General features: G+C 61.4%; 100 protein-coding genes, 1 tRNA gene and 2 pseudogenes (1 of these 103 cut by a window edge). 60 read left to right on the top strand and 43 right to left on the bottom strand.

All coding sequences use genetic code 11. The features are described 5' to 3' along the window. Positions 1-476, bottom strand: the 5' portion of a protein-coding gene (locus H7A76_RS10835) for an Rnf-Nqr domain containing protein (RefSeq protein WP_185698475.1). 103 nt of this gene lie to the left of the window's left edge; only the first 476 of its 579 coding nucleotides appear in the window; its start codon is at positions 474-476; the stop codon falls past the left edge of the window. Positions 477-604: 128 nt separating this feature from the next. Then, positions 605-2,650, bottom strand: coding sequence for a methionine--tRNA ligase (metG, locus tag H7A76_RS10830; protein WP_185698474.1), 2,046 nt, complete (start codon positions 2,648-2,650; stop codon positions 605-607). Positions 2,651-2,834: 184 nt separating this feature from the next. On the opposite strand from metG, the gene apbC reads away from it, so the two are divergent. After that, positions 2,835-3,929, top strand: coding sequence for an iron-sulfur cluster carrier protein ApbC (apbC, locus tag H7A76_RS10825; protein ID WP_185698473.1), 1,095 nt, complete (start codon positions 2,835-2,837; stop codon positions 3,927-3,929). Between the two features lie 89 nt (positions 3,930-4,018). Here apbC and H7A76_RS10820 read toward each other — a convergent pair whose 3' ends face one another. Further along, a complete protein-coding gene (locus tag H7A76_RS10820; protein WP_185698472.1) occupies positions 4,019-4,777 on the bottom strand; it encodes an SDR family oxidoreductase in 759 nt (252 codons plus the stop codon). A 163-nt stretch (positions 4,778-4,940) separates the two neighbouring features. Between H7A76_RS10820 and H7A76_RS10815 the strand changes: the two genes are divergently transcribed. The 9 genes from H7A76_RS10815 to H7A76_RS10775 all read left to right on the top strand — a co-directional run bounded on the left by H7A76_RS10815 (position 4,941) and on the right by H7A76_RS10775 (position 12,507). Further along, complete coding sequence (locus H7A76_RS10815) at positions 4,941-5,672, top strand: HugZ family protein (RefSeq protein ID WP_185698471.1); 732 nt, start codon at positions 4,941-4,943, stop codon at positions 5,670-5,672. Between the two features lie 66 nt (positions 5,673-5,738). Continuing rightward, positions 5,739-6,212, top strand: coding sequence for an FxsA family protein (locus H7A76_RS10810; RefSeq protein WP_022640597.1), 474 nt, complete (start codon positions 5,739-5,741; stop codon positions 6,210-6,212). A gap of 255 nt (positions 6,213-6,467) precedes the next feature. Continuing rightward, positions 6,468-6,761, top strand: coding sequence for a co-chaperone GroES (locus H7A76_RS10805; protein WP_011063093.1), 294 nt, complete (start codon positions 6,468-6,470; stop codon positions 6,759-6,761). Positions 6,762-6,810: 49 nt separating this feature from the next. Next, complete coding sequence (gene groL / locus H7A76_RS10800) at positions 6,811-8,457, top strand: chaperonin GroEL (protein ID WP_185698470.1); 1,647 nt, start codon at positions 6,811-6,813, stop codon at positions 8,455-8,457. 271 nt (positions 8,458-8,728) lie between these two features. Then, entirely contained in the window at positions 8,729-9,412 is a 684-nt protein-coding gene (colR, locus tag H7A76_RS10795; RefSeq protein ID WP_053131653.1) for a two-component system response regulator ColR, read from the top strand. Further along, a complete protein-coding gene (locus H7A76_RS10790; RefSeq protein ID WP_185698469.1) occupies positions 9,402-10,682 on the top strand; it encodes a sensor histidine kinase in 1,281 nt (426 codons plus the stop codon). Before colR ends, H7A76_RS10790 begins: the two co-directional genes overlap by 11 nt. Positions 10,683-10,879: 197 nt before the next feature. Next, the gene (locus H7A76_RS10785; protein ID WP_185698468.1) at positions 10,880-11,560 is read left to right on the top strand and encodes a class I SAM-dependent methyltransferase; all 681 of its coding nucleotides are present in this window, start codon (positions 10,880-10,882) and stop codon (positions 11,558-11,560) included. Between the two features lie 3 nt (positions 11,561-11,563). Next, positions 11,564-12,277, top strand: coding sequence for a lipopolysaccharide kinase InaA family protein (locus tag H7A76_RS10780; RefSeq protein ID WP_185698467.1), 714 nt, complete (start codon positions 11,564-11,566; stop codon positions 12,275-12,277). A gap of 2 nt (positions 12,278-12,279) precedes the next feature. Continuing rightward, positions 12,280-12,507 carry a hypothetical protein gene (locus H7A76_RS10775; protein WP_185698466.1) on the top strand — a complete coding sequence of 76 codons (228 nt, stop codon included), beginning with the start codon at positions 12,280-12,282 and terminating at the stop codon, positions 12,505-12,507. 65 nt (positions 12,508-12,572) lie between these two features. On the opposite strand, the gene H7A76_RS10770 is transcribed toward H7A76_RS10775, so the two are convergent. The 8 genes from H7A76_RS10770 to H7A76_RS10735 all read right to left on the bottom strand — a co-directional run bounded on the left by H7A76_RS10770 (position 12,573) and on the right by H7A76_RS10735 (position 22,026). After that, complete coding sequence (locus H7A76_RS10770) at positions 12,573-13,670, bottom strand: DUF1513 domain-containing protein (RefSeq protein WP_152898880.1); 1,098 nt, start codon at positions 13,668-13,670, stop codon at positions 12,573-12,575. Between the two features lie 2 nt (positions 13,671-13,672). Further along, positions 13,673-14,737, bottom strand: a complete 1,065-nt coding sequence (locus H7A76_RS10765; protein WP_185698465.1) for an imelysin family protein — start codon at positions 14,735-14,737, stop codon at positions 13,673-13,675. A gap of 43 nt (positions 14,738-14,780) precedes the next feature. Next, positions 14,781-16,202 carry a di-heme oxidoredictase family protein gene (locus H7A76_RS10760; RefSeq protein WP_185698464.1) on the bottom strand — a complete coding sequence of 474 codons (1,422 nt, stop codon included), beginning with the start codon at positions 16,200-16,202 and terminating at the stop codon, positions 14,781-14,783. Positions 16,203-16,389: 187 nt separating this feature from the next. Further along, complete coding sequence (locus tag H7A76_RS10755) at positions 16,390-17,727, bottom strand: imelysin family protein (RefSeq protein ID WP_185698463.1); 1,338 nt, start codon at positions 17,725-17,727, stop codon at positions 16,390-16,392. A 160-nt stretch (positions 17,728-17,887) separates the two neighbouring features. Next, positions 17,888-19,939 carry a bifunctional diguanylate cyclase/phosphodiesterase gene (locus H7A76_RS10750; RefSeq protein ID WP_185698462.1) on the bottom strand — a complete coding sequence of 684 codons (2,052 nt, stop codon included), beginning with the start codon at positions 19,937-19,939 and terminating at the stop codon, positions 17,888-17,890. Between the two features lie 304 nt (positions 19,940-20,243). Beyond that, positions 20,244-20,840, bottom strand: a complete 597-nt coding sequence (locus tag H7A76_RS10745; RefSeq protein WP_016966196.1) for a superoxide dismutase — start codon at positions 20,838-20,840, stop codon at positions 20,244-20,246. A gap of 176 nt (positions 20,841-21,016) precedes the next feature. Then, positions 21,017-21,619 (bottom strand): LysE/ArgO family amino acid transporter, encoded by a 603-nt coding sequence (locus tag H7A76_RS10740; protein ID WP_185698461.1) that lies wholly within the window; start codon positions 21,617-21,619, stop codon positions 21,017-21,019. 2 nt (positions 21,620-21,621) lie between these two features. Next, a complete protein-coding gene (locus tag H7A76_RS10735; protein ID WP_185698460.1) occupies positions 21,622-22,026 on the bottom strand; it encodes an ACT domain-containing protein in 405 nt (134 codons plus the stop codon). 110 nt (positions 22,027-22,136) lie between these two features. On the opposite strand from H7A76_RS10735, the gene H7A76_RS10730 reads away from it, so the two are divergent. From H7A76_RS10730 to H7A76_RS10715, 4 genes are all read left to right on the top strand, one after another. Further along, positions 22,137-23,036, top strand: a complete 900-nt coding sequence (locus H7A76_RS10730; RefSeq protein ID WP_185698459.1) for a LysR family transcriptional regulator ArgP — start codon at positions 22,137-22,139, stop codon at positions 23,034-23,036. A 91-nt stretch (positions 23,037-23,127) separates the two neighbouring features. Further along, entirely contained in the window at positions 23,128-24,120 is a 993-nt protein-coding gene (locus H7A76_RS10725; protein ID WP_185698458.1) for an NAD-dependent epimerase/dehydratase family protein, read from the top strand. Between the two features lie 106 nt (positions 24,121-24,226). Beyond that, positions 24,227-25,066, top strand: coding sequence for an ATPase (locus tag H7A76_RS10720; protein WP_185698457.1), 840 nt, complete (start codon positions 24,227-24,229; stop codon positions 25,064-25,066). A 117-nt stretch (positions 25,067-25,183) separates the two neighbouring features. Beyond that, the gene (locus H7A76_RS10715; RefSeq protein WP_185698456.1) at positions 25,184-26,026 is read left to right on the top strand and encodes a cache domain-containing protein; all 843 of its coding nucleotides are present in this window, start codon (positions 25,184-25,186) and stop codon (positions 26,024-26,026) included. 21 nt (positions 26,027-26,047) lie between these two features. Here H7A76_RS10715 and H7A76_RS10710 read toward each other — a convergent pair whose 3' ends face one another. Next, on the bottom strand, positions 26,048-27,562 hold the full coding sequence (locus tag H7A76_RS10710; protein ID WP_185698455.1) for an MDR family MFS transporter: 1,515 nt from the start codon (positions 27,560-27,562) through the stop codon (positions 26,048-26,050). A gap of 344 nt (positions 27,563-27,906) precedes the next feature. Here H7A76_RS10710 and H7A76_RS10705 point away from each other — a divergent pair, with 344 nt between their 5' ends. Next, positions 27,907-28,821, top strand: a complete 915-nt coding sequence (locus H7A76_RS10705; RefSeq protein ID WP_185698454.1) for a helix-turn-helix domain-containing protein — start codon at positions 27,907-27,909, stop codon at positions 28,819-28,821. Here H7A76_RS10705 and H7A76_RS10700 read toward each other — a convergent pair. After that, positions 28,814-28,990 (bottom strand): hypothetical protein, encoded by a 177-nt coding sequence (locus tag H7A76_RS10700; protein WP_164485040.1) that lies wholly within the window; start codon positions 28,988-28,990, stop codon positions 28,814-28,816. The two genes, H7A76_RS10705 and H7A76_RS10700, sit on opposite strands and share 8 nt — an antisense overlap. 145 nt (positions 28,991-29,135) lie before the next feature. Continuing rightward, positions 29,136-30,041 carry a LysR family transcriptional regulator gene (locus H7A76_RS10695; protein WP_185698453.1) on the bottom strand — a complete coding sequence of 302 codons (906 nt, stop codon included), beginning with the start codon at positions 30,039-30,041 and terminating at the stop codon, positions 29,136-29,138. 114 nt (positions 30,042-30,155) lie between these two features. Between H7A76_RS10695 and H7A76_RS10690 the strand changes: the two genes are divergently transcribed. Continuing rightward, the gene (locus H7A76_RS10690; RefSeq protein ID WP_185698452.1) at positions 30,156-31,040 is read left to right on the top strand and encodes an MBL fold metallo-hydrolase; all 885 of its coding nucleotides are present in this window, start codon (positions 30,156-30,158) and stop codon (positions 31,038-31,040) included. A gap of 71 nt (positions 31,041-31,111) precedes the next feature. Beyond that, positions 31,112-31,726 (top strand): NAD(P)-dependent oxidoreductase, encoded by a 615-nt coding sequence (locus H7A76_RS10685; protein WP_185698451.1) that lies wholly within the window; start codon positions 31,112-31,114, stop codon positions 31,724-31,726. A 211-nt stretch (positions 31,727-31,937) separates the two neighbouring features. Here H7A76_RS10685 and H7A76_RS10680 read toward each other — a convergent pair whose 3' ends face one another. Next, positions 31,938-32,819, bottom strand: a complete 882-nt coding sequence (locus H7A76_RS10680) for a LysR substrate-binding domain-containing protein (RefSeq protein ID WP_185698450.1) — start codon at positions 32,817-32,819, stop codon at positions 31,938-31,940. A 147-nt stretch (positions 32,820-32,966) separates the two neighbouring features. Here H7A76_RS10680 and H7A76_RS10675 point away from each other — a divergent pair, with 147 nt between their 5' ends. Both H7A76_RS10675 and H7A76_RS10670 read left to right on the top strand, forming a co-directional pair. Further along, entirely contained in the window at positions 32,967-34,604 is a 1,638-nt protein-coding gene (locus tag H7A76_RS10675; protein ID WP_185698449.1) for a 5-guanidino-2-oxopentanoate decarboxylase, read from the top strand. Beyond that, positions 34,601-36,049, top strand: a complete 1,449-nt coding sequence (locus H7A76_RS10670) for an aldehyde dehydrogenase family protein (protein WP_185698448.1) — start codon at positions 34,601-34,603, stop codon at positions 36,047-36,049. Before H7A76_RS10675 ends, H7A76_RS10670 begins: the two co-directional genes overlap by 4 nt. On the opposite strand, the gene H7A76_RS10665 is transcribed toward H7A76_RS10670, so the two are convergent. After that, on the bottom strand, positions 36,046-36,987 hold the full coding sequence (locus H7A76_RS10665; RefSeq protein ID WP_185698447.1) for an AraC family transcriptional regulator: 942 nt from the start codon (positions 36,985-36,987) through the stop codon (positions 36,046-36,048). The two genes, H7A76_RS10670 and H7A76_RS10665, sit on opposite strands and share 4 nt — an antisense overlap. 331 nt (positions 36,988-37,318) lie before the next feature. Here H7A76_RS10665 and H7A76_RS10660 point away from each other — a divergent pair, with 331 nt between their 5' ends. Next, positions 37,319-37,684 (top strand): putative quinol monooxygenase, encoded by a 366-nt coding sequence (locus H7A76_RS10660; protein ID WP_185698446.1) that lies wholly within the window; start codon positions 37,319-37,321, stop codon positions 37,682-37,684. Positions 37,685-37,693: 9 nt separating this feature from the next. Further along, positions 37,694-37,966 (top strand): hypothetical protein, encoded by a 273-nt coding sequence (locus H7A76_RS10655; protein ID WP_022640558.1) that lies wholly within the window; start codon positions 37,694-37,696, stop codon positions 37,964-37,966. Here the strand turns inward: H7A76_RS10655 and H7A76_RS10650 are convergent. Together H7A76_RS10650 and H7A76_RS10645 are read right to left on the bottom strand one after the other, a co-directional pair. Then, positions 37,959-38,588: a flavin reductase family protein gene (locus tag H7A76_RS10650; protein ID WP_185698445.1), complete on the bottom strand. Its 630-nt coding sequence runs from the start codon at positions 38,586-38,588 to the stop codon at positions 37,959-37,961. The genes H7A76_RS10655 and H7A76_RS10650 overlap by 8 nt on opposite strands. Positions 38,589-38,730: 142 nt before the next feature. Further along, on the bottom strand, positions 38,731-38,988 hold the full coding sequence (locus tag H7A76_RS10645; protein ID WP_185698444.1) for a hypothetical protein: 258 nt from the start codon (positions 38,986-38,988) through the stop codon (positions 38,731-38,733). 365 nt (positions 38,989-39,353) lie between these two features. On the opposite strand from H7A76_RS10645, the gene H7A76_RS10640 reads away from it, so the two are divergent. Then, on the top strand, positions 39,354-40,109 hold the full coding sequence (locus H7A76_RS10640) for a hypothetical protein (RefSeq protein WP_185698443.1): 756 nt from the start codon (positions 39,354-39,356) through the stop codon (positions 40,107-40,109). Positions 40,110-40,164: 55 nt separating this feature from the next. Here the strand turns inward: H7A76_RS10640 and H7A76_RS10635 are convergent, their stop codons facing one another. The 4 genes from H7A76_RS10635 to H7A76_RS10620 form a co-directional block, all read right to left on the bottom strand. Next, positions 40,165-41,487, bottom strand: coding sequence for an MFS transporter (locus H7A76_RS10635; protein WP_185698442.1), 1,323 nt, complete (start codon positions 41,485-41,487; stop codon positions 40,165-40,167). Positions 41,488-41,705: 218 nt separating this feature from the next. Then, complete coding sequence (locus H7A76_RS10630) at positions 41,706-43,040, bottom strand: sigma-54 dependent transcriptional regulator (RefSeq protein WP_185698441.1); 1,335 nt, start codon at positions 43,038-43,040, stop codon at positions 41,706-41,708. Next, entirely contained in the window at positions 43,034-44,800 is a 1,767-nt protein-coding gene (locus H7A76_RS10625; protein ID WP_185698440.1) for an ATP-binding protein, read from the bottom strand. Before H7A76_RS10625 ends, H7A76_RS10630 begins: the two co-directional genes overlap by 7 nt. Positions 44,801-44,950: 150 nt before the next feature. Further along, a complete protein-coding gene (locus H7A76_RS10620) occupies positions 44,951-46,474 on the bottom strand; it encodes a fumarate hydratase (RefSeq protein ID WP_185698439.1) in 1,524 nt (507 codons plus the stop codon). Positions 46,475-46,890: 416 nt separating this feature from the next. On the opposite strand from H7A76_RS10620, the gene H7A76_RS10615 reads away from it, so the two are divergent. The 3 genes from H7A76_RS10615 to H7A76_RS10605 are packed head-to-tail and all read left to right on the top strand — an operon-like array spanning position 46,891 to position 49,706. Further along, positions 46,891-47,997, top strand: coding sequence for a diguanylate cyclase (locus tag H7A76_RS10615; protein WP_185698438.1), 1,107 nt, complete (start codon positions 46,891-46,893; stop codon positions 47,995-47,997). Continuing rightward, positions 47,990-48,928 (top strand): iron-sulfur-binding ferredoxin reductase, encoded by a 939-nt coding sequence (locus H7A76_RS10610; RefSeq protein WP_185698437.1) that lies wholly within the window; start codon positions 47,990-47,992, stop codon positions 48,926-48,928. The genes H7A76_RS10615 and H7A76_RS10610 overlap by 8 nt, the downstream gene beginning before the upstream one ends. 28 nt (positions 48,929-48,956) lie before the next feature. Next, complete coding sequence (locus H7A76_RS10605; RefSeq protein WP_185698436.1) at positions 48,957-49,706, top strand: enoyl-CoA hydratase-related protein; 750 nt, start codon at positions 48,957-48,959, stop codon at positions 49,704-49,706. A gap of 96 nt (positions 49,707-49,802) precedes the next feature. Here H7A76_RS10605 and pyk read toward each other — a convergent pair whose 3' ends face one another. Then, positions 49,803-51,254, bottom strand: coding sequence for a pyruvate kinase (pyk, locus tag H7A76_RS10600; RefSeq protein WP_185698435.1), 1,452 nt, complete (start codon positions 51,252-51,254; stop codon positions 49,803-49,805). 158 nt (positions 51,255-51,412) lie between these two features. Between pyk and H7A76_RS10595 the strand changes: the two genes are divergently transcribed. Further along, positions 51,413-51,787, top strand: a complete 375-nt coding sequence (locus H7A76_RS10595; protein WP_185698434.1) for a tetratricopeptide repeat protein — start codon at positions 51,413-51,415, stop codon at positions 51,785-51,787. A 242-nt stretch (positions 51,788-52,029) separates the two neighbouring features. Continuing rightward, positions 52,030-52,389 (top strand): PilZ domain-containing protein, encoded by a 360-nt coding sequence (locus H7A76_RS10590; RefSeq protein ID WP_185698433.1) that lies wholly within the window; start codon positions 52,030-52,032, stop codon positions 52,387-52,389. 15 nt (positions 52,390-52,404) lie between these two features. Here the strand turns inward: H7A76_RS10590 and H7A76_RS10585 are convergent, their stop codons facing one another. The 7 genes from H7A76_RS10585 to H7A76_RS10555 form a co-directional block, all read right to left on the bottom strand. After that, positions 52,405-53,736, bottom strand: coding sequence for a DUF58 domain-containing protein (locus H7A76_RS10585; RefSeq protein WP_185698432.1), 1,332 nt, complete (start codon positions 53,734-53,736; stop codon positions 52,405-52,407). Between the two features lie 13 nt (positions 53,737-53,749). Beyond that, the gene (locus tag H7A76_RS10580) at positions 53,750-54,769 is read right to left on the bottom strand and encodes a MoxR family ATPase (RefSeq protein WP_185698431.1); all 1,020 of its coding nucleotides are present in this window, start codon (positions 54,767-54,769) and stop codon (positions 53,750-53,752) included. Positions 54,770-55,109: 340 nt separating this feature from the next. Then, positions 55,110-56,213: a terpene synthase family protein gene (locus H7A76_RS10575; protein ID WP_185698430.1), complete on the bottom strand. Its 1,104-nt coding sequence runs from the start codon at positions 56,211-56,213 to the stop codon at positions 55,110-55,112. Positions 56,214-56,944: 731 nt separating this feature from the next. Continuing rightward, on the bottom strand, positions 56,945-58,108 hold the full coding sequence (locus tag H7A76_RS10570) for a DUF4350 domain-containing protein (protein WP_185698429.1): 1,164 nt from the start codon (positions 58,106-58,108) through the stop codon (positions 56,945-56,947). After that, positions 58,105-59,664, bottom strand: a complete 1,560-nt coding sequence (locus H7A76_RS10565) for a DUF4129 domain-containing protein (RefSeq protein ID WP_185698428.1) — start codon at positions 59,662-59,664, stop codon at positions 58,105-58,107. Before H7A76_RS10565 ends, H7A76_RS10570 begins: the two co-directional genes overlap by 4 nt. Further along, positions 59,651-60,631 carry a stage II sporulation protein M gene (locus H7A76_RS10560; RefSeq protein WP_185698427.1) on the bottom strand — a complete coding sequence of 327 codons (981 nt, stop codon included), beginning with the start codon at positions 60,629-60,631 and terminating at the stop codon, positions 59,651-59,653. The genes H7A76_RS10565 and H7A76_RS10560 overlap by 14 nt, the downstream gene beginning before the upstream one ends. Next, the gene (locus H7A76_RS10555) at positions 60,628-61,353 is read right to left on the bottom strand and encodes an RDD family protein (RefSeq protein ID WP_185698426.1); all 726 of its coding nucleotides are present in this window, start codon (positions 61,351-61,353) and stop codon (positions 60,628-60,630) included. Before H7A76_RS10555 ends, H7A76_RS10560 begins: the two co-directional genes overlap by 4 nt. A 184-nt stretch (positions 61,354-61,537) precedes the next feature. Here H7A76_RS10555 and sbcB point away from each other — a divergent pair, with 184 nt between their 5' ends. After that, positions 61,538-62,965, top strand: coding sequence for an exodeoxyribonuclease I (sbcB, locus tag H7A76_RS10550; protein ID WP_185698425.1), 1,428 nt, complete (start codon positions 61,538-61,540; stop codon positions 62,963-62,965). Between the two features lie 102 nt (positions 62,966-63,067). Here the strand turns inward: sbcB and mvaT are convergent, their stop codons facing one another. Further along, entirely contained in the window at positions 63,068-63,442 is a 375-nt protein-coding gene (gene mvaT / locus H7A76_RS10545; RefSeq protein WP_185698424.1) for a histone-like nucleoid-structuring protein MvaT, read from the bottom strand. Between the two features lie 347 nt (positions 63,443-63,789). On the opposite strand from mvaT, the gene purU reads away from it, so the two are divergent. After that, complete coding sequence (gene purU, locus H7A76_RS10540) at positions 63,790-64,638, top strand: formyltetrahydrofolate deformylase (protein ID WP_022640532.1); 849 nt, start codon at positions 63,790-63,792, stop codon at positions 64,636-64,638. Positions 64,639-64,705: 67 nt separating this feature from the next. Then, complete coding sequence (locus tag H7A76_RS10535; RefSeq protein ID WP_164485039.1) at positions 64,706-64,876, top strand: hypothetical protein; 171 nt, start codon at positions 64,706-64,708, stop codon at positions 64,874-64,876. Between the two features lie 59 nt (positions 64,877-64,935). Here the strand turns inward: H7A76_RS10535 and H7A76_RS32765 are convergent, their stop codons facing one another. After that, positions 64,936-65,700, bottom strand: coding sequence for a methyl-accepting chemotaxis protein (locus H7A76_RS32765; protein ID WP_371263433.1), 765 nt, complete (start codon positions 65,698-65,700; stop codon positions 64,936-64,938). 93 nt (positions 65,701-65,793) lie between these two features. Continuing rightward, positions 65,794-66,825, bottom strand: a pseudogene (locus H7A76_RS32760) (cache domain-containing protein); the annotation flags it as partial. Positions 66,826-67,019: 194 nt separating this feature from the next. On the opposite strand from H7A76_RS32760, the gene H7A76_RS10525 reads away from it, so the two are divergent. Continuing rightward, positions 67,020-68,504, top strand: coding sequence for a helicase HerA-like domain-containing protein (locus H7A76_RS10525; RefSeq protein WP_185698422.1), 1,485 nt, complete (start codon positions 67,020-67,022; stop codon positions 68,502-68,504). A gap of 1 nt (position 68,505) precedes the next feature. On the opposite strand, the gene H7A76_RS10520 is transcribed toward H7A76_RS10525, so the two are convergent. Next, complete coding sequence (locus H7A76_RS10520) at positions 68,506-68,961, bottom strand: DUF721 domain-containing protein (protein ID WP_185698421.1); 456 nt, start codon at positions 68,959-68,961, stop codon at positions 68,506-68,508. Positions 68,962-69,284: 323 nt separating this feature from the next. Between H7A76_RS10520 and secA the strand changes: the two genes are divergently transcribed. From secA to H7A76_RS10505, 3 genes are all read left to right on the top strand, one after another. After that, positions 69,285-72,026 carry a preprotein translocase subunit SecA gene (gene secA / locus H7A76_RS10515; protein ID WP_185698420.1) on the top strand — a complete coding sequence of 914 codons (2,742 nt, stop codon included), beginning with the start codon at positions 69,285-69,287 and terminating at the stop codon, positions 72,024-72,026. A gap of 120 nt (positions 72,027-72,146) precedes the next feature. Beyond that, positions 72,147-73,364 (top strand): bifunctional glutamate N-acetyltransferase/amino-acid acetyltransferase ArgJ, encoded by a 1,218-nt coding sequence (argJ, locus tag H7A76_RS10510; protein WP_185698419.1) that lies wholly within the window; start codon positions 72,147-72,149, stop codon positions 73,362-73,364. Positions 73,365-73,478: 114 nt separating this feature from the next. Beyond that, positions 73,479-74,423: a Nudix family hydrolase gene (locus tag H7A76_RS10505; RefSeq protein ID WP_185698418.1), complete on the top strand. Its 945-nt coding sequence runs from the start codon at positions 73,479-73,481 to the stop codon at positions 74,421-74,423. Positions 74,424-74,468: 45 nt separating this feature from the next. Here H7A76_RS10505 and H7A76_RS10500 read toward each other — a convergent pair whose 3' ends face one another. Genes H7A76_RS10500 through H7A76_RS10490 form a run of 3 tightly spaced genes read right to left on the bottom strand, consistent with a single transcriptional unit; the run spans position 74,469 to position 78,046 of the window. Further along, positions 74,469-75,044 (bottom strand): cob(I)yrinic acid a,c-diamide adenosyltransferase, encoded by a 576-nt coding sequence (locus H7A76_RS10500; protein ID WP_185698417.1) that lies wholly within the window; start codon positions 75,042-75,044, stop codon positions 74,469-74,471. Positions 75,045-75,046: 2 nt separating this feature from the next. Next, positions 75,047-77,083 (bottom strand): HAMP domain-containing sensor histidine kinase, encoded by a 2,037-nt coding sequence (locus H7A76_RS10495; RefSeq protein WP_185698416.1) that lies wholly within the window; start codon positions 77,081-77,083, stop codon positions 75,047-75,049. Between the two features lie 45 nt (positions 77,084-77,128). Further along, positions 77,129-78,046, bottom strand: coding sequence for a putative 2-dehydropantoate 2-reductase (locus H7A76_RS10490; protein WP_185698415.1), 918 nt, complete (start codon positions 78,044-78,046; stop codon positions 77,129-77,131). A 143-nt stretch (positions 78,047-78,189) separates the two neighbouring features. Here H7A76_RS10490 and H7A76_RS10485 point away from each other — a divergent pair, with 143 nt between their 5' ends. Continuing rightward, positions 78,190-78,675, top strand: coding sequence for a YajQ family cyclic di-GMP-binding protein (locus tag H7A76_RS10485; protein ID WP_185698414.1), 486 nt, complete (start codon positions 78,190-78,192; stop codon positions 78,673-78,675). A gap of 138 nt (positions 78,676-78,813) precedes the next feature. Then, positions 78,814-79,653, top strand: a complete 840-nt coding sequence (locus H7A76_RS10480) for a mechanosensitive ion channel family protein (protein WP_185698413.1) — start codon at positions 78,814-78,816, stop codon at positions 79,651-79,653. Between the two features lie 271 nt (positions 79,654-79,924). Here H7A76_RS10480 and H7A76_RS10475 read toward each other — a convergent pair whose 3' ends face one another. Next, positions 79,925-81,262, bottom strand: coding sequence for an OprD family porin (locus H7A76_RS10475; protein WP_185698412.1), 1,338 nt, complete (start codon positions 81,260-81,262; stop codon positions 79,925-79,927). Between the two features lie 927 nt (positions 81,263-82,189). Between H7A76_RS10475 and H7A76_RS10470 the strand changes: the two genes are divergently transcribed. Both H7A76_RS10470 and H7A76_RS10465 read left to right on the top strand, forming a co-directional pair. Then, a complete protein-coding gene (locus H7A76_RS10470; protein WP_185698411.1) occupies positions 82,190-82,615 on the top strand; it encodes an HIT domain-containing protein in 426 nt (141 codons plus the stop codon). Positions 82,616-82,618: 3 nt separating this feature from the next. Continuing rightward, the gene (locus H7A76_RS10465; RefSeq protein ID WP_185698410.1) at positions 82,619-82,825 is read left to right on the top strand and encodes a SlyX family protein; all 207 of its coding nucleotides are present in this window, start codon (positions 82,619-82,621) and stop codon (positions 82,823-82,825) included. A 57-nt stretch (positions 82,826-82,882) separates the two neighbouring features. Here H7A76_RS10465 and H7A76_RS32605 read toward each other — a convergent pair whose 3' ends face one another. Further along, on the bottom strand, positions 82,883-83,488 hold the full coding sequence (locus tag H7A76_RS32605; protein WP_185698409.1) for a cold-shock protein: 606 nt from the start codon (positions 83,486-83,488) through the stop codon (positions 82,883-82,885). Between the two features lie 461 nt (positions 83,489-83,949). On the opposite strand from H7A76_RS32605, the gene H7A76_RS10455 reads away from it, so the two are divergent. From H7A76_RS10455 to H7A76_RS10375, 17 genes are all read left to right on the top strand, one after another. Beyond that, on the top strand, positions 83,950-84,423 hold the full coding sequence (locus tag H7A76_RS10455) for a Dps family protein (protein ID WP_185698408.1): 474 nt from the start codon (positions 83,950-83,952) through the stop codon (positions 84,421-84,423). Between the two features lie 181 nt (positions 84,424-84,604). Continuing rightward, a complete protein-coding gene (locus H7A76_RS10450) occupies positions 84,605-84,826 on the top strand; it encodes an FmdB family zinc ribbon protein (protein WP_010457489.1) in 222 nt (73 codons plus the stop codon). 96 nt (positions 84,827-84,922) lie between these two features. Further along, positions 84,923-86,698, top strand: coding sequence for an aspartate--tRNA ligase (gene aspS / locus H7A76_RS10445; protein WP_185698407.1), 1,776 nt, complete (start codon positions 84,923-84,925; stop codon positions 86,696-86,698). Positions 86,699-86,811: 113 nt separating this feature from the next. Continuing rightward, positions 86,812-87,558 (top strand): YebC/PmpR family DNA-binding transcriptional regulator, encoded by a 747-nt coding sequence (locus tag H7A76_RS10440; protein ID WP_185698406.1) that lies wholly within the window; start codon positions 86,812-86,814, stop codon positions 87,556-87,558. A 129-nt stretch (positions 87,559-87,687) separates the two neighbouring features. Then, positions 87,688-88,212, top strand: coding sequence for a crossover junction endodeoxyribonuclease RuvC (gene ruvC, locus H7A76_RS10435; RefSeq protein WP_022640512.1), 525 nt, complete (start codon positions 87,688-87,690; stop codon positions 88,210-88,212). Positions 88,213-88,326: 114 nt separating this feature from the next. Next, positions 88,327-88,935: a Holliday junction branch migration protein RuvA gene (ruvA, locus tag H7A76_RS10430; RefSeq protein ID WP_185698405.1), complete on the top strand. Its 609-nt coding sequence runs from the start codon at positions 88,327-88,329 to the stop codon at positions 88,933-88,935. Then, positions 88,936-89,994: a Holliday junction branch migration DNA helicase RuvB gene (ruvB, locus tag H7A76_RS10425; RefSeq protein WP_185698404.1), complete on the top strand. Its 1,059-nt coding sequence runs from the start codon at positions 88,936-88,938 to the stop codon at positions 89,992-89,994. It abuts the gene before it with no gap. Between the two features lie 140 nt (positions 89,995-90,134). Next, the gene (gene ybgC, locus H7A76_RS10420; protein ID WP_185698403.1) at positions 90,135-90,602 is read left to right on the top strand and encodes a tol-pal system-associated acyl-CoA thioesterase; all 468 of its coding nucleotides are present in this window, start codon (positions 90,135-90,137) and stop codon (positions 90,600-90,602) included. Then, on the top strand, positions 90,592-91,287 hold the full coding sequence (gene tolQ, locus H7A76_RS10415) for a protein TolQ (protein WP_022640508.1): 696 nt from the start codon (positions 90,592-90,594) through the stop codon (positions 91,285-91,287). Before ybgC ends, tolQ begins: the two co-directional genes overlap by 11 nt. Before the next feature lie 13 nt (positions 91,288-91,300). After that, entirely contained in the window at positions 91,301-91,753 is a 453-nt protein-coding gene (gene tolR / locus H7A76_RS10410; RefSeq protein ID WP_022640507.1) for a protein TolR, read from the top strand. Next, positions 91,753-92,814, top strand: a complete 1,062-nt coding sequence (tolA, locus tag H7A76_RS10405; RefSeq protein ID WP_185698402.1) for a cell envelope integrity protein TolA — start codon at positions 91,753-91,755, stop codon at positions 92,812-92,814. Before tolR ends, tolA begins: the two co-directional genes overlap by 1 nt. 17 nt (positions 92,815-92,831) lie before the next feature. After that, the gene (tolB, locus tag H7A76_RS10400; protein WP_185698634.1) at positions 92,832-94,112 is read left to right on the top strand and encodes a Tol-Pal system beta propeller repeat protein TolB; all 1,281 of its coding nucleotides are present in this window, start codon (positions 92,832-92,834) and stop codon (positions 94,110-94,112) included. Positions 94,113-94,165: 53 nt separating this feature from the next. Next, positions 94,166-94,663 carry a peptidoglycan-associated lipoprotein Pal gene (gene pal / locus H7A76_RS10395; protein ID WP_185698401.1) on the top strand — a complete coding sequence of 166 codons (498 nt, stop codon included), beginning with the start codon at positions 94,166-94,168 and terminating at the stop codon, positions 94,661-94,663. Positions 94,664-94,669: 6 nt separating this feature from the next. Beyond that, a complete protein-coding gene (gene ybgF / locus H7A76_RS10390; RefSeq protein WP_185698400.1) occupies positions 94,670-95,494 on the top strand; it encodes a tol-pal system protein YbgF in 825 nt (274 codons plus the stop codon). 165 nt (positions 95,495-95,659) lie between these two features. Further along, positions 95,660-96,307 (top strand): 7-carboxy-7-deazaguanine synthase QueE, encoded by a 648-nt coding sequence (gene queE, locus H7A76_RS10385; RefSeq protein WP_185698399.1) that lies wholly within the window; start codon positions 95,660-95,662, stop codon positions 96,305-96,307. Between the two features lies 1 nt (position 96,308). Next, positions 96,309-97,010 carry a 7-cyano-7-deazaguanine synthase QueC gene (queC, locus tag H7A76_RS10380; RefSeq protein ID WP_185698398.1) on the top strand — a complete coding sequence of 234 codons (702 nt, stop codon included), beginning with the start codon at positions 96,309-96,311 and terminating at the stop codon, positions 97,008-97,010. Positions 97,011-97,073: 63 nt separating this feature from the next. After that, positions 97,074-97,149, top strand: a tRNA-Lys gene (locus tag H7A76_RS10375). Between the two features lie 339 nt (positions 97,150-97,488). Here H7A76_RS10375 and xerC read toward each other — a convergent pair. From xerC to H7A76_RS10355, 4 genes and pseudogenes are all read right to left on the bottom strand, one after another. Next, positions 97,489-98,826, bottom strand: coding sequence for a tyrosine recombinase XerC (gene xerC / locus H7A76_RS10370; protein ID WP_185698397.1), 1,338 nt, complete (start codon positions 98,824-98,826; stop codon positions 97,489-97,491). Then, complete coding sequence (gene mobH / locus H7A76_RS10365; protein ID WP_260497944.1) at positions 98,823-100,709, bottom strand: MobH family relaxase; 1,887 nt, start codon at positions 100,707-100,709, stop codon at positions 98,823-98,825. Before mobH ends, xerC begins: the two co-directional genes overlap by 4 nt. A gap of 255 nt (positions 100,710-100,964) precedes the next feature. Beyond that, positions 100,965-101,270 (bottom strand): AAA family ATPase, encoded by a 306-nt coding sequence (locus H7A76_RS32295; protein ID WP_260497943.1) that lies wholly within the window; start codon positions 101,268-101,270, stop codon positions 100,965-100,967. Positions 101,271-101,534: 264 nt separating this feature from the next. Beyond that, positions 101,535-102,320 (bottom strand): annotated as a pseudogene (locus tag H7A76_RS10355) (IS3 family transposase); the annotation flags it as partial. Positions 102,321-103,099: 779 nt separating this feature from the next. Between H7A76_RS10355 and H7A76_RS10350 the strand changes: the two are divergent. From H7A76_RS10350 to H7A76_RS10330, 5 genes are all read left to right on the top strand, one after another. After that, the gene (locus H7A76_RS10350; protein WP_185698395.1) at positions 103,100-103,846 is read left to right on the top strand and encodes a class I SAM-dependent methyltransferase; all 747 of its coding nucleotides are present in this window, start codon (positions 103,100-103,102) and stop codon (positions 103,844-103,846) included. A gap of 30 nt (positions 103,847-103,876) precedes the next feature. Then, positions 103,877-104,902, top strand: a complete 1,026-nt coding sequence (gene tdh / locus H7A76_RS10345; RefSeq protein ID WP_185698394.1) for an L-threonine 3-dehydrogenase — start codon at positions 103,877-103,879, stop codon at positions 104,900-104,902. Between the two features lie 49 nt (positions 104,903-104,951). Further along, on the top strand, positions 104,952-107,312 hold the full coding sequence (locus H7A76_RS10340; protein ID WP_185698393.1) for a GNAT family N-acetyltransferase: 2,361 nt from the start codon (positions 104,952-104,954) through the stop codon (positions 107,310-107,312). 1,156 nt (positions 107,313-108,468) lie between these two features. Beyond that, the gene (locus tag H7A76_RS10335) at positions 108,469-108,789 is read left to right on the top strand and encodes a hypothetical protein (protein WP_185698392.1); all 321 of its coding nucleotides are present in this window, start codon (positions 108,469-108,471) and stop codon (positions 108,787-108,789) included. A gap of 161 nt (positions 108,790-108,950) precedes the next feature. Beyond that, positions 108,951-114,790: GNAT family N-acetyltransferase (locus tag H7A76_RS10330; protein ID WP_185698391.1), on the top strand; the 5,840-nt coding region annotated here is incomplete at its 3' end.

Here is a 114,790-nt window from a genome sequence, read left to right as displayed (position 1 = left end):
TTGCAGACGCGCTGGCGCAGGTCGCTGAACCAGCCAAGCACCAGCCAGAAACCCAGGCCGGCCCCCAGGGCCATGGCGCCGAGGGTCGCCAGCCCGAGATCATCGCTGCTGCCCGCCAGCAACAGGCCCAGCACGCCGGCATTGCCCAGGAGCAATGGCCAGAGACCGTCGAACGGCCAACCGGGCAGGACCCGCGCCAGCAGGCCCAGCAGCGGTTGGATCAGCAGCACGTTCAGGGACAGCCAGGAGAACAGTTGCAGCGATGCCAGCCCCCAGGGCTCGAGCAGGCCACGATAAAGGAGCAGGCCCAGCACGCTGCTGACCAGCATCAAGACCGTGGTGGCCAGGCCCAGGGCGTGGACCTGCCGCCTGTCGCCAGCCCGGGACTGCAGCAGCGGGTCGACGCCCAGCGGCCATTGCAACACGAAGTTGCTGACCAGGGCGGTGCTGATGAGAGCGAGCAGGAGGTGGGTCATGGTCGATGCCGGTACAAGCAGGCTGTCCCTCAAGAGTAGGCAAACTCCACGCGCGCGGGGCCGCCCAGATAGGCAAATCCCCCCGTTGCGCAAGAGCGCAACGGGGGGATGGGGTCCAGCCGACGGCCTTACTTGATCCGCTGGCCGGGCTTGGCGCCGCTGTCGGGGCTCAGCAGGTAGATTTCTTCACCGCCTGGGCCGGCCGCCATCACCATGCCCTCGGAGATGCCGAACTTCATTTTCCGCGGCTTGAGGTTGGCGATCATCATGGTCAGGCGACCGTCGAGCTTGGACGGGTCCGGGTAGGCGCTCTTGATCCCGGAGAAGACATTGCGCTGTTCATCGCCGATATCCAGGGTCAGGCGCAGCAGTTTGTCGGCGCCCTCGACGGCTTCGGCCTTGACGATCAACGCCACGCGCAAATCGATGGCGGCGAAGGTGTCGAAGTCGACTTCCGGCGACAGCGGGTCCTTGGCCAGTTCGCCATTGCCCTTGGGCGCGCCGGTGTCGGTCTGGCTGGCGACGAGGTCTTCCTTCGAGGCGTCGGTCATGGCTTGTACTTTCACTGGATCGATCCGCGTCATCAGCGGCTTGAATTCGTTGAGCTGATGGTTGGCCAGCAGTTGCTGGTGGTCGTTCCAGGTCAGCGCCGGGACGTTGAGGAAAGCCTCGGCGTCGGCGGCCAGGCCTGGCAGCACCGGCTTGAGGAAGATCACCAACTGGCGGAACAGGTTGATGCCGGTGGCGCAGATGGCCTGGACTTCATCCTGCTTGCCTTCCTGCTTGTTCAGCGACCAGGGCGCCTTGTCGGCGATCCAGGCGTTGGCACGGTCGGCCAGGGCCATGATCTCGCGCATGGCGCGGGCGAAGTCGCGGGCCTCATAGGCCTCGGCGATGCTCGGCGTGGCGGTCAGGAAGGCCTCGGTCAGCTCGGGGGCGGCGTTGGTGTCGACCATCACCCCGGCATTGCCCTTGTGGATGAAGCCGGCGCAACGGCTGGCGATGTTCACCACCTTGCCCACCAGGTCGGAGTTGACCTTCTGCACGAAGTCCTCGAGGTTCAGGTCCAGGTCGTCGACGCCACGGCCCAGCTTGGAGGCGTAGTAGTAGCGCAGATACTCGGGCGACAGATGATCCAGGTAGGTACGTGCCTTGATGAAGGTGCCACGGGACTTGGACATCTTCTGACCGTTGACGGTCAGGTAGCCATGGACGTTGATCGCCGTGGGCTTGCGAAAGCCCGCGCCCTCGAGCATGGCAGGCCAGAACAGGGCGTGGAAGTTGACGATGTCCTTGCCGATGAAGTGGTACAGCTCGGCGCTGGAGTCCTTGGCCCAGAACGCATCGAAATCCAGTTCCGGGCGACGGGCGCAGAGGTTCTTGAAGCTGGCCATGTAGCCGATCGGTGCGTCCAGCCAGACATAGAAGTACTTGCCCGGTTCATCGGGAATCTCGAAGCCGAAGTACGGCGCATCGCGGGAGATATCCCACTGCTGCAGGCCGGCGTCCAGCCACTCGGCGATCTTGTTGGCCACGGCGTCCTGCAGGGTGCCGCTACGGGTCCAGGTTTGCAGCATCTGCTGGAAGTCCGGCAGCTTGAAGAAGAAGTGCTGGGACTCCTTGAGCACCGGAGTGGCGCCGGAGATCGCCGACTTCGGATCCTTCAGGTCGGTGGGCGCGTAGGTGGCGCCGCATTTTTCGCAGTTATCGCCGTACTGGTCCTCGGTGCCGCATTTCGGGCAGGTGCCCTTGATGAAGCGGTCGGCCAGGAACATTTTCTTGTCCGGGTCGAAGTACTGGGTGATGGCACGCGTGGCAATGTGCCCGGCGTCCCGCAGCTTGAGGTAGATCTGGCTCGACAGCTCGCGGTTCTCTTCGGCGTGGGTCGAGTGGAAATTGTCGAAGTCCACCAGGAAGTCGGCAAAGTCGGCGCTGTGTTCGGCCTGGACGTTGGCGATCAGTTGTTCCGGGGTGATGCCTTCTTTTTCCGCGCGCAACATGATGGCCGAGCCGTGGGCGTCGTCGGCGCAGACATAGACGCATTGGTTGCCGCGGTGCTTCTGGAAGCGCACCCACATGTCGGTCTGGATGTACTCGAGCATGTGGCCAAGGTGGATGGAACCATTGGCATAGGGCAGGGCGCTGGTGACGAGGATCTTGCGTGGCTCGGACATGGGGCTCGGCTACTTGATGAAACGAAGGTCGGCCACTATAAAACGCCGGGACGGAATTTTCATCCTTCCAGGCGCCCTTGTGCGGCGCAGGCAAGCTCCAGGGCCGGAGCCGTTCCCTCGCCACGAAGGGAGAGGCGGCGTAGGATAGCCGGCTGATTTTCCTGTCTTGTTATCGGAGTTGCCCATGAGCGCCCTCAATCGCGCAGCGGTGGAAGCCGTGCTTCGCCAGTACACCGACCCCTACTTGAACCAGGACCCGGTGAGCGCCGGCTGTGTGCGGGACATCGACATCCAGGGCGACCGGGTCACGGTCCGCCTGGAGCTGGGCTATGCCGCCGGCCTGTTCCGCAATGGCTGGGCGCAGATGCTGCAACTGGCCATCGAGGGCCTGGAAGGCGTGGGCTCGGCCAAGGTCGAGGCCAGCAGCGTGATCGTCGCGCACAAGGCCCAGGCCCAGGTACCGGGCCTGGCCAACGTCAAGAACGTGGTGGCGGTGGCATCGGGCAAGGGCGGCGTGGGCAAGTCCACCACCGCCGCCAACCTGGCCCTGGCCCTGGCCCGGGAAGGCGCCCGGGTGGGCATCCTCGACGCCGATATCTATGGCCCGAGCCAGGGCATCATGTTCGGCATCGCCGAAGGCACCCGGCCGAAGATCAAGGACCAGAAGTGGTTCGTGCCGATCCAGGCCCACGGTGTCGAAGTCATGTCCATGGCCTTCCTCACCGACGACAACACGCCCATGGTCTGGCGTGGCCCGATGGCCTCCGGAGCCTTGCAGCAACTGGTGACCCAGACCGACTGGGGCAATCTCGACTACCTGGTGATCGACATGCCGCCGGGCACCGGTGACATCCAGCTGACCCTGGCGCAGAAGGTCCCGGTGGCGGGTGCGGTGATCGTCACCACGCCCCAGGACCTGGCCTTGCTGGATGCGCGCAAGGGCATCGAGATGTTCCACAAGGTGAACATCCCGGTACTGGGCGTGGTGGAAAACATGGCAGTGCACATTTGTTCCAACTGCGGTCATGCCGAACACCTGTTCGGCGAGGGCGGCGGCGAGAGACTGGCCGGCCAGTACGGCGTCGAACTGCTGGCTTCGCTGCCGCTGTCGATGCTGATCCGCGAGCAGGCCGATGGTGGCAAGCCGACGGTGATCGCCGAGCCGGACAGCCAGATCGCCATGGTCTACCAGGAACTGGCGCGGCACGTGGGGGCACGCATCGTGTTGCAGGAAGCGGCCACCCCGGCCATGCCCAACATCACCGTCAGCGACGATTGAGCCCAAGACAGGCGCTGGCCGCGACCTGGGTTGCGGCCAGTGTTCTTATTGGTTCCCGCGCCGCAACGGCCGGGAGCAGCCTCTTCGGATCAGAGGCGCAAGCCGCCGTCCATTTCCAGGATGCGTCCGGTGTAGTAGTCGTTCTCGAAGATATAGGCCGCCGAATGGGCGATTTCTTCCGGCTTGCCCATGCGCTTGAGTGGAATGCCGGCGGTCATTTTCTCCAGGGCCTCGGGCTTCATGCCCAGGGTCATCTCGGTCTCGATGAAGCCCGGGGCGATACCGGCCACGCGGATGCCGTAGCGCGCCAGTTCCTTGGCCCAGGTCACAGTCGCTGCGGCAACCCCGGCCTTGGCCGCGGAGTAGTTGGTCTGGCCGATGTTGCCGGCGCGGGAAATCGACGAAATGTTGATGATCGTGCCGCTGGTCTTGAGTTGCACCATCTTCGCTGCCACTTCCCGGGTGCACAGGAACACGCCGGTCAGGTTGACGTCGATCACCGACTGCCACTGGGCCAGGCTCATCTTGCTCATTTCACCGTCCTTGACCTTGAGCAGCAGGCCATCGCGCAGGATCCCGGCGTTATTGATCAGGCCATGGATGGCACCGAAGTCCTCGGCGACCCGGGCCACCATATGCTCGACCTGTTCTTCGTTGGCCACATTGCACAGGTAGGAGCGAGCCTCGACGCCATGGGCTTTGCAGGCCGCGACGGCCTGGTCGAGTTTTTCCTGGTTCAGGTCCACCAGGGCCAGCCTGGCCCCACGGCTGGCGAAATACTCGGCCATGGAGCGGCCCAGGCCTTGGCAACCGCCGGTGATAATGATTACTTTGTCAGTGAGTTGCATTCGCATGTCCTGCCAGCTGTCGTGAGGGATTGTCCTTGTTCCAGGGCGCTGCGTGACAGCCGGACCCAGCCTGGCTGCAGACGAGTATTGCCCCGTAGGCGTAGTTGGACCATGGTCCGGTCGCCCGTCCGTTTTCGACGGATTCTATTGAAGGAGTCATAAAATGAGCGTTGAAGCTGCCAAGAATGCACGAGAACTGCTGCTCAAGGAATACCGCGGCGTGCTATCCACGCATTCCAAGTCCATGCCGGGTTTTCCCTTCGGTTCCGTAGTGCCTTATTGCCTCGATGCCGAAGGCCGTCCGCTGATCCTAATCAGCCGCATCGCCCAGCACACCCACAACCTGCAGAAAGATCCCAAGTGTTCGCTGCTGGTTGGCGAACGCGATGCCGACGACGTGCAGGCGGTGGGGCGCCTGACCTACCTGGCCGAAGCCGAGAAGCTGGCCGACGAGGCGGCGATCGAGGCGGCCGCCGAGCGCTACTACCGCTACTTTCCCGAATCGCAGAACTATCACCAGGCCCACGACTTCGATTTCTGGGTGCTCAAGCCGGTACGCCATCGCTACATCGGCGGCTTCGGCGCCATCCACTGGGTCGACCAACTGACCCTGGCCAATCCGTTCGCCGGCAAGGCCGAGTTGAGCATGCTCGAGCACATGAACAGCGATCATGCCCAGGCCATCGCCCATTACGTGGAGTTGACCGGGCTGCCCGACAACGTGCCGGCGCAGATGGCCGGGATCGATACCGAGGGCATGCACCTGCGGATCGGCCAGGCGCTGTACTGGCTGCCATTCCAAGCCCCTTGCAACACGCCGACACAAGTGCGCGAAGCCCTGGTTTTCCTGGCGCGCGCCGATCAATGGCCGAAAAATCAGGCCGTGGATGCTTGAATTCACGAATTGGCGACGTCATCTACGGTCTACTGGAAGGCATTCTTCCGCAGAGGAAACCATTTGATGCGCCCTTTTCTGTTGCTCTTTCTGCTGTTCCCAGTGTTGGAGCTGTTCGTCTTCGTCAAGGTCAGCGCGGCGATCGGGTTCTTCCCGGCCCTGCTGCTGGTCATTCTTGGTTCGCTGCTTGGCGTGATGGTGTTGCGTGTGGCCGGGCTGGCCACGGCCCTGCGCGCCCGTGAAAGTCTCAATCGCGGCGAGTTGCCGGCCCAGCAAATGCTCGAAGGCCTGATGCTGGCCCTGGGTGGTGGCTTGTTGATCCTGCCGGGCTTCATCAGCGATGTGTTCGGCTTGCTGATGCTGCTGCCGTTCACCCGTCGCCTGCTGGCCAACAAGATGCGCGAGCGTGCCGAGGAACAGGCCATGCGCCAACGTGCCTTCGCCGACGACATGCGTTCGGCCCGTGGTGGTCCTGCGCCGCAGCAGCCATTGGGACGCGAGCCGAATGTCATCGAGGGTGAGTTCGAACACCGCGACTGATCCCTTCCAGCCTTGCAAACACGGCACCTTCGGGTGCCGTGTTGGTTATTGCGCAAGCGATTTTAAAAAAATTCATCGGCCAGCTCTTGTAATAGCCTTGTGCGCCCCTATGTAACGGTCACCGCAAGGTTTCTGGTGCTGATACCAGACAGACTTCCGCGTCTCGCTCGTCGAGCCGCAACCGGCCACGCCGGATTTGTTAACCCGCCGGTATCGACACCGGCCACTGAAAACCACAATTAGGAGAGATCGACAATGAAGCTTCGTCCTCTGCATGACCGCGTCGTCATCCGTCGCAGCGAAGAAGAATCGAAAACTGCCGGCGGTATCGTTCTGCCTGGTTCGGCCGCTGAAAAACCTAACCGTGGCGAAATCGTCGCCGTAGGTACCGGCCGCGTGCTGGACAACGGTGAAGTACGTGCGCTGGCCGTGAAAGTGGGTGACAAAGTGGTGTTTGGCCCGTACTCCGGCAGCAACACCGTGAAAGTCGATGGCGAAGATCTGCTGGTAATGGCCGAGAACGAGATTCTCGCTGTTATCGAAGGCTGATTACCCGCGTATTTTCCCGCTACTACACAGTATTTAAGGAATATCGATCATGGCTGCTAAAGAAGTTAAATTCGGCGACTCCGCCCGCAAGAAAATGCTCACTGGCGTCAACGTCTTGGCTGACGCGGTAAAGGCTACCCTGGGCCCGAAAGGCCGTAACGTGATCCTGGAAAAGAGCTTCGGCGCTCCGACCATCACCAAGGATGGCGTTTCCGTAGCCAAGGAAATCGAACTGGAAGACCGTTTCGAGAACATGGGCGCGCAGCTGGTCAAAGACGTTGCCTCCCGTGCCAACGATGACGCTGGCGACGGCACCACCACCGCCACCGTTCTGGCTCAGTCGATCGTCAACGAAGGCCTGAAGGCCGTTGCTGCCGGCATGAACCCGATGGACCTCAAGCGCGGCATCGACAAGGCGACCATCGCCATCGTCAAGGAACTCAAGGCCCTGTCCAAGCCATGCGCCGACACCAAGGCCATCGCCCAGGTAGGCACCATCTCCGCCAACTCCGATAACTCCATCGGCGACATCATTGCCGAAGCCATGGAAAAAGTCGGTAAAGAAGGTGTGATCACCGTCGAAGAAGGCACCGGCCTGGAAAACGAACTGTCGGTCGTTGAAGGCATGCAGTTCGACCGTGGCTACCTGTCCCCATACTTCGTCAACAAGCCAGACACCATGGTTGCCGAGCTGGACAGCCCGCTGATCCTGCTGGTGGACAAGAAGATCTCCAACATCCGCGAAATGCTGCCAGTGCTGGAAGCCGTTGCCAAAGCCGGCCGCCCACTGCTGATCGTGGCCGAGGACGTCGAAGGCGAAGCCCTGGCGACCCTGGTTGTGAACAACATGCGCGGTATCGTCAAAGTCGCGGCCGTCAAGGCTCCAGGCTTCGGCGATCGTCGCAAGGCCATGCTGCAGGACATCGCCGTCCTGACCGGCGGTACCGTGATCTCCGAAGAAATCGGTCTGAACCTGGAAAGCACCACCCTGGAGCACCTGGGTAGCGCCAAGCGCGTGACCCTGTCCAAGGAAAACACCACCGTGGTCGACGGTGCTGGCAACCAGTCCGACATCGAGGCCCGTATCGCCCAGATCCGTGCCCAAGTGGCCGAGACTTCCTCGGACTACGACCGTGAAAAACTGCAAGAGCGCCTGGCCAAGCTGTCCGGCGGCGTTGCAGTGATCAAGGTTGGCGCTGGCTCCGAAGTTGAAATGAAAGAGAAGAAAGCCCGCGTTGAAGACGCCCTGCACGCTACCCGTGCAGCCGTTGAAGAAGGCGTGGTGCCTGGCGGTGGCGTAGCCCTGATCCGTGCCCTGCAAGCGATCGTCGACCTCAAGGGCGACAACGCTGACCAGGACGTAGGTATCGCGGTTCTGCGTCGCGCCGTTGAAGCTCCGCTGCGCCAGATCTCCGCTAACAGCGGCGACGAGCCAAGCGTTGTAGTCAACGAAGTGAAGAACGGCAAAGGTAACTTCGGTTACAACGCCGCTTCCGGCGAATACGGCGACATGATCGAAATGGGCATCCTGGACCCAACCAAGGTGACCCGTTCGGCTCTGCAAGCTGCAGCTTCCATCGGCGGTCTGATCCTGACCACCGAGGCCGCCGTTGCCGACGCACCGAAGAAAGACGCTCCAGCTGGCGGCGGCATGCCAGACATGGGCGGCATGGGTGGCATGGGCGGCATGATGTAAGCCAGCCTTACCCCTTGCACTTAAAAGCCCCGCCGGCGCAAGCCGGCGGGGCTTTTTCGTTTCCGTTGTCCTGCGGCGAATCCAGGACAAATGACTGCCATTGTGTCGCCATGGGCGTGGTCGGGGCGTGAGCCCCGGGTGAAAAAAACGTCGAGCCACGGTGACACTGCAAACAGCCACCCGAGCCTTTCGACAAGGGTGGCGGTGAACCGGACTTGGCCTTAAGCTGCGCGAGCCAAGACGGCCGTAACTGTATACGGAGAGAGTGCCGATGCGAATCCTACTGGTTGAAGACAACCGCGATATTCTCGCCAACCTGGCCGACTACCTGGGGCTCAAGGGCTATACCGTGGACTGCGCCCAGGATGGCCTGTCGGGCTTGCACCTGGCCGCCACCGAGCACTACGACCTGATCGTGCTCGACATCATGCTGCCGGGGATCGATGGCTACACCCTGTGCAAGCGCCTGCGCGAAGACGCGCGGCGAGACACCCCGGTGATCATGCTCACCGCCCGCGACCAGCTCGACGACCGCCTCCAGGGCTTCAAGTCCGGAGCCGACGACTACTTGGTCAAGCCCTTTGCCCTTTCGGAGCTCTCCGCCCGGATCGAGGCAGTGATGCGCCGCAGCCAGGGTGGCGGCAGGCGGGCATTGCAGGTAGGCGACCTGAGCTACGACCTCGATACCCTGGAAGTCACCCGTGAAGGACGCCTGCTCAAGCTCAATCCGGTCGGCCTGAAGCTGCTGGCGGTACTGATGCAGAAGAGCCCCCATGTCTTGCGTCGGGAGATTCTCGAAGAGGCCCTGTGGGGCGATGACTGTCCGGACAGCGACAGCCTACGCAGCCACGTCCACCAGTTGCGCCAGGTGATCGACAAACCGTTCGCCAAGCCGCTGCTGCACACCGTACACGGTGTCGGCTACCGCCTGGCCGAGGGCCGCGATGGAGTTTAAGCAGAGCCTTGCCCAGCGGATCATCATCGCCTTTGCGCTGATGAGCGCCCTGGTGGCCGGGGCCTTTGCCATGGGCATCGTGGCCACCGTGCACCTGGTGGAGGAGAAACTCATCTCTGCAGGTCTCGGCGGCGACTTGCAACGCCTGCTGTTGATGGACAACGTCGCCGACTGGAGCCATCGTCCCGAGCCCGACCAACTCTTCTACTACAGCGGCGGGCGTGGCGATTTCGAGTTGCCCAAGGACCTGCGTCACCTGGACCCCGGGTTCCATGAGGTGTTTCGCGAACAGTTGTCCTACCACGCCATGGTCGAAGTGGTGGATGGCCGGCGCTATGTGCTGCTGCAAGACCAGAGCGATTTCGAAGAGCGCGAGCGAGTGCTGTTCGCGGTGGTGCTGGTGGGCTTCGTGCTCAGCCTGGCGTTGGCGGTCTTCCTCGGTTGGGTGCTGGCGCGGCGCGTGATGGCGCCGGTGGTGCGCCTGGCACGCCAGGTGCGGCATCGCGACCAGTTGCTGGGCTTGGCGCCGCCCTTGGCGCCGGACTACGCGGCGGACGAGGTGGGGGAATTGGCCATCGCTTTCGATGCGACCCTGGGCCGCCTGCGCCAGGCGCTCAATCGCGAGCGGCTGTTCACCAGCGATGTCAGCCATGAATTGCGTACGCCGTTGATGGTCCTGGCCACCTCTTGCGAGTTGTTGTTGGAAAACCCGGCCCTGGATCATCGCGGACGGGCCCAGGTGGAGCGAATCACCCGGGCCTGCTCGGAAATGCGCGAACTGGTGCAGACCTTTCTGATGCTGGCGCGAGCCCAGCGCGAGGATGCCAGCATGTCGCCGCAGTTGACCCTGGGCCAGGCCGCCAACGACCTGATCGGGTTGTGGAGCGAGTCCATCGAGGCCAAGGGGATCGAGCTGATCTTCGATCCTGGCCAGCCCGACGATACCCGCTACCACGCCACCTTCCTGCATGCGGTGATGGGCAATCTCTTGCGCAACGCCCTGCACTATACCGAGCACGGGTTCATTCGCCTGAGCCTGGCGCCCGGCGGCTTCACGGTGGAGGACAGCGGCGTGGGCATTCCAGAGGAGAAGCGCGAGGCGATGTTCGAGCCTTTCGTGCGTGGCGATGAGAAACGTGGCGAGGGCTTGGGCCTTGGTTTGTCCCTGGTCCAGCGCATCTGTGAGAATCAGGGCTGGAGCGTCAGCCTTAGCACCATGACCCCCAATGGCTGTCGTTTTCACGTTCAATTGCAATCGGCCAAGGCCTGATTGTTCTGCTTGGCCCTGTTTTGCAGGGCCTGTCACTTGTCGATTTCCCCTTTGATATGGCCCCAGGCCACTGTTCGTACACTGTAAAACCCTGCAATATTTCTTGGCTGGACGATACGAAGTTTTCACTCAGGAACAACCTGTCGCTGACATGGTGCTGCTTAAGGTAGCGCCATCAGTTGCAGGAGGTCCTGACGATGGTTGCACCGATCAAGCTGAAGTTTTCCGAGAAGTACGATACCCAGCATGCCCTGGAGTACCTGCTCAAGCATCAGGATGGACTGGCGCGCCAGCTGTCCCACAAACGTGATGAGCGCTTGGCGCGTACCGCCCTGTCCCTGGCGGGCGATCCGGGATTGGTACTGGACCTGCCGTGTGGCGCTGGGCGTTTCTGGCCGTTACTGGCCGAAAAGAGCAATCGAATCATCATTGGCGCCGATTGTTCAGCGGCTATGCTCAACACCGCCACGGTGGCGCAACCTGCCGAAGTGGTAAAACGGGTACGGCCCTTGCAGACATCGGCGTTTGCCATCGACCTGCCGGACAACGCCGTGGACTGCATTTTCTCCATGCGCTTGTTGCACCATATCGGCGAGGCGCAACATCGGATGGCGCTGTTGCGCGAGTTCCAGCGGGTGACCCGCGATAGTGTGATCGTCTCGTTGTGGGTCGACGGCAACTTCAAGGCTTGGAAACGCAAAAGGATGGAGCGCAAGCGCTCTTTCGGCGCCGAACAACAGGGTTACCAGAATCGTTTCGTGTTACCGGCGGCCACGGTCGAAGAAGAATTCCGGCAAGCCGGCTTTAGCGTCCAGCGACACCTGGACTTCCTTCCGCTCTACGCCATGTGGCGAGTTTACGTACTACGCAAGAGGTAAAGGATGGCTGTTGAATGTGCTTCGGGAATGGATGCCGCGCCTACAGATCGTTTTGAATACTTCTGGAACGAACAAGGCGAATGGGTCGAGGAGCCCAATCGACGTCGAGGTGGCGAGAGTGGCGTGCAACGGCTGATGAGTGGCAATGGACGCCAGCTTTATGCCAAGCGCCAAGTGGGACACATCTACCGCAGTTGGCTGCACCCTTTCGGTCGACCCACGGTGTTGCGTGAGCACGATGCGTTACGGGGCCTGCGCTTGCTGGAAGTGACAGTCCCGGAACTGGTTTATTGCGGAGCTCGACGCGGCCCGGAGCAGCAATGGCAGGCATTGCTGGTGACCGCGGCGCTCGATGGTTTCGTCGAGATCGACAACTGGTACGCCGCCGGCGAGCGTGAGCGCCACGGCGAGGCTTTCCACGACCAGGTGCTGCAATCCCTGGCGACGACGCTGGCGCGGATGCACAAGGGGCGCTGGCAGCATGGCTGCCTGTATTCCAAGCATGTGTTCGTGCGGGTGGACGGTGACGGTGATCAGGCCCGACCGAGGATCGCCTTGCTGGATTTCGAGAAATGCCGCCAGCGCCTGAGCAGCAAGCGGGCTGCGGCCCACGATCTCAAGCAATTGCGCCGCCATTCGTCGTGGAGCGATACCGACTGGGAAAAGCTCTACTATTTTTACAGAACGGCGTTTGGCAGTTCTATCAAAGGTTTATAGCTATGAAGCTAGAAATTGCACGAGGTGTATTCTTGGCAGGAGCCTTGGCAGTTGCTTCCCTGGCGGTGGTTGCCTGGGAGCAGCCGCGAACCCAGGTGCTGAGTTCGGCCAAGGGCAGCGCCCATTGTCCGTTGCCGCGGGTGGCGAAGGTGTCCACGGCGGCCAAGCCCGACCATGACCTGTTGCTGTTCATGTTCGGCATGAGCCAGGGCCTCAAGCCACAGAGTTGAAGGGTTTTCCTGCCAATCAAAAGGCCTCGCGATGCGAGGCCTTTTGATTTTCCCGACCCCCGTATTCACGCCAGGTGCAGGTGGTTGTCCCACAGCCCGGCAGGCAGTTCCAGGGGCTTGGCCACGATCTGCGCCTGACGGCAATCGTAGAAGCGGCAACGGCCTTGTCCCGAGGTCACCACGAAGCCATCGGCCACGGCGCCGACCCCCGCGCAGTCCGGCAGCGGGGCATCCACTCGTAGCGCACCGCTGTCCAGGTCCCAGATGAAGAAACGGTTGCCCCGGGGGGCGGTCAGGGCGACCAGCCGCAGCTCGCTGTGCACGGCGACGCTGGCGGTGTAGTGCCCCATGGCTTGCAATTGCTGTTCGGCCACCGGGAATGCACTGAAGGGTTGGCCGGGCCGCTTGATCGCCAGCAGTTCGGACGATTCATGAGCGGCGCCCATGAATTGCTGGCCGGTGACGATGGTGCCGTCGCTGGCGATGCCCATGTGGCGCACGCTGTTCATCTGCTGGGCCAGGGTTTCCTTGCTCAGCAGGGTGCCGTCGCGCTGCATCAGCACCAGGCTTGGTTCCATGGCATCGAGGTTCATTTCCACCCGGCTTTCGGCTTCGGTGCGAATGCCGCCGTTGGCCACCACCAGGGTTTCCCCATCGGGCATCCATGACACCTGGTGCGGGCCGATGCCGTGGGTCGACAGTTCGCCGCTGTGCACCAGGCGTTCGCCCTCGAAGCGGTAGACCCCCAACAGGCCGCGCCCAGGGTCCCGGGTATCGTTCTCGGTGGCGTACAGCCACTCGCCATCCTTGTGGATCACCGCGTGCCCATAGAAATGCCGGTCGGGTTGCGAGGTCAGGGTCTGCAGCAGCTTGCCGTCGCGCAGGTCGACCAGGTAGCTCTCGGTGCCCGGGCGCCGGGCCACGAACAGGGCGATGGGCAAGCGCGGGTGGTTGATGATGTCGTGGCAACGCTGGCCGACCTGGGTGGCAAACACCTGTTTACCGTCCAGTTGATAACCGACGGCGTAATGCTTGCCGTCGCCGTCATCCCTGGCCGAAAGCAGCAAGGGCTGCTTGCCCTTTTGCTTGAACAGCGTCCAGCCGCCCAAGGTCACCGCACTGAGCAGCAAGCTGCCCAGTGCCAAAGCCTGACGTCGCAGCATCATCAGTCACCGTCGTTGGCGTTGAAGCCCAGTTGGATGCCCAGCGCCTTGGCCAGTTCGCCTTCGTGCAGGCGATGGACCACGTTGAGGCTGTCATACAGGTCGTTGAGCTGCTGGCGCCCGGCGTCGTCGCCGAGCATTTCGGTCAGCGAGCGCTGGGTGCTGGCGAAGAGTTTCAAGGACGCGGCATAGGCTGCGTCGATCTTGTCGGCCAGTGGTTTCTGCTCGGCCGGCAGCAGGCCGCGCAGGCCTTTGTTGTCGACCCCGGCCCAGACGGTCTGGGCCGCGCTGAGGCTGGCCTCCAGGCCTTGCAGCGACGACTGGCTGCGCCAGGCATCGGCCTGGAACGGCTGTGGGATGCCCTTGGTCTGGCGGCCCATCGGGGTGCCGAGCTTCTTCTTCAGGGTGTCCAGGGCCGTGACTTGCACACGCAGCAGGTCGGCAATGGCTTCGTGGGAATCGGCATAGCGCTGGTTGGGGAACTTGCTCATCTGCGCCAGCATGCCGTCGTTGTTGTTCCAGCTCGACAGGATCTCCTCGGCCAGTTGCTTCTGGCGTTCGCCGATGGCGGTCAGCAGCGGGCAATAGCGGGCTTTCTGGGTGCTATCGGCCATGTCGATCTTGCTGTCGAAGAGGATGTACTCATAGGCCGACAGGCCTTGCACCACGACGCTGGACTTGCTCAGGGCGGCGGCATCGATCTGCGGGTTGGCGTTGACCAGTTGCTCGACCTGGCGACCCACCAGGTTCTTCTTGTCCGGCCAGAACTGGACCTGCCAGGAGCGGTTGCCCTCGGCCAGCGGGCCGATCAGCAGCGGTTGCAGTTCGGCCCAGGCTTTCTGGGCATGGAGGAAGTCGGCGCGGGCGGTTTCCAGGCTTTCCTTGCCTTCGCAGAAGGCCAGGGCGCTGATGGCCAGTTGGCGGTCGGCGTCGACCCAACGGCTGTAGGTCGGCAGGATCACCTGCTTGGCGATGGCCGCGGACGTCACGGCTTGTGGGTCCTGGGGCGAGCAGGCGCCCAGGGCGAGCGCGGCAAGGCTGGTGAAGAGCAATTTGGGGCGGAACATGTTCGGGCTCCCTTTATTGTGGAGAAAGCATATGAGTCGAGCGTTACAAGGAATTCAGGAATGCCAGCAACGCCGCGCGCTGCTGGGCATTGAAAGCGAGGACTTGCTGTTTCGCACCTTCGGCTTCGCCACCGTGCCATAGCACCGCTTCCATCAGGTTGCGGGCACGGCCGTCGTGCAGGAACTGGGTATGGCCGCTGACGGTTTCGGTCAGGCCGATGCCCCAGAGCGGAGCGGTTCGCCAGTCGCGCCCGCTGGCCTTGAACTCGCTGCGCTGGTCGGCCAGGCCCTCGCCCATGTCGTGCAGCAGCAGGTCGCTGTAGGGGCGAATCAACTGGTTGGCCAATTCGGGTTCCGCGGCATTGGCTGCCGTCGTGAAGCTTGGGGTATGGCAAGACTGGCAGCCGGCCTGGAAGAACAGGTTCTTGCCGGCCAGGACCTGGGGCGAGTCCACATCGCGGCGGGCGGGCACCGCCAGGTTGCGGGTGTAGAACAGCACCAGGCGCAGGATGTTGTCGCTGACCTCCGGTTCGCCGTCCGGGCCGTTGCCGTTGGGGGCTCGCTTGCAGGCGGTTTGCGCGTCGGTGCAGTCATCGAAGGGTCTCAGGCTGGTGGTCAGGCCCATATCACCAGAGAACGCGTGAACGTTTTGTTGATTGAGGCTCGGTTGCCCGGCTTTCCAGCCGAAACGCCCCAGTACGGTCTTTTGCCGGGCATCGTCCCAGACCCAATTGGGCCGACCGGCGATGGGGTTCTCCCTGCTTGGCAGGGCATTGGCCAGGATGGCTTCCTCGGGAATGGCTTCGAGCAGCCCCAGGCCGATCATCGGTGGCGCCACGCGGGCCGAGAAACGGGTGTCCGGGTGCATCGGGCCGTAGCCCAGGTCGGTCACCCGCAGCCTGGGCTTGCGCAGCTCCACCTGGGTGCCGTCCTTGAAGTGCACCTGGAGCGGTTCGTAGTCCACCCGCACCCGGCCCTCTGGGGCCACGCCGGGGATCGCCATGTCCTGCAACTGGCTGCCATAGACCGGCTCCGGTACCACGCCCGTGCGCTCGATGAGCCCGGCCAGGGTCGGATCATCGGGGATCGACAGGCGCACCAGCATGGATACCGCGTTCAGTGCGCACGGGGCCGGTGGATGGCCGCGGCCATCCTTGATGTGGCAGTTCTGGCACGCGTTGGTGTTGAACAATGGGCCCAGGCCGTCGCGGGCGGTGGTGGTGGAGGGCGCTATGACCCAGGGGCTGCGGAAGAAACTGTTGCCGACGCTGAAATCCAGGCGGCGGGTAGGCGGCAGGTTGGCCGACGGCAGGGAAAAGGCATTGCGATCGCTCTTGTTGACTGTCGCCGCTCCCCCGGCACGGGCTTCGCCGGGCTCGGCCTGGGTGAAGCGCGGGGCATCATCGCAGGCGCCCAGGCTCAAGGCCATGAGCAGCGCGGACCAGCGAAGCAGCGACGAAGGCATCGGATATCCTGCAGAACGAGCAAAACAAGGGCGCAAAGTCTAACAGGGCAGCCAGGTTTGAATAAGAGGAATTATCGTTTGGTTTGATCCAGGACAAGGGCGCCGGAACGGATTCGCGCCAGACGCCGGGCCTGTTCGCAGGCATGAAAAAGGCGGCCCGGGGGCCGCCTTCTGGACGCTGTGCAGATCAGAATTCGTGATCGGCGTTGTCCGGGTTCAGGTCCTTGATGCCCAGCTTGCCGGCGGCCTGCTCGATCGAACCGGTCTGCTTGACCAGCGCGGCGATGGCGTCGCGCACGATCTGGTTACCCGACTCGTTGCCGGCGGCGATCAGCTGGTCATAGTGCTCGCCCTTGCTGGCGTGGTCCACCATGACCTGGATCTTGGCTTCGGTGGCCGCCAGGTCGGCCTTGAGCGCAGCGTCGGCGGCCGGGTCGGCCTTGGCCACCAGGGACGACAGGCTGGCGCCGGTCATCTTGGTGCCATCGACACGGGTGTACTCGCCCAGGTAGACGTTACGGATGCCCTTGGCGTCGTAGAAGTGCGAGTTGTGGGTGTTGTCGCTGAAGCAGTCCTGTTCGTCCTCGGGGGAGTTGGCCTCCAGGGAGACTTTCATTCGCTCGCCCGCCAGTTCGCCCAGGGACAGGCTGCCCATGCCGAAGAGTATCTTGCGCAGGCCGGTTTCGGCAGGTTCCGCTTCCAGGGTGGCGCGGTAGTTATCGGCCACGTCGGGTTTCCAGTTGCCGACCATTTCCTCCAGATCGTTGACCAGTAGTTGGGTCACGGCCTTGAGGTAGGCGCGGCGGCGATCGTTGTGGCCGCCGGTGGCGCCGGCACCTTCGAGGTAGTCCGAGGCCGGGCGAGTGCCGGCGCCAGGCCCGGTACCGTTGAGGTCCTGGCCCCAGAGCAGGAATTCGATGGCGTGGTAGCCGGTGGCGACGTTGGCCTCGGCACCCCCCAGCTCATTGAGGCTGGCGAGTTTTTCCGGAGTGATGTCCTTCACGTCGATCTTGTCTTCGCCGATGCGGATCTCGGTGTTGGCGATGATGTTGGCGTTGGCCCCGGGGTTACCCAGTGCGTGCTCGTAGCTCTTGTCGACGTAGTCGATCAGGCCCTCGTCCAGTGGCCAGGCGTTAACCTGGCCTTCCCAGTCGTCGATGATGGTATTGCCGAAGCGGAACACTTCGCTTTGCAGGTACGGGACGCGCGCGGCCACCCAGGCGGCCTTGGCGGCGGCCAGGGTCTGGTCGTCAGGCTTGGCCAGGAAAGCATCGATAGCGCTCTGCAGGGTTTTCGCAGTGGATTCGGAGTCGCTGTAGACGGCGAAGACCATGTCGGCGTAGTGCGCGACGACGGCCTTGGCGGCGGCTTCGTCGATCTTGGCGGCGTCGCCGACCGCAGTAGCGGTGCTGGTAGCCGGGGTCGGTGCTTGAGCGGCAGCCTTGTCGTCTTTGCCTTCGCCGCAGCCGGCGAGGGAAATAGCGATGGCCAACAGACTGGCGGTAGCCAGAGGCATACGAATCATGGCGAACATCCTGCTTCGAGAGGAGAGTGGACGGCGCGGGGCGCGCGAAAACTGCGACATAATGCGAAAGATTTGCATTATGTGTAAAGGGTTGCCGCTGTAATTATTTCTTCCCCGAAGAGCCTTCGCGCAGGGCGCAAAGCCCCGCGCCGCGCCGGCTTCAGAAGATCGCAGCGTTACTGCGCTGGGCCTGTTTCAGGTAGGCGCCAAGTTCCCGCGCGGACAGCGGCTTGCTGTAGTGGTAGCCCTGACCTTCGTGACAGCCCTCGGCAATGATGTAGGCCTCTTGCTCGGCGGTTTCCACGCCTTCGGCGATCACCTGCATGCCCAGGCTCTTACCCAGCTGGATGATGGCGCGCACGATGGTGGCGTCGTCATCGTCTTCGAGCAGGTCCTGGACGAAGCTCTTGTCGATCTTGATCTTGTCCAGGGGCAGGCTCTTGAGATAGCTGAGTGAAGAGTAGCCGGTGCCGAAGTCATCGATGGCGATCAAGGCCCCGGAGCGCCGCAGGCTCAACAGGTGCTGGGCGGCGGTGCTGATGTCTTCCATCAGGCCGGTCTCGGTGACTTCCAGCTCCAGGCTGCGCGGTGGCAGGCGATAGATCTGCAGCAGGTTGTTGACCACCCGTGGCAGTTCGGCGTGGTGCAGTTGCACGGTGGACAGGTTGACCGCCATGCGCAACTCGCTAAAGCCCATGTCATGCCATTCCCGCAACTGGCGGCAGGCCTGGTCCAGCACCCACTCGCCAATGGCGATGATGGTGCCGTTCTGCTCCGCGAGCGGGATGAACAGGTCCGGCGGCACCAGGCCGTGGTCCGGGTGCTGCCAGCGCAACAACGCCTCGACGCCCACCACCCGGTGGTCGCGGTAGCTGATCTGGGGCTGGTAGACCAGGAAGAACTGCTCGCGGGCCAGGGCCTCGCGCAGGTCCTTTTCCAGTTCCCGACGACGCCGCATCTCGCTGTCGACGCTGGCGATGTAGAACTGGTAACGGTTGCGCGAGCGGCTCTTGGCCAGGGTCATGGTCTGCTCGGCTTTTTGCAGGAGCTTCTCGGTGCTGTCGCCATCTTCCGGGAACAGGGTGATGCCGATGGTGGCGCGCAGGCGGATTTCCTGCTGGTCGAGGGCGAAGGTGGCTTCCAGGTCATCGAGGATGCTCTGGGCCAGTTCCGCGGCTTCGTAGGGTTGTTCGATATCGGCCTGGACCAGGGCGAACTGGTCGCCACCCAGGCGCGCCAGGGCACCCAGGCGGCCGCTGTGGCCGCGCAGGCGATCGGCCAGGGCCAGCAGCAGTTGGTCGCCGGTCTGGTAGCTGAACTGCTCGTTGACCCCCTTGAAGTCGTCCAGGCCCACGCACAGCACGGCGACCCGGCGTTGCAGGCGCCCGGCGTCCACCAGGATCTTGTCCAGTTGCTGTTGCAGTTGCTGGCGGTTGGGCAGGCCGGTGAGGAAGTCGTACTGGGCCATGCGCAGGAGGCTGTTCTCCGCTTCATGGCGCAGGTGGGTATTGCGCTCGATGGACGCCAGCAGTTGGTTGGCGGTGTTGATCCAGATCCCCAGCTCGTTGCGTTCGTGGCCCTTGAGCAGGGGCAGTTGGTGTTCGCTGGGACGGTCGGGATTGATATTGGTCAGGTGCTCGATGATCCGTGACAGCGGCTTGGTCAGCAGGCAGTGGTAGACCAGGTACAGCACCAGGCCCATGGCCAGGGCGCGCAGCACTCCGGAGATGAAGATGATCACCGAGCTGACGATGAAACCCTGGCCGTAGGTGGCGGTGTCCAGGGTGATGCTCAGGTCGCCGTAATACTCGCTGTAGGGGCCTCGGCCCACCAATTGGGTGGTGAAGGTGCGTTCCTGGCCGAGGATCAGGTCGGTCAGCCAACGGCTGGAGGATTTCTGCAGGTCGCGGGATTTTTCCGCGAGCATGGTTTCGTTGGGATGGCCGATGGAGGCCATGCGCACCGCATCGTCCTGGAACAGGCCCTCGATGACTTGCATGCCCATCTCCCGGTCCAGGCTGTAGACCGCCTGGGTCGATGGGTCGCGAAACATGTCGAGGATGCGCTGGGCGTCATTGGCCACCGCCTGCCGAGTCTTGTAGGCATCGAAGACGATCTGGGCGCAGCTCAGCACCACACCCACTATGAGTGCCGACAGCAGCACAACTCGGAGCAATTTCACCGACAAGCTGTTTTTGAGTTCCAGCTTCAAAGGGGCTATTCCTTGTTCCGTGCGCGTAGCGTCAAGTTGCCATGAGTATTGGCAATCCCATGATGGCCGTCAAAGTGACATCAAGGCCGAGGACAGGACGTCTGCGGGCGAGGCCCGGGTGATCAGAATCAGGATTGCTCTAGCTGTGGACAGTGTGTCGGTAGCGACGTCATGCAACTTGAGGGGAAAGCGTTGTTTTTTACCTGCATGGAATCTTAGCGCCTGGAACTGGCGGGACAAGATCCCGCTTTTGCAATGGGCAAAAAAAACCCGGCCAGGCCGGGTTTTTTCACTGCGGGCAGGTTCAGGCTACGAAGTTCTTGCCTTCGAACTGCTCGGCCACGAACTTCCAGTTCACCAGGTTCCAGAACGCCTCGACATACTTCGGACGCACGTTGCGGTAATCGATGTAGTAGGCGTGTTCCCAGACGTCGCAAGTCAGCAGCGGGGTGTCGCCGCTGGTCAGCGGGTTGCCGGCGCCGATGGTGCTGGCCAGGGCCAGGGAACCGTCGGCCTTCTTCACCAGCCAGCCCCAGCCGGAACCGAAGGTGCCAACCGAAGTCTTGGTGAATTCTTCTTTGAACTTGTCGAACGAACCGAACGCTGCGTTGATGGCATCAGCCAGGGCGCCGGTTGGCTGGCCGCCGGCGTTTGGCGCCAGGCAGTTCCAGTAGAAAGTGTGGTTCCAGACCTGGGCTGCGTTGTTGAAGATACCGCCCGAGGAGGTCTTGACGATCTCTTCCAGGGTCTTGCCTTCGAACTCGGTGCCTGGCACCAGGTTGTTCAGGTTCACGACATAGGTGTTGTGGTGCTTGTCGTGGTGGTACTCGAGGGTTTCCTTGGAAATGTGCGGCTGCAGGGCGTCGTGTGCGTAGGGCAGCGGCGGCAATTCGAAAGCCATGGTGATTCTCCTAATCAGGTCAGTTGCGGTGAGCGCAAGGCCGATCACGGGCGGCCGGACAAGCGCCGGGGAGTTTGTACTCTTTGCGGCGCAAGGTTCGGATCATAGCATCGGGGGGGAGGCTTAACCACGCAACAACTGTGTGGGATAGAGGTTCCAGAGCCTTTTGGAATAAGTCAGGCGGCGCTGATCAACTGGAACGCGACACTGAACATCATCGCCGCCACCAGCAGGTCGAGGATCCTCCAGGTACCCGGCCGGGCCAGCCAGGGCGCGAGCCACGCCGCCCCCAGGGCCAGGGTGAAGAACCACAGCAGCGAGGCGCTGGCCGCGCCCACCACGTACGCGCCGGGCTCGGTCTGCTGGGCGCCCAGCGAGCCGATCAGCAGCACCGTGTCCAGGTAAACGTGGGGGTTGAGCAGGGTCACCGCCAGTGCGCTGAGCATCACCGCCCGCAGCGAGCGCACGGTCTGGCCATCGCCTTGCTCCAGGCTCTGCTTCGAACACGCTCGGCGCAGGGCCTGGGCGCCGTACCAGATCAGGAAGGCCGCGCCGCCCCAGCGTGCCACCGCCAGCAGTGTCGGGTTCTGGGCGAGCACGGTGGCCAGGCCGAACACGCCTGCGGCCACCAGCAAGGCATCGCAGGTCACGCACAGCGCGGCCACCGGCAAATGGTGTTCGCGGCGCAGGCTCTGGGCCAGGACGAAAGCATTCTGGGTGCCGATCGCCATGATCAGTCCGGCGGCCACCAGCAGGCCGTTTACGTAGCTTTGCCACATGATTACAGCTCCTCGCCGGCGGCCAGGCGTTGCAGCACCTGGACGGCTTTTTCGGCATCGGCCAGGCCGACGAACAGGTGGTCGTGGTAGTAACCGGCGATCACGTTGCAGCTGATCCCGGCGCGGCCCAGGGCGCCGGCGAAGGCGGCCGTCAGGCCCACGGCCTGGAGCGCCGAATGCACCTGGAGGGTGATCCAGGCGGCGACGTAGTCGAACCCCAGGCCGAGGCGCTCGGCCTGGTCGCGGCGCAGGATCACCGTCAGGCCTTCCTGTTCGCGAAAGCTGCCCAGCACTTCGCAGTCCCGCAGCAGGCCGGGGTCCGTGATGGAGCAGAACACATACTCGCCGTCGTTGAGCCGTGGGCTCATGCTGCGCAGCAGGGTCGCGAGGGAGGTTTCACCGGCCATGAAGAAGATCCTTGGACTAAGAGGCGATACAGAGGCTTTGTGCTGGCTATTTTCCGGTTCCAGGCTGTATAAGAAAAACCAATAGTGCTGATCTCTCATTAGGAAAACTGATGTTCGACTACAAATTGCTTTCGGCCCTCGCCGCAGTGGTCGAACAGGCCGGCTTCGAACGTGCGGCCCAGGTGCTGGGGTTGTCGCAGTCGGCCATTTCCCAGCGGATCAAGCTGCTGGAGGCGCGGGTCGGCCAGCCGGTGCTGGTCCGGGTCACGCCGCCGGCCCCCACCGATATCGGCCGGCGCCTGCTCAACCATGTGCAGCAGGTGCGGTTGCTGGAGCGCGACCTGCAGAGCCTGGTGCCGGCCCTGGACGAGGAGGGGGGGCCGGAGCGCCTGCGCATCGCCCTCAATGCCGATAGCCTGGCGACCTGGTGGGCCGAAGCCGTGGGGGATTTCTGCGCCGAGCACCACTTGCTCCTGGACCTGGTGGTGGAAGACCAGACCGTGGGCCTCAAGCGCATGCGCGCCGGCGAGGTGGCCGCGTGCGTCTGCGCCAGCGAGCGACCGGTGGCCGGCGCCCGCAGCCTGTTGCTGGGGGCCATGCGCTACCGGGCCCTGGCCAGCCCGGCCTTCATCGCGCGGCACTTTCCCCAGGGGGTGTGCGCCGGACAAGTGGCCCGGACTCCGGCGCTGGTGTTCGGGCCCGATGATTTCCTGCAGCATCGCTACCTGGCGTCCCTGGGCGTGGACGGCGGCTTCGAGCATCATCTATGCCCGTCTTCCGAAGGCTTCATCCGCCTGGCTGAAGCCGGGCTGGGCTGGGGGCTGGTGCCTGAGTTGCAGGTCCGCGAGCAGTTGCAACGTGGGGTGCTGCTGGAGCTGCTGCCGGATAAACCCATCGATGTGCCGCTGTACTGGCATCATTGGCGCAATGGTGGGCAACGGCTGGGCTTGCTCACCGAGCACCTGGCTCGCTCATCCGCACAGTGGCTGGTGCCCTGGGAGCAGCCATAAGCGTCAAGCGACAAGCTGCAAGCAGGCAGCTTGTGCACTGATTTTTCAACTGGCAGCTCGTCGTTCGTCACTGCTTTCTTAGGAATATTTCATGAAGATTCTGGTCACCGGCGCAAGCGGCTTCATCGGCGGGCGCTTCGCCCGTTTCGCCCTTGAGCAGGGCCTGCAGGTGCGCGTCAACGGGCGCCGCGCCGAAGCCGCGGAGCACCTGGTGCGCCGTGGCGCCGAATTCATCCCGGGCGACCTAGGGGACGCCGACCTGGTGCGCGAGCTGTGCCGCGACGTCGATATCGTGGTGCATTGCGCTGGCGCCGTGGGCTTGTGGGGGCGCTACCAGGATTTCCACCAGGGCAACGTGCAGGTCACCGAGAACGTGGTCGAAGCCTGCCTCAAGCAGCGGGTCCGGCGCCTGGTGCACCTGTCCTCGCCGTCGATCTACTTCGATGGCCGCGACCACCTGGGGTTGACCGAAGAACAGGTGCCCAGGCGCTTCAAGCATCCCTATGCGGCCACCAAGTACCTGGCCGAGCAGAAGGTCTTCGGCGCCCAGGAGTTCGGCCTCGAAGTGCTGGCCCTGCGCCCGCGTTTCGTCACCGGTGCCGGCGACATGAGCATCTTCCCGCGGCTGCTGAGGATGCAGCGCAAGGGGCGCCTGGCCATCGTCGGCAATGGCCTGAACAAGGTCGACTTCACCAGCGTGCACAACCTCAACGAAGCCCTGTTCAGTTGCTTGCACGCCAGTGGTTCGGCCCTGGGCAAGGCCTACAACATCAGCAACGGTGCCCCGGTACCGCTGTGGGACGTGGTCAACTACGTGATGCGCCAGATGCAGGTGCCGCAGGTGACCCGCTACCGTTCCTATGGCCTGGCCTACAGCGTGGCGGCCCTCAATGAGGGCTTCTGCCGGATCTGGCCGGGGCGTCCGGAACCGACCCTGTCGCGCCTGGGCATGCAAGTCATGAACAAGGATTTCACCCTGGACATCAGCCGCGCCCGGCATTACCTGGGCTACGAGCCCAAGGTCAGCCTGTGGGCCGCCCTGGACGAGTTCTGCACTTGGTGGCAGGCCCAGGACATGGGCTGAAACCGGCGACTGAACCGGCTGCGTCCGCTCCTGTCCATTGGCCTGGCCCATCGGCGGTTTATACTCGCCGCATCCAGCCCCCTCCGCGGTTCAGAAAGGTTGCCCAATGCGTAACGATGCACACGATGACTTCGACGACGTTCCAAGCCTGCGCGCCGATCCTCTCGACGACGAGGTCTTCCCGGCCACCAGCGGTGCCCGCGAGCGCACAGCGGTCCACTCGCGCAGCGCGCCGGTGGTCAAGGCCAAGGGGGCCGGCACCGGCCCACTGTGGGCGCTGGTGGGGGCGTTGTTCTTTGCCTTCGCCGGTCTTGCCTGGTGGAGCTTCCAGCAGATCTCGCTGATGGAGCAGCAACTGGTGGCCACCCAGGAAAGCTTCGCCAGGATCAGCGAGGAGGCCGCTGGCCGGCTACAGGACATCTCCGGCAAGGTGGTGGCCAGCCAGACCAGCGTCACCACTGACAGCGAAGCCCTGAAGCTGCAGATCAAGCAATTGGAAAGCCGCTTGCAGGACCAGGGCCGGCAGCAACAGGGCGTGGTCGGCCAGGCTACCGACCTGGACAAGCGCCTGGAGCAGATGGGCGCCCGGAGCGCCGAGTTGCAGGCGGCCAATACCCAGTTGCAGGCCCAGCTCAAGGCCCTGGGTGGCGACCTGGCGAGCCTCAAGGGGGCCCAGGTCGATGGCGGCAAGGTCGATGCCCAGCTCAAGAGCCTGGCCGCCGAGTTGGCCGCGTTGAAGAAACAGGGCAATCCGAGCGCCGCCATCGAGCGCCTGGAGCAGGACCTGATCGTGCTCAAGAGCCAGCAGGACAATCGTCCCGCCACTGTGCAAAACGGTGCCAGCACCGCCGAGTTCGACTCTTTCCGGGGCCAGGTCACCCGCAACATCAACACCCTGCAAAGCCAGATCCAGAACCTGCAGCAGCAGCTCAACACCCGTCCCTGACCGATAGGGCCCCGTCGCGCTTCGTGCGGCCGGGCCCGCCCCTCGTTCGCTGAATGTCTACCCATCTGCCGCCGCCGGCTACGCTCTTCGAACGTCGATGTGAACGAGGAGTGGGCGATGAAGCTGTTGCGCAAGCATGCTTGGCTGGGCTGGTGGTGGTTGCTATGTGTCGCTGCGCTGCACGCGGCTCCCGCCGATGATGGCGCCCCCGCGCGGGCGCTGCTGGAAAAGGCCCTGGCCTATTACCAGAAGCAGGGTGACAAGGCGTTCGCCGCCTTCAGCCGCCAGGGCGAATTCGTCGACCAGGATCGCTATGTGTTCGTGGTGGATACCCAGGGTGTGATGCTGGCCAGCGGTGGTCCGTCGTCGGCGCTGATCGGCCGCGATGTCTCACCGGTGCTGGGAGCGGATTTGCGCAAGGCGTTCCAGGATGCCTTGCACACTCCCCAGGGCAGCGGCATCCAGCAGGCCGAGTACCGCTGGCAAAACTGGGCCGACGGCAAGATCGAACGCAAGCATGTGTACTTCCAGCGCGTCGGCGAGCGGATCCTGGCGGTGGGCTACTACCTGCCCAGGGCGTCGGCCGACCAGGCCCGGGCGTTGCTGGAGCGCAGCGCCGAGGCCCTGGCCCGCGACCGGGCGGCGACGCTTGCGGCCATCAACGACCTGCAGGGCGGGTTCATCGAGGATGACCTGTATGTGTTCGTGGTCGATCTGGATACCCGGCGCTACCTGGCCCATGGCACCAACCTGCGGTTGCTCGGCACGGACTTCGCCAAGGTCAAGGACCCCGAGGGCAAGCCGGTGGGCGAGCCGATGTTGGCGCTCATGGCCCGCCAGGACCAGGGCGAGTACCAGTACCGCTGGAAGAACCCGGTGACCGGCCGGGTCGAAGACAAGCACGCCTACCTGCGCAAGGTGGGCCGGCTGCTGGTTGCGGTGGGCTACTACAGTCCGTGAGGCCGGTGCATCCCGGCCCGCTTAGCGGGCCTTGTCCTCGCGTCCGCGCAACAGGCGGTTGGGCATGGCGATCGCCGCCGCCAGGCCCAGCAGCGAGACCCCGGCGCTAACCAGCATCAGGTGGCGGAAGGTCAACAGCAACTCGCTGCGCAGGGCGTCTCGATCCGGGCCGGGCGCGGCATTCAAGCCTTCGAGCAGGGCATTGCCGGTGTGGCCTTCGTTCAGCAGCCCGCCGCCCAGGTGCGCCAGGCCAGAGTCTTGCAGCAAGGCCAGTAGCAATGCCGACATCAACGCCACCCCGACCGCTCCGCCCAAGGAGCGGAACAGGTTGGTGGTGCTGGTGGCGACCCCGATATCACGCTGTTCCACCGCGTTCTGGGTGCCCACCAGCGAAGTGGGGAACTGCATGCCGCTGGCTACCCCGCACAGCAACATGAACAGGCCGCTGCCCAGTTCCGCCTGGGGCGGGACCAGGGCCATGCCGAGGATCGCGACCGGCATCAACGATGCCCCGGTGAGGATCATCGGCTTGTAGCGACCGGTCACCGAGGTCAGCCGTCCGGCGCAGTAGGCGCCCATGGGCAAGCCCATGGCCAGGGGCAACAGGTGCAGCGCGGCGCTATCGGCCCCGGCCCCGGTGATGCTCTGGAAACGCAGGGGCATCAACACGATCAGCGAGATGGCCTGGAAGCTGGTGAAGAAGATCGCGCACCAGCACAACAGGGCGCTGCGGTTGGCGAACAAGTGCATGGGCAACAGCGGCTCGCGGGCCCGTCGTTCATGCCAGGCGAACAGCGCCAGGACGATGATGGCGATGGCCAGCAGGTCGAGCACTTCGGCACTGCGCCAGGAGTGCCCCTGGCCGATCTGGGTGATGCCCAGCAGCAGGGCGCTGAGGCCGATGATCAGGAGCAGGGTGCCGAGGTAGTCGATGATCGGCTTGCGCTGGGGCACTGGTAGCCCCACCAGGGTGCGATAGGCCACCCACCAGGCGCCCAGGCCGAGGGGCAGGTTGATCAGGAACACCCAGCGCCAGGACAAGAACTCGGTCATGTAGCCGCCCAGCACGGGGCCGGCGACGCTGGCCACCGCGTACATGCTGCTGAAGTAACCCTGGTAGCGGCCGCGTTCCCGGGGCGGGACTATGTCGCCGATGATGGCCTGGCTCACCGAGATCATGCCGCCGGCGCCAATGCCCTGGAAGATCCGCGCCAGCACCAGTTGCTCCATGTTCTGGGCCAGGCCGCAGAACAGCGAGGCCAGGGTGAACAAGCCCATGCCGAACAGCATCAGCCGGCGCCGACCGTAGAGGTCGCCGAGCTTGCCGTAGATCGGCACGGCCACGGTCATGGCCACCATGTAGCCGGAAATCACCCAGGCCAGGAGGCCGACATCCTTGAACTGGGCGGAGATGGCCGGCATCGAGACGGCGACGATGGTCTGGTCCAGCGCGCCGAGGAAGATCGCCAGCATCAGGGCGACCAGCACACTGCGGATGGCCACCGGGGAGGGGCCAGGTTGGTGGAGGTGAGACACGAAAGAACCTGTGGGCAATGGGCTTGGCGGGCGACGCCGGCAAATGATGTGTGCGCCAGTGTACTTGATAGCTACCTACCGGATAGCTCTGCAAGCATGTTCCTGACAGTAATTTCATCAAACGTGCCCGGAGCTGCTTGCGGCGAAATGGGAAGCATTCTGTATAGTGGCACCTCTGCGCGTCCTGCCTGGCAGGCCACAGAATGAGTGTTTATGAATGTTGCCTATGCTTGCATTTTGATTGGGCGAATCCGTCAATTGAGCAAGACAACCCAACGGAATCCGCATGTACCCATCCCCTGGGCACCATGCCTGCCCGTTCCTCCGAGGCCCGGATCGCAGCGATGAACAAGCCAGCCCTTGCATCCATTCCCGTATTCAAGCTCTATGGCGAGAGCCTGGAGTGGCCCACCCCCGACCTGTTGCACTGCGAGCCCATCAGCCAGCGCAGTCGCGAATTGCATTGGGAAATAAAGCCCCATCGGCATGCCGACCTGTGCCAGTTGCTGTTCGTGCGGCGCGGACAGGTCCAGTTGCAGGTCGAGGGCCAGCGAACCTTGCTGGATGAGGCGGCGATCCAGGTCGTGCCGGCGCTGTCGGTCCATGGCTTCCACTTCTCCGAGGACATCGAAGGTCATGTGGTGACCCTGGCGGCGCCGCTGGTAGGGCACCTGCAAGCCCAGTTGGGGCAGGCAGGGGACATCCTCGGTACTTGCGCCGGCTATCCGGCGGGAGACGATGCGCAGTACCTGGACGGGCTGTTCAGCGCATTGCAGGACGAGTACCAGGGCCAGCAGCCAGCGCGGGAAATGCTCATGCATTCCCTGGTGGGCATGATCGTGGTCTGGGTCGGGCGCCAGGCGTTGCGACGCAGCAAGGCCAGCCAGCGTCCACAGCGGGCCCGGGACTATTTCAACGGTTTCATGCAGCTGGTGGAGGCACATTATCGCGAGCATGTGAAGGTCGAGGACCTGGCCCACAAGCTGGGGATCTCGGTGTCGCACCTCAACGGCACTTGCCGCGAACTGGCCGGGCAGCCGGCATTGCAGATCATGCACGAGCGCCAGTTGCTGGAGGCCAAGCGCCTCTTGACCTACACCGGGATGACCATCTACGAGATTTCCGCCGAGCTGGGGTTTTCCGACCCGACCAACTTCACCCGGCTGTTCCGGCGCCGGGTAGGCATCTCGCCCAAGGTCTTCCGCGATCAGCTCAAGGCCGAGCAGGCCGGCGACCGCGGATCCCTGTCGCTTACCTGAGAGCGTTCAGGGTGGCGTTGTGGGGGATGCAGCGTTCCAGGTTGCAACTGGCATAGGCGCGAGTCTGCATGCGGGCCTGTTCGACGCGATAGGCAGCGGTGCCGTACAGCGCCAGGGTCACGGTGCAGGTCATGAAAATGGCCAGGTATCTTCTTGTCTTGACGTTCATGGCGATGACCTCTGAACCGGTGCCTCGGTATTTTCCAAAGCACTGTTATCAGAATAGGCCAGCTGTCCGGACTTGCCAGGAACCCCACCTCGGCTGTTTGACAGGGTATTCAGCAAATGGATCGCCCCAGCGCCTCATCCCGCCGTTAGAGCCCCTGGTCCCAGGCGGGCTTCTGGGGAAATCTCAGCACCAGGAAATCCAGCATGCTGCGCAAGGTCGCCGGCATGTGCTTGCGTGAGGCGTAGACCGCGTAGATGTTCATCCGGCGAGGTTCGGCATGGGCCAGCAGGCGTACCAGTTCCCCGCGCTTGATGTATTCCCCGGCCTGGTAGCTGGGCAGCATGGCGATGCCGGCACCGGCCACCGTGGTGCGCAGCAGGGTGCTGGCCTCGTTGGCGCTGATATTGCCCTGGACCGGCACCGACACCGGTTCGCCATCTTGTTCGAAGTGCCACAGGCTCTTGCCGAAATAGGAGTGGGTCAGGCAGTTGTGCTGGCTCAGTTCTTCCACCCGCTGGGGCGCCGGGTGTTCGCGCAGGTAGGCCGGGGCCGCGCAGATCACCGAGCGGCAGACCGTCAGGTGCCGGGCGATCAGGTTCGGGTCCAGGTCGTTGCTGGTGCGTATCGCCAGGTCGATGCGTTCGTCTACCAGGTTCACCGTGCGATCGAGCATCTGCAGGTCGATGCTCACCCCGGGGTGGCGCTTGACGTAGTCGGCCATGGCCGCGGCCAGTTGCGACTGGCCGAACGAGGTGCTGACGCTGATGCGCAACAGCCCGCGCGGGACATCGTCGGGCTCGCTCACCACTGCCTGCATGTCGCTGGACAGCTCCAGCATCTGCCGGCAACGGGGCAGGATCTCGCTGCCGGCGGCAGTCAGGCTGAGCTTGCGCGTGGTGCGGTGCATCAGCCGCGCGCCGACCCAGTCTTCCAGCTCCGCCAGGTAGCGCGAGACCACCGGTCGCGACAGGTCCAGGTGATCGGCCGCCGCCGATTGGCTGCCCAGATCGACCACGGTGACGAAGACTCGCATTGCTTGGAGACGATCCATGATTTGCCCGCTTTCAGAAACAAACTATGTCCAAGCATCGCATTTTTTGTAACGACTCTGGCAACTAAGCTTGCTCCATTCCCAATACGCCAACCGCTGCTGGAGCTGCCCCCCATGATCGGATTCCCTTCACTCAAACGCCTGCTGCTGGCCACCGCCGTCCTCGGTTTCGCCGCCCATGCCGCAGCTGCCGAGCCCACCCTGCAACTGGACGTCTATAACCCCGGCAGCAACGCCATCTTCCCGGTCAGCTCGGTGCTGGTCAGCGGCAAGAAGGACGCGATCCTGGTGGACGCCCAGTTCGGCAAGTCCCAGGCCCAGCAACTGGTGGACAAGATCCGCGCCAGCGGCAAGCACCTGACCACGATCTACATCAGCCATGGCGATCCGGATTACTACTTCGGCCTCGACACCCTGACCAGTGCCTTCCCGGACGCCAAGGTCGTGGCCTCGCAGCCGACGGTCGAACACATCAAGGCCACCGTCGAAGGCAAGCTGGCCTTCTGGGGCCCGCAAATGGGCGCTGACGTTCCGGCCAGGACCATCGTGCCGAGCGTGCTCGAGGGCCACAGCCTGACTTTGGAAGGGCAAAAGCTCGACGTCATCGGCCTGGATGGCAAGCAACCGGATCGCAGCTTTGTCTGGATTCCCTCGATCAAGGCGGTAGTCGGCGGCGTGGTGGTCTCGGAGAACATCCATGTGTGGATGGCCGATACCCAGACTGCCGAGTCCCACCAGCAGTGGTTGAAGACCCTCAAGACCATCGAAGGCCTCAAGCCCAAGACCGTGATCCCCGGTCACTACCTGGGCGACAGCGCGCGCTCCCTGAAGCCGGTGCATTTCACGGCGGACTACATCAAGGCCTTCGATGAGGAAACCGCCAAGGCCAAGGACTCCGCGGCGCTGATCGCGGCCATGAAGAAGCGTTACCCGGACCTGGGCGAGGACAGCTCGCTGGAGCTGAGCGCCAAGGTCGCCAAGGGCGAAATGAAGTGGTGAAACCTTCCTGACCCCCGCTCCCGGACCGGGAGCGGGGGCGCTGTACTCTCTTTGCCAACTGGAGAATCGTCATGAGCAAGATCGCAATCATCGGTGCCACCGGCCGGGCCGGTAGCCAACTCCTGGAAGAAGCCCTGCGTCGTGGCCACAGCGTCACCGCCATCGCCCGCGACACCACGAAGATCGGCCAGCGGGCCGGGATCGTCAGCCGTGCCGTGGACGTGGCCGACAGCGCCGCGCTGCAAGCGGCCGTGGCGGGCCATGACGTGGTGCTCAGCGCCGCGCATTTCGCCCCCATCGCCGCCAGCGCCATCATCGATCCGGTGAAGAAGGCCGGGGTCAAGCGCCTGCTGGTGGTGGGCGGTGCCGGTTCGCTGTTGCTGCCGGGGGGCGGCAAGGTCATCGACAGCCCCGGTTTCCCCGAGGAATACAAGGCCGAAGCCAGTGCCGGTGGGGTGTACCTGGAAACCCTGCGCAAGGAGCAGGACCTGGACTGGAGCTTCCTCTCGCCGTCGGCGGAGTTCGTCGAAGGCGAACGCACCGGGAAGTTCCGCCTGGGCCAGGACGACCTGCTGGTCAGCGCCGAAGGGCGTAGCTGGATCAGCTTCGCCGACTACGCCATCGCCATGCTCGACGAAGTGGAAAAACCGGCCCATGTGCGCCAGCGCTTCACCGTCGGTTACTGATCCGGCTAACGGGTTATGGCGGCTGCACCTGCCGGTGTAGCCGCCAGAGCTTGCGAGGCTGCAGGGGCTGAATCAGTAACTTGCAGCTGCTGCGCACCCGTACGCAGCCTGCGGCAGTGGCTACACGAGGCGGTTCGTACCGTGGCTGTAGTCGCTGTCGAGCCTGCGAGGCTGCGACGGGCCCGCAGGGCCCCAGTCCAGGCGCAGCGCCCTAGCGCCGGTGCGCCTGTTCCACCAGCCAGTCCAGCAACTCCAGCAATTGCGCCGAAGGCCCCGGACGTTCCGGGTAGACCAGGTAATAGGCCTGGCCCGTCGGTATCTTCAATTCGAACGGCATGACCAGCCGCCCGGCGCTCAGGTCATCGCCAATCAACGCCCAATCGCCCATCGCCACTCCGGTCCCCTGGGACGCCACCGACATCGCCAGGTCCAGGGTCTCGAAATGCTGCCCCTTGCCCAGGGTGTTGAACGGTGTGCCCGCCGCCTTCAGCCAGCGTTGCCAATCCCGTTGGTCATGGGACGGATGCAGCAACAGGTGGTGCTGCAGGTCCGCCGGGGTCCTGAGTGGCGTCGGGCCTTCCATCAGCGGTCGCGAGCACACCGGGGTCAGCTGTTCATTGAACAAGTGCCGCGAACCGAGGTTCGGGGAGGGTGGGGCGCCATACATCACCGCGGCATCGAACGGCTCACGGGTGAAGTCCACGCCGTGCTGGATGGTGGTGGTCAGTTGCACCGGCACTTCCGGCCGTTCCTTCTGCCATTGCAACAGCCGTGGCAGCAGCCAGCGCATGGCGCAGGTCGGGGCCTTGAGGCGCAGGTTTTGGCTGCGGCTGCCGATCTCGTCCACCGCGCCATTGATCAACTCGAATACCTGCTGCACCCGTGGCAGCCACTCCAGGCCTTCGGCCGTCAGGCTCAAGCCACGGGCCTGGCGCTGGAACAATGGATAGCCCAGGTGGCTTTCCAGTCCGGCGATCTGCCGGCTCACCGCGCCCTGGGTGATATGCAGTTGCTCGGCGGCGCGGGTGAAGTTGCAGCACTGGGCGGTGACCAGGAAGGTGTGCAGCGCGGGCAGGGGAGGCAGGCGTTTCATGGAGGGCCAGGCATGACGTGAGGACATGGCTAGTATGACTTTTTATCCATTGTTCCGGCTACCGCTGCGCCGTTCCAATAGCCCCCTGCCGGCGTCCACGGGTGTTTCCCGACCGCTCGGTATCAACCAACAAGAAAGGGCGATGAGATGGCGACATGTGGCGAAGTACTGGTCAAGTTACTCGAGGGGTATGGGGTCGAGCAGGTGTTCGGCATCCCTGGAGTGCATACCGTCGAGTTGTATCGGGGCCTGGCCCGTTCCTCCATCCGCCACGTCACCCCGCGCCATGAGCAAGGTGCCGGCTTCATGGCCGACGGCTACGCCCGCACCAGCGGCAAGCCCGGGGTGTGCTTCATCATCACCGGCCCTGGCATGACCAACATCACCACCGCCATGGGCCAGGCCTATGCCGATTCGATCCCGATGCTGGTGATCTCCAGCGTGCAGACCCGCAGCCAGCTGGGCGGCGGACGCGGCAAGCTCCACGAGTTGCCGAACCAGAGCGCCCTGGTCGGTGGCGTGGCAGCGTTCTCCCATACGCTGATGTGTGCTGATGAGTTGCCGGTGGTACTGGCCCGGGCCTTCGCCCTGTTCCAGGCCGGTCGTCCGCGCCCGGTGCATATCGAGATTCCCCTGGATGTACTGGTCCAGGATGCCGACCACCTGCTGGCCAGCGAGCCGGTACAGATCGCCCGGGCCGGCGCCGCCCCGGCGGCCGTGGCGCAGATGGGCCAGTTGCTGGCGACGGCCAAGCGTCCGCTGATCCTGGCTGGCGGCGGCGCCATCGATGCCGCCGCGCCCCTGACCCAGCTCGCGGAGTTGCTGCAGGCCCCGGTGGCCTTGACCATCAACGCCAAGGGCATGCTGCCTGCGGCGCACCCGCTGCTGATCGGTTCGACCCAGTCGCTGGTGGCCACCCGGGCCCTCGTGGCCCAGGCCGATGTGGTGCTGGCCATCGGCACCGAACTGGCGGAAACCGATTACGACGTGACTTTCGCCGGCGGCTTCGAGATTCCCGGCACGCTGTTGCGGATCGATATCGATGCCGACCAGACCGTGCGCAACTACCCGCCGAAAGTGGCGCTGGTAGCCGATGCCGATATCGCCGCCCAGGCCTTGCTGGCGGAGCTGTCGCGGCAAACCCTGGCCGAGCGCAGCCGTGACTGGGGGGCTGTGCGTGTCGATGCCTTGCGCCAGGAGCTGGAGCTCATCTGGGATGCCCCGACCCGGGCCCAGACCCGGCTTTTGCAAACCCTGGTCGAGGAGTTGCCGGAGATCGTCCTGGTCGGCGACTCCACCCAGCCGGTATACAGCGGCAACCTGACCTTCAATCCTGACCAGCCACGACGCTGGTTCAATGCTTCCACCGGCTACGGCACCCTGGGTTATGCCTTGCCGGCGGCCATCGGCGCCTGGCTTGGCGGTGGCTCGAGCCCGGCCCAGCGGCGGCCGGTGGCCTGTCTGATCGGTGACGGCGGCTTGCAGTTCACCCTGGCGGAACTGGCCTGCGCCGTGGAGGCACAAGCCCCGGTCATCGTCGTGTTGTGGAATAACCAGGGGTACGAAGAGATCAAGAAGTACATGGTCAATCGCGCCATCGAACCGGTGGGCGTCGACATCTACACCCCGGACTTCATCACCGTGGCCAAGGGCCTGGGCTGCGCTGCCGAGCGCGTCGACAGTGTTGCGCAACTGCGGGCGGCCTTGCGCCTGGCGGTCGATCGCCAGGGCCCGAGCCTGATTGAAATCGACCAGAATCGCTGGACCCAGGGAGTACAGGCATGACTGCGCAACCCATGCTGGACGGCCTGTATATCGACGGCCAATGGTCGGCTGGCAATGAGCCGCTGCAAGTGATCAACCCAGCCACCGAGGCCCCCCTGGCCCGGGTGGCCGGCGGTGGGCCAGAGGCCGTGGACCGCGCGCTGCGTGCTGCCACTGGCGGGCTGGCTCGCTGGGCCCGAAGCACTGGTGCCGAGCGGGCGGTGGTGCTGCGCAGGATCGCCACTGGCGTGGCTGCGCGTCGCGAGCGCCTGGTGCAACTGCAATCGAGCAACAACGGCAAGCCACAGGCCGAGGCGGCCATGGACGTCGACGACGTGATCGCCACGTTCGACTACTACGCCGAACTGGCCGAGGGCCTGGACGCTCGCCAGGATGCCGAGGTGGCGCTGCCCAGCGCGGATTTCAGCGCCCGCCTGCGCCGCGAGCCATGCGGCATCGTCGGGCTCATCGTGCCGTGGAACTTCCCCATGGTCACCACCGCCTGGAAGCTTGCGCCGGCCCTGGCGGCAGGTTGCAGCGTGGTGCTCAAGCCCTCGGAGGTCACGCCGTTGCCGGAGCTGGAGCTGGCGGCGATCGTCGCCCAGAGCGGCTTGCCCCAGGGGGTATTCAACCTGGTCTGCGGCACCGGCCTGGCAGTGGGGGCGCCTTTGGCGGCGGACCCGCGAGTGGCGAAGATCTCCTTCACCGGCAGCAATGCGGTGGGTGTACAGGTCATGCAGCGGGCGGCGGAAACCGTCAAGGGCGTGAGCCTGGAACTGGGCGGCAAGTCATCGTTGCTGGTCCTGGCCGATGCCGACCTGGACCTGGCGGTGGAGCTGGCCTGCGGCGGTGGTTTCTTCAACGCCGGGCAAATGTGCTCGGCCACCAGCCGGGTGCTGGTGGCGGCTGAACTGGCCGATGAATTCCTCTACCGGCTCAAGGCCCGGGCCGAAGGCATCCGGGTGGCCGAGCCGTTCGAGTCCGGGGCGCAGATGGGCGCGCTGGTCAACCAGGCGCAATACCAGCGGGTGCTGGGGCATATCGACCGTGGCTTGCAGTCCGGGGCCAGGCTGGTGTGTGGCGGTAGTCGCCCGGCGCACCTGGCACAGGGCTACTTCATCCAGCCCACGGTGTTCACCGAGGTGCCGCTTGACAGCGGGTTGTGGCGGGAGGAGATCTTCGGTCCGGTGCTGTGCGTGCGCAGCTTCGACAGCCAGCAAGAAGCCATCGAGCTGGCCAACGACAGCGAGTTCGGCCTGGTCGCCAGTGTAGTGGGTGGCGATACCGCCAATGCCGAGGCGGTGGCCAATGCCCTGCAGGCCGGACTGGTGTGGATCAACGCACCGCAGGTGATCTTTCCCCAGACGGCCTGGGGCGGCTACAAGCAGAGCAGCATCGGCCGCGAGCTGGGGCCCTGGGGGCTACAGGCGTTCCAGGAGATCAAGCACGTGGTGCGGGCCCACTAACCCGGCCCCAAGCCGCCTGCCCGCAGGCGCGCCATGTCCCGCAAGGGGGGCGCGCCGAACAGGCGACTGTACTCGCGGCTGAACTGCGAAGGGCTTTCATACCCCACCCGATAACCCGCCACCGAGGCTTCCAGGCCTTCGGCCAGCATCAGCCGGCGGGCTTCCTGCAGGCGCAGTTGCTTCTGGTATTGCAGCGGGCTCATGGCGGTCATCGCCTTGAAGCGATGATGCAGGGTCGACACGCTCAGGTTGACTTCCCGCGCCAGCTCGTCGATACGCAGCGACTGTTCGAAATGACCGTTGAGCCATTCGATCGCCTGGTTGACCCGGTGGCTCTGGCTGTTAGCGGTGGCGATCTCGTACAGGCGATGGCCCTGGGGGCTGCGCAACAGGCGGTAGAGGATTTCCCGGCGAACCAGGGGCGCCAGCATGGCGATGTCCTTGGGCGTGTCCAGCAGGCGGGTCAGGCGCAACACCGCATCGAGCATCGGCGAATCCAGGCGCTCCACGTACAGGCCGCGTCCGGTGGGCCGGGCGGGCACGCCCAGGGGACCGGCGTCGGCGATCAGAGCGTTGATCTCGCCGGGGTCGATGTCCAGGCGCAGGGCCAGGATCGGCTGCTCGGGGGAAACCAGCGCCACCTTGCCGCTCAAAGGCACGGCAACCGAGACCACCAGGTAGTTCAGCGGGTCGTAGTTGTAGGTCTCGTCGGCCAGCTGCACCTCCTTGCGGCCCTGGGCCATGATGCACAGGGCCGGCTGCGCCAGCACCGGTGCGAACTGGTGGGTATGGCTGTGGCGCGAGACGAACAGCGAATCGATGGCCGTGGCGTGGCTGCCGTCGACGACGGTATGGCGATCGATGATCGCCGCCAGCTCCGCACGCTGGCGTTCCATTTCCGGGGCGAGGGGAGCCGGCAGGTTTTCCAGGGATGACATGGGGCGGCCTCCGGGGTTTTGCGATCGGCACAGCTTAAGTTTGTGCAAGCGGGGAGGCTAGGCCGATCCTGCGTAAAACTTGCCTGATCCTGCTACTTGCGCGCGCGATGTACGAGGTTGTCCCATCGACTGGAGTTTCACTTGCTTGAAACACCGCTGTAGTCATTTTGTCCCATGGCGCGGGACGAGCAAGCTGGTGGTGGGCGATATCGCAGGATTGGGCAAATCAGCGGCAGGAATCGACTAACCCGGGTTCACCCGCGGCCCGTATCGTTGGATCCTGTCGCAGCCTGTCCCCCGGCTGCCTCGACGACACCTGGGAGGGTCGCACATGTCCACGCATATTCCCGTCAGCCATATGGCTTTGGTCCGCGCCCGTGCGGGGCGCTCCACAGAGCTGGGCGCTCGCCTGAGCAGCCTGATCGAACCGTCCCGCCAGGCGCCCGGCTGCCTGCAATTCGCCTTGCAACGCTCGCAGTGCGATGCCCAGTTGTGGCTGGTGTCCGGGTTCTGGAGCAGCCAGCAGGCGATGACCGCCTATTTCAGCTCGCCGGCCATGGAGGTCTTCAGCGAGCTGGTCCAGGACCTGGTGGTCGACAGCCTGGACTTGCACACCTTCGATACCGTTTCGGCACAGGAACTGCCGGGCGAGTACCCCCAGTTGCACGGCGTGCCGGTGCACAAGCTGGCCAGTTGAAGGTTTAGAATGGCCGACTTTCCATTGGCCAGGACCCGCAACATGGCACGCAAAGAGTTCGCACATTACGAAGCAGTTTCCGCTGTGGTTCCAGGGGAGGGGGGATACAGCGCCGCCATCGCCATCAAGGCCCTGGATGTTTCAGGAGCCCCGCGCTTTCATAAAGTCCTGGACGAGCAGAAGTTCAAGACCGCCCATGACGCCGACCAGGCTGCCGCGCAACAACTCGAACAGCTGATCGACGTCGACGCCGACGGTCAATTGTGCTGGAAGACTATTTGACCGCTCCCGGGCGGTACATCTTGAACAGGGCCTCGGGGCCCAGCTGGAAGTAATCCGCCGGACCGCCGCCGCGCAGAATGGGTTCTGCCGCGGCGGTGTCATAGATGCCGTCCTTGAGCAGCCACTTGGCGATATGCACGGCGACCACTTCGCCGAGGATCAGCCAGCTCGGCACCAGCTCCTTGTCCGCCCGCTGCAACTGGATGATCTGCGTGACCTTGCACTCGAAGGACACCGGGCTTTCGGCTACCCGTGGCACGGCGATGACTTTCGAAGCCACCGGCGTCAGGCCCGACAGGGTGAATTCGTCGACCTCGGGGGCCACGGCGGCGCAGCTCTGGTTCATCTGCTCGGCCAATGGCCGGGTGGCCAGGTTCCAGGCGAACTCGCCGGTCTTCTCGATGTTGTTCAGGCTGTCTTTGCGCCCGACGCTGGAGAACCCGATGATCGGCGGAATGTAGTTGAAGGCATTGAAGAAGCTGTAGGGCGCAAGATTCAGGCGACCCTGCTCGTCCTGGGAGGAAATCCAGCCAATGGGGCGCGGGCCGACGATGGCGTTGAACGGGTCGTGGGGCAGGCCGTGGCCCTGGGCGGGTTCGTAGTAATGGATATCGTCGGGCATGGCTTGCGGTTCCTGCTGGGAGCTTTAGGGGGCGCCATAGTGCAGTGCGCATCCGGCGAATTCCAGCTTCGCCGTGCAGGATTCGCGCCCTGAAAAGATCGAGCCCGGCGCAAGTGCCGGGCTGTACTGTCCAGAAGAACGATCAGCCGATGTTGGCGGAACCGGTGCGGTCATAGCCATCGGCGGCGAAGGTGGCGGAACCGGTGCGGTCATAGCCATCGGCGGCGAAGGTGGCGGAACCGGTGCGGTCGTAGCCGTCGGCGGCGAAGGTGGCGGAACCGGTGTGGTCGTAGCCATCGGCGGCGAAGGTGGCGGAACCGGTGCGGTCGTAGCCATCGGCAGCGAAGGAATGGGCAGCCAGTACCGACAGGGTCAGGGCCAGGATCAGTTGTTTTTTCATGATGGCGACTCCGGATGGGGTGGGGCGTTGGTGGTGGGCTTGGGATGAATCCTACTCCGATGAAGTCGATTGAAAATCGCAAATATATGCTTTAAATAATCAGTTAAATCGATATTTGAGCGGTCTGTGCCCACCTGCCTATAAGGGGCATCAGGCTTCTGGATGGATTCGGGTTTACTCCGCTGACAGGCTGGACACCTCGGGTTAACTGATCGTTGATTGAGCCGTCATGAACCAAAAAATGCCGGTCAACGGTTTTTTCATCCGCGCCCTACCGATTTTTCACTCGCCGCCGTTCAGCCTCCACGCAAGCCTGCATACCAAGACAGGCCATCTCGAATGCGACCCTTGGAGCTCCCTACCGAATGAACAAACTTCCCCAGATCACCCTGGCCTTCTGGGTCATGAAAATCTGTGCGACGACCCTGGGCGAAACCGCCGGTGATTTGCTGTCGATGACCCTCGATGTCGGCTACGCCATCAGCTCGATGATCCTCATCAGCCTGTTCCTGCTGACGCTGGTCACCCAGCTGTTTTCCAAGGCCTACAACCCGGTGCTGTATTGGCTGGTGATTCTCTCCACCAGTACCGCGGGCACTACCATGTCCGATTTCATGGACCGCACCCTGGGCCTGGGCTACGCCAGCGGGTCGCTGATCTTGATCGCTATCTTGCTGGTGATCTTCGCCGCCTGGCGCATGAGCGGCGAGTCGTTGAACGTGAACCGGGTCCAGGGTTTTCGTGGCGAGCTGTTCTATTGGCTGGCGATCCTGTTTTCCAACACCCTGGGCACCGCGCTCGGTGATTTCCTGGCGGACGACTCGGGCCTGGGCTTTGCCGGTGGAGCGTTGCTGATCGGCTCGGCCATTGCCCTCGTAGTGGTGCTCAAGTATTGCACCAGGCTGTCGCCGGTCCTGCTGTTCTGGGTGGCGTTCGTGCTGACCCGGCCGTTCGGTGCGACCTTGGGCGATTTCCTGACCAAGTCCCATGAAAAGGGCGGGCTGGACTTCGGCACCGTCGGCTCGTCGGCGGTCTTGGCGGGAATCCTGCTGGTGCTGGTCGTCGGGGCCTGCTGGGCGCAGAAGCGCGACTCGCGCCAGGGCGCCGCGCAACTGTCTTGAGGCCTGGATGGGTCGAACCAAGCGCCCGGGCCTTGCACCCGGGCGCTTGGTCTTGTCAGTCGGTTTCGATCCGCGAGTGCTTGCCGGTGTCCTTCATGGTCGCGTAGACCAGCAACGAGCAGGCGATGCAGGCGGTGACGTACCAGTAGTAGCCGGTTTCCATGCCGATGCTCTTGAACCACAGGGCGATGTATTCCGCGGTACCGCCGAATAGCGAGACGGTCAGGGCATAGGGCAGGCCCACGCCCAGGGCGCGGATCTCGGTCGGGAACAGCTCGGCCTTCACCACCGCGTTGATCGAGGTGTAGCCACTGACGATGATCAGGGCCGCCATGATCAGGAAGAACGCGCCCCACCAGGTCTGGATGCTATGCAAGGTGCTGAGGATCGGCACCGTGAACAGGGTGCCGAGCACACCGAAGGCGATCAGGATCGGGCGTCGGCCGATCTTGTCCGACAGGCCGCCGATCACCGGTTGCAGGCACATGAACAGGAACAGGGTCGCCGCGGAAATGGTGGTGGAGTCGGAAATGCTCATGCCGACGGTGTTCACCAGGTACTTCTGCATGTAGGTGGTGTAGGTGTAGAAGGCCAGGGTGCCGCCCATGGTCAGGCCAACCACGGTCAGCAGTTCCTTGGGATGACGCAGCAGGGTGCGCATCAGGCTTTCCTTGGGTTTTTCCTTCTTCTTGGCGAAGGACTCGGTTTCCTCCATGCCACGGCGCAGGTACAGCGCCACCACGGCGCAGAGGGCGCCGATGGCGAACGGAATCCGCCAGCCCCAGGACTGCAGTTCTTCGGTGGTCAGCAGGTTCTGCAGGACGATCAGCACCGCCAGGGCGATGAGCTGGCCGGAGATCAGGGTGACGTACTGGAAGCTGGAGAAGAAACCACGGCTTTGCTTGGTCGCCATCTCGCTGAGGTAGGTGGCCGAGGTGCCGTATTCACCGCCCACCGACAAGCCCTGCATCAGTCGCGCCAGCACCAGCAGGATCGGCGCGCCAACGCCGATGGTCTCGTAGCCCGGAGTCAGGGCGATGATCAGGGAGCCTGCGCACATCAGCAGCACCGAGGCCATCAAGGCGGCCTTGCGCCCCTTGCGGTCGGCGTAGAGCCCCATCAACCAGCCGCCGATCGGGCGCATCAGGAAGCCCACGGCGAAGATCGCGGCGGTATTGAGCAGTTGGGCAGTGGTGTCGCCCTTGGGGAAGAAGACCTTGGCGAAGTACAGCGAGAATGCGGCGTAGACGTACCAGTCGTACCACTCGACCATGTTGCCGATCGAGCCGCTGAAAATCGATTTCAAGCGGCTGGCGGTGGTCTTGTCCTGGGCGGGCATGGCGGCCGACCCGGCAGGCAGGGTATTGGAAATATCCATCACGAACCTTCTATTCATTGTTGTTGTGGAGTGCGCGCAAACGCAGCCTGCCAGGGCTATAGCAGGAGCTGTGCCAAGAGGCAGAAGCCCGGTCTAGAAGGGTCTTGATGAATCGATAAGCGGAAATCCGCTTATCGCGGGGAGGGCTATGAGCGGGAAATTGCCTAGGAAGGGGCGCCGCCAAGGGCCAGATGCATGCCTTGCGGCCCTCAGGATTTTCAACTGCCCTTGACGAACATTTCCCGGCTCAGGCCATGGCGCTGCATCTTTTCGTTCAGCGTGCGGCGCGGCAGTTGCAGTTCGTGGAGCACCGCTTTGATCTCGCCCTTGTGCCGGGCCAGGGCGGCACGCAGGCACTGGGCTTCGAAGGCCTCTTGCTGGGCGGCGAGGGATTGGCCGACGGCGAGCGGTTCGGCCTGCTGCTCTTGCAGCCCCAGCACTTGGCGCTCGGCGGCATTGGCCAGCTCGCGCACGTTGCCGGGCCAGTCATGGCTGAACAGGCGGGCCAGCTGTGGACCGTCCAGCGCCATCACCTGGCGGCCCAGGCGCTGTCCGGCCTGGCGGGCGAAATGCTCGTAGAGCAGGGGGATGTCCTCGCGGCGTTCGCGCAATGGCGGCAGGCGCAGTTCGGCAACGGTCAGGCGGTAGGCCAGGTCTTCGCGAAAACGCCCGGCCCGGGCCTCTTCCAGCAAGTCGGGCTTGGTGGCGGCGATGATCCGCAGGTCGACGCTGATGCTCTGGTTGGAGCCCAGGCGTTCGAGCTTCTGTTCCTGCAGCACCCGCAGTAGCTTGACCTGCTGGGCCAGGGGCATGCTTTCGATCTCGTCGAGGAACAGGGTGCCGCCGTTGGCATATTCCAGCTTGCCGATGCGCTTGCCCTGGGCACCGGTGAAGGCGCCGCTTTCGTGGCCGAACAGCTCGGCCTCGAACAGTTGTTCGGGAATCGCCGCGCAATTGAGGGCGACGAAGGGCTTGTCGGCCCGCGGTCCGAAGTCATGCAGGCAGCGGGCGATCAGCTCCTTGCCGCTACCGGTTTCGCCCCGCACCAGTACGTTCACCGGCAGCGGGGCCAGCTCCAGCACCTGGCGGCGCAGGGTCTGCAAGGCTTGGGAGACGCCGAGCAAGGTGGCGTCGAGCCTGGCGCGGCTATCGGCCTGCTGGTGCAGGCGGCGGTTCTCCAGCACCAGCCGGCGCTTGTCCAGGGCCCGGCGTAGGCTGCTGAGCAGGATCTCGGGGCTGAAGGGTTTTTCCAGGAAGTCATAGGCGCCATCGCGCATGGCCTCCACCGCCATCGGCACGTCGCCATGGCCGGTCAGGAGGATCACCGGCAGGTCCGGGTCCAGGCGCTGGACCTGGGCCAGCAGTTCCAGGCCGCTGATGCCGGGCATGCGCACATCGCTGAGGATCACCCCGGGAAAGTCCCGTGGCAGTCGCGCCAGGCATTCCTCGGCCCGGCTGAACAGTTGCACCTCGAAGCCCGACAGGCTCAGCCACTGCTCCACGGCGCTGCGGATGCTGGCTTCGTCGTCCACCACCAGCACGGAGTTCAGCATTGGATATGTGCCTCCAGGTCGATGGGCAGGCTCAGGGTGAACACTGCGCCCTGGTCCTGGTTGGCGACGCTCAGGCGGCCGCCCAGTTCATGGACGATGGCGTAGGATACCGCCAGCCCGAGCCCGAGGCCGTCGCCCACCGGCTTGGTGGTGAAGAACGGATCGAACACGCTCAGCAGATGCTCGTCGGCGATCCCGCCGCCGGTATCGGCCACGCGCAACTGCCAGAGCTGGTCCTCGGCCTCGAGGCTGATCTGCAGGTGTTTGTGGGGCTTGTCCAGCATGGCGTCCAGGGCGTTGCGCAGCAGGTTGATCAAGACCTGCTCCAGGCGGATGGCATCACCGCGGACCCAGGCGGGGCGAGCCACTTGCAGCATGACCTGGATGTTCTCCGTGCGCAGCCGTGCTTCGAGCAGTTGCAGGGACTGGTCCACCACCGCGGCCAGGTCCAGGCGTTCGCGCAGGCCGCTGGGGCTCTTGCGGGCGAAGGTCTTGAGGTGGCTGGTCAGGGCGGCCATGCGGGTCAGCATGTCGTCCAGCGGCCGCAGGGCCTTGTAGGCTTCGTCTACCCGGCCGTGCTCCAGCAGCAGTCGCAAGGTGGCCAACTGCATGCGCTGGGTGGTCAGGGGCTGGTTGATTTCATGGGCCAGGGCTGCGGACATCTGCCCCAGGGCCGCGAGCTTGGCCGATTGCACCAGGCCTTCCTGGGCGGTGCGCAGGTCGCGGGTGCGCTCCTCCACCAGTTGTTCCAGCTCCTGGCGATTGCGTTGGCGGATCTTGCCCAGGCGCCAGCGCTGGTTGAGGAATAGCAGCAGGAACACCAGGGCCAGCCAGGCGCCACCGGCGGCGAGGCCGGCGTTGCGGCTTTCCTCGAAGGCAGTGGGCGGCTTGCGCAGCAGGTGCAGGGTCCAGCCCTCGGCGGACAGCGGCAGGGATTCCCAGAGGTAATTGGTCGCGCCCTGGTCGTCCTGGACGCGGATCAACTGGCTGCCGTCGTCAATCTGCTGCAGCTGGGTATGTTGCAGGGGCACCAGCAGTTGCTTGTCGTACTGGCGGGTCAAGCGGATCTCTTCCAGGTCGTTGGCCGACAGCGGCTGCAGGTGGCGGTAGCGCCAGCCCGGCTGGTTGGCGATGAACACGATGCCGCGGGCATCGGTTACCAGCAGGGTATCGCTGCCCTGGCTCCATTCATGTTCCAGCTCGGGAAACTCCAGCTTGACCACCATGGCCCCGAGGAACTCGTCGTTGTCGGCCTTGACCGCGCTGGAGAGGAAATACCCGGGGATGCCGCTGGTCACGCCGATGGCATAGAAGCGCCCGCTGCCCTGGCTGCGGGTCTGCTTGAAGTAGGGACGGAAACCGTAGTTGTGGCCGACGTAGCTGCTGGGCAGGCGCCAGTTGCTGGCGGCCACGGCCAGGCCGTCATGGTTGAGCAGTTCCAGGGTCGAGGAACGGGCGGCGCCGTTGATCTTCTCCAGCTTGCGGTTCAGCGCGTCCTGGGTTTCGGGCGTCACCGGTCCCTGGAGTGCCGCGCGCAACTCCGGGTCCAGGGCCAGCACCGCCGGCAGTGCCCGATAACGTTCGATCAGGGTGTGCAGGGAGTTGGCATACAGTCCCAATTGCTCATTGGCACGTGCGGCTTCCTCCACCAGGGTCTGGCGTTCGGCGTGGCGCATGGCCAGGCCGGCGCTGACGACGGTGCCAGCGATAATCACCAGGATGTAGAGCGTCAGGCGAAGGGAGCGTGAGATCTGGGCCATGGGTCGGGGCAGGCTGCAAGGGGGGCGGGAACGATAGCATGAGCGCCGGGTGGAACGTTGATCGCGGACAGTGTCGGCAAGGGGCGCGGCACAAAAAAGCGGCGGGCCGTTGGATCAACAGCGCCGCCGCTCTAGCCAGGCCGGGAAGGCTTATTGCACTTCTACTGCCAGGCTGTCACTGATCTTTTTCTGCCAGATGGCGGGACCGGTGATATGTACCGACTCGCCCTTGCTGTCCACGGCGACGGTGACGGGCATGTCCTTGACCTCGAACTCGTAGATCGCTTCCATGCCCAGCTCGGCGAAGGCCAGGACCTTGGACTTCTTGATCGCCTGGGCCACCAGGTAGGCGGCGCCACCGACGGCCATCAGGTACACGGCCTTGCTGTCCTTGATCGCGTCGATGGCGGTCGGGCCGCGCTCGGACTTGCCGATCATGCCCAGCAGGCCGGTTTGCTCGAGGATCTGGCGGGTGAACTTGTCCATGCGGGTGGCGGTGGTCGGACCGGCTGGGCCCACCACTTCGTCACCGACCGGATCCACCGGGCCGACGTAGTAGATGAAGCGACCCTTGAGGTCCACCGGTAGCTGTTCGCCACGGTTGAGCATCTCGACCATGCGCTTGTGCGCGGCATCGCGGCCGGTGAGCATCTTGCCGTTGAGCAGGACGGTCTCGCCCGGCTTCCAGCTTTGCACTTCTTCCGGAGTCAGGGTGTCGAGGTTGACGCGACGGGCCGATGGGCCGGCTTCCCAGACGATTTCCGGGTAGGCGTCCAGAGGCGGCGCCTCCAGGGCGGCCGGGCCCGAGCCGTCGAGCACGAAGTGCGCGTGGCGGGTGGCGGCGCAGTTGGGGATCATGCACACCGGCAGCGAAGCGGCGTGGGTCGGGTAGTCCATGATCTTCACGTCGAGCACGGTGGTCAGGCCACCCAGGCCCTGGGCGCCGATGCCCAGCTGGTTGACCTTCTCGAACAGCTCCAGGCGCAGTTCCTCGATGCGGTTCTGCGGGCCACGGGCCTTGAGTTCATGGATGTCGATGGATTCCATCAACACTTCCTTGGCCATCACCGCGGCCTTCTCGGCGGTACCGCCGATGCCGATGCCGAGCATGCCGGGCGGGCACCAGCCGGCGCCCATGGTCGGCACGGTCTTGAGGACCCAGTCGACGATCGAGTCGGAAGGGTTGAGCATGGCCATCTTCGATTTGTTCTCGGAGCCGCCGCCCTTGGCTGCCACGTCCACTTCCACGGTGTTGCCGGGAACGATGGAGTAGTGGATCACCGCCGGGGTGTTGTCCTTGGTGTTCTTGCGGGCACCGGCCGGGTCGGCCAGGATCGAGGCGCGCAAGACGTTTTCCGGCAGGTTGTAGGCGCGACGCACGCCCTCGTTGATCATGTCGTCCAGGCTCATGGTGGCGCCGTCCCAGCGTACGTCCATGCCTACGCGCACGAATACGGTGACGATGCCGGTGTCCTGGCAGATCGGCCGGTGGCCGGTGGCGCACATGCGCGAGTTGATCAGGATCTGTGCCATGGAGTCGCGGGCCGCTGGCGATTCTTCGCGCAGGTAGGCCTCGTGCATCGCCTGGATGAAGTCCACGGGGTGGTAGTAGGAAATGAACTGCAGGGCGTCGGCAACGCTCTGAATCAGGTCGTCTTGCTTGATCACGGTCATGAGTCGCGCTCCTCTAAAAGACGGGAACATTTAATAAGGTGACTGCAGCTTGGGTGGATCGGTCGGTTGCAGGCACCTTCCGGGTCATGTACGAAAACGGCCTGCGCGCTGACCCTGCGGCGTTGAAAACAGGCGAGGCGAGTTGTCGTGCAGAACCTTAGGCACGCCGGACAGGCAACTGGCGCGACACTAAAAAGGCGCGGCAGTATACCGCGCCTGCGGGCTGGGCACACCCGCCAGGCAGGCAAACGAAAGTCGCCTGGCGCACGGGCACTGTTCTGGCCTTTGGGGCGTGATGACCGCTCGGAGGACTGCCGGAAATTTGCATAGTCATTTGCCGGGCGCGGCACTAAAGTGGCGAGTGGCCTGCAGAGTAGGAAACTCTAGAGCCTCTTTATCTCACGGTGAGTCAACGATTGACCCATAAAGCCATCCAGAGCTTGTTATTCAAGCGCTTCACCATCGCTGCGGGCACCTACGGACTGATCCTGCTGCTGTTCTGGCTGGCCGTTCTCACGGGACACTACCGGGCATCCACCGGCAGTGCGCTGTTGGGCACGGCCCTGGTCCTGGCCAGCCAGGGATTGCTGTGCTGGGTATTCCTCAGCGGGCGCAACCTGCGCCTGGCCGATCCCAGCCTGACCGAGGTCCAGGTGGTCCTGGGCATCGCCTGGCAGACCTGGCTGGTCGCCTTGCTCGACCAGGCCCGGGGCGCCTTCCTGGTGTTCTATGTGCTGCCGCTGCTGTTCGGCCTGTTCCATTTGTCGAGCCGGGCCTACCTGCGTTGCGCGGCGCTGATCTTCTTCTGCTTTGCCGGGGTCAATCTCTGGGACGGCTATCGCTTTGCCCTCGACGACCCGCAACTGGCGGCGCTGCAGGTCTGCGTACTGCTGGTGATGCTGGTGTGGTTGTGCCTGTACGCCGCCTATGTCCAGGCCTCGCGCTCACGGATGCGCCAGCGCCGGTTCGCCTTGCAGGCCCACCAGGACACCCTGCGCGGCATGATGCGCCAGCTCGAGGACCTGGTGGCCACCGACGAACTGACCGGCTTGTTCAACCGCCGGCACTTCCTGCGTCTCGCCGGCCGTGAGCTACAGGCCATGGACCGGCAGCAGGTCCACGGGCTGGCGCTGATCGACCTGGATCATTTCAAGCGCATCAACGACATCCATGGCCATGCGGCGGGCGACCAGGTGCTGCAGGCGTTTTCCGCGGTGGCCACCGCCTGCCTGCGGGACGGCGATGTGCTGGCGCGTTATGGCGGCGAAGAGTTCGTGGTGCTGCTGCCCGAATGCGATGCCGAGCGCCTGACTTCCTGTTGCGAGCGCCTGCGCCTGGCCTTCATGCAAGTGCAACTGGTGGGCCTGGACATCCCCGATCTCAGCCTGTCGGCAGGCATGACCCTGTTGCGGGCCGGCGACGAGCTGGATAACGGCTTGCAGCGCGCCGACCAGGCGCTGTATCGGGCCAAGCGCGATGGGCGCAATCGCTGCTGTGCAGCCTGGGAAACACTCGATGCCTGAATTGACCGTGGGCGACCTGCGCTGGCAGGTGGCGCCTGGCAGTAATCTGCTGGATGCGTTGAACCAGGCCGGGGTGGCCGTACCCTACAGCTGTCGGGCCGGGAGCTGCCATGCCTGCCTGGTGCACTGCGTCCAGGGCTTGCCCGCCGACAGCCGGCCCGATGCCTTGAGCAACCAGCAGCGGCAGCTGGGCTGGCGCCTGGCCTGCCAATGCCAGGTGATAGAGGACCTTCAGGTGGAGACCTTCGATCCTTTGCGGGACGGCTTGCCTGCCACCGTCATAGGTATCGATTGGCTGTCCACCACGGTCCTGCGCCTGCGCTTGCAACCCGGGCGGCCGCTGCGCTACCAGGCCGGCCAGCACCTGGTGCTGTGGACCGCCAGCCGGATCGCCCGGCCATACTCCCTGGCCAGCCTGCCCGAGGATGACCGCTTCCTGGAGTTCCATCTCGATTGCCGTCATCCGGGGCAGTTCAGCGACGCGGCCCGCCAGTTGCAAGTGGGCGATCCGCTGCGCCTGGGGGAGTTGCGCGGCGGCGCCCTGCATTACGATCCGGACTGGCAGCAGCGGCCGCTCTGGCTGCTGGCCGCGGGAACCGGCCTGGCACCGTTGTTCGGGGTGCTGCGCGAGGCCTTGCGCCAGGATCACCAGGGCCCCATCCGGGTCATTCACGTGGCCCATGATGCGAGCGAGCACTACCTGGCCAAACCCCTGGCGGCACTGGCGGCCAACCGCCCCCAACTGACCGTGGAGCTACTGGAGGGGGCGCAGCTGGCGTCGTTCCTGGCGCAATTGCGGCTTGTTTCCCGGCAAACCCAGGCCTTACTCTGCGGTCACCCTGACAGTGTCGAAGCCTTCGCCAGGCGCCTCTACCTGGCTGGGTTGCCGCGCAACCAACTGCTGGCCGATGTGTTCCTGCCCCGTGGTTGAGTGCTGATTTCCCCAGAGCGAGATCCCCATGACCGATGCCATCGAGCTGCAACGCGAGGGCGGGCTGCTGACCCTGCGCCTGAACCGCCCCGACAAGAAGAATGCCCTGACCCGCGCCATGTACAGCCGCCTGGCCGAGGTCCTGGTCGAGGCCGATGCCGACCCTGAAATCAACGCGCTGCTGATCTGCGGAAGCAACGAGTGCTTCACTGCCGGCAATGACATCGCCGACTTTCTCCAGCAACCGCCTACCGACCTGGATAGCCCGGTGTTCCACTTCATGCGCAGCCTGCTGGAGTGCCGCAAGCCGGTGGTGGCAGCGGTGGCCGGCCCGGCGGTGGGCATCGGCACCACATTGCTGCTGCATTGCGATCTGGTCTACGTCAGTCGTGACGCGCGCCTGCGCATGCCGTTCGTCAACCTCGGGTTGTGTCCGGAGTTCGGCTCGAGCCTGATCCTGCCGCGGCTGTTGGGCCAGGCCAGGGCCGCCGAGCTGCTGTTGCTGGGCGAGGGTTTTTCCGGTGAGCAGGCAGCCGCCTGGGGCGTCGCCACCGCTGCCTTGGAAAGCGGCGCGGCGACCCTGGCCAAGGCCCGGGAAGCGGCTTTGCGTTTCAGCCAGCTGGCGCCGGGAGCTGTGCAGGTCAGCAAGCAACTGATGAAGGCCGCGGATCGTGAGCTGCTGCGCCGGGTCATCGAGGAGGAGGGCAAGCTGTTCACCCAGCGCCTGCGTTCACCGGAAGCGATCGCCGCCTTGTCCGGGTTCCTCGCCAAGAGCTGAGGAACGGAACTGGCGCTACGCGAAAAAAAACGTGCGCACATGAAAAAGCCCCGGCGTGTTCACGCCGGGGCTTTTTTGTCTCGCGCGGAGCCTGAGTCAGACTACCGGATCGCCAACGTGCAGGATCTTCATGCCGTTGGTGCCACCGGTGGTGTGGTAGCTATCGCCCTTGGTGAGGATCACCCAGTCGCCTTTTTCCACGACGCCACGCTTGAGCAACTCGTCGATGGCGGCCTGGCTGACCTGCTCCGGCGGCAGCGATGCCGGGTCGAACGGAATGGTGTAGACGCCACGGAACATGGCGGCCCGGGCCTGGGTCTCGCGATGCGGGGAGTAGGCGTAGATCGGTACCGAGGAGCGGATCCGCGACATGATCAACGGGGTGTAGCCGCTCTCGGTCAGGGCGATGATCGCCTTCACGCCGGGGAAGTGGTTGGCGGTGTACATGGCAGCCAGGGCGATGCTCTGGTCGCAGCTTTCGAACACGTTGCCCATGCGGTGGCTGGAGGTCTTGCTGGTCGGGTGCTTTTCCGCACCGACGCAGACCCGCGCCATGGCCTGGACCGCTTCGAGCGGGTAGGAACCGGCGGCGCTTTCCGCCGAAAGCATGACCGCGTCGGTGTAGTCGAGCACGGCGTTGGCCACGTCGGATACTTCGGCACGGGTCGGCATCGGGTTCTGGATCATCGACTCCATCATCTGGGTCGCCACGATCACCGCCTTGTTGTGACGGCGGGCGTGCAGGATGATTTTCTTCTGGATGCCCACCAGCTCGGCATCGCCGATTTCCACGCCCAGGTCGCCACGGGCGACCATCACTGCATCGCTGGCCTTGATCAGGCCATCGAGGGTCTCGTCGTCGGCCACGGCTTCGGCGCGCTCGATCTTGGCCACCAGCCAGGCTGTAGCGCCGGCTTCGTCGCGCAGCTGGCGTGCATATTCCATGTCGGAGGCATCACGGGGGAAGGACACGGCCAGGTAGTCGACCTGCATCTCGGCCGCCAGCTTGATGTCGGCCTTGTCCTTGTCGGTCAGGGCCGGGGCGGTCAGGCCTCCGCCGCGCCGGTTGATGCCCTTGTGGTCCGACAGCGGACCGCCGACGGTCACCACGCAATGCAGTTCGGTGGCGGTGGCGGTTTCCACGCGCATCACCACGCGGCCGTCGTCCAGCAGCAGTTCGTCGCCGACGCCACAGTCCTTGACCAGGTCCGGATAGTCGATGCCGACGATTTCCTGGGTGCCTTCGGTCAGCGGGTGACTGGTGGAGAAGATGAACTTGTCACCGATCTTCAATTCGATGCGCTTGTTGGTGAACTTGGCGATGCGGATCTTCGGGCCCTGCAGGTCGCCCAGGATCGCCACGAAGCGTCCATGCTTGGCGGCCAGGTCGCGGACCAGTTGGGCGCGGGCCTTGTGCTCGGCGGGAGTACCGTGGGAGAAGTTCAGACGTGCGACATCCACGCCTGCGAGAATCAGTTGTTCGAGAACTTCCGGCGAGTTACTGGCCGGGCCAAGGGTGGCGACGATTTTGGTACGACGAACGGACATGCACGGACTCCTGAATTCAAGCGCAACGAGAGGCTACTATGCTCCGAAGTTGTAGTCATTGTTCGTTTGCACTACTTAAAGGCTTTGTTTGTTTGCAGCGACAACCTTGAAGATTTTCGCCAATGAGTCGATACACTGCACAAGACAGGAGATACCCCATGCGATTCGTACTCATTGCTGCCCTGGCCGTCAGTGTTGTCGGCTGTACCCGCTGGTCCATGGACCACCATCTGAACAACGCCTACCGCGCCTATGACGCCGGCAGTTGCGAGCGAGTGATGCTCGAGCTGAGCCAGGTCGATCGCGCCAGCCGTGCGCGGCGCTATATCCAGCCGGAAGTGTCGATGCTGCGTGGCCAATGCCTGGAGCGCCAGAAGCTGTTCGTCGACGCTGCCCAGACCTACCAGTTCATCATCACCCAGTACCCCACCAGCGAATATGCCTACCGTGCCCGGGCGCGCCTGGACACCTTGCAGCAACTGGGGCACTACCCAGCCAACGGCGCTGCCCAGGTTCGTCGCACCGCCTTGTGAGATCCTCTTGGGGCATTGCCATCGCCCCGGGTGCTTGAGCTAACATTCGCATATGCGGCCCTGCAGATGTAGCTTCTGCAGGTGCGGTTCGAAGACTGCCCCCCGATCTTCTCCGGGGGCGGGGGCATGGAGCCCTATGGCGACGTTGCTCGCCTAGCTGGCCGGGAGGGCGAGCCAGTATCGGGCCGTTCCGAAGCACTAGCGCGGTCATGCTTAATGGCCTTTGCATAGCGATACCCAGCATGTTCACGGAACGTCGGATCGAACGGCAGCAGCTGCCGTCTTTTTTAAAGGTCTTCAACCGGTTCACCGACCAGCCCGTCGGGTTCCTCGGCAATCTCTCGGCCGATGGGCTGATGCTGATCAGCCAATTGCCGATGTTGGTCGGTGGCGAGTTCGAGTTGCGGGTCAAGGTGCCCGCGGGCGAAGGCCAGTTGCAATTGGTGGATTTCAGCGCCCGTTGCCTCTGGTGCCACGAGGACCTCACGCCGCATCACTACGACAGTGGCTTCAGCCTGCAGCGTGCTTCACCGGAGCTGGCCGAGCTGGAGCAGGCCCTGCGGCATTACTTCAGCTTCTACCCATTGCAGGCCTCGGCCTGATTCCCCGGGCAGCCGCTACAGGCTGCCTGCTTTCTTCCAGTTCAGATAACGGCTTACCAGCTCGGCGCCCAATTCTCCCGGGCGGACGTCGAGCAGGCTGATGCCGTGGGCGCCCAGGCGCTCGTGGAGCTCGGCGCGGCTGTTGAGGTAGTGGACCGTGGCGCTGTAGGTCAGCGCCTCGGAGAGGGTCTGCACCGGCGTCTGACGCACCTGGTCGAGCACTTCTTCGCGCAGGCTGGCTACCAGCACCCGATGCTGGCGCCCGATGCGCTTGACCGCCGTGAGCAGTTCCTGGTCGTCCTCGTCCCGCAGGTTAGTGACCAGCACCACCAGCGCGCGGCGCTTCTGCCGGGCCAGCAGCTCGCTGGCCGCGGCCTGGTAGTCGGCGGGGCGCTGGCTGCTCTGCAGGTCGTAGACGCCGTTGAGCAACACGCTGAGCTGGGCCGGTCCCTTGACCGGTGCCAGGTAGCGTGACGGATTGGCGGCGAAGCTGCACAAGCCCACTGCATCTCCCTGGCGCAGGGCCACGTAGCTCAGCAGCAGGCAGGCGTTGAGGGCGTGGTCGAAGTGCGCCAGCTCATCGTCCTGGCTGCGCATGCGGCGTCCGCCATCGAGCATGAAGATGATCTGCTGGTCGCGTTCATCCTGGTATTCCCGGGCGATCGGCGTGCGTTGGCGAGCGGTGGCCTTCCAGTCGATCTGGCGCAGGCTGTCGCCCTCGCGAAATTCCCGTAGCTGGTTGAACTCCAGGCCCAGGCCCCGGCGTTGCCGCTGGCGTACCCCGAGCTGGCTGAGCCAGTTGTCCACCGCCAGCAACTGGCCGCCGTAGAGGCGGGCGAAGTCCGGGTAGACCCGAGTGCTGTCCTGGGTCGCTACCAGGTGCCGGACTTGCCACAGGCCGAGGGGGCTGGGCAAGCTGACGGCGCACCGTTCGAAATCGAAGCGGCCCCGCAGCAATGGGCGCACGTTGTAGCTCACGCGGCTGGCGTGGCCGGGCTCGAGGCTGGCCAACTGCGGCAGGTGCTCGAAAGCCAGGCCCTGGGGCGGATGATCGAACAACTGCACATCCAGCGCCTGCCCGTAAGCGTGGCGGATCTCCAGTTGCACTTCGCTCCAGCGTCCCAGGGGCAGGCTGCCGGGCAGATGCCGGCGTACCTGCGGCGCAGGCAGGCGCCAGGCGCGCAGGGCGTCGAGCAAGGCCAGCAACGACAGCGCCAGCACCAGGCCCCAGGCGATCGAGTCCAGGCGCGGGGCGATCTCCACGCCCAGGGCCCGGACTGTTCCGAGAACGGTACCCAGGCCGGCCAGGACGCCGAGCCAGATCAGCAGCAGACGGGTCGGTTTCATCGCCGTTGGTCGCTCACAGGCGCGGTGCCGGAATTTGCTCGAGCATCTGCCGGAGCACCTGTTCCACCGACAGGCCCTCGATGTCCAGTTCCGGGGCGACACGCACCCGATGGCGCAATACGGCCATGGCGCAGCCCTTGATGTCGTCGGGAATCACGAAGTCGCCACCGCGCAGCAACGCCCGGGCCCGACCGCCACGTACCAGGGCGATGGACGCCCGCGGGCCGGCGCCGAGGGTCAGGCCCGGCCAACTGCGGGTAGCCCGGGCCAGGCGCACGGCGTAGTCGAGGACCTGGTCGTCCAGCGGCAGTTCGCTGGCGATGCGTTGCAGTTCCTGCACGTCCTCGGCCTGCAGCACGGTGCGCAGGGGCTGTACATCGAGCATGTCGGCGCGGGTCGAGCGCGCCACCTGGCGGACCATTTCCAGCTCCTGGGCGGTGTCCGGATAGTCCATGCGCAGCTTGAGCATGAAGCGATCCAGCTCGGCCTCGGGCAGCGGATAAGTCCCCTCCTGCTCGATGGGGTTCTGGGTGGCCAGGACCATGAACGGCTGGGCGATGGGCAGCGCCCGGCCTTCGAGGGTCACCTGGCGTTCCTGCATGGCTTCGAGAAGGGCGGCCTGGGTCTTGGCCGGCGCGCGGTTGATCTCGTCGGCCAGCAGCAGGTTGGTGAACAGCGGCCCCTTGCGCAGTTTGAATTGTTCGCTGGCAAGGTCATACACCGCATGGCCGGTGACGTCGCTGGGCATCAGGTCAGGGGTGAACTGGATGCGCGCGAAATCACCGTCGAAACAGCGGGCCAGGGCACGTACCAGCAGGGTCTTGCCCAGGCCTGGGACACCCTCGAGCAGCACGTGGCCCCCGGCGATCAGCGCCGTCAGCACATCGTCGATCACCGCGTGCTGGCCGATCACGGCCTTCTGCAGTTCCTGGCGCACGGCCTGGGCCAACTGGCTGGCCCGTTGCCGCTGCTGGGCCGCTGCGGCCAGGGATGGCTCGGCGCAGGCAAGTGGTTCCGCGGATTGTTCACTCATCGATTAGGCAACCTTACTGACGGTTAGTTATTAGCGCCCGTGACACAGGCGCATAACCAAAATTTCTCGCGCTTGTGTCCTACAGGCCGGCTTGGAGGCTGACAAGCCATGCGCATTCTATCCATGCAGTCAGCGTGATTGCATCAAAGCCTGCCATCCTGGTCTTGATCACAGGGAACTGCTCGCATCAGCGCTTTTGATCGAGACGAGTTTTCGATCTTGGCATGCGACGCGACGACTTCCTGGTTGTCGGCAGGAGAACCGGATAAGTTTCGGAAGCCTGAAGCAGCCTATAACGCCGCGGCTGCGATAATGGATGTCACCATCCATGTCGGCAGAGTCAATCCAGCTGGTTAGCAGACCTTGTCGTAGCGTCATGCCACAAACTTGATATTAAAGGGGTTAATTCGAGAATGTCTTTTATCTCCTTGTTTTCAAAGGTGTTGGTTGTATTGAAACGGTAGGAGGCAGAAAAGAAGAGGTTGTCGTCTTCTGTTGCGCTATAGGTGTTTTTTCTATAGCGCTCGCTGGTTCTTCCGAAGTGTATGTTTCTGGCGAGCAGTTCTTCAAGGTGGACTGCTCGGTCTCTTGTTCCTGTCTCGTTTGCCAACGAGTCGTTCAAGATGATGTATCGATTGATTAGCATGTTTCTTAGGTTGATGGTTTTTCTGATCGAGGTGTGCAGGTCGATATCTAGTTCTTGCTGAATGACGTCGATGATGTTGAAAGCCCTGCTGTCGCTGGTGTGTTCTTTTTCGTAGGAGTAAAGGTCGTTGTCGATGCCCGCAGCAAGGAATATGCAGTTCTTCATTTTTATAAATTCATTTTTCGTTTCAATCGTTTCGTTAATCGAGACGCTATTGAGTGCAAGAAAGAGTGAATAAAAGACTTGCGCGCCAAAACTTGAGGCCCTAATTGCGCAGTATGTATTAAGAGGGATGCCCGCTTTTGCCTGATCACTGCATATCTCCCAGATGAATCCGGACATTTGATTGCTCACGGCGTGCATCAGGTGTATGTGGTTCTTGGCGGGTAGTTGCTGCATGAATCTTTGCCTTATGTCGATAAAAGATTTTATCGCGGGATGCTGGTCATCCAGTCTTGGGTTTTGCTCGTGATCGAACTCGCATATAAATTTAATGGTGCTGAGAATTCCGATCGTGCGGTCGGTCGTGTTAGTGGATGCGCTGCTTTCAATTATATCGTCTATGACCAATACCCATGATGCCAAGTCAAAGACGACATTGATGAACTTGTTGTCGATATTGGGGTGTATGAGGCGTATATACTGCGAAGCGGTGTGTGCGACGGTTTCGGCAAACCTGGCGTCTTCGATGAGCTGCATTTTCTTTAACCATGAGGTATTTCCAAGCAGATCGCTTTTTTGAGAGTGCTGGGGCTTGAAGTCGAAAGGGAGATAGAGCTGAGTGTTGTCATCAGTCATGCTATTCATTTAGAGCAGCCACCTTTCAATCATGGTTATCGGTGATTGAATTAATGATGAAGTGTTGGGGTTTCTGTCGTCGGATTTTGGATCGGCGCTGGAGACGCTAACGGGACTGGGTGGATGGTTGAAATAAGTTGAGCTCCTGTTTGTCATTTCAAGAATTCGACTTGCCGTGTGGGGATGTTTTCCAGCAATAGTTCCCATCGGTGATGCTCTTCGCCTGAGTATTTCTATAAGCGTTGGTAAATGATTTGTTATAATTCTCTGCTTTTCAACCTGGTGTTGCGTGATGGCGAAGGGATGTTGAGGAAGGGAACGCTGGTATTCGTCAGATTTGGGAGCCACTAAATAACAGAGCCTCGATCGATTATTCAGAGGCTCAATAGTTTTTAGCACATCCAGCGACAGTGATTGGTTCTTTTGGCTATATCAGGAGGTTGCGATGTTCCAGCCTGGCCTAGGCTCATTTAGTACCTATGCCTCATCAATTGTTATGGTCTCTCGCAGACTAAGGCTGCCCTAGGATATTGCCATGACAGTGGCCAGCTTGTTGGCTTGAGCGAAAGGGGACGGGATGGCTCTATGCGCGATGGCAGGAGTTTGTGCCTTGGATGTTGAATGACCCACACATGAGCCATGCAGGTGAACTGTTTATCAAGAGTCCTGCGCGATAGACCAGGCTTGCTGTTGCAGGAAGAACTCATACTGCCGCCCACACGCCTGTCGGATCACAAGGCATTCCTGAGTGTCTGCAGGCGGGCGACCTGGTGACTGAAATCGGTACTGGACAGGCGTGGCCCGGATAGAGGTTGCAGTACCTGCCTGACCGCCTCCACGGGTTGTTGGCTGAGCAGGGCGAGCACTTCCCACTGGGCTTCGGGCTCGAGTTGTTCGAAGCCAGGGTGCCGGCGCCGGGCCCGGCGCCGTATATCCAGTTGCAGGGCGTGCAACAAGGGGCCCTGGCCACCATGACGGAGAATGAAACCGGCACTGGCGCGCAGGTGCTCGAGCAACTGGCGCCGGGCCTTGGGCGTCGGTGCCAGCAACGGTCCCTGGCGGAAGCCGGCGTGCCACAGCCACAGGACGACGAGCATGCCGAGGGCTACCAGCGCCTGGGGGAAGTTCTTCCACAACAGCTGCCAGAGATTCGGATGGTCGGTATCGAACAGCAACGTCACTGCGGTATCGGCGTTCAGGTACCACAACAGCCAGGCGTTGTCGTAGCGACTGATGGCCGGGCTCTTCCAGATATCGGCGTCGGTCAGCACGGTGATGCTGCCCTTGCCGTACTCGAACTGGAGCATATGGGTGGCTACGCCGCTGCTGGCCCAGGACTGCGCCAGGCCTTGTGGGTCCTCGAGGTGGTAGGCGTTATCGAAACTGATGTAGGCCGGGGCCCGTTCGCCTTCGACATGGACCTTGGTCAGCTTCGGATAGGCGTCGTCCGCTTCCGGCTCGGGTGGTTCCTCGAGGTCCTCGCTCATCATCTGCTGCACCTGGACCCGGTCCAGCAGCAGGTCGCCGCTTTGCTCGGTCTCCTCGTCCCACAGCGCTTCGGCGACGAACACTAGGTGCCCGCCGGCGCGGGCCCAGTCCAGGACCTGGTCGGCCTGGTGCGGGCTCATGTTCGAACGGTCGCCGAGCATCAGCAGGCTATTGCCGGCAGGCTTGAGGGACGCCAGCACCTCCAGGCCATTGGCGTGTTCGACCTTGAGGCCGCGTTCGCGCAGGAACATCTGCGCCGCCAGGTAGGGGTTGGCCAGGGCTTCCGGCGACGGACCGTGATCCACCAGCTCCTGGTAGGGCGTGGCATGGCGATAGAGGTAGTAGCCGGCGGTGCCGAGCGCCAGGAGCACCAGCAGGGCGAGGATGCCCCATACGGTACGGCTCATGATGTGGCTCCTGGGCCAAAGAGCTGGCGCCAGCCATCACACAGGCGTGGTTGCGCCTCGGTGCCTGGGACCTGGTGCCCGTAGGCCATGTTCTGCCAATGCCGGGTCAGTTCGATGCTGAAGCTCTCCAGTTGCGGGTGCCGCAGGGCCTTGATCCGTTCCAGTACCTGGCCTTCGGTGTCGCCGACGTCCAGAGACAGGTGGAAGTCTTCCAGCAGGCGGCTGAGCAGGGCCCGGTAGAGCAGGCCCAGGGCTTCGCGCGGTTGGCTTGGCCAGAGCGCGGCGGCATGGGCCGCGACATCATCCGGCAAGGTCTGGCTGCCGACCTCCAGGCCGAACAGTTGCTGGGGCATGGCTGGCGGACGCTTCTTGCGTGGCCGCGGGCGCCAGCCGACGAAAGTGCGCAACCCGTCGCGATACCGCCACAGCAACCAGGCCAGCGCTCCCAGCAGCAGCCCCCAGAGCAATATCTCCAGGCCCTTGCCCAGGGCGTTGAAGTTGCTCTTGCCCAGGCCTTCCAGCAGATCCTTGAGCCAACCCGGTGGCTTGCCCTTGGTGTCCTTTTTCTGTGGCTGCTCTTCGCCGAAGCGATAGCGGGTCACCGATTCCTGATTCTTGAACGGTGGCTTTTCCAGGATGCCCTTGATGCTGTCTTGCGCCGCCTTGCTGGTCAGCGGCTGTTGCAGCAGGCGCGGACTCTCGGGGTCGGCCACGGCCTGCCTGGCATTGCTGGTGGGGGCGGCCCAGAGCGACTGGCTGGGTGCCAGCCACAGCGCGCCCAGTACCAGCAGCAAGGCGCTGGCACCGGCCAGGCGCTGGCGCAGGCGGCGGAACACCAGTTCGATGTCCCAGGCTTCCAGCTCGGTGCGGCGGTTGAGGTACAGGCTGAAGCCGCAGGCTACGTAGAGCGGCTCCCAGACCACCAGCACCAGGGCATAGAAGGCGTTGGTCAGGTGTTCCAACCATAACCAGTCCTGCTGGGTGGCGACGATCAGGGTCTGCCAGTTCCAGTCCAGTTCCACTTGCTGCGGCAACAGCAAGTAGAACAACGCCATCAGGCCGATCCACAGCGCGCTTTCCAGGTGCACCCCGATTACTGTCAGCCAGCGTGCGGCCCCGGCATTGCGCTGCAGCAAGACCCCCAGGCGTTGCTGGCGGGCATCGCCGCTCAGCCCCTCGAGTTGCATTACCGGCATCAGGAAGCTGCGGCTCATGCTCAAGCGGCGCCAGGTCAGGCTGGCCAGCAGTTGCGGCTTGAGCAGGCGTGGCCATTGCCGCAAAGCCTGGCCCAGGCTCGGGGTATCGCCGAACAGCGCCTTGGACAGGATGAACAGCGGCAGGCGCTCGAAGGCCGGCTTCAGCCACCAGAACAATAGCAATGCCAGGGATGGCCACTCCCAGAGCAACAGGCTCAGCAGGGCGAATACCGGCAAGCTGACGATGGCCCAGCTGGTCATCAACAAGCACCGGTGGCGCTGGCCCAGGAGCAGGCCCAGATCCATGGCTTCCCAGGCGTTGCGCGGGCGGATCACCACGCTGGCATCACTCAGGCGCATGGGGGACTCTTCCGGCAAGGGCCAGGTAGGACAGGACCAGGGCCCACAGCGCCGCGCCGACGCTGTACTTGACCCAGGGCGTGGGCCAGGTCATCGAGGACCAGTAGGCCTCGATGAAGGCTGCGATCAACAGGAAGACGATCACCCCATAGACCAATTGCACGCTGATTCGCGCCGCTTGCAACAGGGCTTCGCCTCGAGACAGGCGACCAGGGGCGATCAGCGCCCAGCCCAGCTTCAGGCCTGCCGCACCGGACAGGGCGATGGCCGTGAGCTCGAAGGCGCCATGGCCGATGACGAAAGGCCAGAAGGTCTGGCCGAAGCCGATTTGGGTCAGGTGGCCGGCGATGGCCCCGATGATCAGGCCATTGAAGACCAGGAAGAACACGCTGCCCAGGCCGAACAGCAGGCCGCTGGCGAACGTCTGAAAGGCGATGCCGATGTTGTGCATGATGTAGTAGCCGAACATCACCCAGTCTTCGCTGGAGGCGCGTTCGACGGCGCGGCCCAGGTGGCCGGCCGCCGGGTCGTACATGCCGCGCATTTCGCTCACCTGCTGCTGGCTGATCAGGCTGTAGACCAGCTCGGGATACAGGTACACCAGCAGGCCGATGCCCAGCAGGCTGAGGAAAAACAGCAGGCTGGCGATCGTTACCAGGCGCCACTCCTGGCGCACCAGGCGCGGGAAGCCGGCCAGCAGGAAGCCCAGTACGTTGGCACTGATGGCGGTGCGCCGACGGTATAGCTGCTGGTGGCCGCGCAGCGCCAGCTGTTGCAGCGGATCGATCAGGTAGCTGCTGTAGCCGCGCTCCTGGGCCAGGGCCAGGTGCTGGCACAGGCGCCGGTAGTCCTGGACGAAGGTCTGGCATTGCTCGGCCTTGGCCCGGCCTTGTTCAAGTTGCTCGAGCAGTTGTGCGAAGTGTTGCCATTGAGCCTGGTGGCGGCTCTCGAAAAGACTTTGCTTCATGTCGCTCCCAGGAAACCGCGGGCAATGCCGTTGAGTTCGGCAGTGGCCTGGGCGGTGGGTACGCGCAGCGGCTGGGCCAGGATGGCCGCCAGCTCCTGGGTCCGTTCAGCGGACAGCTGGGCCTGGCGCTCGGCGAAACCGAGGATCGCCCGCTGTTCATCCAGGCTCAGGGTGAAGGGCACGCTGCGGGGCGTGGCCGGGGGAAGTGGCGGCCGTTCGACTGCCTGCTCGCGATAGATCACCAGGGTACCGCCGGCCAGGTCGCCCAGGCGCTTGAAGGCCGGGTGCTGCAGGCAACTGATGGCGCCGAGGAAGTAAGCGAACGGCAGCATGTCGGCAAAGCGCAGCAGGTTGCGGGTCAGGGAAGCGCTCCAGCCGATCGGCGTGCCATCGTCCTGTACCACCCGCAATCCCATCATCTGCTTGCCGGGGGAGCGGCCCTGGTTCAGCACCTCGAACAGCACCATGTACCACCAACTGATCAGGAACAGCAGGATCGAACCCAGGCCGATGCCGATCTCGCCGAAAAAGCCCAGGGCGACGAACAGCACGCCCATGACCAGGGCACGGATGCCCAGGTCCAGGCCATAGGCCAGGGCACGGACCAGCAGTCCCGCCGGTCGCAGTGGCAGGTCGATACCCTCCGGGGTTTCGACCTGGTACCGCGTATCCAATGGCGGGGGCAGCGATGCGTTCCTTGGCGGTGCTGGTGTTTCGGGCATGGGCAACTGGCTGGTTGGACTGGTGGAGAAAAATCCAGCGCCGATGCTAGCAGTGTCTGAGGGGCAAACGACATCATTAACTGCGAATTAAAGCATTACGCGGCAGGGCTGCGGGGCAATGCGGCTGGCCCTGGCGCTATGCAAGCGCCTAGACTGCGTCGGTTTTCAAGTTCAGGAACAGGCCGTGACTTCCCTCTTTTGGTACGACTACGAAACCACTGGCATCAACCCGCGCAACGACCGTCCGTTGCAAGTGGCCGGCATTCGCACCGACCTGGCGCTCAATGAAATTGACGAGCCGGTCAACCTCTATTGCCAGCCCGCCGACGATATCCTGCCGCACCCGGCAGCCTGCATGATTACCGGCATCACTCCGCAGCGTCTGGCCGAGCGCGGGTTGAGCGAGGCCGACTTCATGACCCGGGTGCATCAGCAGCTGGCACGCCCGGGAACCTGCGGCGCGGGCTACAACACCTTGCGTTTCGACGACGAGATGACTCGCTACGGCCTGTATCGGAATTTTTTCGACCCCTATGCCCGGGAGTGGCAGGGCGGCAACAGTCGCTGGGACCTGATCGATGTGGTGCGGGCGGCCTATGCGCTACGGCCCCAGGGGATCGTCTGGCCCGAAGAGCAAGGCCAGGTGACGCTGAAGCTGGAGCGCTTGACGGCAGAGAATGGCATCGACCATGGCCAGGCCCACGAGGCCTTGTCCGATGTGCGGGCGACCATCGCCCTGGCGCGCCTGATCCGCGACAAGCAGCCCAGGCTCTATGAATGGTTGTTCCAGTTGCGCAGCAAACAGCGGGTGATGGACCAGATCCGCCTGTTGCAGCCGATGGTGCACATCTCCGGGCGTTTCTCTGCCGCGCGGCATTATGTCGGCGTGGTGTTGCCCCTGGCCTGGCATCCGCGCAATCGCAATGCGTTGATCGTCTGCGACCTGCACCTGGATCCCCAAGGGCTTCTGGACCTGGATGCCGAGACGTTGCGCCAGCGCCTGTATACCCGGCGTGAAGACCTGGCCGAAGGCGAGTTGCCAGTGCCGTTGAAACTCATCCATATCAATCGCTGCCCGGTGGTGGCGCCGTTGAATGTGTTGCGTGTCGAAGATCAACAGCGCTTGCACTTGGATATGGAAGAATACCAGCGCCGCGCTTTGTGTCTGAGTGAGGCCCGGGAAGTTTGGCAGGATAAACTTTCGCTGATTTACGGGCCTGATGAATTCGCTGCCAGCGAGGATCCGGAGCAGCAGTTGTACGATGGCTTTATTGGAGATCGCGACCGCCGCTTGTGTGAACAAGTGCGCCAGGCCGATCCGCAGCATTTGGCTCTGCAAGAATGGCAATTCGATGATGAGCGGCTGCCGGAACTTCTGTTCCGCTACCGTGCTCGTAACTTTGCGGAAACATTGAGCAAGGAGGAGCAAGAGCGCTGGCGCGGATTCTGCCAGCAACGTTTGCTTGATCCGCAACTGGGGGCGCCCAATACCCTGGAAAGTTTTCGGCAAGCTCTGGAGCAATCCCTGTTAAGTGCTGATCCGAGACAACGCCAGGTGCTGGAGCAATGGCAGCAACATGTTCGCGATCTAGCCCTGCGAGTGGGCCTTTAAAAAGTTGCCGGCGGCGTTCGACGCGAGCGCCAGGCATAAAAAAACGCCAGTGATCTGGCGTTTTTAGTTGCAGCAAAAAGACCGCTGGCTGGTCTGCGAGCCTTAGCCCAGCAGGGTTGACCAGCCTTCAACCACGTCGCCACCCCACTTGGCTTTCCACTCTTTGAGGGTCTTGTGGTTGCCGCCTTTGGTTTCGATGACTTCGCCGTTGTGCGGGTTCTTGTACTGTTTAACTTTACGTGCACGCTTGGTACCGGTGGTTTTTACAGCGGCACGCGGCGCTTTAACTTTGGATTCCGGATCCAGCAGCGCGATGATGTCGCGCAGGGACTTGGAGTACTCGCCCATCAGGTTGCGCAGTTTGCCTTCGAACTCCAGCTCGGCTTTCAGCTTGTCGTCCTGGGACAGGTTCTTCAAACGTGCTTGCAGTTCTTTGATAGCTTCTTCTGTTGCACGGTATTCGTTGATCAGGGACATGGGGGCTACCTTATCGGGCGCTGGGTGGCTGGATGACAATGTTGCAATAATAGTCACGGACTTTGTACAAGTAAACATAATACCGATGCTTTATTTGGTCTTCTTAGTGTCTTTAGGCGTAACAGTCATTTCGCTATTTAATAGAAGGGCGGGTTTCTTGCGGCATTCACAAATTAGTTGTGCGCTATTTGCAAGTGTTGCTGTCCGCACTGGGAACACCGCTGGTTAAGCCTGATCTAAGGCCCTGTTGCCGGCGCCGATCGGCACTCCTGGTGCAATGAATACTGCAGTTTTGCCGCGCAATGGCTAGAATGGCGACCTTTGCGAAGTTCTGGAGTTTCCCCCCCATGCGCACCTTTCGGTTGGTGATTTCTTGCCCTGACCGCGTTGGCATCGTTGCCAAAGTCAGTAACTTTCTGGCCTCCCACAACGGTTGGATCACCGAAGCGAGCCACCACTCGGACAACCAGAGCGGTTGGTTCTTCATGCGCCACGAGATTCGTGCCGACTCCCTGCCTTTTGGCCTCGAGGCATTTCGCCAGGCTTTCGCGCCGATCGCCGAAGAGTTCTCGATGGACTGGCGGATCACCGACACCGCCGAGAAAAAGCGCGTGGTGCTGATGGCCAGCCGCGAGTCCCATTGCCTGGCCGACCTGCTGCACCGCTGGCACAGCAATGAGCTGGACTGTGATATCCCTTGCGTGATTTCCAACCACGACGACCTGCGCAGCATGGTCGAATGGCACGGCATCCCGTTCTTCCACGTTCCGGTGGATCCGAAGGACAAGCAGCCGGCCTTCGCCGAGGTCTCGCGCCTGGTCAAGGAGCATGGTGCCGACGTGGTGGTGCTGGCGCGCTACATGCAGATCCTGCCGCCGCAGCTGTGCCAGGAGTACGCCCAGCAAGTCATCAACATCCACCACAGCTTCCTGCCGTCCTTCGTCGGTGCCAAGCCTTACCACCAGGCGTCGCTGCGTGGCGTGAAGCTGATCGGCGCCACTTGCCACTACGTCACCGAAGAGCTGGATGCCGGTCCGATCATCGAGCAGGACGTGGTGCGGGTCAGCCATAGCGACAGCATCGAGGATATGGTGCGGTTCGGGCGTGACGTGGAGAAGATGGTGCTGGCCCGTGGCCTGCGCTACCACCTGGAAGACCGCGTGCTGGTGCACGGCAACAAGACCGTGGTGTTCTGATTGAAAAAAAACCAGGAGCGGGTGCTGAATATCCCGGTCCTGGTTGGCAATCGACGAGGTCAGCCCCATGACCGATCCTCTGGATAAAGCCACTTCCCAGGCTCCCGCCGTACTGGGCGAGGGTTGCCTGAGCCGCTACGACCCCGATGAACTCGACGCCGAGGATGGCACCGATTTCCCCGGGGCGGCCGAGCTCTGGGAGCAGTTGCAGCAAGAGCCTTCAGCGCCATCGCGTTGAGGCTGGTGGCCGGCGCCCGATGCGCCGCCGGCCTGTCCAAGGGGCGTTGGCCCCGATCCTCAGATCCTGAAACTGCCCACCAGGTGCTTCAGGCGTGCTGCCTGCTGCTCCAGGTCGGAGCAGGCGCGCAGGGTCGCCTGTAGGTTTTCCACGCCTTCCTGATTCAGGGTATTGATCTCGGTGATGTCCATGTTGATGGACTCCACCACCGAGGTCTGCTCTTCAGTGGCGGTGGCCACCGACTGGTTCATGCCATCGATCTCGCCGATCCGCTGGGTCACGCTGTTCAGGCGTTCTCCGGCCTGGTTGGCGATCTCTACGCTGTCCTGGCTGTGGCGCTGGCTGTTGCTCATGGTGCTGACGGACTCACGGGCGCCGACTTGCAACTCCTCGATCATGGTCTGCACCTGTTGCGCCGACTCCTGGGTACGGTGGGCCAGGTTGCGTACTTCGTCGGCGACCACGGCGAAGCCACGCCCGGCCTCGCCGGCCCGGGCAGCCTCGATCGCGGCGTTGAGCGCCAGCAGGTTGGTCTGCTGGGAAATGCTGGTGATCACCTCGAGGATCTGGCCGATGTTCACGGTCTTGCTGTTGAGGGTCTCGATGTTGTTGCTGGAGGCGCTGATCATGTCCGACAACTGGTTCATCGCCTGGATGCTGCGATCCACCACTTGCTGGCCATCCTCGGCCAGGTTGCGGGCGTCGCTGGCCTGTTGCGAGGCCTGGGCGGCGTTGCGGGCGATTTCCTGGGCCGCGGCGCCCAACTGATTGATGGCGGCGGCGACGCTGTTGGTGCGACTGGCCTGTTCGTCGGAGTTGAGCATCGACGAGTTGGAGGCGCTGACCACGCGCAGGGCGACCTCGTTGACGTGCTCGGTAGCCGAGGACACCTCGCGGATCGAGCCGTGGATACGCTCGACGAAACGGTTGAAAGCGATGCCCAGGATGCCGAACTCGTCGTGGTTATGGATGTTCAAGCGGCGGGTCAGGTCGCCTTCGCCGTCAGCGATGTCCTGCATGGCACGGGTCATCACGTGCAAAGGCTGCATCAGCAGGCGGATCAGCAGGCCCAGCAGGGCGATGGTCAGCGCCACCGCCGTCAGGGTGGCGATCACTGCCGAGGTCCGGAACTCGCTGAGCATCGCGAAGGCCTTGTCCTTGTCCACCGACAGGCCGATGTACCAGTTCACCGAGGACAGTCCCTTGATCTGGGTGAAGGTGACGATGCGCGTCTTGCCGTCGACGTTGACTTCGCTCAGTTCATTGCTGATCTTCGGCGTGTCCTGGGGGTAGATGTCCTTGAGGTTCTTCATCACCAGGTTCTTGTCCGGATGGACCAGCACCTTGCCGTCGGCACTGATCAGGAAGGCGTAGCCCATGCCGTCGAAGTCCAGGGCGTTGACCGTGTCGGCGATCACTTGCAGGCTCAGGTCGCCGCCGACCGCGCCGGTGCGCTGGCCGTTCTTGAGTACGCTATCGACGATGGAAATCACCAGTTGCCCGGTGGCCAGGTCGACATAGGGCTCGGTCAGGGCCGAGCCATTGGTGCTTTCGGCGCTCTTGTACCAGGGGCGCGCGCGCGGATCGTAGCCGTCGGGCATCTTGCTGTCCGGGCGAATGATGAAGCTGCCGTCCTGGTTGCCCAGGTAGGCGCCCATGAAGGTGGAGCTCACGGCCTTCTGTTGCAGCAGGTTGCTGACATTGGCCGGGTCGGGGTTCAGGGCCACCGACTGGGAGAGATTCTCGATCAACAGCGCACGACCGGCGAGCCAGGTCTGAATATTTTTTGCAGTGACCTCGCCCATTTCCTGAAGATAGTTGTCCAGATCGTCACGAATGGCGTTACGTTGCAGGTAATCGTTATAGAGCGTGAATAGTGCAAAGGCAGCTATGACGATGAGCGAGGCGGCAAGCAGGATCTTGTGGCTGAAGCGCAGATTTTTGTTCATGGCTTGGGGTGTCCGCTAAGGTCTTTGAGTCCAGGGCATCGGGTTGGAACGGTGCGCCGAAGAGGCGGTGTTATAAATAAGCTGATATCTCCATCTATCCCAAGGGAATTACCTGACCTTTATTTCAGATACTTCTTATCCATCATTTCTTCATATCGACCGTGTAAGGCCAAAGATTAACCAGGGGTGACAAAATGCCTGACTTATCGCAACTCATCATCGGCGCCGGCCTCGACGGCCAGCCGATCGCCCAGGCCATGCGCCTGGCCAACCGCCATGGCCTGGTGGCGGGCGCTACCGGTACCGGCAAGACCGTCACCCTGCAGCGCCTGGCGGAGGCTTTCAGCGATGCCGGGGTGGCGGTCTTCGCCGCGGACATCAAGGGCGATCTCTGCGGGCTGGGCGCCGCGGGCAATCCCCAGGGCAAGGTCGCCGAGCGGATTGCCGGCATGCCCTGGCTCAACCACCGGCCCCAGGCCTATCCCGTGACCCTGTGGGATATCCATGGCCAGTCCGGTCATCCGCTGCGCACCACCCTGAGCGAAATGGGGCCGCTGTTGCTGGGCAGCCTGCTGGAGCTCACCGACAGCCAGCAGTCGGCGTTGTATGCGGCGTTCAAGGTGGCGGATCGCGAAGGCTTGCTGCTGCTGGATCTCAAGGATCTCAAGGCACTGCTCAACCACCTCAAGGACAATCCGCAACTGCTGGGCGAAGACGCGGCATTGATGACCACCGGCTCCAGCCAGGCCCTGTTGCGGCGCCTGGCTACCTTGGAGCAGCAGGGGGCCGAATCGCTGTTCGGTGAGCCGGCCTTGCAACTGGAGGACATCCTGCAGCCGGCCGCCGACGGTCGGGGGCGGATCCACTTGCTCGATGCCAGTCGCCTGGTACATGAGGCGCCGAAGGTCTATGCCACCTTCCTTCTATGGCTGCTGGCCGAGTTGTTCGAGCAGTTGCCGGAGCGGGGCGATGCCGACAAGCCGCTGCTGGCGCTGTTCTTCGACGAGGCGCACCTGCTGTTCGCCGGTACTCCCAAGGCCTTGCAGGATCGCCTGGAGCAGGTGGTGCGGCTGATTCGCTCCAAGGGCGTGGGGGTGTACTTCGTGACCCAGTCGCCGGGGGACCTGCCGGATGACGTGCTGGCCCAGCTGGGCTTGCGCATCCAGCACGGTCTGCGGGCGTTCACCGCCAAGGAACAGAAATCGCTGCGGGCGGTGGCCGATGGTTTTCGGCCCAATCCGGCATTCGATGCGCTCTCGGTGCTGACCGAACTGGGTATTGGCGAAGCGTTGGTCGGCACCCTGCAGGACAAGGGCACGCCGGAGATGGTCCAGCGGGTGCTGGTGGCGCCGCCGCAATCACGGATCGGACCGTTGACCGAGGCCGAGCGCCAGGCCCTGATCGCCAGTTCGTCGCTACTGGGACGCTATGACAAGCCGATCGATCGTGAATCCGCCTATGAGGTGCTGATGGGGCGCAAGGCGCTGGCGCCGCAGGGGCAGGCTGAAGGCAGCAAGCCGGTGCCCGAGGAGCCGAGCCTGGCCGACCGGGCTGGTGAGTTTTTGGGGACCGCGGCCGGACAAGCCTTGAAGTCGGCGATGCGCCAGGCCGCCAATCAGTTGGGGCGGCAACTGGTGCGTGGGCTGATGGGCTCGTTGCTGGGCGGCAAGCGCCGCTGAGTCAGCTGCGCGGCTTGGCGTGGCTGGCCAGGCGCTCCAGGGCCGCGCGCAACTTGGGGTCGGATATGCCGTCGGCGGTGGCCTGGATGGTCTCGGCGGCGTTGTTCGACAGGTCTATGCCATGTCCGGTTGCTCCTCGCTGGACGGTAGGAGGCTGGACTTTGAACAGGATGCGCGTCAGTCGGGCGAATTCGTCGAATGCCTGGAGCTGGCGCTGCAGGCGCTTCTGCTGGTAGCGCAGGCGGGTGGCCCAGTGCCCGTCGGTGACGATCAGCAGCAGGCTGCCTTCGCGCCAGGACGCGACGTGGCAATGTTCGCGGGCCGCCGGCTGCAATTGGCTGTCCAGCAGGCGCTGCAGGTGCGCCAGGCGCTGGGCGTGGCCGAGTATGGCTTTGAGAGGCTTGGCTTCGCGAAGAAGAACGGCGGGAGGGCGCGCCGTAAGAGGGCGAAATGCCATGGTCAGAAACCTGAAGTTACAGAGCGGCCATGGTAACAGAAAGCGTCCGGCGCACTCGGTTCGTCATTTTCCCGTCTGGCTCTGAGCTGGTGATCCTTTGCTGATGGTGATCAGTAACTTCTGTGGGCAATGTACTTGAAGTTCAACGAAAAGCCCTTATTTTAGGTGGGCCCCGTCAAAGCGCTGTGCCAGCATCGTGGAATAACGCCACTTTCCTCACCATCGTTTCCGGGTAGAATGCTCGTTCGCATGCGGCCATGAGGGCTGCTCGGGCGACTCACCGGGGCCGCCCTCCAACCCTATGTGTGGAAGATCCTGCCGATATGTTTGCGCCTTTGTTAAAGAAACTTTTTGGAAGCAAGAACGAGCGTGAAGTCAAGCGCATGCTCAAGACGGTACAGATCGTCAATGCCTTCGAAGAGCAAATGGTGGCCCTTTCGGACGATCAATTGCGTGCCAAGACCGCAGAGTTCAAGGCCCGTATCGCCAAGGGTGAAACCCTCGACAAACTGTTGCCCGAAGCCTTTGCGGTCGCCCGTGAAGCCGGTAAGCGGATCATGGGGATGCGTCACTTCGACGTGCAACTGATCGGTGGCATGACCTTGCATGAAGGCAAGATCGCCGAAATGCGCACCGGCGAGGGCAAGACCCTGGTAGCGACCCTGGGTGTCTATCTCAACGCACTCTCCGGCAAGGGCGTGCACGTGGTGACGGTGAACGACTACCTGGCACGCCGCGACGCCAACTGGATGCGCCCGCTGTATGAATTCCTCGGCCTGAGCGTCGGCGTGGTCACGCCGTTCCAGCCACCGGAGGAGAAGCGCGCCGCCTACGCCGCCGACATCACCTACGGCACCAACAACGAATTCGGCTTCGACTACCTGCGCGACAACATGGCTTTCAGCATGGAAGACAAGTTCCAGCGCGAGCTCAATTTCGCCGTGATCGATGAGGTCGACTCGATCCTCATCGACGAAGCCCGTACTCCGCTGATCATCTCCGGCCAGGCCGAAGACAGCTCCCGGCTGTACACCGAGATCAACAAGCTGATCCCGCGCCTGGTGCAGCACGTCGAGGAAGTGGAAGGCCAGGTCACCAAGGCCGGCCACTTCACCGTCGACGAAAAGACCCGTCAGGTCGAGCTCAACGAAGCCGGGCACCAATTCATCGAAGAGATGCTGACCCAGGTCGGGCTCCTGGCTGAGGGCGAGAGCCTCTACTCGGCGCATAACCTGGGTCTCTTGACCCACGTTTATGCCGGTCTGCGGGCGCACAAGCTGTTCAATCGCAACGTCGAGTACATCGTGCAGGACGGCCAGGTGGTCCTGGTGGACGAGCACACCGGTCGTACCATGCCCGGCCGCCGTCTTTCCGAGGGCCTGCACCAGGCCATCGAAGCCAAGGAAAACCTCAATATCCAGGCCGAGAGCCAGACCCTGGCCTCGACCACTTTCCAGAACTACTTCCGCCTGTATACCAAGCTGTCCGGCATGACCGGTACCGCCGATACCGAGGCGTTCGAGTTCCACCAGATCTACGGCCTGCAGGTGATGGTCATCCCGCCGAACAAGCCGTTGGCGCGCAAGGACTACAACGATCTGGTGTTCCTGACCGCGGACGAGAAGTACGCCGCGATCATCAGCGACATCAAGGACTGCATGGCCAAGGGCCGTCCGGTGCTGGTGGGTACCGCCACCATCGAGACCTCCGAGCACATGTCCAACCTGCTCAACAAGGAAGGCATCGAGCACAAGGTCCTGAACGCCAAGTTCCACGAAAAGGAAGCCGAGATCATTGCCCAGGCCGGTCGTCCGGGGGCTTTGACCATCGCCACCAACATGGCTGGCCGTGGTACCGACATCCTGCTGGGCGGCAACTGGGAAGTGGAAGTCGCTTCCCTGGAGAACCCGACGCCCGAGCAGATTGCCCAGATCAAGGCCGACTGGCAGAAGCGCCACCAGCAGGTACTGGAGTCCGGTGGCCTGCAGGTCATCGCTTCCGAGCGCCACGAATCGCGGCGTATCGACAACCAGCTGCGTGGCCGTGCCGGTCGTCAGGGCGACGCCGGTTCCAGCCGCTTCTACCTGTCGCTGGAAGATAGCCTGATGCGCATCTTCGCCTCCGACCGGGTGAAGAACTTCATGAAGGCCCTGGGCATGCAGTCCGGCGAGGCGATCGAGCACCGCATGGTGACCAACGCCATCGAGAAGGCCCAGCGCAAGGTCGAAGGCCGCAACTTCGACATCCGCAAGCAACTGCTGGAGTTCGACGACGTCAACAACGAACAGCGCAAGGTGATCTACCACATGCGCAATACGCTGCTGGCCGCTGACAACATCGGCGAGACCATCGCCGACTTCCGCCAGGACGTGCTGAACGCCACCGTCAGTGCCCACATTCCTCCACAGTCGCTGCCTGAGCAGTGGGACGTGGCTGGCCTGGAGGCTGCGCTCCAGAGCGATTTCGGGGTGAACCTGCCGATCCAGCAATGGCTCGACGAAGACGATCACCTGTACGAAGAAACCCTGCGCGAGAAGCTGCTCAACGAGCTGATCGCCGCGTACAACGAGAAAGAAGACCAGGCCGGCGCCGAAGCGCTGCGCACGTTCGAGAAGCAGATCGTGCTGCGAGTCCTGGACGACCTGTGGAAAGACCACCTGTCGACCATGGACCACCTGCGCCACGGGATCCACCTGCGTGGTTATGCGCAGAAGAACCCCAAGCAGGAGTACAAGCGCGAGTCCTTCACCCTGTTCTCCGAATTGCTGGATTCCATCAAGCGCGACTCGATCCGAGTGCTGTCCCACGTCCAGGTGCGTCGCGAAGATCCGGCCGAGGAAGAGGCGCGCCTGCGCCAGGAAGCCGAGGCCCTGGCCCGTCGCATGCAGTTCGAGCACGCCGAGGCTCCAGGCCTGGACCAGCCCGAAGCCATGGAAGAGGGTGTCGAGGTCGACGTGGCCCTGGCTTCCGCGCCGGTACGCAATGAGCAGAAGCTGGGGCGCAACGAACTGTGCTATTGCGGTTCGGGCAAGAAGTACAAGCACTGTCACGGCCAGATCAACTAAGATCCTCGCCAGACACTGAAACACCCACGCCGTGACGGCATCAGCCGTCGCGGCGTTTTTCCATTTGCAGCACCGTCTTTCATGCCGACGGTGCATCCATTTGATGAGAGGAGCGCATTCATGGCTGTTGGTCTTGGTCCTTTGCCAACGTTGCACCCGGTTGCCGGTTTCGAACTCGGTATCGCCTCGGCCGGTATCAAGCGCCCCGGGCGCAAGGATGTGGTGGTCATGCGCTGTGCCGAAGGCTCGACAGTGGCCGGGGTGTTCACCCTCAATGCGTTCTGCGCCGCGCCGGTGATCCTCGCCAAGCAGCGTGTGCAGGGCCCGGTGCGGTACCTGCTGACCAATACCGGTAATGCCAACGCCGGTACCGGTGAGCCAGGCCTGGCGGCAGCCAGCCGTACCTGTGCCAAGCTGGCGGAACTGACTGGGGTCGATGCCAGTGCCGTGCTGCCGTACTCCACCGGGGTCATCGGCGAGCCGCTGCCTGTGGAGAAGATCGAAGGTGCCTTGCAGGCCGCCCTGGACGACCTGTCCGTGGACAACTGGGCCGCTGCCGCCACCGGGATCATGACCACCGATACCCTGCCCAAGGGCGCCAGCCGCCAGTTCCAGCATGACGGCGTGACCATCACCGTCACCGGCATCAGCAAGGGCGCGGGAATGATCCGGCCGAACATGGCGACCATGCTTGGCTACATCGCCACCGACGCCAAGGTCTCCCGCGAAGTGCTGCAAAACCTGCTGCTGGACGGTGCCAACAAGTCTTTCAACCGCATCACCATCGACGGCGACACCTCCACCAACGACTGTTGCATGCTGATCGCTACCGGCCAGGCCGACCTGCCGGAAATCACCGAGGCCAGTGGCCCGTTGTTCGGCGCGTTGAAGCAAGCGGTGTTCGAGGTTTGCATGGATGTGGCCCAGGCCATCGTCCGCGACGGTGAAGGCGCCACCAAGTTCGTCACTGTCCAAGTCAACGGCGGCGGCAACCCCCAGGAGTGCCTGGACGTGGGCTACACCGTGGCCCACTCACCGCTGATCAAGACGGCGCTGTTCGCTTCCGACCCGAACTGGGGACGGATCCTGGCAGCCGTGGGACGTGCCGGCGTGCCGGACCTGGATGTGAGCAAGATCGACGTGTTCCTCGGCGAAGTCTGCATCGCCAGCCGTGGCGCTCGGGCTGCCAGCTATACCGAGGCCCAGGGGGCGGCGGTCATGCAGCAGGAAGAGATCACCATCCGCATCGAACTGGGGCGTGGTACCTGCAGCGAAACCATCTGGACCACCGACCTGTCCCACGAATACGTGAAGATCAACGCCGAGTACCGTACCTGATACTCGCTGTGGCCGCCCCGGGATCTTCCGGGGCCGGCCTTCGCGCTTGGCAACCATCATTTTTCATCGGCTGGGCACCCAGGCCGGCCGAATGACGGACCAGAGGAAAACGCGGTGAAACGAGTGCATGTGGCAGCGGCCGTCATCCGGGATGCCAATGGCAAGATCCTGATCGCCCGACGTGCCGATACTCAGCATCAAGGGGGCCTTTGGGAGTTTCCCGGGGGCAAGGTCGAGACCGGGGAAACCGTGCAGGCGGCATTGGCCAGGGAGCTGCAGGAAGAACTGGGCATTGCCGTGCAGGCTGCACGTCCCCTGATCAAGGTGCAGCACGATTATCCGGACAAGCAGGTATTGCTGGATGTATGGGAGGTCTCGGCCTTCAGCGGCGAGCCCCATGGTGCCGAAGGCCAGCCCCTGGCCTGGGTCAGCCCGCGGCAACTGGGCGATTATGAGTTCCCGGCGGCCAACCAGCCGATCGTCGCGGCAGCGCGTTTGCCCGAGCACTACCTGATTACGCCCGAAGGCCTGGAGACCCCGGCCCTATTGCGTGGCATGCAGAAAGCCATTGCCAATGGCTGCCGGCTGATCCAGCTGCGGGCGCCCGGTGGCTACGATCCGCAGTATCGTGACCTGGCGGTGGATGCGGTGGGCCTGTGCGCCGGCAAGGCGCAGTTGATGCTCAAGGGACCTTTCGAGTGGCTGGGGGACTTTCCGTCGGCCGGCTGGCATATGACGTCGGCCCAACTGCGCAAGTATGCCAGCGCCGGGCGTCCATTCGGCAAGGATCGCTGGTTGGCGGCCTCTTGCCATGACGCCGAGGAATTGGCCCTGGCGCGGCAGATGGACGTGGACTTCGTGACCCTGTCGCCGGTGCAGCCGACCCAGACCCATCCCGATGCCCAGCCCCTGGGCTGGGAGCAGGCCGGGCAACTGATCGTCGGCTTCAACAAGCCGGTGTACCTGCTAGGCGGCGTGGGCCCGGCCCAGTGCGAACAGGCCTGGGCCAGCGGCGCCCAGGGTGTGGCCGGCATCCGCGCCTTCTGGCCGCAGGGTTGAGCCAGGCAACGGCTTGCTGGTGCCTCACCGCCAAGCCGTTGCCCATCACGGCTTGGCGGCGGCCTGCCAGAGGATCTCGGTGATGCCCTGGCGCTTGGCAATCAAGCGAGCAGCGACGAACAGCAGGTCCGACAGGCGATTGATGTAGGCCAACCCGACCTCCGGCAGCGGTTCGATCGCATTGAGTTGCTGGCAGCGGCGCTCGGCGCTGCGGGCCAGGCTGCGGCAGACATGGGCCTGGGCGATCAGCATCGAGCCTCCGGGAAGGATGAAGTTCTCCAGCGGGCCCAACTCCTCGTTCCAGCTATCGATGGCCGCCTCCAGGCGCTGCACTTCCAGCTCATCGAGCGCCTGGTACACCGGCATCGCCAGCTCGCCGCCAAGATCGAACAAGCGATGCTGGCAGGGTGCCAAGACCTCGATCACCTGGGCCAGCCCCGGATAGGCCATGCGCTGTTCTTCCAGGCCAGCCAGGAGCAGGCCCAGCTGGCTATTGAGGGTGTCGACTTCGCCGATGGCCTCGATCCGTGGATGATCCTTGGGCACTCGGCGCCCATCCCCCAGGCCGGTTTCGCCCTTGTCGCCGGTGCGGGTGTAAATCTTCGACAAGCGAAAACCCATGTCTAGTTCTCCAGTGGTAGCGGTGCTTGGACCGGGGGCTGGTTGCTGGCCAGGGGCAGGCGCAGGGTGAAGCAGGTGCCTTGGCCCCGGGTCGATTGCACCTCCATCTGCCCTTTGTGGTTGTTGGTGATGATGAAGTACGACACCGACAGGCCAAGGCCGGTGCCCTGGCCGATCTCCTTGGTGGTGAAGAATGGCTCGAAGGTACGCTTGCGCACGTTCTCGTTCATGCCGATGCCGTTGTCCTCGACTTGGATTTCCGCCCAGGGCGGATTGAGCCGGGTGCGCAGGATGATTCGTCCCGGCTCGCTGTCATCCTCGCGCTGGTGAATGGCCTGGGCGGCATTTTTCAGCAGGTTGAGCAGCACCTGCTCCAGTTCGTTGGCGGTGCCGGGAACCGGGCCCAGGTTCGGATCGAACTGGCGGATGATCGCCTGGCCCTTGAAGTCGAAGCCGATCGCCAGGTCGAAGTCGTTGCCGGCGATCTCCACCGCCTGGTCGATCAGCGCTGGCAAGTCGCAGGGCGCCATCTGCCGGTTGCTACGGCGACTGAAGCTGAGCATGTGGGTGACGATCTTCGCCGCTCGGGCTCCTGCTTGTTGAATGCCGTCGAGCAGTTGCGGGACTTCGCGGCTTTCCAGGTAATGGTTGACGGTTTGCAGCTCGACCCCGCTCTGCTGGGCATATTCGAGGTTCTTCGGCAGGTCCGGGGACAATCGGCGGCGGATGTTCTGCACGTTATGCAGGATCGCCCCGAGAGGGTTGTTGATCTCGTGGGCCATGCCGGCCGCGAGGCCGCCTACCGAGAGCATCTTTTCCGACTGCACCATCATTTCTTCCAGGGACAGGCGCTGGGTGATGTCGTCGATACGGATCACCACGCCGCGTCCGGCGCCGCCCATCAGGGGGTAGAAGGTCAGGGCATAGTGCCTGGCCTCTTCATCCTTGAACCAGGTGACCCGCTCGATCTTGGCCACCGTGTGCTGTTCCACGGTTTCCTTGAGCTGGGGCAGGAATGGCTTGAGCGGTTCGAAGGCCAGGAAGATCGGCTGGTTCAGGGCCTCGTCCAGGCGTGTCCCGGACAGGGCGCTGGCCTCCTGGTTCCACTGAGTGACGTACAGTTGTTCGTCCAGGGCGATCAATGCCGAGGGCATGGAATCGATGATGCTGTTGAGGTAGTTCTGGAAACCGGTGAGCTTCTTCTCGATCTTGCTGCGTACCTGGACTTCCAGTTCCAGCTTGCGGTTGGTATGGCGGGTCTCTTCGGCCAGTCCCTGGGCCTGGTCGTAGGCGGCTTGGGAGTCGTCCCGGGCGCGCTTGAGCTGCTGCTCCCGGGCCTCGATCCGCGACAGCATGGTGTTGAAGGCTTCTGCCAGGCTGCCGATTTCATCGTGGTTGCCGCGGGCCGCGCGAAGGGCGTAGTTCTCTTCGCGGGTGACCTGGCGCGACAGCTCTTCGAGCTGGTGAATCGGCTGGGTGATCAGGCGCTTGATCTGCCGGGCGATGATCAGCCACAGCAGCACGCTGAAGATCAAGATACCCAGGCTGGCGGTGAGGGTGCCGGTATAGAAGGCCATGGGCAGTTCGCTGGTGGCCACCAGCAGCAGGTGGCCCGGCTCCTGGCCCGGGCGGGGCAGGGGGATCACCTGGTTGCTGCGAAACTCGGTCAGTTGCCAGGCCTCGATATGCCGGTAGCGCTCGGGGAGCTTGAGGCGATCGCCGTGCTGCAGCTGGGCGATGCGCTGGCCGCTGCCGTCATAGATGGCCGCTGCGCGCAGGGGCGAGTAGCTGTCGAGTTCGTTGAGTAGCCGTTCCGCATCATGGGGCGAATTCAGCGCCTGGAGCGACAGGGTCGGGTTGGACACCAGCCGGCCGATGGTCTGCAAGGCCTGGGGCGCCATGCTCTCCTGGGAGATCCAGTAGGCGGCACTGATGAAGGTCAGGTTGGCGACCAGCAGTACTGTGGTCAGCAAGACAAGCAGGGCCGCCAGGAGCTTTTGGCCCACTGGCAGGTTTTCGAGGCGCTGGCGCAATGGCATCGGCTATATCGCTGGAAATGAGCAAGTGGGCAGCGTAGCCGCTGCTCAGTCGCTGGGCAATCCGTGCTGCAGAAGGTGTTCCTTGAGGCGCAGTTGCAATTGCTGCAGGTGCGGCAGTGCCAGGCGATGGCGGCTGGCGACTGCGCAAGCGTGGCCCAGCAAATAGCGGATTTCGGTACGCCGCCGGTTGGCCACGTCCTGGTACATGGAAGAGTAATTGGCGGCGGTGGCCTGGATCACCCGTTCGACTTCCTGTTGCAGGCCCTGCGCGGCATCGGGTTGCCCGCAGCATTGCAGCAGTTCGCCCAGTTCGGCACACAGCGTGGCGACTTCACACCGGTGTTGCTGTAGACCACCATTGCGGCAGTCGTGCAGTACTGTCAGGGGATTGATCGCGCAGTTGAGCGCCAGCTTGCGCCAGAGTCGGGTGAGGATCTGGGTGGTCCATTCATGGGGAATGCCGCTGGCACTGAGTTCATCCAGCCAGATCGGCGCGGTGGGGTGGCAGGCATCGCCGAGCCAGGTATAGCCATGCCCGGCGAACACCACGCGCCAGTCGCCATCGCGGAACGCTCCCTCGGTGCTGGAGGCGGCAATACAGCGTGCCCCGGGAACCCGGGCGGCCACGGCATCCTGGCTGCCCAGGCCATTTTGCAAGAGGATCAGCTCGGCTCCTGGAGCCAGGCGCGTGGCGATGCGCGCCACGGCCGCCTCGGCATCGTAGGCCTTGCAAGCCAGCAGCAGGCGCTGGATCGGTTGCGGGCTGTCGCAGGTTTCGCCGGGGATCGGATAAAGGCGGCTCTGGCCCTGTTCGACCAGGGTCAGGCCGCCAGCGACTTGGTAGTCCTGCAAGCGGGCCTGGTCCCGCAGGACCAGGCGCACCGGCAGGCCGGCGCGGGCCAAGCGTGTGGCCCAGAGAGTACCGAGACTGCCGGCGCCGAGGACGTGCCAGGTGGTGGACATCAAGTTTTCGCTCTGTTTGGCCGGCCCGGGGAGGGCACGCGGTGAAGGAGGGGAAAGACCCGTTATAATGAGCGCGGATTTTAACCGCAAGCCGGGCGTGTTCGATGTTCTGAACAGCGCCCCTTTTTTATTGGAGAGAGTACATGCCGTCGTTTGACGTGGTATCCGAACTGGACAAGCACGAAGTCACCAACGCGGTGGAAAACGCCGTCAAGGAGCTCGATCGCCGCTACGACCTGAAGGGTAAGGGCAGCTTCGAGTTCAAGGACAAGGAACTGACCGTCAACCTGACCGCTGAAGCCGAGTTCCAGCTGGAAGCGATGATCGAGATCCTCAAGCTGGCCCTGGTCAAGCGCAAGATCGACGTGCAATGCCTGGAAATCAAGGACGCCTATGCCTCCGGCAAGGTGATGAAGCAGGAAGCGGTACTCAAGGAAGGGATCGACAAGGAACTGGCGAAGAAGATCGTTGCCCATATCAAGGAAGCCAAGCTCAAGGTGCAGGCCGCCATCCAGGGCGAGCAGGTCCGGGTGACCGGCAAGAAGCGCGACGATCTGCAAGAAGCCATCGCCGCACTGCGTGGCAAGGAATTCGGCATGCCGCTGCAGTTCAACAACTTCCGCGATTGATCGGCGCCTCCGGGAACCTCTAGCTCTTGTTGGCGTCCGAGGCCGGAGCGATGGCAGAAACGATTGAGCTCCCCGGGATCCGGTCGTTCTGCCTGTCAGTCATGCATCCTGCGCAATCGCGGAAACCTGGAGAGATAGATGGATTTGAATGCTGAAGTAGACAACTTGGTCCGGGCTTCCCAGGCCTGGATTCCAATGATCATGGAGTACGGCAGTCGCGTGCTGCTGGCCGTGGTCACCCTGGCCATCGGTTGGTGGCTGATCAACAAGCTGACCCATAAAGTAGGCAGGCTACTGGCACTGCGTAATGCCGACCTGGCGTTGCAGGGCTTCATCAGCAGTCTGGCCAACATCGTGCTCAAGGTCCTGCTGATCATCAGCGTGGCCTCGATGATCGGTGTCGAGACCACTTCCTTCGTCGCCGCCATCGGTGCCGCCGGCCTGGCCATCGGCCTGGCATTGCAAGGCAGCCTGGCGAATTTTGCCGGCGGAGTGCTGATCTTGCTGTTCCGGCCGTTCCGTATTGGCGACTTCATCGAAGCCCAGAGCATCAGCGGCACCGTCGACAGTATCCAGATCTTCCACACGGTGCTGCGTACCGGCGACAACAAGACGGTGATCGTGCCCAACGGCAACCTGTCCAACGGCATCATCACCAACTACAACCGCCAGCCCACGCGCAAGGTGGTATTCGATGTAGGCGTGGATTACGACGCAGACTTGCAGAAAGCCCGGGAAGTGCTGCTGGAACTGGCCAAGGATGAGCGCGTGCTGGCCGATCCGGCGCCGGTGGCCGTGGTTTCGACCCTGGGCGACAGCGCCATCACCCTGTCGTTGCGCGTCTGGGTCAAGACTGCCGACTACTGGGATGTCATGTTCCAGTTCAACGAGTTGTCCCGTGATCGTTTGAAAGCCGCGGGTATCGATATCCCGTTTCCGCAGCGAGTGATCCGCGTGGTTCAGGAAGCTGCCGTGTAATAAGGCCGTTTCACAAGTTGGCTGTTCGGTCAGCTAATGTTGTTCTGGACAAGGGGCCATGGGCCCCTTGTTTATTTTAAGGCTTGGAAACTAAGTGGGTGTGTTGCAGGTTGATGAATATCAACTAGCGATGTACGGCTTATTAGTTAGCTTGCTATTTATAGGGCTCGCTCTGGTTGGTATTTTTACCGGCATAAAAAACCGCCGCACTATTTCAGTGCGGCGGTTCTTAATGATATCGCGTGTTGGCTTAATTAGCCGGATATCGGGATTACAAGATACTCAGCGGGTACTCGACGATGATACGTACGTCGTTGTTGTCGGACTGGTAACCGCTGTAGGCGGTATTGGCGCGATATACCGCGCTACGCAGGCGGAAGGACAGGTCCTTGGCCGGACCTTCCTGCATGACGTACTTGGTCTCGAAGTTGAACTCCTTTTCCTTGCCTTCGCCCAAGCCATTGGTGGAAATGTTGTCGCCGGTCACGTAGCGAGCCATGAAGCTCAGGCCTGGCACGCCATAGGTGGCCATGTTCAGGTCGTAGCGTGCTTGCCAGGAGCGCTCGTCGCGGCCCACGAAGTCGGAGATCTGGATGGAGTTGGCCACGAAGACCGTGCCGTTGCCGTCAACGCCGTAGTAGTAACCGTTGTCGCCGCTGGAACGCTGGTGGGCCAGGGTGAACTTGTGCGCGCCGAGGCTGTAAGCCGCTGCCAGGCTCCACAGTTTGTTGTCCACGCCCTTGCGACCGTCGCCGATCATGTCGACCAGGTCGCCACGCTTGTCGCCTTCGGTCTTGTAGCCGTTGAAGTCGAAGTTCAGGGACTGCGACTCGGCGATCGGCAGGGTGTAGTTCAGGTTGATGTACTGCTTCTTGAAGTACTGGTCGACCTTGGAGCCTGCCAGGGTGCCGGTGAAGTTGTCAGTGAAGGCGTAGGTGGCGCCGAAGATGTTCGCCGAAGGCAGGCCTTTGGCGCCATTGCCATTCTCGTCTGCCACGCCGCCGATGCTGTCCTTGCCCATGCCGGTCTGCTTGCTCAGTGCGGTGAAGCGACCAGCGCTCAGTTCCAGGCCCTTGATTTCCTTGCTGGTGATCAGGGTGCCTTCGGCCACTTCCGGCAACAGGCGGCTGTCGTCGGTGGCGAATACCGGACTGGCGACGAATTGACGACCGTACTTGAGGGTGGTGTCGGAGAGGCGGAACTTGATGGCGGCACCCGTCTTGGACTGGGTCTTTTCCGGTTGGCCGTCGCCATTGACTGCGAACAGTCCGTTGCCGGCACGGCCTGCGCCGCCGTCCAGGCGAGCTGCGCCCATGGCCATGGCGTCCACGCCGACACCCACGGTGCCTTGGGTGAAGCCCGATTCGTAGGTCAGCAGTTCACTGATACCGGTGTCCTGGCGATAGCCGCTCTTGTAGCCGCCACCTGGCTTGGAAATGTTACCGGCGCCATTCTTGTAGTCGCGATTCATGTATTCCAGTCGGGTCTTGGACTTCAAGCTCTGATCTTCGAAGAAACCCTTGGACTCGTCCTGGGAGGACGCGATTGCGAACTGCGAGGTCCCTGCGGATACAGCCAGGGCGATCATGCTCCACTTCATCACGCGCATCGTGATTTGCTCCTTTGGTTTTTAGAAGACTATTGCCGTCCCACCTGTATTTTTATCTGGGCGGCTCTTTCTTTTTGTGTCGGCGCAAACTTATATCACGCTGACAATATTGGCGATACTTGCCTATCTATCCTTTCAGCTTCTTTACGACCCTGTCGCAAACTGCTCGATCGGTGTCGTAACTGTTCGGCCAAAATGCACTCGGTCCGACAAGTTGAATAGTACTTCTCGAGGGGATGTAAAGAGGCAATGAAGGCCCCCCATGCAAACACTTTCAAAGTACTTTTGGGGCAGCCCTGCCACTATTGTTATGAGTCTGTAGGGGCTCACTTTCGATGAGCCATCGCAGACGATTCCGGGCTGAATGCAACAAGCGTGCACAAATCCATTTTGTTCGGCGTTTTTTGTTCAAGGCGCCCTATGAACCTGTAAAAACCGCATAAAACCGCCGTCTTGGGTTGCTTTTCGTTTGGCTTGACGTGGCTGCCTCCCATGGTGCAGGGCTGTGCAATAAGTTGCACAGCTTTGCAAAATGTTACCGCCGCACACCGCGAAGTGAGTAAACGGCGGATGCTTGGGGTACTCAGCGTAGACCCTTTGTGCGGTTTTGGTGCAAGACCGCCGAAACGCGGTACGAGTCCAATGCGTTGTGGAACGCCAAGAACGAGAAACATCAAGGGCTTGCCTGGTCATGTTTCGAACATTCATCACGCATTGTGGGCAATTGGTGCGGGGCTTCGAAAAGGGTCCTGTTTCGGGGCGCATCGGGTTGCACGCAGTGGCTCCTTGCCAAATCGGGGGTGAGGGGCGCAGGCTCATTGCTCATGAAGCGCGAGGCGTTCGCAGGTATGCTGCGCCTCTGTCGCCTGGCAGGTGTCAGTAATACTGGACGGCCAGGCTGTAATGGGCTGAGCGGGAGCAAGCGCGGTGTTCACTTTAGATTCACGATTGCAGCAAGACACGTTAGTCATCGGGGATTTCCCCCTTTGCCGGCTGTTGCTGTCCAATGATGCAAACTACCCTTGGTTCATCCTGGTGCCGCGTCGCGAAGATATCAGCGAGTTGTTTCAACTGGATGTCACCGATCAGCAACAGCTGTGGCGAGAAACCACAGCGCTGGCCGAAGTGCTGAAGGACTCCTTCGATGCCGACAAGTTGAACGTGGCGACGCTGGGCAATGTGGTCAGCCAGTTGCACATGCATGTGATAGTGCGCAAGCGCGATGATGCGGCCTGGCCTGCACCGATATGGGGCAAACAGCCGGCCAAACCTTACAGCTCGGAGCAGGTTGCACAGATACGCGAGCGCTTGCGGCTGGTGCTGACCGATGATTTTCGCTTTCTGGAGGGCTGAATCATGAGTCTGGAAGCGCGGGTAACCGATCTGGAAAGTCGCCTGGCATTTCAGGATGACACTATCCAGGCCCTCAATGATGAGTTGGTGGCGCAGCATAAGGTGCTGGAGCGCCTGCAACTGCAGATGACGGCCATGCTCAAGCGCCAGGAGGAGATGGCCGGTCAGTTCAGCTCCTTCGAAGAAGAAGTCCCGCCTCCCCACTATTGAGGGGATCGCAGGGTAAAAAAAACCGCGCCTTTGGCGCGGTTTTTTTGCAATGGGCGCTCAGCGACGTGGTAGCGCTGCGATTACGTCCTCGGCTTGCAAGCCCTTATCACGATTCATCACCGAGAACTCTACGCGCTGGCCTTCGACCAGGACGCGATGGCCTTCGCCACGGATGGCGCGAAAGTGCACGAAAATATCGTCGCCGGAGTCCCGGGAGATAAAACCGAAGCCCTTGGAGGTGTTGAACCACTTCACGGTCCCGGTATCACGATTGCTCATGTCGTAGGCAGGTGAAGCCGCGGCGGCTGGTGACGATTTGTAGAAGCTCACGGCCAGGTGCAGGGCAACGGCGATCAATGCGGTCAGCAGGCTGACCAGGACTGCGGGTTGACCACCGATCACCGGCATGGGAGCCAGCAGGGTGAGGGTTTGCAGTACCACTACCAGGACCAGCAGGGCGCTGGCCAGGTTCTGCAGGTGCTGGCGCGGACCTTTGTTCCAGTGGGGAACAACTGGAGCCAGGGCCAGGTTGAGCAGGCCGAAAATGGCCAGGTAAAGAGCATCGGGTTGTTGCAGGTAGGGAACCGCGTCAGATCTTAGACTCGGAATCAAGGACAGCAGCAAGGCTGCAAGGCCTGTCAGCAGGTGGACGATTTTCAACATTTTGATTAACTCACGTTAAGAAGTAGCACTAAGGAAGAGCTGGTCGCGCACGGTTCGCTTTGGAAAAAAAAGGTTAAGGCGGGTACATGCGTGGTGTCAGCCTATGCGCGTTGGCCGAAGAAATAGGCAACAACGACACGGGCTCTATTTAACCGCAAAGCCCAGGCCTTCTCAAATCACCGGTGCTGGCTGGCGAGAGGAGGGCAGCCCCATCGTGGACGATGGTGATCCGGAGCATCAGGCAAAGGCCTGTGCTAGACAGGTGTTGGCGGATTTTCCAAGGAACGCAGGATTTCCCCCATGGTCAGATCAGGCTCGAGCCCAGCGTTTGACGGTCCGACTGGTCACGGGACAATCCACCGCAGGCCGCTCGGGGGACAGAGGCCGGCGCAAGGGCGAGGCTCTTGCTAGAGTGGTCCGGCAGCTGATTGGGTGGATTCATCTGGTTAACGGAGAGAAACATGGCAATTGATATCGGTATCAGCGAAGCGGATCGTAAATCCATTGTCGACGGCCTTTCCCGTCTGCTATCGGATACCTACGTGTTGTACCTCAAGACCCATAACTTCCACTGGAACGTCACCGGCCCTCAGTTCCGCACCCTGCACCTGATGTTCGAGGAGCAGTACAACGAACTGGCCCTGGCGGTCGACCTGATCGCCGAACGCATCCGTGCCCTGGGCTTCCCGGCTCCAGGCGCCTACTCCATCTACGCCAGGCTGTCCTCGATCAAAGAGGAAGAAGGTGTGCCGGCAGCCGAGGAAATGATCAAGCAACTGGTCAGTGGCCAGGAGGCGGTGACCCGCACCGCCCGCGGTATTTTCCCGTTACTGGACAAAGTCAGCGACGAACCCACGGCGGACCTGCTGACCCAGCGCATGCAGGTGCATGAGAAAACCGCCTGGATGCTGCGTTCGCTGCTGGAAAACGGTTAAGCCCTCCGCTACGGATGGCGCCTTGCGCGCCGTCCGTATCTGCGACGCGCATTGGTTGTGGGGCATACGGCTGCACAGGGCCGATTTAATGGATATAATCCCGCTCTTTGCTAGGTAGCCCGAGCTTTGGCGTGGGCTCTGGCTGTAGTTCAAGCAGTAACCTGATTGCCGAGACGCCCCCATGCCGATGTACGACTACCAATGCGCTTCCTGTGGTCATCAGTTGGAAGCCATTCAAAAGATCAGCGCCGCGCCGCTGGTCGACTGTCCTGCCTGCCAGGCACCTGAACTGAAAAAGATGCTGTCCATGCCCGGTTTTCGCCTGAGTGGCACCGGCTGGTATGAAACCGATTTCAAGACCGGCTCGAAGAAGAACCTGGCCGGTGGCGACAAAGCTGACTAAGTTGAACGACACGCGCGAGTTCTTGCACTATCCGGCACCCGAGGGGTGCGCAAGGCCTCCATCGAATTTCGAATTACGAGAAGTGAAACCACTACCATGATGCGCAGCCATTATTGCGGCCAACTGAACGAAAGCCTGGAAGGTCAGGAAGTAACCCTTTGCGGATGGGTCCACCGTCGTCGTGACCACGGCGGGGTGATCTTCCTCGATATCCGTGATCGTGAAGGCCTGGCCCAGGTGGTGTTCGATCCGGACCGCGCTGAAACCTTCGCGACCGCCGACCGCGTGCGCAGCGAATACGTGGTCAAGGTCACCGGCAAGGTACGCCTGCGTCCGGCTGGTGCCGGCAACGCCAACATGGCCTCGGGCATGATCGAGGTCCTGGGTTACGAGCTGGAAGTGCTGAACGACGCGGAAACCCCGCCGTTCCCGCTCAATGAATACACCGACGTGGGCGAAGAGACGCGCCTGCGCTATCGCTATATCGACCTGCGCCGTCCAGAGATGGCCGAGAAGCTGCGCCTGCGCTCGCGGATCACCAGCAGCGTGCGCCGCTACCTCGACGAGAACGGCTTCCTCGATGTCGAGACGCCGATCCTGACCCGCGCCACCCCTGAAGGTGCCCGCGACTACCTGGTGCCGAGCCGTACCCACGCTGGCAACTTCTTCGCCCTGCCGCAATCGCCGCAGCAGTTCAAGCAGCTGTTGATGGTGGCCGGCTTCGACCGCTACTACCAGATCGCCAAGTGCTTCCGCGACGAAGACCTGCGTGCCGATCGTCAGCCTGAGTTCACTCAGATCGACATCGAGACCAGCTTCCTCAACGAACAGGACATCATGGGCCTCACCGAGGGCATGATCCGCAACCTGTTCAAGGAAGTGCTGGATGTGGAATTCGGCGAGTTCCCGCACATGACCTGGCACGAAGCCATGCGTCGCTATGGTTCCGACAAGCCGGACCTGCGTATCCCGCTGGAACTGGTGGATGTGGCCGACCAGCTCAAGGACGTGGAATTCAAGGTGTTCAGCGGTCCGGCCAACGATCCGAAGTGCCGTGTGGCGGCCTTGCGCGTTCCTGGCGGGGCGAGCATGCCGCGCAGCAAGATCGACGACTACACCAAGTTCGTCGGCATCTACGGCGCCAAGGGCCTGGCTTACATCAAGGTCAACGAGCGTGCCAAGGGCGTCGAGGGCCTGCAGTCGCCGATCGTCAAGAACATTCCTGAAGCCAGCCTGAACGTGATCCTCGATCGCGTCGGCGCGGTCGATGGCGACATCGTGTTCTTCGGCGCCGACAAGGCCAAGATCGTCAGCGAAGCCCTGGGCGCGCTGCGGATCAAGGTCGGTAACGACCTCAACCTGCTGACCTGCGACTGGGCACCGCTGTGGGTCATCGACTTCCCGATGTTCGAAGAGAACGACGACGGTAGCGTCAGCGCCGTGCACCACCCGTTCACCGCGCCCAAGTGCTCGCCTGCCGAGCTCGAGGCCAATCCGGCCGAAGCCCTGTCCCGTGCCTACGACATGGTGCTCAACGGCACTGAACTGGGTGGCGGCTCGATCCGTATCCACCGCAAGGAAATGCAGCAAGCGGTATTCCGCCTGCTGGGCATCGAGGAAGCGGAGCAGGAAGAGAAGTTCGGCTTCCTGCTGGATGCCCTCAAGTATGGCGCGCCACCCCATGGCGGCCTGGCCTTCGGCCTGGATCGCCTGGTGATGCTGATGACCGGCGCGCAATCGATTCGTGAAGTGATCGCCTTCCCGAAAACCCAGAGCGCTGCCTGCGTCATGACCGAAGCGCCGGGTGCGGTGGATGCCAAGGCTCTGCGCGAGCTGCACATCCGTCTGCGCGAACAGCCAAAGGCTGAGTAAGCTGGCCCGACAAGGCGCACCTTCGGGTGCGCTTTTTCTATGGGGCGAGTTTTTGCTACCCGCCTGCCTGATGGCAGCGCTGGTAAGGTTTCAAGGAGAATTTGGAGCAAATTATGGCCGGTCATTCCAAGTGGGCGAACATCAAGCACCGCAAAGAGCGTCAGGATGCCAAGAGAGGCAAGATCTTCACCAAATGGATTCGTGAGCTGACCGTCGCAGCCCGCCAGGGTGGTGGCGAGCCCGGTTCCAACCCACGCCTGCGCCTGGCCCTGGACAAGGCCCTGGGCGCCAACATGAGCCGTGACATCATCGACCGGGCTATCGCCCGCGGTACCGGCGCTGCCGGCAGCGACGACGTGGTCGAGCTGACCTACGAGGGCTACGGTCCCAACGGCGTGGCAGTGATGGTCGAATGCATGACCGATAACCGCAACCGCACCGCGGCGGCGGTTCGTCATGCCTTCAGCAAGTGTGGCGGCAACCTGGGCACCGACGGTTCGGTAGCCTATCTGTTCGAGCGCAAGGGCCAGCTGACCTTTGCCGAAGGTGTTGACGAAGATGCGCTGATGGAAGCGGCGATGGAGGCCGATGCCGACGACGTAGTGAGCAACGAAGACGGCTCGGTCGACGTATTCACCTCCTTCGCCGGTTTCTATGGCGTGCGCAATGCCCTGGAAACTGCGGGCTTCAAGGCGGCGGATGCGGAGATCGTCATGCTGCCCACCACCAGTGCCGAGCTGGACCTGGACGGCGCAGAGAAGGTCTTGAAGCTGATCGACATGCTGGAAGACCTGGATGATGTGCAGAACGTCTATTCCAACGCGGATATTCCGGAGTCGGTCGCTGCCCAGTTGGGTTGATTTGACTGCACCGACCTTGAAGCCGGATGCGCAACGCCGCGATGATTGTGCGGCAGGGCGCTTCCGGCTTCGCTCTTTTCGCTATCCCGGTCATCCCCGGCAGGCCTTTTCACTTCAGCAGCAGGCGTTATGACTCTTATTCTTGGCATCGACCCCGGTTCGCGCATCACCGGTTATGGCGTGGTTCGCGACACCGGGCGCGGTTGCGTGTATGTGGCCTCCGGGTGCATTCGCACTGGCGCCGGCGAACTGCACGAGCGTTTGCAGATCGTCTATCGCGGGGTGCGCGAAGTGATCCAGACCTACGGACCGGTGACCATGGGCATCGAGAAGGTGTTCATGGCGCGTAATGCCGATTCGGCGCTGAAGCTCGGGCAGGCACGGGGCGCGGCCATAGTGGCCGCGGCTGAGGAAGGCCTGGAGATCGCCGAGTACACCGCTACCCAGGTCAAGCAGGCCGTGGCCGGCACCGGTGGCGCCAACAAGGAGCAGGTGCAGATGATGGTGATGCATCTGCTCAAGCTGACCGCCAAGCCGCAGATCGATGCCTCGGACGCCCTGGCCATCGCCATCTGTCATTCCCACACCCGTTCCAGCCTGTTGCCCCACGGCTTGGGGACGGCACGCAGTCGTGGCGGCCGCTTGCGTCTCTGATAGCATCGGCGCAGTCATTTCAAGAGTAGAACGTCGTGGTGCCAGAATGTCCGGCCCGGATGCCTGCTCAGTGAGTCGCCAGCGAACGCTGGCCATCGCCTTAAGGATTCGAACGTGATTGGACGCTTGCGCGGCACCTTGGCTGAAAAACAGCCGCCGCACCTGATTCTTGATGTCAATGGGTTGGGGTATGAAGTCGAAGTGCCCATGACCACCCTGTATCGCCTGCCATCGGTCGGCGAACCCCTGACCTTGCACACTCATTTGGTCGTGCGCGAAGACGCGCAGTTACTCTATGGCTTCGCCAGCAAGCGCGAGCGAGACTTTTTCCGTGAGTTGATCCGTCTTAATGGCGTGGGGCCGAAACTGGCCCTGGCCTTGATGTCCAGCCTCGAGGTGGACGAGTTGGTGCGCAGCGTTCAGGCCCAGGACACTTCGGCCCTGACCAAGGTGCCCGGGGTCGGCAAGAAGACCGCCGAGCGTTTGTTAGTCGAGCTCAAGGACCGGTTCAAGGCCTGGGAGGCGGTCCCGAGCATGTTCACCCTGGTGCCGAACCAGCCGGATGCGCCGATGCCGGTGGCCAGCGCCGAATCGGACGCCGTCAGTGCGCTGATTTCCCTGGGCTACAAGCCGCAGGAGGCTAGCAAGGCGGTCTCCGCGATCAAAGAGAAAGGCTTGAGCAGCGAAGAAATGATCCGTCGGGCCCTGAAGGGAATGATTTAAGTGATAGAAGCTGATCGTCTGATCGCCGCCACGGGCCCCCGTGAGCGCGAAGAAATCCAGGATCGGGCGATTCGTCCGGTCAGCCTGGCCGACTACATCGGCCAGCCTGGCGTGCGCGAGCAGATGGAACTGTTCATCCAGGCTGCCCGCGGGCGCAACGAATCCCTGGACCATACCCTGATCTTCGGTCCGCCAGGGCTGGGCAAGACCACCCTGGCCAACATCATCGCCCAGGAGATGGGCGTCTCGATCAAGAGTACCTCCGGGCCGGTGCTGGAGCGTCCCGGTGACTTGGCGGCGCTGTTGACCAATCTCGAGCCCCATGACGTGCTGTTCATCGACGAGATCCATCGCCTGTCGCCGATCGTCGAGGAGGTGCTGTATCCGGCTATGGAGGACTTCCAGCTCGACATCATGATCGGCGAGGGGCCGGCGGCGCGTTCGATCAAGCTCGACCTGCCGCCCTTCACCCTGGTCGGCGCTACTACGCGGGCCGGCATGCTGACCAACCCGCTGCGGGATCGCTTCGGTATCGTCCAGCGCCTGGAGTTCTATAGCATCACGGACCTGGCGACCATCGTCAGTCGTTCCGCCGGCATCCTCGGCTTGCCCCTGGATCCGGAGGGCGCCATCGAGGTGGCGCGCCGGGCACGGGGCACGCCGCGGATCGCCAACCGCCTGCTGCGCCGGGTGCGCGACTTCGCCGAGGTGCGGGCCAAGGGGCATATCACCAAGGCGGTGGCCGACCTGGCGCTGAACCTGCTGGATGTCGACGAGCGTGGCTTCGACCATCAGGACCGGCGTCTATTGTTGACCATGATCGAGAAGTTCGACGGCGGGCCGGTGGGGGTCGACAGTCTGGCCGCCGCGATCAGCGAAGAGCGCCATACCATCGAGGACGTGCTGGAGCCTTACCTGATCCAGCAGGGCTACATCATGCGTACCCCGCGTGGTCGGGTGGTGACCCGGCATGCTTACCTGCATTTCGGGCTGAACATTCCGTCACGATTGGCAGAAGCGCCCGTGGTAGACGAGTTTCTCGATGCCGTGGACGATTGATCGGACACACTTTTCGTCGACTTATTCGGAGTTTGTGCTGTCCTAGGGGCTGGCTACGTCGAAACTTCAGCAAAAGTCGTCCAAGAATGAAAAAACAGTTGCCTGGCCGGATTGGCAACCCGAGGAGTAAGCACTAGAGTATGCGCGCGCAAAACGGGCTTGAGCCGTTCGCACATCGTTGTCGCGTTTATTACGAGGACACCGATGCCGGCGGCATCGTGTATTACGTCAATTACCTTAAGTTTATGGAGCGGGCTCGAACCGAGCGGCTACGACACCTGGGCTTCGCCCAATCGCAGCTGGTGGGGGAGAACCTGTTGTTTGTCGTGCATTCCAGCGAAGCGCGTTACCACGCGCCGGCGCGGCTGGACGACGAGCTTCTGATCAGTGCCCAAGTCACCGAGCTGAACCGGGCCAGCCTGCGATTCACCCAGCAGGTCAGGCGGTCCTCGGATCACGTACTGCTCTGCGAGGGGCAGTTCCTGGTGGCCTGTGTACGTGCCGACAATTTCAAACCCCGCGCCATTCCAGACGCCCTGCGTACGGCCTTCGCCGACGAGGGCGGCGCGGGTACACACTCAGAGCAGGAGATAAAGCGTGGAAGCTAACGTCGTCGACCATTCCTCCATGTGGAGCCTGGTCAGCAATGCCAGCGTTGTAGTGCAGTTGGTAATGCTGACCCTGGTGGCCGCATCGGTGACTTCGTGGATCATGATCTTTCAGCGCAGCAACCTGCTGCGCGCCGGTCGACGTGCCCTGGAGAGCTTCGAGGAGCGCTTCTGGTCCGGTATCGACCTGTCCAAGTTGTACCGCCAGGCCGGCAGCAACCCTGACCCGGACTCCGGTGTCGAGCAGATCTTCCGTGCCGGCTTCAAGGAGTTCTCTCGCCTGCGCCAGCAGCCGGGCGTCGAGCCCGAGGCCGTGATGGAAGGCGTGGCTCGTGCGATGCGCGTAGCGATCTCCCGTGAAGAAGAGAAGCTCGAGCAGAGCCTGCCGTTCCTGGCCACCGTGGGCTCGGTCAGCCCATACATCGGTCTGTTCGGTACCGTGTGGGGGATCATGAACTCCTTCCGCGGCCTGGCTTCCGCACAGCAGGCGACCCTGGCCACCGTGGCCCCGGGTATCGCCGAAGCCCTGGTAGCGACTGCCATCGGCCTGTTCGCGGCCATCCCGGCGGTGATCGCCTACAACCGTTTCTCCGCCCGCGGCGAGACGCTGATCAGCCGCTACTACACCTTCGCCGACGAGTTCCAGGCGATCCTGCACCGCAAAGTGCACACCAGCGAAGAGTGAGCAGGTAAACCCAATGGCCCGAGTTCGCCACAAACGCAAGCCGGTTGCCGAGATGAACGTAGTGCCCTACATCGACGTGATGTTGGTACTGCTGGTCATCTTCATGGTGACCGCGCCGATGCTCAACCAGGGTGTGAAAGTCGACCTGCCCAAGGTTTCCAGCGAAGCCTTGCCCCAGGACAACAACACCCAGGTGCTGACCATCTCGATCAAGGCTGACAAGACCTACTACTGGAACCTTGGCAGTGAAGTCGATACCGACAAGCAACAGGACAAGGCAATGACCTTGCCGCAGATGACCGACGCGGTAACCAAGATCATCCGTGCCGGTAACGAAGGCGGCAAGCACACCCAGGTCTTCATTCGCGGCGATAAATCCGTCGACTACGGCGCCGTGATGGGTGCCATGGGCGGCCTGCAAAAAGCCGGCGTCGGCAACGTTGGCCTGATTACCGAGGCGCCCTGATGCACCAACAGCGAGAGCCGTCCGCTTCGGAAAGCTACTTCTGGCCTAGTGTCTGGGCAATTGCCCTGCACGTTCTGGTGTTCGGCATGCTGTTCGTCAGCTTTGCCATGACGCCAGAGTTGCCACCGGCCAAGCCGATCGTCCAGGCGACCCTGTATCAGCTGAAATCGAAGAGTCCGGCGACCACCCAGACCAATCACAAGATTGCGGGTGAGGCGAAGAAATCCGCCGCGCGCCAGACCGAGACCGAGCAGTTGGAGCAGAAGAAGGTCGAGCAGGAAGAGATCAAGGCCGCGGAACAAAAGAAAGAAGAGGCTGCCCAAAAAGCCGCGGAAGCGAAAAAGGCTGACGAGGCCAAGAAAGCCGACGAGGCGAAGAAGGCTGATGAAGCCAAGAAAGCCGCTGAAGCGAAAAAAGCCGAAGAGAAGCAATTGGCTGATATAGCCAAGAAGAAAGCCGAGGAAGAAGCCAAGAAAGTCGCTGAAGAAGAGGCCAAGAAAAAGGCCGCTGAAGAAGCGAAGAAGAAAATCGTCGAGGACGCGAAGAAGAAGGCCGCGGAAGACGCCAAGAAAAAAGCAGAAGCTGACGAGGCGAAGAAAAAGATCGCCGAGGATGCGAAGAAGAAAGCTGCCGCCGACGCCGCGAAGAAAAAGGCTCAGGAAGCGGCGCGCAAATCTGCCGAAGAGAAAAAGGCTCAGGCCCTGGCGGATTTGCTTTCCGATAAGCCGGAGCGTGAAGCCACGAAATCGGATGAGGTAGGTGACAGTGTCGCAGGTAGTTTCGATGATCTGATTCGTATTCGTGCGGCGGAAGGCTGGGCTCGTCCTCCTTCGGCGCGTAAGGGCATGACAGTGGAACTGCGGATCGGCATGTTGCCAGATGGTACGGTGACCACGGTCAGCGTGATCAAGTCCAGTGGCGATGGCCCGTTCGACGCCTCGGCGGTAGCGGCAGTCAAGAACATTGGACGTTTGACAGAAATGCAGGGTCTGAGTCCGAAGGACTTCGCTCCCTATCGTTCATTCAAGATGACATTCACACCTGAGGACCTAGCCTTGTGAGAAACCTTCTTCGAGCAATGCTTGTCGTTATTTGCTGCATGGCAGGGATAGCGGCGGCGGATGAAAAAAACATTCTGGTCACCAGTGGCAGTGACCGGGCGACGCCGATCGCGGTAGTACCGTTCGGTTGGCAGGGCGGTAGCGTCCTGCCGGACGATATGGCGCAGATCATCGGCGATGACCTGCGCAACTCGGGTTACTACGCGCCGATTCCCAAGCAGAACATGATCAGCCTGCCGACCCAGGCCAGCGAAGTCATCTTCCGTGACTGGAAGGCCCTGGGTGCCCAGTACGTGATGGTCGGCAGCATCGTGCCAGCCGGCGGCCGCCTGCAGGTGCAGTACGCGCTGTTCAACGTCGCGACCGAGCAGCAGGTCCTGGCCGGCAGTGTCTCTGGTGGGGTCGATCAGCTGCGGGACATGTCGCACTACATTTCCGACCAGTCCTTCGAGAAGCTCACCGGCATCAAGGGCGCGTTCTCCACGCGTCTGTTGTACGTGACCGCGGAGCGATTCTCCACCAACAACACCCGTTATACCCTGCAGCGTTCGGACTACGACGGTGCCCGGGCGGTGACCCTGCTGCAATCCCGCGAGCCGATCCTGTCGCCACGCTTCGCTCCCGATGGCAAGCGTATCGCCTATGTGTCGTTCGAGCAGAAGCGCCCGCGTATCTTCGTCCAGCACATCGACACGGGCCGTCGCGAGCAGATCACCAACTTCGAAGGCCTCAACGGTGCGCCAGCCTGGTCGCCTGACGGTAGCCGCCTGGCGTTCGTGCTGTCCAAGGATGGCAACCCCGACATCTATGTGATGAACATGGCTTCGCGCCAGATCAGTCGTGTCACCAGCGGCCCAGGCATCAATACCGAGCCGTTCTGGGGTAAGGATGGTTCGACCATCTACTTCACTTCCGACCGGGGCGGAAAGCCGCAAGTATATAAAAGCAATATCAACGGTGGTGGCGCTGAACGTGTGACCTTTATTGGTAACTACAACGCCAACCCGAAACTTTCTGCTGACGAAAAGACCCTGGTAATGATTCACCGCCAGGATGGTTTCACCAACTTCCGGGTGGCTGCTCAAGATTTGCAGCGCGGTAGTGTAAAAATCCTTACAGATACCAACCTTGATGAGTCAGCTACTGTTGCGCCCAACGGCACCATGGTAATCTACGCCACCCGCCAGCAGGGCCGGGGAGTCTTGATGCTCGTGTCCATTAATGGACGTGTGAGGCTCCCGCTTCCTACCGCTCAAGGCGAAGTCAGAGAACCGTCCTGGTCCCCTTACCTGAACTGACGCGGCGCTACAATGTTTCACTTAACACACTGGGGTTCATTAGGAGTTTCACGATGGAAATGTTGAAGTTTGGTAAGTTTGCTGCGCTGGCTCTGGCCATGGCTGTGGCTGTAGGTTGCTCCTCCAAGGGCGGCGACAACGCTGGTGAAGGCGCTGTTGATCCAAACGCTGGTTACGGCGCTAACACTGGTAATGTTGATAGCTCCCTGAGCGAAGAAGCAGCTCTGCGCGCAATCACCACCTTCTACTTCGAATACGACAGCTCGGATCTGAAGCCAGAAGCCATGCGCGCTCTGGACGTTCACGCCAAGGACCTGAAAGGTAACGGCGCTCGCGTTGTGCTGGAAGGCAACACCGACGAACGTGGTACCCGTGAGTACAACATGGCTCTGGGCGAGCGTCGTGCGAAAGCCGTTCAGCGCTACCTGGTACTGCAGGGCGTGTCCCCAGCCCAGCTGGAGCTGGTTTCCTACGGTAAAGAGCGTCCAGTTGCCACTGGCCACGACGAGCAGTCCTGGGCTCAAAACCGTCGCGTCGAACTGCGTAAGTAATTCGTCATGCGAACGTGCCGTCGTGCTGTAACTATCTTGGCTCTCAGTCTCACGCCTTTCGCGGCGTGGTCTGCGGTTCCTGTGGTCGATAGCAACTCTGGCTATGGAAATAGCGGGAGCAGTTATCCACCAGCGGGTTATGGCACGAACGGCGCCTATGCCGGGGGAGGGGTTTCGACCCCTGTCTCGGCACAGGGCGAGCTGTTCCAGCAACTGCAGCAAATGCAGGAGCAGATCGCACGGCAACAGGGTGTGATCGAAGTTCTGCAAAATGATGTAGCGCGCATGAAGCAAGAAAGCCTGGAGCGTTACCAGGATCTTGATCGGCGCATAGGAAGCGGTGTGGCACCTGCCGCGACTCCTGAGAATTCTTCCGCCGCTGGCAATGCCAGTGCCGCCGGTACGGCAGCCGGAGCTACTGCTCCAGCGCCAGCCGCCAGTAGCGAACCGGGTGATCCGGCCAAGGAAAAGCTCTATTACGATGCTGCCTTCGACCTGATCAAAGCCAAGGATTTCGACAAGGCCAGCCAGGCCTTCTCGGCATTCCTGCGCAAGTACCCCAACAGCCAGTACGCTGGTAATGCCCAGTACTGGTTGGGTGAAGTGAACCTGGCCAAGGGCGATCTGCAAGGCGCTGGCCAGGCATTCGCCAAGGTTTCCCAGCTCTATCCCAAGCACGCCAAGGTGCCGGATTCGTTGTACAAGCTGGCTGACGTAGAACGCCGACTGGGTCACACCGACCGGGTCAAGGGCATTCTGCAACAAGTCGTGGCCCAGTATCCGGGGACTTCCGCCGCCCAGTTGGCTCAACGGGATTTGCAGCGCATGTAAGTGTGCTGGCGACCGTTACAAGAAACCCGCGCTTGCCGCGGGTTTTTTCGTTAGAATCTGCGCCCTTTTATGACACACGCTTCCTGGGATCTACGCGTTGACGGGGTTCCTTGAAGTGCCTGATGGAGGCGGACAGCCTGTTTAGCTGTTACGTCCGTGGCGAATATGCAAGACACATTGAGAATCACCGAAGTTTTCTACTCGTTGCAGGGGGAAACTCGGACTGCCGGGCTGCCTACGGTTTTCGTGCGCCTGACCGGTTGTCCGCTGCGTTGCCAATACTGCGACAGTGCCTATGCCTTTAACGGCGGCACCCAACGTACCCTCGACAGCTTGCTCGAGCAGGTTGCCGGATTCCGTCCGCGTTATGTCTGTGTCACCGGTGGCGAGCCGCTGGCGCAACCCAACGCCATTCCTTTGCTCAAGCAGTTGTGCGATGCCGGCTATGAGGTTTCGCTGGAGACCAGTGGCGCCCTCGATATCTCGGCGGTGGATCCACGGGTCAGCCGGGTCCTGGATCTCAAGACCCCGGGCTCCAAGGAAGCCCAGCGCAATCGTTACGAGAACATCGAGCTGCTGACGGCCAACGATCAGGTCAAGTTCGTCATCTGTTCCCGTGAGGACTATGACTGGGCGGTCTCCAAGCTGATCCAGTACCGCCTCGAGCAACGAGCTGGTGAAGTGCTGTTTTCGCCAAGTCATCACGACCTGGATGCACGGGAACTCGCTGACTGGATCGTTGCCGACAACTTACCGGTGCGCCTGCAGTTGCAGTTGCACAAGTATCTTTGGAACGACGAGCCGGGGCGTTGAAATGACCAAGCCAGCAGAACACCAAGCAGTACCTGAAAAACGTGCAGTGATCCTCCTTTCCGGCGGCCTTGATTCGGCCACCGTGGTCGCCATGGCCCGCGCCGAAGGCTACCGCTGCTACACCATGAGTTTCGACTATGGCCAGCGCCACCGCGCGGAGTTGCAGGCTGCCGAACGAGTGGCCCGCGACCTGGGAGTGGTGGAGCACAAGGTCATTGGCCTCAACCTCGATGGCATTGGCGGCTCGGCCCTCACCGATAGCTCCATCGATGTGCCACAAGCACCTGGCGAAGGAATTCCTGTCACCTACGTGCCGGCGCGCAATACGGTGTTCCTTTCCCTGGCCTTGGGCTGGGCGGAAGTCCTCGAGGCTCGGGATATCTTCATTGGGGTCAATGCGGTGGATTACTCCGGCTACCCGGATTGCCGTCCCGAGTTCGTCGAGGCCTTCGAGCGCATGGCTAACCTGGCGACCAAGGCCGGTGTCGAGGGGCAGGGTTTTCGGATCAAGGCACCCCTGCAGAATCTCAGCAAGGCCGACATCATCAAGGCCGGGGTACGCCTTGGAGTCGATTACGGGCTGACTGTCTCGTGCTACCAGGCGGATGACCAGGGCCGTGCCTGCGGTAAATGCGACAGTTGCCGCCTGCGTGCCGATGGCTTCCGTGCAGCCGGTGTCAGCGATCCAACACCTTATTTTTGATTTTTTTCATCTAGGGTGTTGAATTATCGTTAGAAATCAGTATTATACGCGCCACCACACAGCGGGTCGTTAGCTCAGTTGGTAGAGCAGTTGGCTTTTAACCAATTGGTCGTAGGTTCGAATCCTACACGACCCACCATATTCATGGTCGGAAGCGGTACTAGGAAGGGGGGCTTGCCAGGGCCAGTCTACTAGTCTTGCAGCCGTCTGGAGCGAACCATAGGTGCGCTCCGTGATGATGTCAATATGAAATAGCCCACTGCCGGACCCGGTCAGTGGGTTTTTTCGTTCAAGCGGTCAAAAAATCAGCTCCGCCTTAGCGCGAACTGGTCCAGCTCGACGCTCTTATCAGGAATCCTTGTGCAAACATCGACTTGCTGATGTCCGGCGCCGATCGGGCGTGCACAGTTCATCCTGCCGATGCCGACATTCCTGAAGCTGAACCTAAGCTGAACGAAGCTGGGCGTTTAGCTAGCTGTCAATTCCACCGGAAACTGCCGATGGCGCTTCTATCCGGTAAGAGATCCATCAGAGCTGCTGGCTCAAACGAATCCTCCATCGACTGGCAGAGAGGTATTCCTAAATCCGCCCAGAGCGTCCCAGGTCCGTCCCAACTCAGCTCATGAGAAAGCCCTGTGCTGGGCTTGGATATCTGTTCCAGCGGATATTTATCAGGCCGTCTCTGCCTGGGCAGTGCTGCAAGCAGCTCAGAGGCCGTAGCGGGTTGCTGAGTGGGTGAGTCCTCCACTGTTGCGGCAATACCTTGCCCAAGCCCCTCTGGCATCTCCTCTGGGGCCGGTAAGTGTTCGGGTAGAGGTACAGGCTTAGGCTCAAGCGCCTGAGGAGTTATGACGTCCTCACGTCGCTCAAGCCTTATCGCACCCTGATGCCAGCTACGCTCATCGAGCACTGCTCGCATATGTTCGTAGTCAGCCTCGATGTAACTCATCGTCGTGGCGATGTTCGAATGGTTCAGCAGTGTCTTGGTCAGGTGAATATTGCGTTCTGGTTGCCGCATCAAATCGGTAGCTAAGGTGTGCCTGAACCGGTGCGGCGTCATGCGTATGCCGAAGGCGCTAGTCAGTTTTTTGTACATGCCCTCAACTTGATCGATGTTCATGGTTTTAGATCTGTAGTGGATCGAAAATCGATTAACATTGAAGAGCTGATCTTGGCCCGAAAAGCCCTGGGTTGAAGCAGCGTTTAAAAGTTTTTGTATGTGTGGTTCCAAACCTTTCATTATGGGTACGCAAAACTCTCTGTGAGTCTTTTCTGTATCAGCATTCACGTAAACGAGTCTGTTGTCCCAGTCCACGTCTTGAACCCTAATGCATAGCAGTGCATTCAGGCGTATCCCGGTGTAATAGAACATCTCGAATGTGGCCAGCCAGAACCACGCAGGCGTAATCGGGCTGCGCTGACCAGAGCTCTTCTCCTGGTCGACTAGGGTTTGCAGCCAATGGCGTGCCTGGCGTATCCCGTCTCCCGAGATGATTTTGCTTGGCCGCTTCGGTGCAATGAGCGTGCTTTTCTTGAAAGGGTTAGTTAGTGAATTGGGTATGATTTCGTACTCAAGCGCATAAGCCCAAATAGTACGAAGATGGTTGGAGTATGTGTTCCAGCTGCGTCTAGACAGTCCATCTTCGATAGCAATACTTCTCCAGGAAAGTATATTTCTTCGGTCAAGTTTTGTTATGTCTATTTCTTCACCGAAGTTTTTAGTAAGAGCTTTAATGGAGGCTCGATATATTTTAATAGTTGCTTCGCGCAATACATGATCCATTAGGTATTCTTGTAGTAGCGCAACCGGAGTCATTGGCTAACCTCTTCTTCAACTCTAGAGATGCTAGGGTTGTCCAGGGTAACTTCTGTGAAGATAGTGCTAGAGTCTCTTAGTAAATAGCCTTTAAGTTGTTTGGTTTTCCTTGGGCCTGAAACGTTGAAGGTCCAGATATTCAAACTCTTCTTCGTTTTCTCATGCAGCTTTTCCTTCTCGAACGCACGCTGAACTTGCTGCCAGGCAACCGTCCCGTTCTTGGTTGCGATCTGCTCAAGGGGCGGATGCTCTTGTATATAGCGTTTGAAGATACCTGGAGTAACGAGCATCGCTGTGCCGTCAACGGTATGAACCAGGGCTTTGGCATCATTGATGATGATTTTTCGGGAGGTGATTCCGGCCTTTAGCCACGCGACGAATCCCTGTCCCAGACTGATACTGGAAGGCATTGTGGTTACATCTTCTAGTGCTTGAGGCTCAGAACTGGCCTCAGAAGTGTATTCAGGCTGCGTCATCCCTGATTGAAGGGGCGATGCAGCCCCCGGGCCAGCGCTAGAACTTAGTACCTCTGCTGGCACTGTGATATTACTATAGAGTTTCAATAGCTCATCGATATCGAAATTTTCCGAATCGATACTCTGCAAGGTCTGAGATTGTTTTTGATTTGTTGGTGGAGCAACGATTGAATTAGCTGCCACGACAGTAACAGTCGGTTCTGCTGCAATCGGTTCGTCTGGAACGGCGTATGTTGTCTCCTGAGCTTCTGAACCGTCACGTTGGTCGATCTCGACCGTGACTGTGCCTGCATAAGCCTCAGGACGATCAGCTGGATCAGCCCAGATTAGCGAAGGTGTGACTTTCAGTACCGTAAAGCTGTGCTTCCAACCACGCCCTGTATCGACGGTCACTTTCCAAACAGCCTTATCCTTGGCATTCGTCTGAATAATGGCCTGGTCCTGCAGCATGTTGAAGAAAGGTGCATTGGAGGATGGAATGTGGTCGCTGCCCTGCGAGAGCATAGCTGCTCTCAGGTGGTCCGCAGTCGGTTTGCTTACCAACCAAAGAGCATCCTGTGCCAGCCAACCATCAGCAGGACCGTCGGGGTGGTTAAGCTTGAACTTCTCACGCACCAGGTACCTGAGACATTCCACCAGCTGCCTTTGTAGCGATTGTTTGGGCGCTGCCATCGCACGGTCTGGATTGCTTCCGAGCTCCTGGGCCACCGATGTACTATCAGCCTTGATCACAATTTCACCGAGAATGCCGGCATTTTCGAACTGCCCTGCGACCAGGTAGATCAGTTGCGTCCACAGTTCAGGAAACCCGCAGAGCCAATCTAGAATCTCGGGGGCCAGGATCTGCGAATAGATCAATGCAGTAGCTGCTCCGTGGAGCTGGTACTCACGACCTTTGACGTACTTGAATCGATAGGGCTTTGCGATTGGCCCATGCCATGGGTGCCAGATCTGTCCACCTTGAAGCTCGACACGAATATCGACTGCTACTTTGCCGAGGTCATGTAGCAACGCCCCATAGGCTGCCGCTGTTGTCCAAGCTTCAGCTTGGGCTGATTGCGACTCAGGCGGGGCTCCGATCGGCAGAAGGTAGGTTTGACGGATCTTCAAAGCGTAAGCCACGATCTCCAGTCCGTGATCGAGCAGGCCACCTAGATGGGCGTGGTGATGATTTTCTGAGGCCGGCATCAGCTGTACCAGCTCTGCATATCTCTCAAGCGGCTGGCGATAGAGCGTGTTGAACTGTTGGTGAGATAGTGAAGCGCGGCGCCAGATGTTCTCCAGGAGCTCTTGGCGTCGGGGGGTGTTCAGCAGAGCAGCTGCGTTTGCCGGTAGGTGGAAGCCTTGCGGAGATGCTTCTGAGGGTGGCTTAGCCGGTTTACGGCTGAGCCAGGAAAGAATTTGCATTGGGGGCTCCATGAGGATTCATGGCGCGGGTTTTCCTCTACAGGCGGAATGCCAGCAAGAGAAAACCATTTTTAGGGGTGGGAGAGTTTTAGGGCATTGTGCCACTACCTAGGGAACAGACTGGTGGTAATGTTTCTGATTCAGAAGTGGGGGAACGATAATATGTCCGGCCTGCAGCACTGTTGAATAGATCGAGGATGTTCGCGACCGTCCTTGGGCGAGCAGCTAGTTGCTTCCGCATAACTGGAAGTCGACTCAGTCTTTAGGGGCATAAGCGTCCGCGCTAGTCTGTGCATCAACGGCTAAAATTTCGCTGAAACCCTCGCTCAAGCGTGGAGGTTGAAGTGCTTTCAAGACGTTCCTAATGGCCTTTTCAGGAACCATCTCATCATCAGGGCGCAATTGATTACGTGCCAAACAGTCTTCCAGCGAAGTAGTAAAAAAAATTGCAACCACATCAAGCTCATGCTTCTTGGCAATCTGTATGAGCGATTCACGCTCACAGCGTTGAACCAGGATGGCATCAAAGATTACAGCGCTAGGCTCAATTAAAAGGCCCAAGTGCTTTTTCCTGCACCCTGAGCGCCTATCAATAGATACAGACGAGAAGGCTTAGGAGTCGCTAGCAGAGCCTCTGATAGGGCAAGATGAGCCCTCTGCCAAGCCAGTCTATTGAGCTCAGCGTCGATAATGCGCCCATTCTCCGTCTGTAGAAAGTGATCAGGGTTGATGTGCATGATGGTGGCCTGCAAGTAAAAGCGCGAATGTAGTATTTGAAAGCAGGGCTGGCCGTAGTGGCCTGGCCCGGAGCTGGTGGACAGGTAGTTAAGAGTTACTGCTCGCATAGCGCCGCTCAAACTCCATCGGGCTGAGATAGCCCAGCGTCGAGTGGCGGCGACGGTGATTGTAAAAGCGGATGTAGTCGAACAGGTCGGTTTTCGCCTCGTGGTAGCTGGCATAGCGCGTCAGGTACACCCGCTCAGCCTTCAGCGAACGGAAGAAGCTCTCCATCGCGGCGTTGTCCCAGCAGTTCCCGGGACGTGAATGGCTGGGCACGATTCGATGTCGCCGAAGTAAGGCCTGGTAGTCGTACGCGCAGTATTGGCTGCCTCGATCCGAGTGCAGCAGCACTTCTTCTTTCGGCTGCCGGCGTGCAATGGCCATCTCCAGCGCGGCGTGTACCAAGGCCTGCTGCATGCGGTGGTGCATCGCCCAACCGACGACGGCTCGTGAATAGAGATCGAGTACGACTGTCAGATACAGCCAACCTTGGGCCGTCCGCACGTAGGTCATGTCCGAGCCCCAGTGCCGATTGGCACGATCCGAGGCGAACTGGCGATCCAGGTGGTTCGGGGCAATCGGCAGAGCATGACGACTGCTGGAAACCAGCCGCCAGCGCTTGCGCGAGCGAACGCGTAGACCGGCTTCGCGCATCAGTCGAGCAACCCGGTGTCGACCACACGTATGCCTCATGGCCACTAACTCGGCCTTGATTTGGCGATGACCATAGATCCCATTCACCTCGTGGTGAATGGTGCGGATCTCCTTGCTTAGACGCCGATTCGCCATCTCTCTCGCCGAAGGTGGCCGCTGCTGCCAGGCATAGAAGCCGCTACGGGATAGCGACCAGCCAACGCCTCGATGGCGCGGAACTTCACTTCGTGGGCTGCGAGAAGATGGCTAGCGCCTTTTTTAAAACATCGCGCTCCATGGTGACCTGAGCCAGTTGCTGGCGTAGACGACGCAACTCCGCGCTCTCACCACGCTGCTTGCCGTTGCCCGGAAAGGCATCGTCCTTGCTGCTCGTACTGGCGCTTCCATTTGCCCTGCAGGCTTTTCAGCGATGCCGAGCGTGGCGAAGCGGGGTACCGGCAAGCAGCTGGTCTACCGCCTCGTGTTTAAAGGATTCAGGAAATCGTCGTCTGGTCTGGATCATGAACACTCCTTGTGGTGGACAATATCTGCCTTAAGTCAGTGTCCACTCAGCTTGGGACAGACTACTAAGGGATATGGTGTTGTCTAATGGTTCCTGGGGGTGTTGATTTGGGTTCTTTGATTTTATTTGAAACACTATTAGTTGTTGGCGGATGATGCTTGGATCGTATGTGAATTAGTTGATATTTAATTCTTAGGGGTCTTGTTCTTGTTTAAGGTTGTGAGATTATAATTTTTCTAATTATTTTTTGCTATATATTTATTCATTTATATCTTTAATTGTTATTTGACATGTACGGTGAATCATACAACATTTAGTGTGAGGATTGGTTTTTATATTTAATAGAGGCATTTTTAAATGCTTTTATATCTATATCTGGTCTTCATGGGTTTGTTGTTTTGCTTGGTGAAGTCTTTGTGTGGAAGTTTGGGGTGGTTAATTAAGGATGATAAGTATGGATAGTGCAAATCATAGTCAGTTCAAAGAGCTTTCAAATATTTATACCAGTATGGCGGAATGGCCATTTAGGCGGGAAATAGAAATACCAAGTGTCTTAGAGTTGTTGGGGGATATAAAGGGTAAGAGAGTGCTTGACTACGGCTGCGGTGAGGGAACATATTCTCGGTTATTGAAAAGTTTAGGAGCTGAAAGTGTAACTGGTTTCGATCTTGAAAAGGGAATGCTGGTTCAGGCCGAAAATATTGAGCGTGTAAGTCCATGTGGCATAGAATATGTCTCGGAGTTGGATGTTTCTCTAAATGGGACTTTTGATGTGGTGCTTGCTGTTTATGTACTACCTTATGCTAATAATAAAGATCTTTTGATGGCAATGTGTAAGAATATGGCAAAGCTTTTAAAGCCAGGTGGTAAGTTGGTGGCATTGCCAGTTCATCCAGATTATGAAAAAAAACCTGGTTTTTACGAGAAGTATGGTTTTTCCATGTTGCAATCTGCTGTGTATCAAGAAGGTGGTGAGATACAATTGGATTTATTTTGCTCTGGAACTAAATCTACAGTAAAAGCTTGGTATTGGTCTTTTTTAGCACTTGAAGAAGCGCTTGTTGGAGCTGGGTTTACGCATATAAATTTTACAAACCCATTGCCTGAAAAATATAAGGACATTGATCGGGCTCCTGAGTTTCTTCAAGATTACTTAATGGTGCCTCACGCTGTAATTATTGATTGTATTAAGTTTGATTGAGTCGATTTTTAAGAGTAAAGGAGAAGCTCTATGTTGGCTCTTGTTAAAGCGGAGGAGTCCGTTGGCCTGTGGATGCGCGATGTTCCTACACCAGAAATTATGGAAAACGAGGTGCTCATAAAAATTCACAAAACGGGCATTTGCGGTACTGATTTGCATATTTGGAACTGGGACGGTTGGGCGCAGAAGAATATTCCTGTTCCACAAATAGTTGGACATGAATATTCCGGTGTAATAGTTGAGCTGGGAAGGAATGTTAAAAACCTGCGGTTGGGCCAACGTGTAACAGGTGAGGGGCATCTAGTCGACTTAAACTGTCGGGCGTCCAGGGCTGGATGCTTTCATTTGGACCCGCATACCCGAAGCGTAGGTGTAAACCATCCTGGGGCCTTTGCCGAGTACTTGGCGTTGCCGGCTTTTAACGTCGTTCCGCTGCCTGATGAGATAGATGACGAACTTGGCGCCATACTCGATCCTTTGGGGAATGCTGTACATACGGCGCTAGCATTTGATGTGACTGGTAATGATGTAGTCATCACCGGCGCCGGTCCTGTTGGCATCATGGCGGCAGCCGTGGCACGTCATGCCGGTGCGGGACGCATTTTCATCGCCGACCTCGAGCCATTTCGTTTGGACTTGGCCTGTCGGTTAGTTGATGTAATTCCGATAGATATAAGGCAGAACAGTCTGGCAGATGCCGCACGCTTGTATGGACTTAAGGAGGGGTACGACATTGGATTCGAAATGAGCGGAAGTAGTTCAGCATTGGACTCGCTGATTGAATCAATAGCTACTGGTGGCCGTCTTGCTTGTTTGGGGTTGCCAGCAGCCAGTATTACTATTAAATGGGAGGCTGTTGTTTGTAAAAGTCTTCGTATTGAAGGTATTTATGGTCGAGAGATGTTTGAGACTTGGCGTAAAATGCTCAGTATGCTAAGTGGCGGGTTGCAAGTGAAAGGCATAATTACCCATCGTTTTGCGGTAGAAAATTTTTCTCAGGCATTTAATACGATGAGTGCAGGGCAGTCAGGGAAGATTATTTTGAACTGGTGTTGAGTGTTCGGAATATGAACTTAAACTTAATCGATTCCAAGGAAGGGATAATATGGTTATCAAGGTGGAAGTTCTCAGTTCATTTGAAGAGCTGGATGTGGATGAGTATTGCTCGTTTGTTGGAGCCTGTTCGGCTCCTTTTTTTTACGATTTAAGATTCATTCGTGCAGCTGAACGCTCTCCGTTGATAGGGTTTAAAAAGGTTTTCTATTTGCTGGCTCGGGTTGACGGTGATCTTGTTGGATTTTTACCTGCATATTTACAGAGACTTAGTGATGTTGATCCTTTAGGAGTGTTATCGAAAAACTGCGGCTTAAACAATGATGGTGATGATTTGGGCCTGTTTAGCCATGTTATGCATTGTTACGACAGCCGGCTGCTTTCCTGCAGGGAGGATACGACGGTTCATGCCGCGATTTTGTCAGCGTATGAGGATCTAGCAGTTAAGCACGGAGCGCGCTATTTCGCTATTCTCAATGTAGATGAAGAACCGTTGCTCAAGGTAGCTAAGGAGTATGGTCTTAATGTGTTGTATATGGTGGATCGCTATTACAAAAACTTGGAAGATTATTTTGATTTGAACTCGGTTGTTAAGTCTTTTCCTCAGAAGGGACGCAATGAGCTGCGTCGCCAGTTACGAAAGTTCGAGGCTGACCAAAGAGCTGAGATCAAGATACTAATGTCTCCCTTTGACCATCGCCTAGAAAAATTAGCGGAGCTGTGCCATAGCACTACGGCTAGAAGGGGAACGCCCCAGTTTTTTCCAACACATGCATTGGCAGATTTTGTTCGAGTTTGTGATGGTTTGGCTCGCCTGTTCATCATCGAACGTGAAGGAAACTTGATCAGTGGAATGATTTGTTATGAGCTAGACGATACTTTATGTCTTTGGTCGGCAGGGATGGAATATCACCATACTGAATTCAGTCCTTATACAATTCTAGTTTACTCTGCTTATCGCTATGCCTTCGAGAACGGTATCCGGTATATTGAATTTGGTAGACTTAATGAGAAAACAAAGACGCGTCTTGGTTTTTATGCTAAACCAATGCAGGCATTAGTCAGTCGAGACTTGAAAGACCTACGGCAACAGGTTCCAATAGTTGAGCGAAAGTACCTTGAAGGATCAACTCCGCAATATAGTCAATGGTATGCATCCAGAGTATGGAATGGTCGTGATTTCAGACGTATGCCGTCCATGGTGGTTTGTGTAAAAAATGAATCTGAGGTGGTTGAAGCCATAAATTATGCCCGTAAGAATAATCTGAAAGTCACAGTAAAAACCGGTGGGCATAGTTATGCCGGTAGCTTCCTACATAATAATACGCTACTGATTGATCTCGCCAATTTGAACGAGCTAGAAGTTGATTTTGAAAATCATCGGGTTACAGCCCAACCTGGTGTAACGAGCCAACAACTTAATGAAGTTCTTGCCGAATATGATTTGGCTTTTCCAACAGGTCATGCCCGGAATGTTATGCTTGGCGGATTCTTGCTGGGCGGAGGATTGGGAATAAACTGCAGTCAATGGGGAGGCATGAGTACCTTTAATGTTGAGGCGTTAGAGGTGATCACTTCCGATGGTCAGATACGTTATGTTGATAACTGCAATAGCCCAGATCTATTTTGGGCTGCCAGAGGTGCAGGGCCTGAGTCATTCTTTATAGTTACTCGGTTCTATCTTAAATGCTGGAAGCGCCCATCGGTTATTACTTCTAGTGTATATTCGCTGAGTTTAGAGCAAGTGCCTGTTTTGCTCGCCGGTTTGGAGAAAGCCAGTCCGCAGAAAAATATACAGATTATGCTGGCGGTAGGTCCTAAACCTGAGGGAGGTCACGAGGGATTATTAAGTATAATAATTTTTTCCAATAGCCGCGGCGATGCTCTTGATCTTCGTGCCTCACTAGTCTCGCGTCTTGGCAGAGCGTTGAAAGTAGTAGAGGAAGATCAATCGGTAGATTTTGAAAATTTCTATAAGCAAAGCGATGATATGCTAGTTTCTCGACGTTATCGTACAGACAACATACTCACTGACAGGGGAGAGGAGGCCTTCAAAATCTTGGCCCGTAATCTTGAGCTGCCTCATTCAAGAGCTACAGTTCCGTTAATTATATGGCGAGGAGAATACACCTATCCGGATGCAGCCTTTTCAGTGAAAGGTAAGTATTTCATTTCTACTTATGCCCAATGGGACGACCAAGAGGATGACGAACTAAATACTGACTGGTTGATAGAGCTATATAATCAGTTGGGGGAGATTGCGACGGGCAGCTATGTCAACGAATTTGACTTGGAGGCCCGTAAGGAGAATGTATCTCGCTGCTTTAGCGCTTCTGCTTGGTTGCGTTTGACGACACTGAGAGAATATTACGACCAAGATAAGCTATTTGCTACTTCTGTCTTCAAACATTAATTTATAGTTCGATTCTATTTTTTTATGTAATTGAGTTTTTACATAATTTCTGATTTTCCAGGCGTATTTGGTCATCGAGCAAAATGACGTGAACCTCAACGCCTGCAGGTATTATCAGTGGATGAGTGAGGCGTAACTGTCCAGGCTTCAGCGTGACCGTTTCCGAGTGCTGGTGAGCCGCAGGTGATAAGGAGTATGGCTTTGAACATACGGGCTGTACCTAGTTACTTGTAGATAGGTACAGCCTGGGTCGACTCAAAACTGAGCGTAATAGAACGTGGGTAACTTGCAGTCTTTAATTTTTTTATTACGGTTAAGCTGCGTTCTCTTCCATAAAAATTCCTAAGAAATAGTATAGGTATTAATGCCTGTAGTTCAGGGTTTAATAAGTCGTTGTAGTTGGCTTTTAAAATGTAATTTAATTTCTTGCGGGCGTTTTTTCTATTTAATGGTTTGGGCTTGATTTGATTTTTATTGCTGCTTTAATTTTGCTTGTGATGTTTTTTATGTGTTTATGGTTGTAGCTCTTGTTTGTTTTTGTTGTGGAAGTTTAATTTTTATATTGTTGGTGTGATGCATAATGTAAGTTTGATTGAGCCTTCCATGGATATGTTTCATGTAAACCTCGCTGTCGGGAGGAGTTTTCAAAAGATTGTTTTCTCTGATTTGTAAAAATTATTTTTGTATTTTCTCTGATAGATTTTTTCTAATTTTTACCGGCCCTAGCCTTAGGTGTTTTTGATTCCTGAGTATAAGGTGGTTGTTGTAGCTGTTAAGAATTTTAGGTTGATTGCTAATTCCAATTGGTTGTTTGGATTGCGTTTTTCTCCCGCTCGTCAGGTGTAGGCAGAAAATTTTTATGGTTAGGTTGAAAAGGTATGAAGCTGTTCTATCCTGTTGTGTCTATAAGACATTTCGGTTTTTGATTTTTTCTAGGTCATATCCTAAGTGAGGTTTTTCGCCTGCGAGTGGTTTGGTTTTTGAGGTTTTTGAAACGTATATATTTGTTTTTCGAGATGGATATCTATAGTTTCAGTATGTGCGCGCGGCGCTTAAATCTTTATTTAGGTTATTTACCAATTAAGACGCCCCTTTAACTAAAGACGAGTCAATATTCACGAATACCAAGAAAATAGCACTTCAAAGAGGATAAGTTATGAACACCACCAGGGACGGTGCGTATCACATCTTTGGCGTCTGCCATGAACCCGACAGCCGCTTGTTCGTCGACTACGCGGTCGACGACCCCGGCGCATGCGAACCCCGACTCCTGGATTTCATCCGTTGCTCCAGCGATCCCGCGCTGGCCCGTTGGCCTGCTCGGACACAACTGGCCAGCGGCGATGTCTTCGAAATTGAATGCGTGCAGGACGTGAGTGCAGCGCAGGAAGCGGTGGAGTTCTGGCGTGCGTACTTTCGCATGCTCGGCATGACCGTCTTCGAGGCCCGCCACCTGGTGGACCGGACCGGCGAATGATCCATCCGGGGAGTGCCATGCGTTCGCGCGTCGAGCATTCCAGTTCCTGAGCACACCTCAAGACCTGGCCTGTACCGGGGCCAATCCCCTCACGTCCCTGCATGAACCCCATGCCCAAGACGTTGGCCACTAGCTGCTGCGGATACCGCTGGAGGTATGTCGTGACCGATCTGCTCAATCGCCTCGCCGATGGTTGGCTAGCGCTGCCGGTGCTCGAGGCCCTTGACCAACATGGCGTACTGCGCGCCCTGGAAGGCGCGCCCGCAGGCATCAGCGCCCGCAGCCTGGCCCAGGCCTGCGCTGCCAACGAGGGCCAGTTGCGGGTGGCCTTGCGTTTGTTGCTGGAACTGGGATGCCTGGTGCAATTGGCCAACGATCACTACGGGTTGATGCCAGGGATGAGCATCCGCATCCCGGCCGACGCTGGTGCGCTGATTCGCTTGTCGCTGCCGCAGTTGCTGGGCGAGCCCACCGGCCACGAGCTGCGCTCCTGGCTCGAGCGTTCCGCTGGTGGCTGGGAAAATGCTCCCGAGCCGATGGCGACCTACCTGGACGGGGCGCTGCTGGCACCGTTGCTGATAGCGCTGGAACAGGCGGGCGGCGCGCAAGTCCTGCAAGAGCAGGGAGCTAGCACCAGAGGGTCGGCTACAGGGCTGTCCAGTGCGGTGCTGGAAGCGCTGCGCAGGCACTTCGAGCAACGTACCTGGGGATTTTGGCAAGGCAGCGTTTTTTGCCTGAACGACGCCGGCCGTGCACTGCTGAAGGGCACTGAGCGGTTACGCGCGAGCCTGGCCTGGCAACCGCTGCCGGGCCGATTGCAGGCACTGCTGTTCGGCGATGCCAGCTCGATCCAGGAACCCAGGGAGGAAGATGCAGGTTCTTGGCCGGCCGAGTATCTCGCTGCGTTCGAGGCTGCCGTCGTCGCCCGATTCGACCAACAGCCGCTCGAGCAACAACCAGGTTATCTCGTCGAGGTGGGCTGCTCCGATGGGGCGTTGCTGCGTCGCCTGTACCTGGCTATCGCCAATCACAGTCGGCGTGGCCAGCAGCTCGAGCGCTACCCGCTGCTGCTGATCGGCGTAACGGCCAACAGCACCCAGCAGGCCCGGGGGCAACAAACCCTGGAAGGCCTGCCGCACCTGTTATTGACCGGGAACATCGGCGATCCCCAGGGATTGCTCGCCAGCCTGGTCGCCAACGGTATCCGCGACCCGGAGAACATCCTCTATATCCATGCCTTCCAGGAGCATCGGCGGGCCTGGCAGCCGCCAGTCTCGACCCGGGGCATCGAGGACCAGCGCCATGCGCGCCCAAGTAGTGTTCATGTGGATCGAAATGGCGCCTGCATCGAGCCGGCGGCAGCCTTGCAGGGCCTGGTCGAACACCTGGCCCGCTGGCAGGAACTCACCACGCACCACGGCCTGATACTGCTGGCCGCCCATTGCCTGCACCCTGACAGCGCCCGGCAGCATGCCCGGCGCAGCGGGGCGGTGCATCTGGACGCCAGCCACGGTTTTGCCGGGCACCAGCTGTTCGAGGCGCCGGTGTTCCTGATGGCCGCGGCGCAAGCCGGCTTGTTTCCGGATCGGGCCGTCGCCCAGGGCTTGCCCCGTGGCGAGCCGTTCACCCAAGCCAGCCTGAATCGGCTGTTGCCACGGCGTTACCGCATCCGCCACCCACTACCCAGGGACTTGCCACGGCTGCGAGAACTGGAGCTGGCCTGCTGGCCCAGCGGGCTAGGGGCTACCGAAGCGGTGTTGCAGCGCCGGTTGGCGCTCTACCCCCAGGGCCAGTTGGTGCTCGAGTACCAGGGTCAGCTAGTGGCGGCGATTTATTCCCAGCGCTTGGCGGCGGTCGACCAGCTACGCCACAGCGATTGCTTCCAGGTCGAGGACTTGCATGATCCGGCCGGTCCCGTCGCGCAGCTGCTGGGCATTTGCGTGCATCCGGAACACCAGGGCGAGGGGCTCGCCGATGAGCTGATCGATTTCACACTGGTGTACCTGGCCAGCCTCGACGCAGTGCGCAGCGTGGTCGGGGTGACGCGCTGTTATCACTATGATGCCCGCCGAACCGACGCCTTGTCGCTCAAGGACTACATCCGCCGCAGGGACGAGGTTTCCGGGCGTTTGCTCGAACCCATGCTGTGTTTTCACGAAAGCCATGGCGCGCAGGTGCGCGAGGTACTGGAGGGCTATCGGCCCGGCGATGCGGTCAACCGTGAGGCCGGGGTCCTGGTGGAATACCCCGATGTGCGGACCATGCCCCCGCCACTCAAGACAACGGCAGCGCCATTACCGGCCATCCCGTCCGGACAGTGGCCGCAGGTGGTTGGCCAATTGCTGCTGGGGGTGTTGGGCCAAGCCCGGGCCGAGGCCTATGGCGAGCACGTGCCATTGATGGAAATGGGCCTGACTTCGTTGCAGATGCTCGATTTGCGCCATCGCCTGGCGGAGCGCCTGGCCAGTCCGCTGCCGGCCACGTTCTTTTTCCAGCATGGGACCCCGGCGGCGATCATCGCCTATCTGCAAAACCACGGCGCCCCGGTCCACGAACAAACCAGGCACGCGCCTCCACCGGCAGCCGAGCCGGCGCCTTGTACTCCCGGCCCCGAGGGCATCGCTATCGTCGGCGTGGGCTGTCGCTTCCCTGGCGGCGCCTCCTCACCGGAGCGTTTCTGGAGCCTGTTGCAACAGGGCATCGATGCGGTTGGTCAACGTGACGGCCTTGCGGACGAGCCGGCGAGCGGTGGTTTCATCGAGGGGGCGCAGGAGTTCGACCCACGTTTCTTTCGCATTTCCCCCCGGGAGGCGCAACTGCTCGATCCCCGGCAGCGGCTGTTGCTGGAAACCGCCTGGGAGGCCCTGGAACAGGCGGCGATCGCGCCAAGCAGCTTGCGTGGCTCCAGCACCGGGGTGTTCGTCGGCCTGATGGGGCATGGCTATGACGTGCTCTTGCGGCAAACGGGGCAGGGGCACGAGTCCAGGCCGGCCTTCACCACTGGCAACGCGGCCTCGGTCGCCGCCGGGCGGTTGGCGTATTTCTTCGACTGGCACGGGCCGGCGCTGTCGGTGGACACCGCTTGCAGTTCATCGCTGGTGGCGATCCACCTGGCCTGTGAAAGCCTGCTGGGCGACAAGTGCGAGGTGGCCCTGGCCGGTGGCGTGAACCTGCTGCTCGACCAGGCAGAGTCCGAAGCCTTCCGCGCTGCCGGCATGCTCTCGCCGCGCGGCCGTTGCAGCACCTTCGATGAGGCCGCCGATGGCTATGTCCGGGGCGAAGGCTGCGGACTCTTGGTGCTCAAGCGTCATGCTGACGCCTTGGCTGCCGGCGACCCGATATGGGCTGTCATCCGAGGCAGTGCGATCAATCACGATGGTGCCAGCGCCGGGCTGACCGTGCCGAACCAGTCGGCCCAGCGCGCGGTCATCGAAGCCGCGCTGGCCCAGGCCGGCCTGGCCCCGCACCAGGTGCAGTACCTGGAAGCCCACGGCACCGGTACCCGCTTGGGCGATCCGATCGAGGTACAGGCCGCCGCCCAGGCATTGGGGGCTGGCCGACAAGCGCAGCGACCCTTGTTGCTCGGCTCGGTCAAGACCCAGCTTGGGCACCTTGAGGCCGCCGCCGGCGTGGCGGGGCTGATCAAGGTCATCCTCGCCATGCGTAAGGGACAGATTCCCGGGCAGTTGCATTTCCGCTCGCCAAATCCGCAGGTGGACTGGGCCAACCTGCCGGTGCAGGTGGTCGACCGGCCGCGCCCGTGGTTCGCCGGCCGGCGGATTGCCGGCGTCAGCAGCTTCGGTTTCAGCGGCACCAACGCCCATGCGCTGCTGGAAGCCTGCGAACCGCCGCCGCCTGCCGCAGCGAATATTGATGAGCCAGTGCTGATCCTGCTTTCGGCGCGGACCCGCGACAGCCTGCTGGCCAGCGCCGAACGCTTGCGCGCGGTGGTGACGGATGGCCGCTTTGCCCCGGCGCAGTTGCGCGATATCGCCTACACCCTGCAGGTCGGGCGTGAGGCCATGGCCCATCGCCTGGCGCTGCTGGCCCGTTCATTGCCGGATCTGGCCAGCAAACTGGCAGGGCTGGACCAGCCCGGGGTCGAGGCTGGCGAGCTGTGGCTGGGCGAAGTCTCCCAGGATCACCCGCCGCCTGCCGATGCCCCGGCCAACGTGGCCCAGGATCGGCTGCAAGTCCTGGCGCAACGCTGGGTCCAGGGAGCCGTCGTGGACTGGACGCCACTCTACACAGCGCCGTTGCCACGCCGGATCGACTTGCCGACCTATCCGTTCGCCCGCCAGCTCTGCTCGGTACTGCATGGAAGCACAACAGGGAGCATCACCATGGAGCGTCAACCCCCACAGTCGCCAACCACCGCTTTTGCGGGGGACTCGTCCCAGCCCGGGCACGATGACGGCAAGCCGCGCAAGTTGCAGTTGCGTGTCCTGGAGGATGGACCCGCCATCGAGCTCCCGGCGCCGGCGGAGCAGGCCGCGCCAGTAGCCGCGCAAGACTCGCCCATGGCCGCCCAACCGGTCGCGGCGCCCCGTACCCCGGAGGTTGCCCCCCATGTGCAGGCCGAGCGGCGCGCGCTACTTGAGCGCGAGCTGACCACCAGCCTCGCCGCCGCGCTGTTCCTCGATCCTGGCGAGATCGGCCTGGATCATTTGTTCGTCGACCTGGGCCTGGATTCGGTGATCGGTGTCGAATGGGTCCGTGATCTCAACCGGCGCTATGGCCTGGCGCTGAACGCACCGGTGGTTTATCAGCATTCCAGCGTCAGGCGCATGGCTGCCCTGGTCGAGCAGGCCTTGCAGTCCAAGGCGCCGATCCAGGTTCAAGCGCCACCGGCTTCGCTTGCCCCGCAGCCGAGCATCGCCAGGGCTGCGGCCAGCCCACAACCGCCTGCACCACCAGAGACAGCGCCAACATCGGCCGCGCCTGCACCTCGTGCGGCCGGGACGGCAACGGCCAGCGAAGGTATCGCCATCATCGGCATGTCCGGGCGCTATCCGCAGGCACCGACGCTGGATGCCTACTGGGACAACCTGGTGGCCGGTCGCGACTGCGTCGAGGAGATCCCGCCAGCTCGCTGGAGCGTCGATGACTACTACGATCCCGAGGCCGGCAAGCCGGGCAAGACCTACAGCAAGTGGCTGGGACGGCTGGATGACATCGACTGTTTCGATCCGTTGTTCTTCAACATCTCGCCGGCGGAGGCGGAATGGATCGACCCTCAGCAGCGCCTGTTCCTGGAGGAGGGCTACAAGGCCTTCGAGGACGCGGGGTATCCGCCGCAGAAGTTGAGCGATGCCCGTTGCGGGGTGTACCTGGGCATCATGGGCCCCAGTGAATACGGCTGGCTGGCCCAACAGCAACGCGGCGCGGCGGAGATCACCGGCAGGAGCGAGGCGATAGCCGCCGCGCGCCTGGCCTACTTCCTCAATCTCAAGGGGCCGGCACTGCTGGTGGACACCGCTTGCTCGTCGTCCCTGGTGGCCACGCACCTGGCCTGCCAGGCGCTGCGCGGCGGCGAAGTGGATGTGGCCCTGGTGGGCGGCGCCACCCTGTACCTGTCGCCCGAGATGTACATGAGCATGTGCAAGGCCGGCATGCTCTCGCCCACGGGCAAATGCCGGACCCTGGACAACGCCGCCGATGGCATCGTGCCCGGCGAGGGCGTCGGCGCCCTGGTACTCAAGCGCCTGGCCGATGCCGAGCGCGATGGCGATCGTATCCACGGGGTGATCGTCGCGTCGGGCATCAACCAGGATGGCAAGACCAACGGCATCACTGCGCCCAGCGCCAGCAGCCAGATTGCCCTGGAGCGCGAGGTGTACGCCCGCCACGGCATCGATCCACGGAGCATCTCCTATGTCGAGTTGCACGGTACGGGAACCAAGCTGGGCGATCCGATCGAGCTGACAGCCCTGGATACGGTGTTCCGTGAATGGACCGAGCAGCACAATTTCTGCGGCCTGGGCTCGGTCAAGAGCAACAT

It is taken from the genome of Pseudomonas sp. MSSRFD41, from assembly GCF_014230245.1.
In the GTDB taxonomy this organism is placed as follows: Bacteria; Pseudomonadota; Gammaproteobacteria; order Pseudomonadales; family Pseudomonadaceae; genus Aquipseudomonas; species Aquipseudomonas piscis.
The sequence above is the reverse complement of the archived record's forward strand: the minus strand, read 5'-3'. Positions and strand labels throughout refer to the sequence as shown.

Coding starts and splice junctions, on each gene's coding strand:
- metG (WP_185698474.1), bottom strand. CDS start 2,650: ATGTCCGAGCCACGCAAGATCCTCGTCACCAGCGCCCTGCCCTATGCC.
- apbC (WP_185698473.1), top strand. CDS start 2,835: ATGAGCGCCCTCAATCGCGCAGCGGTGGAAGCCGTGCTTCGCCAGTAC.
- H7A76_RS10820 (WP_185698472.1), bottom strand. CDS start 4,777: ATGCAACTCACTGACAAAGTAATCATTATCACCGGCGGTTGCCAAGGC.
- H7A76_RS10815 (WP_185698471.1), top strand. CDS start 4,941: ATGAGCGTTGAAGCTGCCAAGAATGCACGAGAACTGCTGCTCAAGGAA.
- H7A76_RS10810 (WP_022640597.1), top strand. CDS start 5,739: ATGCGCCCTTTTCTGTTGCTCTTTCTGCTGTTCCCAGTGTTGGAGCTG.
- H7A76_RS10805 (WP_011063093.1), top strand. CDS start 6,468: ATGAAGCTTCGTCCTCTGCATGACCGCGTCGTCATCCGTCGCAGCGAA.
- groL (WP_185698470.1), top strand. CDS start 6,811: ATGGCTGCTAAAGAAGTTAAATTCGGCGACTCCGCCCGCAAGAAAATG.
- colR (WP_053131653.1), top strand. CDS start 8,729: ATGCGAATCCTACTGGTTGAAGACAACCGCGATATTCTCGCCAACCTG.
- H7A76_RS10790 (WP_185698469.1), top strand. CDS start 9,402: ATGGAGTTTAAGCAGAGCCTTGCCCAGCGGATCATCATCGCCTTTGCG.
- H7A76_RS10785 (WP_185698468.1), top strand. CDS start 10,880: ATGGTTGCACCGATCAAGCTGAAGTTTTCCGAGAAGTACGATACCCAG.
- H7A76_RS10780 (WP_185698467.1), top strand. CDS start 11,564: ATGGCTGTTGAATGTGCTTCGGGAATGGATGCCGCGCCTACAGATCGT.
- H7A76_RS10775 (WP_185698466.1), top strand. CDS start 12,280: ATGAAGCTAGAAATTGCACGAGGTGTATTCTTGGCAGGAGCCTTGGCA.
- H7A76_RS10770 (WP_152898880.1), bottom strand. CDS start 13,670: ATGCTGCGACGTCAGGCTTTGGCACTGGGCAGCTTGCTGCTCAGTGCG.
- H7A76_RS10765 (WP_185698465.1), bottom strand. CDS start 14,737: ATGTTCCGCCCCAAATTGCTCTTCACCAGCCTTGCCGCGCTCGCCCTG.
- H7A76_RS10760 (WP_185698464.1), bottom strand. CDS start 16,202: ATGCCTTCGTCGCTGCTTCGCTGGTCCGCGCTGCTCATGGCCTTGAGC.
- H7A76_RS10755 (WP_185698463.1), bottom strand. CDS start 17,727: ATGATTCGTATGCCTCTGGCTACCGCCAGTCTGTTGGCCATCGCTATT.
- H7A76_RS10745 (WP_016966196.1), bottom strand. CDS start 20,840: ATGGCTTTCGAATTGCCGCCGCTGCCCTACGCACACGACGCCCTGCAG.
- H7A76_RS10740 (WP_185698461.1), bottom strand. CDS start 21,619: ATGTGGCAAAGCTACGTAAACGGCCTGCTGGTGGCCGCCGGACTGATC.
- H7A76_RS10735 (WP_185698460.1), bottom strand. CDS start 22,026: ATGGCCGGTGAAACCTCCCTCGCGACCCTGCTGCGCAGCATGAGCCCA.
- H7A76_RS10730 (WP_185698459.1), top strand. CDS start 22,137: ATGTTCGACTACAAATTGCTTTCGGCCCTCGCCGCAGTGGTCGAACAG.
- H7A76_RS10725 (WP_185698458.1), top strand. CDS start 23,128: ATGAAGATTCTGGTCACCGGCGCAAGCGGCTTCATCGGCGGGCGCTTC.
- H7A76_RS10720 (WP_185698457.1), top strand. CDS start 24,227: ATGCGTAACGATGCACACGATGACTTCGACGACGTTCCAAGCCTGCGC.
- H7A76_RS10715 (WP_185698456.1), top strand. CDS start 25,184: ATGAAGCTGTTGCGCAAGCATGCTTGGCTGGGCTGGTGGTGGTTGCTA.
- H7A76_RS10705 (WP_185698454.1), top strand. CDS start 27,907: ATGAACAAGCCAGCCCTTGCATCCATTCCCGTATTCAAGCTCTATGGC.
- H7A76_RS10700 (WP_164485040.1), bottom strand. CDS start 28,990: ATGAACGTCAAGACAAGAAGATACCTGGCCATTTTCATGACCTGCACC.
- H7A76_RS10695 (WP_185698453.1), bottom strand. CDS start 30,041: ATGGATCGTCTCCAAGCAATGCGAGTCTTCGTCACCGTGGTCGATCTG.
- H7A76_RS10690 (WP_185698452.1), top strand. CDS start 30,156: ATGATCGGATTCCCTTCACTCAAACGCCTGCTGCTGGCCACCGCCGTC.
- H7A76_RS10685 (WP_185698451.1), top strand. CDS start 31,112: ATGAGCAAGATCGCAATCATCGGTGCCACCGGCCGGGCCGGTAGCCAA.
- H7A76_RS10680 (WP_185698450.1), bottom strand. CDS start 32,819: ATGAAACGCCTGCCTCCCCTGCCCGCGCTGCACACCTTCCTGGTCACC.
- H7A76_RS10675 (WP_185698449.1), top strand. CDS start 32,967: ATGGCGACATGTGGCGAAGTACTGGTCAAGTTACTCGAGGGGTATGGG.
- H7A76_RS10670 (WP_185698448.1), top strand. CDS start 34,601: ATGACTGCGCAACCCATGCTGGACGGCCTGTATATCGACGGCCAATGG.
- H7A76_RS10665 (WP_185698447.1), bottom strand. CDS start 36,987: ATGTCATCCCTGGAAAACCTGCCGGCTCCCCTCGCCCCGGAAATGGAA.
- H7A76_RS10660 (WP_185698446.1), top strand. CDS start 37,319: ATGTCCACGCATATTCCCGTCAGCCATATGGCTTTGGTCCGCGCCCGT.
- H7A76_RS10655 (WP_022640558.1), top strand. CDS start 37,694: ATGGCCGACTTTCCATTGGCCAGGACCCGCAACATGGCACGCAAAGAG.
- H7A76_RS10650 (WP_185698445.1), bottom strand. CDS start 38,588: ATGCCCGACGATATCCATTACTACGAACCCGCCCAGGGCCACGGCCTG.
- H7A76_RS10645 (WP_185698444.1), bottom strand. CDS start 38,988: ATGAAAAAACAACTGATCCTGGCCCTGACCCTGTCGGTACTGGCTGCC.
- H7A76_RS10640 (WP_185698443.1), top strand. CDS start 39,354: ATGAACAAACTTCCCCAGATCACCCTGGCCTTCTGGGTCATGAAAATC.
- H7A76_RS10635 (WP_185698442.1), bottom strand. CDS start 41,487: ATGGATATTTCCAATACCCTGCCTGCCGGGTCGGCCGCCATGCCCGCC.
- H7A76_RS10630 (WP_185698441.1), bottom strand. CDS start 43,040: ATGCTGAACTCCGTGCTGGTGGTGGACGACGAAGCCAGCATCCGCAGC.
- H7A76_RS10625 (WP_185698440.1), bottom strand. CDS start 44,800: ATGGCCCAGATCTCACGCTCCCTTCGCCTGACGCTCTACATCCTGGTG.
- H7A76_RS10620 (WP_185698439.1), bottom strand. CDS start 46,474: ATGACCGTGATCAAGCAAGACGACCTGATTCAGAGCGTTGCCGACGCC.
- H7A76_RS10610 (WP_185698437.1), top strand. CDS start 47,990: ATGCCTGAATTGACCGTGGGCGACCTGCGCTGGCAGGTGGCGCCTGGC.
- H7A76_RS10605 (WP_185698436.1), top strand. CDS start 48,957: ATGACCGATGCCATCGAGCTGCAACGCGAGGGCGGGCTGCTGACCCTG.
- pyk (WP_185698435.1), bottom strand. CDS start 51,254: ATGTCCGTTCGTCGTACCAAAATCGTCGCCACCCTTGGCCCGGCCAGT.
- H7A76_RS10595 (WP_185698434.1), top strand. CDS start 51,413: ATGCGATTCGTACTCATTGCTGCCCTGGCCGTCAGTGTTGTCGGCTGT.
- H7A76_RS10590 (WP_185698433.1), top strand. CDS start 52,030: ATGTTCACGGAACGTCGGATCGAACGGCAGCAGCTGCCGTCTTTTTTA.
- H7A76_RS10585 (WP_185698432.1), bottom strand. CDS start 53,736: ATGAAACCGACCCGTCTGCTGCTGATCTGGCTCGGCGTCCTGGCCGGC.
- H7A76_RS10580 (WP_185698431.1), bottom strand. CDS start 54,769: ATGAGTGAACAATCCGCGGAACCACTTGCCTGCGCCGAGCCATCCCTG.
- H7A76_RS10575 (WP_185698430.1), bottom strand. CDS start 56,213: ATGACTGATGACAACACTCAGCTCTATCTCCCTTTCGACTTCAAGCCC.
- H7A76_RS10570 (WP_185698429.1), bottom strand. CDS start 58,108: ATGAGCCGTACCGTATGGGGCATCCTCGCCCTGCTGGTGCTCCTGGCG.
- H7A76_RS10565 (WP_185698428.1), bottom strand. CDS start 59,664: ATGCGCCTGAGTGATGCCAGCGTGGTGATCCGCCCGCGCAACGCCTGG.
- H7A76_RS10560 (WP_185698427.1), bottom strand. CDS start 60,631: ATGAAGCAAAGTCTTTTCGAGAGCCGCCACCAGGCTCAATGGCAACAC.
- H7A76_RS10555 (WP_185698426.1), bottom strand. CDS start 61,353: ATGCCCGAAACACCAGCACCGCCAAGGAACGCATCGCTGCCCCCGCCA.
- mvaT (WP_185698424.1), bottom strand. CDS start 63,442: ATGTCCCTGATCAACGAATACCGTGCAACAGAAGAAGCTATCAAAGAA.
- purU (WP_022640532.1), top strand. CDS start 63,790: ATGCGCACCTTTCGGTTGGTGATTTCTTGCCCTGACCGCGTTGGCATC.
- H7A76_RS10535 (WP_164485039.1), top strand. CDS start 64,706: ATGACCGATCCTCTGGATAAAGCCACTTCCCAGGCTCCCGCCGTACTG.
- H7A76_RS32765 (WP_371263433.1), bottom strand. CDS start 65,700: ATGCTCAACTCCGACGAACAGGCCAGTCGCACCAACAGCGTCGCCGCC.
- H7A76_RS10525 (WP_185698422.1), top strand. CDS start 67,020: ATGCCTGACTTATCGCAACTCATCATCGGCGCCGGCCTCGACGGCCAG.
- H7A76_RS10520 (WP_185698421.1), bottom strand. CDS start 68,961: ATGGCATTTCGCCCTCTTACGGCGCGCCCTCCCGCCGTTCTTCTTCGC.
- secA (WP_185698420.1), top strand. CDS start 69,285: ATGTTTGCGCCTTTGTTAAAGAAACTTTTTGGAAGCAAGAACGAGCGT.
- argJ (WP_185698419.1), top strand. CDS start 72,147: ATGGCTGTTGGTCTTGGTCCTTTGCCAACGTTGCACCCGGTTGCCGGT.
- H7A76_RS10500 (WP_185698417.1), bottom strand. CDS start 75,044: ATGGGTTTTCGCTTGTCGAAGATTTACACCCGCACCGGCGACAAGGGC.
- H7A76_RS10495 (WP_185698416.1), bottom strand. CDS start 77,083: ATGCCATTGCGCCAGCGCCTCGAAAACCTGCCAGTGGGCCAAAAGCTC.
- H7A76_RS10490 (WP_185698415.1), bottom strand. CDS start 78,046: ATGTCCACCACCTGGCACGTCCTCGGCGCCGGCAGTCTCGGTACTCTC.
- H7A76_RS10485 (WP_185698414.1), top strand. CDS start 78,190: ATGCCGTCGTTTGACGTGGTATCCGAACTGGACAAGCACGAAGTCACC.
- H7A76_RS10480 (WP_185698413.1), top strand. CDS start 78,814: ATGGATTTGAATGCTGAAGTAGACAACTTGGTCCGGGCTTCCCAGGCC.
- H7A76_RS10475 (WP_185698412.1), bottom strand. CDS start 81,262: ATGCGCGTGATGAAGTGGAGCATGATCGCCCTGGCTGTATCCGCAGGG.
- H7A76_RS10465 (WP_185698410.1), top strand. CDS start 82,619: ATGAGTCTGGAAGCGCGGGTAACCGATCTGGAAAGTCGCCTGGCATTT.
- H7A76_RS32605 (WP_185698409.1), bottom strand. CDS start 83,488: ATGTTGAAAATCGTCCACCTGCTGACAGGCCTTGCAGCCTTGCTGCTG.
- H7A76_RS10455 (WP_185698408.1), top strand. CDS start 83,950: ATGGCAATTGATATCGGTATCAGCGAAGCGGATCGTAAATCCATTGTC.
- H7A76_RS10450 (WP_010457489.1), top strand. CDS start 84,605: ATGCCGATGTACGACTACCAATGCGCTTCCTGTGGTCATCAGTTGGAA.
- aspS (WP_185698407.1), top strand. CDS start 84,923: ATGATGCGCAGCCATTATTGCGGCCAACTGAACGAAAGCCTGGAAGGT.
- H7A76_RS10440 (WP_185698406.1), top strand. CDS start 86,812: ATGGCCGGTCATTCCAAGTGGGCGAACATCAAGCACCGCAAAGAGCGT.
- ruvC (WP_022640512.1), top strand. CDS start 87,688: ATGACTCTTATTCTTGGCATCGACCCCGGTTCGCGCATCACCGGTTAT.
- ybgC (WP_185698403.1), top strand. CDS start 90,135: ATGCGCGCGCAAAACGGGCTTGAGCCGTTCGCACATCGTTGTCGCGTT.
- tolR (WP_022640507.1), top strand. CDS start 91,301: ATGGCCCGAGTTCGCCACAAACGCAAGCCGGTTGCCGAGATGAACGTA.
- tolA (WP_185698402.1), top strand. CDS start 91,753: ATGCACCAACAGCGAGAGCCGTCCGCTTCGGAAAGCTACTTCTGGCCT.
- tolB (WP_185698634.1), top strand. CDS start 92,832: ATGCTTGTCGTTATTTGCTGCATGGCAGGGATAGCGGCGGCGGATGAA.
- pal (WP_185698401.1), top strand. CDS start 94,166: ATGGAAATGTTGAAGTTTGGTAAGTTTGCTGCGCTGGCTCTGGCCATG.
- ybgF (WP_185698400.1), top strand. CDS start 94,670: ATGCGAACGTGCCGTCGTGCTGTAACTATCTTGGCTCTCAGTCTCACG.
- queE (WP_185698399.1), top strand. CDS start 95,660: ATGCAAGACACATTGAGAATCACCGAAGTTTTCTACTCGTTGCAGGGG.
- queC (WP_185698398.1), top strand. CDS start 96,309: ATGACCAAGCCAGCAGAACACCAAGCAGTACCTGAAAAACGTGCAGTG.
- xerC (WP_185698397.1), bottom strand. CDS start 98,826: ATGACTCCGGTTGCGCTACTACAAGAATACCTAATGGATCATGTATTG.
- mobH (WP_260497944.1), bottom strand. CDS start 100,709: ATGCAAATTCTTTCCTGGCTCAGCCGTAAACCGGCTAAGCCACCCTCA.
- H7A76_RS10350 (WP_185698395.1), top strand. CDS start 103,100: ATGGATAGTGCAAATCATAGTCAGTTCAAAGAGCTTTCAAATATTTAT.
- tdh (WP_185698394.1), top strand. CDS start 103,877: ATGTTGGCTCTTGTTAAAGCGGAGGAGTCCGTTGGCCTGTGGATGCGC.
- H7A76_RS10340 (WP_185698393.1), top strand. CDS start 104,952: ATGGTTATCAAGGTGGAAGTTCTCAGTTCATTTGAAGAGCTGGATGTG.
- H7A76_RS10335 (WP_185698392.1), top strand. CDS start 108,469: ATGAACACCACCAGGGACGGTGCGTATCACATCTTTGGCGTCTGCCAT.